The following is a 113,685-nucleotide window of genomic DNA, read 5'->3' as shown; positions in this document are numbered from 1 at the left end:
CCGAGAGCTGGCCGCCGTTGGCATGGCTGGTTTCCATGCCCGCGTAGCGGTGTTTTTCAATCAGGGTGACCTGGTGGCCCTGACGGGCCAGGGCGTAGGCGCTGGTGACGCCGGTGATGCCGCCGCCGATGACGATGAGGTGTGCCATGGGAATCTCGCTTGCAGAGTCGTCAAACAATGGAGGACACAGTCCGCACACCGTGTGCGGACCATGACCCCCTCTGTTTGTGACCTGAGAGATTCACCGGCCCCTGGGGCTGGCTTGCTCCTGCGGTGGGCCGGGGGACGAATCCCGGCCACTCTTCAGAGTGTGTTGCGTGTCGACCGGTCCTTTTGCCTGAGAGTTTCCGGGGCGGTTGCTCCTTCGGCGCCAGCCTGCTTTTCAGGCCAGTCTCTCCCGGTCGACGTGTTTGAGGCGCTTATTGTGCCTGCAGCTGGATCGACTTCGCGATGGCGCGGAACTGCTGGATGCCGTCGGCGTAGGCCTGGTCCACCGCCTTGAGTGACAGCGGCTTGGCCAGCAGCTGGCTGTTCGCTTCCAGCGCCTGGTGCACGCCGGGATCGGCCAGCGTTTCGGTGATGGCCTTGTGCAGCGTGGTCACCACCGGCTCCGGGGTGTCCTTCTTCACGAAGTAGCCGGTCCAGATGTTGAAGGTGAAGTTCTTGAGCTGGGTGCTCTCGGTGATGGCGGGGTAGCTCTTCACGTTCTCGAGCCGCTCGCTGTTGAGCATGGCCAGCACCTTGACGCGGCCGCTCTTGTGCATGTCGTCGTACTTCTTGCCGTAGGGCGCCAGGAAAAAGTCGACCTGGCTGGCCAGCAGGTCCTGCTCGGCCGGCGCTGCGCCCTTGTACGGCACATGCACCATGGGAATGCCGGTGACCTTGGACAGGTGCTCGCCGAGCAGGTGGTAGAACGAGCCGGGGCCGACGCTGGCGTAGGTCAGGGGCCGGCCCTGCTGCGCCGCCTTGCGGGCCTGGTCCAGGAACTCGTCCACGGTGCTGGCGGGGAAGTCCTTGCGGGCGAGAAACGCGATCTGCGCGGTGGCGATCATCTGCACCAGACGGAAGTCCTCGCTCTTGAACTTGATGGACGCAATGGCCAAGGGCGCGAGGATGAGTTCGTTGGGTGAACCCTGGAACACGGTGTAGCCGTCGCTGGCACCGTTGAGCACTTTCTGCGCGGCAATCGACCCGCTGGCTCCACCCAGGTTCTCAATGACGACCGGCTGGCCCAGTTGTTTGCCCAGGGTGTTGTTGACCGAGCGCGCGATCACGTCCGACAGGCCACCAGCCGGGTAGGGCACCATCAGCGTCACCGGCCGGGTGGGGTAGCTCTGCGCCTGTGCTGCGCCGGATACGCTGGCCAGGGCGATGGCCGCCGCGGCCACCAGGGTTTTGAAGGGGCTGTTCATGGGTGTCTCCAGTGGGTTGTTCAGGGTGGGTTGGGGGAAAGCAGCGTGTTGACCAGCGCGATCCAGTACGCGGCGCCGGTGGCGATGTTGTGGTCGTTGAAGTCGTAGGCGGGGTTGTGCACCATGCAGGCGCCGGGCTCCTGGCCGGCGCCGTTGCCGATGAACAAATAGCTGCCCGGCACACGCTCCAACATGAAGGCAAAGTCTTCGCTGCCGGTGAGCATGGGGCCCTGGGCCACCACCTGCTCGGGCGGAAAATGCGCCTGTGCCACCGCGAGGGCCAGCTCGGTCTGCCGAGCGTCGTTGACCAGCACCGCGTAGCCGGGGCGCCAGTCGATCTCGGCGCGCACACCGAAGCTCTCGGCCTGCAGGCGAACCAGGTCGCGGATGCGTTGCTCGACGCTGCGACGCACCTGCGGGTCCAGGGCACGCACGCTCAGCTCCAGCCGGGCCGAGGCGGGAATCACGTTGTTGGCCTGGCCCGCGTGCACGGCGCCCACGGTGACCACGGCCGGCTGCATCGGGTCCACATGGCGCGAGACGATGGTCTGCAGCGCCATGACGATGGACGCCGCCGCGACCACCACGTCGGTCGCCTTGTGGGGCATGGCGCCATGGCCGCCCATGCCGTGCAGCGTGACGGTGGCGTAGTCGGAAGAGGCCATCGTCGCTCCGCTGCGAAACACCAGCTGGCCCTGCGCGAAGCCGGGCATGTTGTGCATGGCAAAGATGGCGTCGCAGGGGAAACGCTCGAACAGGCCGTCCTCCATCATCTTCAGGGCGCCACCACCGCCTTCTTCGGCGGGCTGGAAGATCAGGTTGAGTGTGCCGTCGAACCTGCCTTGTGTGGCCAGGTGCTGCGCGGCGGCCAGCAGCATGGCGGTGTGGCCGTCGTGACCGCAGGCGTGCATCACGCCGTGGTGGCAACTGGACCAGTCGGTGCCGCTGTCCTCGACGATGGGCAGCGCGTCCATGTCCGCGCGCAGTCCGATGACCCGCGTGGAGCTGCCGCGGCGCAGCTGGCCCACCACCCCGGTGCCGCCCAGGCCGGTAATCACCGCGTAACCCCAGGCCTGCAGCTTCTGCGCCACCAGGGCACTGGTGCGGTGCTCGTCGAAGGCCAGTTCGGGATGGCGGTGGATGTCGCGCCGCAGTGCGACGAACTCCTGAACTGCAAGATCGCTGAGACGTTCCAAGGCAGGTGCTCCGGCTGAGGGGTCGTGGGAAGCGGCATTCAAAGCCGCTGGCGACCAGGTTTCATGAACTTTGCTGGATGCTAGAAAGCGATGGGCTTAAAGTCCAATGCATTGCAGATCAATGATCAATAACTTTCACTGAGGGCTTGACATGACGCTGGTGCAGCTCAGGCATTTCGTGGTGCTGGCCGAGGTCGGAACGTTTGTGCAGGCAGCGGCGGCCCTGTTCTTGACCCAGCCTGCGCTCACCCGCAGCATCCATGCGCTGGAGGAAGAGTTGGGCGGCGCCTTGTTCGACCGCCTTGGGCGGCGCATTTCGCTGACCCCTTTCGGTGACGAGGTGCTGGTACGCGCAAGGCGTCTGGTGAGCGACGCCGAGGCGCTCAAACAGGCTGGCCAGGGGCTGCACGCGGGTCTCATCGGGCAGCTTCGTGTGGGCCTGAGCTCGGCGCCAGGCGCGCTGCTGAGCACCCCGCTGATGCTGCACATGGCCGAGCACCACCCCCGGTTGCAGCTTCAGATCTCTCGCGGCAACACCGCCGTGCTGCTCCATGCACTACGCGAACAACAACTGGACGCGGCGATCGTCGACATCCGCGACATGCGTCCTTCGGCCGAACTGAAGGTGTCGCTGGCGTTTGAACTGAGCGCAGGATTTCTGGTGAGGCCGAACCACCCCCTGGCGCAACGAGGCGGTCCGGTGGGCCTCGAGGATGTCATGGCCTACCCGGTGGCATCCACGCCCTTGAGTGACGAGGTTGCCCGCATGCTGATTGCCCGCTACGGCCCGCAAGCCAACCCGGACGACATGGTTACGCTGCGCTGCGACGAGACCATGAGCATCGTCGACGTGGCGCGACGCAGCAACGCCATCGTGCTCACCGTCAACGCAGCGGCGGTCGATCTGATCCGGCTGGAGGTGTCACCCAGTCTCGATGCCACGGCGCGGTTCGGGCTGGTCACTTCAGCGAAGCGTCAGGAGGCGCCTGCCCTTCGCATCCTGCGCTCCCAGCTGCCCTGCTGGACAGCCGCTCTCACATGCGCGCCATGACCTGATTCGAAAAGGGGGCTTCGACGGCAACAAGCGCCGCGTGGAGCTTGTTCAGCGTCGGCTGTCTCCGCCGCGGCATGGAGGTGATGCGAAGGCTCGGCACGCACATCAAAGGGACGTGAGAACGCACGCGACCAGAAGGCGTGCGGCATGCCCTGCTGGCGGTATGCATGTTCAACGTGTATGCGTTCTTTGCCCACGGAGATGGATCCGGGGTCGAACCTGGCCGCCTTGCGGGCAGACTTCCCGACCTGGCAAGCGCGGTCGGTGTGTGCACCCTAGAATCCAGCCATGCGCCGCCTGATCATCCTCGTCCTGTGCCTGCTGCTGCCCCTGCAGGGCTTTGCGGTCTGGCAGGCACCTGCGTCACCATGCCCCATGCAGGACATGATGGCCATGGTGGAGGAGGTCGGTGAGACGGCAGACGCCTTGGCCGAGGCCATGGAAGACTGCTGCAACGACATGGCCACCTTTGAGCTCACGGGCCAGCCCTGCAAGAGCGTACAGAGCTGCGCCGCGCCCGCGGCCGGCCTGCTTTCCATCCCATCCCTCGTGGCCCAGACGCCGGCCACCCTGGACCCTCAAGCGCCCGCCTGGCGCAGCCTTCCTCCGGGCGCGACCACGCGCCTCTGGCGCCCTCCCACTTCCGTCTGAACCCCCGCACAGTGCAGGCCACCGCCCGGTGGTGCTGCTGTCGCACGTTGCCAGGGTCTTTGCGCCCGGGCGTGCCTGCTCCGGAGCTCAGCCATGGAACACCTTTCGATTCTTTTCGCACGCGCCGTGCTGGCCCTCGCGGGCTTTCTCGCCGTGCTCCCGCCCGCCATTGCCGATGAGCCCCTGAGCCTGAGCGCCGCAGTGAGCGCAGCTGTGGCCCGCTCGCGCAGCCTCGATGCCCTGAGCGCCGCCGCGCAGGGCGCTCGCGAGATGGCGGTGGCGGCCGCGCAGCGGCCCGACCCGGTGCTGCGCCTCTCGCTGGACAACCTGCCGGTGGACGGGCCCGAGCGCTTCAGCACCACGCGCGACTTCATGAGCATGCGTTCGATCGCCCTCATGCAGACCCTGCCCGGCGCGGACAAGCGCCGCGCGCGAGGCGAGCGCTTCGAGCGCGAAGCCGATGCCGCCCTGAGCGAACGCGCGCAGCGGGTGGCCAGGCTGCAGACCGAGGTGGCGCAGGCCTGGCTGGAGCGGTACATGCAAGAGCAGCGTTGGTTGTTGCTGCAGGCGCAGATCACCGAGGCGCGTGTGCTGGTGCAGACCACCGAGGCGGCTCTTCGCGGTGGTCGCGGCACCGCTTCGGACGCACTGGGCGCGCGCGAGGCGCTGGCGCAAATGGAGCAGGGCTTGATCGGCGCGCAGGCCGATCGCGCCAACGCCCGCCTCACGCTGGCGCGCTTCACCGGTGGTCCGCCCGACCAGCCGCTGGCCAACCCACCGCCCATGCGGCAGACCGCCGCAGCGGTGGATGAAACGGACCCCCTGCGCAAGCTGCCCGATCTCGTTGCGCTGCAGGCGCGCGAGGCTGTGGCCCGGGCCGAGGCCGAAGTGGCCCGCCAGGAGCTCAAGCCCGACTGGAGCGCCGAGGTCATGTTCAGCCAGCGTGGCTCGCAGTTTTCCAACATGGTGTCGATCGGCGTGTCGGTGCCCTTGCAATGGGACCGGCCCCAGCGCCAGCAACGCGAATTCGCCGCGCGCCTGGCGCGTGTGAACGAACTGGAGGCCGAGCGCGAGGAGCAGACCCGCGAGCGGGTGTTGCAGGTGCAGCGCTGGCGGCAGGACTGGCAGGCGGGACTGGCCCGGCTCGCACACCTGGATGCGCAGCGCGAGCCGCTGGCCAGGCAGCGCACCGAGGTTGCCTTGGCCGCTTACCGGGGCGGGGGCGAAGGTCTGGGCGTCGTGCTGCAGGCGCGCCGCGATGCACTGAGCCTGGCCTTGGAGCGCCTCGCGCTCGAGCGTGAAACCGCTGGCCTGTGGGCGCAGCTCGAATACCTGTTCCCCGACACCTCGACAGGAGTGAAACCATGAACAAGACAAGGTCCCTCATTGCGCTGGCCGCTGTGGCCGTGCTCGTTGCCGTGGGCGGTGGCGCCTGGTGGCTGGGCATGCAGCAGGGCATGGGCCACGCGACACCGGTGCCGCAGGCGGTTGCGGCCACCACCACCAGCGACGATCCGTCGCTGTGGAGCATCCCGCAAGGTGAAGAAGCCACGCGCCGGCACATCCGCGAATCGCTCAAGGCGGGAGACGTGGACCCGGCCACGGGCCGGCGCATCCTGAACTACCACGACCCCATGGTGCCGGGCAAGAACTTCGAGGCGCCGGCCAAGTCGCCCTTCATGGACATGATGCTGGTGCCGCGTTACGCCGGCAGCGATGCGGCGGACGCCAGCAGCGTCACGGTGAGCCCGCGCATCCAGCAGAACCTGGGCCTGCGCACGGCGCCGGTGGTGGAGGGCTCGCTGGTGTCGGAAGTGACGGCGGTGGGCAACGTGGCCTGGAACGAGCGCGAGCGGGTGGAGCTGAGTTCGCGCGCCATGGGCTTCGTGGAGAAGCTGCATGTGAAAGCGGCGCTGGACCGCGTGGCGGCCGGTGCGCCGCTGGCCGAGTTGTACGTGCCCGACTGGGTGGCCGCGCAGGAGGAATACCTGGCGCTGGCGCGCCTGAGTGGCGACGGTACCGACGCGCTGCAGGACGCCGCGCGCCAGCGCATGCGCCAGGCCGGAATGACGCCCGCGCACATCCAGCGCGTGGTGGCTTCAGGCGCAGTGCATCCGCGTTTCACGCTGACCGCGCCCATCGCCGGCATCGTGAGCGAACTCATGGTGCGCGAAGGCGCCACCGCGATGCCGGGCATGACGCTGATGCGCCTGCAGGGCACGCGCACCGTGTGGGCCGAAGGCGCGGTGCCGGAGAGCCAGGCCGCGCTGCTGCAACCGGGTGCGCGCGTACGCACCACCAGCCCCGGCGCGCCGGGTCAGACCTTCGAGGGCCAGGTGCAGGCCCTGCTGCCCGAGGTGGACGCCGTCACGCGCACCATCCGCGCACGGGTCGAGCTGGCCAATCCACAGGGACGGCTGGTACCCGGCATGCTGGTGAGCATGCGGCTGGACCGCCCGAAGGCCGCCGCCACGCTGCTGGTGCCCAGCGACGCGGTGATCCACACCGGGCGGCGCAGCGTGGTGATGGTGGCCGAAGACGGCGGGCGCTTCCGCCCGGTGGAGGTGACGGCGGGCCTGGAAGTGGGGGGCCAGACCGAGATCAGCGCGGGGCTGCAAGTGGGCCAGCGCGTGGTGCTCTCGGGCCAGTTCCTGATCGACTCCGAAGCCAGCCTGCGCGGGCTCGAAGCACGTCTCAACCAGGAGCCGGCGCCTCCTTCCAGTCAACAGCGCTACACCACCGATGCGGTGATCGATGCGCTCAGTGGCGACACGGTCACGCTCACGCACCCGCCCATTGCGGCACTGAAGTGGCCGCAGATGCAGATGGACTTCAAGCTGCCGCCGCGCGCGCAGCAGCCACGCGATCTGGAGGCCGGAGACCGGCTGCAGATCGAGTTTGAAATGCAGGACGGCGATGTGCCGCGCATCACCAGCCTGCAGCGGGTGGCACCGGAGCCCGGCAAATGATCGCCGGCCTGATCCGCTGGAGCATCGCCAACCGCTTTCTGGTGCTGCTGGCGACGGCGTTGCTGAGCGCCTGGGGCGTGGTGGCCCTGCAGCGCACGCCGCTGGACGCGCTGCCCGACCTCTCGGACACGCAAGTGATCATCCGCACCACCTGGCCGGGGCAGGCGCCGCAGATAGTGGAGAACCAGGTCACCTACCCGCTGACCACCACCATGCTGTCGGTGCCGGGTGCGCGCGCGGTGCGCGGCTTCTCGATGTTCGGTGACAGCTTTGTGTACGTGCTGTTTGAAGACGATGTGGACCCGTACTGGGCGCGCTCGCGGGTGCTCGAATACCTCAACCAGGTGCAGGCGCGGCTGCCGCGCGGTGCCACCTCATCCATCGGGCCCGATGCCACCGGCGTGGGCTGGATCTACCAGTACGCCCTGATCGACCGCACCGGCGGGCAGGACGTGGCGCAGCTGCGCGCCCTGCAGGACTGGTTCGTGCGTTTCGAGCTCAAGACCGTGCCCGATGTGGCCGAGGTGGCCAGCGTGGGTGGCATGGTCAGGCAGTACCAGATCGTGCTCGACCCGGACAAGATGGCCGCCTACCGCGTGACGCAGGCCATGGTGGCCGAGGCGGTGGCGCGCGGCAACCAGGAGGCCGGCGGTTCGATGCTGGAGCTGGGCGAGGCCGAGTACGCGGTGCGCGCCAATGGCTACCTGAAGACACTCGACGACTTCCGCGCGATCCCGCTCATCACCAGCGCCAGCGGTGTGTCGGTGCGCCTGGGTGACGTGGCGCGGGTGCAGACCGGGCCCGAGATGCGGCGCGGCATCGGTGAGCTCAACGGCGAGGGTGAGGCCGTGGGCGGTGTGGTGGTGATGCGCTCGGGCAAGAACGCGCTGCAGACCATCGAAGCGGTGAAGGCCCGCCTGACCGAGCTGCAGCGCAGCCTGCCCACAGGCGTGGAGATCGTGCCGGTGTACGACCGCTCGGGCCTGATCGAACGAGCGGTGAAGAACCTGGGTGAGAAGCTGGTGGAGGAGTTCATCGTGGTGGCGCTGGTGTGCCTGGCCTTTCTGTTCCACCTGCGCAGTGCGCTGGTGGCCAGCATCTCGCTGCCGCTGGGTGTGCTGATGGCCTTCATCGTGATGCAGCAACAGGGCATCAACGCCAACGTGATGTCCCTGGGTGGCATTGCGATTGCCATCGGCGCCATGGTGGACGCGGCCATCGTGATGATCGAAAACGCGCACAAGCACCTGGAGCGCTGGGCGCACCAGCACCCGGACGAAACGCTGCAGGGCGAGCCACGCTGGCGGGTGATCGGTGACGCCGCGGCCGAGGTGGGACCGGCGCTGTTCTTCTCGCTGCTCATCATCACGCTGAGCTTCATCCCGGTGTTCACGCTGGAGGCGCAAGAGGGTCGGCTGTTCGCACCGCTGGCCTTCACCAAGACCTACGCCATGGCGGCCTCCGCGGGTCTGGCGGTGACGCTGATCCCGGTGCTCATGGGTTACCTGATCCGCGGGCGCATCCCGGCCGAGACCGCCAACCCGCTGAACCGCGCGCTCATTGCGCTGTACCGCCCGGTGCTGGACGCGGTGCTGAAGGCGCCGAAGCTCACGCTGGTGGTGGCGGCGCTGGTGCTTGTGGCCAGCCTGTGGCCGTTGCGCCAGCTGGGCAGCGAGTTCATGCCGCCGCTGGACGAAGGCGATCTGCTCTACATGCCCACGGCGCTGCCCGGCTTGTCCGCCGCCAAGGCGGCCGAGCTGCTGCAGCAGACCGACCGCCTGATCAAGACCATTCCCGAGGTGCAGAGCGTGTACGGCAAGGCCGGGCGTGCCGAGACCGCCACCGACCCGGCGCCGCTGGAGATGTTCGAGACCACGATCCAGTTCAAGCCGCGTGACGAGTGGCGCGCCGGCCTGACACCCGAAGCGCTGATCGAAGAGCTCGACCGTGCTGTGCGCGTGCCGGGCCTGTCCAACATCTGGGTGCCGCCGATCCGCAACCGCATCGACATGCTGGCCACGGGCATCAAGAGCCCCGTGGGTGTGAAGGTGGCCGGGCCCGACCTGGCCACCATCGACCGCCTGACCGGCGAGATCGAGAAGGCAGTGAAAGACGTGCCCGGTGTGAGCAGCGCGCTGGCCGAGCGCCTCACGGGTGGGCGCTACATCGACGTGGACATCCGCCGCGCGGACGCCTCGCGTTATGGCCTGAACATCGCCGACGTGCAGGACATCGTGGCCGGCGGACTGGGCGGCATGAACATCGGCGAGACGGTGGAGGGCCTGCAGCGTTTCCCGATCAACCTGCGCTACCCGCGCGAGCTGCGCGACTCATTGCCCGAGCTGCGCGCGTTGCCCATCGTGGCGCCGGGTGGCCAGCGCCTGGTGCTGTCCGACGTGGCCGACCTGCGCATCACCGACGGGCCTCCCATGCTGCGCAGCGAAAACGCGCGCCTCGCCGGCTTTGTGTACGTGGACATTCGAGGACGCGACCTGCGCGGCGCGGTGCTGGACATGCAGCGCGCGGTGGCACAGGAGGTGGCACTGCCCGCCGGGTACTCGGTGGCGTGGTCGGGGCAGTTCGAATTCCTGGAGCGCGCCACCGCCAAGCTCAAGCTGGTGGTGCCGGTCACGCTGCTGATCATCTTCGTGCTGCTGTACCTGATCTTCCGCCGCTTCGACGAAGCCTTGCTGATCATGGCCACACTGCCATTCGCCCTGGTGGGCGGCGTGTGGTTCCTCTGGCTGCTCGGGCACAACCTGTCGGTGGCCAGCGTGGTGGGCTTCATCGCGTTGGCCGGGGTGGCGGCCGAGTTCGGCGTGATCATGCTGATCTACCTCAAGCAGGCGTGGCAGGAACGCCTGGACGCCGGGCGCACCGACGAACCGTCGCTGCTGGAAGCCATCCGCGAAGGCGCGGTGCTGCGGGTGAGGCCCAAGGCCATGACGGTGGCGACCATCGTGGCCGGGCTGCTGCCGCTGTTCTGGGGCATGGGCACCGGCAGCGAGGTGATGCAGCGCATCGCGGCACCCATGATCGGCGGGATGATCAGCGCACCGCTGCTGTCTCTGCTGGTGGTGCCGGTGGTTTACCGCTTGATGCGACGGCCGCGCCGCGCCTCCGCGTCCTGGAAGCCAGTCAGCCGCAGCACAGACTCGGGGCAATAGTCCGGGAAACTTGCGTCTGCCCTTGTTGCGGGTGTCAAGGACCATCCCCCATTGCTGTCCGGACCGATGACGCCTGTGAGGATTGCTGTCAGGCCCCTTTGCTGAGAACCCAAAGACGAAGAGCCACATGGATCTCCAGCGAACGCAGGGCATTTCCCCAGTGTCCGATGAGTCCCTCGATGGTGGTGAGCCGCTGCCTCACCGTGTTGACGTGGATGCCCAGTCGTTCGGCGGTCAGCTTGGCGTTCTGGTTGCTGTTGAAGTATTCCAGCAAGGTGCTGATCAGCTCCGATCCCCGCTTCTGGTCGTAGGACGCCAGCGTTCCGATGGTGGCCTCCAGAAAGGCCGACAGGCTGGCTTGGTCGTGTGTTTCGAACAGCGTCGAGTACAGCGCCAGTTCGTTCTGCGCCACCACGTGGCCCTGGATGCCGATTCTGGCAAGCACCGGCAGGGCGCGCCGCAGCGAGGCGTGCAAGGTGGGGAGCTCGGCGGGTTGTGGAATGGGGCGCGAGATCACGCCCCGGTACCCGACCCCGAAGCTTTGACGGGCCAGCTCTTCCAGCGAGCGGCGCACATCGTCGGCCTGGGTCGTCGCGCACAGGATGGTGAGCACCCCGTTGATCTCGTCGAACAAGGTGTTCGGCAACAGCTGGGTGGCGCGCAGGCGGCGCACCACATAGCCCGCGTCGTGCGCGTGCGTCTCCAGCAGCAGCATGGAAGTGGGACGCATCAGGTCCAGACCGAAACGCTCCGCCCTTTCGCACAGCAGGGCCAGGTCGTCTTGCCGGGGTGAGAGCAGGTCGCGCAACAGGCTTGAAAGATCGCGCCGCTGGGTGGCGTCCGCACGCTCGCGCGACAACAGAACGATGCCGACGATGGTCGCGCTTCGTTCGAAGGTGCGTATGGCCATGTCGTCCAGGGGTTCCTGGCGAAACAGCAGCATGGCGCCCAGAACGTCGTTTCCGCCGATCACGGCATTGACCCGGCACGATTCGCCGTGCGCCTCGAAGGCCAGCACCGAGCGGCCGATCCGGCGGCTGTTGCCGATCGCCAGCAGGGTTTCGTCGCTGCGCTGTCCGTGCGGTTCGTAGGTCGCGGCAGCGGTCCCGCCGTACCCATCGGTCGATGCGCGGGCAATCACCTGGCCGGCCTCGTCCAGCACGAGCACGCTGCCCTCCAGAAACTGCGTGACCGACTGGCAGATGGTGGCCAGCGTGGCGCCCTTGGCCAGCAAGCTCGTCATCCGGTCGTGGGCCTCGGCGGCGGCCTGCACGTTGCGCACGTGGTGCTCCAGTGCAGCGTGCGCTGCCTCGGCGCTTCTCAGGGCGGCGTTCGCCTGCTCGAAGGCCATGGCGTTCTTGATGGCAACGGCTGCGTGCGTGGCCAGGGTGCTGAGGATGGAGATGTTCTGGGCCGTGTGGGTCCGGTGGAAGCGGTCGGCCACAAAGAGCAGGCCGATCACCTCGTCTTCCCAGAGCAGCGGCACGCCCACCACCGCGGCGATGCCTTCGTCCCTGAAGGTGGCGTCCAGTTGGGGATCGTGCGGAAACCGGGTGTCGTGCAGGTAGTCCGCGGTCGTGAAGGGCAGCCGGGTCTTGACGACCACGCTCACGATGCCCAGGCCGCGTCCGGCCAGCATGTTGCCAGTGCCATGCGAGAGCGCGCCATCGCTGGTGAGCACATGAAAGCCATCCAGGCTGGCGTCGTAGGCGGACAGCCAGGCGACCTGCGAGCCGAGCAGGCGTTTCGCCCGGGACACCACGAGGCTGAGCGTTTCGGGGAGGTCCAGGCGGCTGGAGAGGTCGCGCGCCGACTCGATCACCGCCAGCATGCCGATCTCGCGCTGCTGTCGCACATCGAGGCGGTCGTGAATCGCCATGGCCTTGTGCACCAGTTCGATCTGCTCGTGCTTGTCGGGGGTCTCGTCGGGCCAGGCCTGCGCCTGCGCCAGGCGCGCTGCGAACTCTGCCGACGAGGCGCTCCGATGCAGCAGATCGACCAGCGCGTGGCCGATCCGTTCGGTCGGCAGGGTATCCATTTCACTCTCCATCAGCGGGCCCTCCAGGCGACTCGAGCGGGCCTGTCAATGGGGGTGCAGGCTAACAGAACGCAGACGATTGGCGCGCCTTCACAGGGTAACTACGGAGTGCGCAAACCACACCTGACACCGGTGTGCGGTGTGGGTTGACCACATAGGTTTGGCCGCTTGAATCCGGGACAGTCACGTCCTGAACACGGCACGCCGTCCTCCAGAACAAAGCAAACCAACATGAGCATCGTCAAATCACTTGCACCAGCGCCCGGTCTTCGGGTGCTGGTGACCGCCGGCGCCAGCGGCATTGGTGCGGCCATTGCCCGCGCCTTCAGCGAGGCGGGGGCCAGCGTCCACGTCTGTGACATCGACCGCGCCGCCATCGACCGCCTGGCCAGCGAGGCGCCGGAGATCACCGCCAGCCTGGCCGATGCCTCGGTCGAACGCGAGGTGGACCTGGTGTTTGAAGACGTGCTGGGCACGCTCGGTGGCCTGGATGTGCTGGTCAACAACGTCGGCATTGCCGGGCCCACGGGTCCGATCGAGGACATGAGCGTTGACCAGTGGAACCGCACGGTCGAGGTCAATCTCGGCGGGCAGTTCCTCTTTGCGCGGCGCGCGGTTCCCATCCTCAAGGATTCGGTGAACCACCCCACCATCATCGCCATGAGCTCGGTGGCCGGGCGGCTCGGCTATGCGTACCGCACGCCCTATGCAACCTCCAAGTGGGGCGTGGTCGGGTTCATGAAATCGCTGGCCATCGAGCTTGGCCCGCAAGGCATCCGCGTGAACGCCATCCTGCCGGGCACCGTGGAAGGCGAACGCATGAGCGGCGTGATCGCGGCCCGCGCCGCGGCCCTGGGTGTCAGCGTCGAGGCCATGCGCGACGAATACATCCGCAAGATTTCGATGCGCCGCATGGTGACGGCCGAGGACGTGGCGGCCACCGCGCTGTTCCTCGGCTCACCCGCCGCGCGGAACATCACCGGCCAGGCCATCAGCGTGGACGGCAACCTCGAGTACCTGTGACGCACCTGGAGCAGGTACGTAGCCCATTTCAACAAAAGGAGACTTCATGAAATCGATTCAATCCGTGTGTTTTGCCACCGTCGTGGCCGCCGGCATGGCCAGCGGTGCCGCCTCCGCCCAGACCGTCAAGATCGGCGTGATCGAGACCCTCTCGGGCCCCCAGGCCGCCTCGGGTCTGGCCTACCGTGCGGCATCGCGATACGCCATCGACCGCATCAACGCCGAAGGCGGCTGGAATGGCCAGCCGGTGCAGCTGCTGGAGTACGACAACCAGGGCGGCCCCACCGGTGCCGCCGACAAGCTCAAGACGGCCATCTCCGATGGGGTTCACCTCATTGTCCAGGGCGCCTCGTCGGCCGTGGGCGGACAACTCACCGAAGACGTGCGCAAACACAACCTGCGCAACCCGGGCAAGGAAATCGTCTACATCAACGTGGGTGCCGAAGCGCTCGAACTCACTGGCGAGAAGTGCCACTTCCACCACTTCCGCTTCAGCGGCAACGCACAGGTGCGCACCAAGGCGCTGGTGCAAGCCATGAAGGATGCGGGCACGCTGGGCAACCGCGTCTACGCCATCAACCAGAACTACTCGTGGGGCCAGGACATGGAGAAGGCCACCGTGGACAACGCTGCGCGCGGAGGCTACGAGGTGGTTGAAAAGACGCTGCACGACGTCAACAAGATCCAGGACTTTGCCCCGTATGTGGCCAAGATCGGTGCCGCCAAGGTGGACACCGTGGTCACGGGCAACTGGTCCAACGATCTGCTCTTGCTGATGAAGGCCACCAAGGCCGCGGGTCTCAAGGCGCGCTTCGGCACCATCTTCCTCGACCAGCCCGGCAACATCGCCAACGCAGGCGACCTGGCGCTCGGCCACTTCATCGCGCACACCTTCAACCCCGAAGCCGGTGGCGCCGAAGGCGACAAGTTCGTCAGCGACTACCGCTCCAGAACCGGCACCAACCCGGTGGCCACCGACCCGCAGACCGTCTTTGGCCTGCTCATGGTGGGCGATGCGCTCAAACGTGTGAAACCCCAGGCCGGCAAGTTCAACGTGAACGCATTTGCGCAGGCACTGGAAACCACCCGCATCACCACGCCCATCGGCGAGATCAGCATGCGTGCAGACGACCACCAGGCCATGCTGCCGATGGTGGTGTCCACCGTCTCCAGGGACGCGAAGTACAAGGCCGACAACACCGACATGGGCTTCAAGCTGGTGAAGCTCTTCCCGGCGCAAGAGGCCGCCACGCCGGTGCAGGCCAGCTGCAAGATGCAACGACCTTCGTGATGGACGGGCGCCCCCGCGGCGCCTTCTGAAGTCCCCATTGAAGTCCCCTTGTCCGAGAGCCCGGCGAGCGAGTTTTTGCTTCGCCGCGGCTCTCCCTTGCCTGCAAAGCCCTCCGTATGGACACCCTCATTGTCTCGTTGCTCAACGGCACCATCTACGGCCTGCTGCTGTTCATGGTCTCCGCCGGTCTCACGCTCATCTTCGGGATGATGGGCGTGCTCAATTTCGCGCATGCCTCGTTCTACATGCTGGGGGCGTACTTCGCGTACTCGCTGGGTGATGTGCTGGGTTTCTGGCTGGCGTTGGTGGCCGCCACCGTGCTGGTGGGCTTCGTCGGCGTGGTCGTCGAGCGCTTCTTCCTGCGCCGCGTGCACCACCACGGCCACGCCCACGAGCTGCTGCTCACCTTCGGCCTGTCCTTCATCATTGCCGAGCTGATCAAGCTGTTCTTCGGCAACTACCCGGTCAACTACCGGGTGCCCGCGAGCCTGGACTTCTCCGCCTTCACCATCGGCGTGGCGAACTACCCCGTCTACCGCGTCTTCATGGGCGCCGTGGCCGTGGCCATGTTCGTGGTCATCTACCTGCTGCTCACCCGCACCCGCGTGGGCATCGTGGTGCGCTCGGCCATCTACAGGCCGCACATGGCCGAGGCCCTGGGGCACAACGTGCCGCTGGTCTTCATGAGCGTGTTCGGCGTGGGCGCGGCGTTGGCCGGCCTGGCCGGTGCGGTGGCCGGTGCCTTCTACACCACCAACCCCAACATGGCGCTGGAGCTGGGCGTGATGGTCTTCGTGGTGGTGGTGGTCGGCGGGCTGGGCTCGCTGGAAGGCGCCATGCTGGCCTCGCTGTTGATCGGCGTGATCACCTCGCTGGCGGTGTCGATCGATGCCAGCCTGGCCGACCTCATGGCGGTGTTCGGTGCGCGCGAGCTGGCCCAGAGCATCGGTGGGCTGCTCACGCTCAAGCTCTCCAGCCTGGCGGCCACCTTGCCGTTTGCGCTGATGCTGCTGGTGCTGCTGGTACGGCCCTCCGGCCTGATGGGTGAGAAGGCCTGATGCCATGAGGACACGCACTTCCATTCTCCTGAGCCTGGGCCTGGGCCTGCTCATCCTGCTGGCCTTGCCCTGGCTGCTCTCCATGGGCTTGCTCAACGCGGCCATCCAGATGCTGATCGCCGCGCTCTTTGCCTCGGCCTACAACGTGGTGTGCGGTCAGGCCGGCATGCTCTCCTTCGGCCACGCCGCCTACTTCGGCGTGGGCGCCTTTGCCACCGTGCACGCCATGAACGCGCTGGGCGGCGCCGGCATCGTGCCGACACCGCTGCTGCCCTTGGCCGGTGCGCTCGGAGGCCTGCTGGTGGGGGCGATCGCCGGCTGGTTCTCCACCCAGCGCACCGGCACCTACTTCGCCATGATCACCCTGGCGATCGCGGAGCTGCTGCACGCCATCGCGCCCCACCTTAAGAGCGTGTTCGGTGGCGAGGCCGGTGTCTCCAGCATGCGCATGCCCTCGATGGGCTTGACCTTCGGCTCGACCACCGAGGTGTACTTCCTCACCCTGGCCTGGGTGCTGGTCTCGTTGCTGCTGCTCTTCCTGTACACGCGCACCCCGCTGGGCCGCCTGGCCCTGGGCTTGCGGGAGAACCGTCACCGCCTGGCCTTCCTCGGTTACGACACGCACAAGCTCGGCGTGCTGGTGTTCTCGGTCTCCGCCATGTTCTCGGGCATCGCCGGTGGCCTGCAGGTCATCAACAACGAAGCCGCCAACTACGTGCTCTTCGAGAGTGGGCTGTCGGCCGCTGCCGTGCTCAACACCTACATCGGCGGCGTGGGCATCTTCCTGGGGCCGGCGCTGGGCGCTGCGCTCATGACCTTCTTCGGCTACGCGGTCTCCGACCTCACGCAGTCGTGGCTGCTGTACCAGGGCCTGCTGTTCGTGCTGGTGATGATGTTCATGCCCCAGGGCATTGCCGGGCTGATCGGCACCACCGCCGCGCTCTGGCGCCGCTGCGGTCTCTGGCGGCTGCTGCCGGTGATGGTGTCGTTTGGCGGCGCGGCCTTCCTGCTGGCCAACGGCACCGCGTTCACGGTGGAGACGCTGCGCGTGCTGTTCTCGCGCGACTACCGCGCCCTGTTGAGCACCGACCCCGCAGTGGCCTGGCCACCGGTGACGCTGTACGGGGTGGACTGGGCGCCCGGCGCGCTGCTGACCTGGGTCACGCCCTTGCTGCTGCTGGTGGTGGGGGGCGTGCTGGTGAAGATCGCACGGCGCCAACTCCAGACCCTCAACGACCAACCGGCCAAGGACACCCCATGAGCGAGACCATCCTGTCCCTGCGCGGGCTGAAGAAATCCTTCGGACCCACCGAGATCATCCGTGGCGTGGACCTGGAGCTGCGCGCCGACGAACGCCACGCGCTCATCGGCCCCAACGGCGCGGGCAAGTCCACCCTGTTCCACCTGATCTCGGGCAACCTCAAACCCACGGCCGGCGAGATCGTGTTCCAGGGGCAGCGCATCGACGGCCTGTCGCCCCAGGCGATCAACCGCCAGGGCCTGGCGCGCTCGTTCCAGATCACCAACATCTTCCCCAAGCTCTGCGTGTTCGAGAACCTGCGCCTGGCGGTGATGCGCTCGCATGGCCTGCAATACAACTTCTGGCGCTTCATCGACAGCAACCGGCGCCTGCTCGAGCAGACCGAGCGCCTGCTCGAACAGGTGCGCCTGCAGGGCAAGGCCCGGCAGCTGGCCGCCGAGCTGGCCTACTCCGAGCAGCGTTCGCTGGAGATTGCCATGACCCTGGCTTGCGACCCGCAGGTGATCCTGCTGGACGAGCCCATGGCGGGCATGTCCAACGAAGAGACGGCCTACACCGCCGAGCTGATCGGCGAGGTCACGCGCGGGCGCGCGCTGTTCATCGTGGAGCACGACATGCAGGTGGTCTTCTCCATCAGCGACCGCATCAGCGTGCTGGTCTACGGCCAGGTGATTGCCACCGGAACGCCGGCCGAGATTCGCGAGAACGCGGCCGTGAAGGAAGCCTATCTGGGCGAAGAGGTGGCGGCATGAGCGAAGCATCGGCATTGCTCGGCGTGGACCGCCTGCACGCCCACTACGGCAAGAGCCACATCCTGCACGGCGTGTCCTTCGAGGTGCGCCAGAACGAGGTGCTCAGCCTGCTGGGGCGCAATGGCTCGGGGCGCTCCACCACCCTGAAGGCCCTCATGGGCCTGGTGCCGCCCACCGGGGGCAGCGTGCGCCTGCAGGGGCGCGAGCTGGCCGGCCAGCGGCCCTTCACCATCTGCCGCGCGGGCCTGGGCTACGTGCCCGAGGAGCGCGAGGTGTTTGCCAACCTCACGGTGGACGAGAACCTGCGCATGGGGGAACAGCCCGCAGCCGGCGGGGCGGTGCAGTGGACGGTGGAGCAGGCCTTCGACTACTTCCCGCGTCTGAAGGAGCGGCGCAACACCAAGGCCGGCAGCCTCTCCGGCGGTGAGCAGCAGATGCTCACCATCTGCCGCTCCTTGCTGGGCAACCCCTTGGTGCTGCTGATCGACGAGCCCACCGAAGGCCTGGCACCCAAGATCGTCACCGCCGTGGGCGAGTGCATCCAGGACATGCACCGCCGTGGCGTGTCGGTGGTGCTGGTGGAGCAGAAGCTGGCCATTGCGCTCAAGGTCTCCACCCGCGTCTGCGTGATGGGGCACGGGCGCATCGTCTTCGAAGGCACGCCGCAGGCCCTCAAGGCCGACGAGAAGCTGCTGGCCGAGTGGCTGGCGGTCTGAGGCCAGCCGCCCAACATCCCCCCAACCGCCACCACCATGAAACCCACGCAAGACAAAGTCATCATCTCGTGCGCCGTCACCGGCTCGGTGCACACGCCCAGCATGTCGCCCCACCTGGCGCTCACGCCCGAGGAGATTGCGCAGCAATCCATTGAGGCAGCCCAGGCGGGTGCGGCCATCCTGCACCTGCACGCGCGCAACCCGGCCGACGGCTCTCCCACGGCCGACCCCCGAGTCTTTGATGAATTCGTGCCGCGCATCCGCGCCGCCACCGACGCCGTGATCAACATCACCACCGGCGGCAGCACCCGCATGACGCTGGCCGAGCGCCTGGCCTATCCGCTGCAGCTCAAGCCCGAGATGTGTTCGCTCAACATGGGCTCGATGAACTTCTCCATCCACCCCGCCGCGCGCAAGATCCAGGAGTGGAAGCACGCCTGGGAGAAGCCCTACATCGAGGGCATGGAAGACCTGATCTTCCGCAACACGTTTGCCGACATCAAACACATCCTGAAGGTGCTGGGCGAGGACTGCGGCACGCGCTTCGAGTTCGAGTGTTACGACGTGGGCCACCTGCACAACCTGGCCCACTTTGTGGACGAGGGCCTGGTCAAGGGTCCGCTCTTCATCCAGTGCATCTTCGGTGTGCTCGGTGGCCTGGGGCCGGACCCGGAGAACCTCTTCGTCATGCGCAGCACGGCCGACCGCCTGTTCGGGCGCAACGGGTACCGCTTCTCGGTGCTGGGCGCCGGGCGCCACCAGATGCCGCTGCTCACCCTGGGCGCGGTCATGGGCAGCCACGTGCGTGTGGGCCTGGAGGACAGCCTCTTTCTGGGCAAGGGCCAGCTCGCCACCTCGTGCGCCGAGCAAGTGCGCAAGATCCGCCGCATCCTCGACGAGCTCTCGCTGGAGATCGCCACACCCGCAGAGGCGCGCACCATGCTCGGGCTCAAGGGTTCGCACGCGGTGGCCTGTTGAGCCGGGGCGCAACGATTTTTTAAAGGAAACACATGAACAAGGTTTTGCAGAACAAGTTGGCCATCGTGACCGGGGCCGGCGGTGGTCTGGGGCGCGCGCATGCGCTGGAGCTGGCCAGGCACGGCGCACGTGTGGTGGTCAACGACATCGGTGGTGACCGCGAAGGGTCTGCGGCGCAGCGCGTGGCCGACGAGATCACGCGCCTGGGCGGCGAAGCCATCGTCGACGGCGGGGACGTGACCGATGCGGCGCGCATGGAGCGCATGGTGGCGAACACCGTGGCGACGTGGGGCCGCATCGACATCCTCGTCAACAACGCCGGCATCCTGCGCGACAAATCGTTTGCCAAGATGCCGCTGGACGACTTCCGTCTGGTGATGGAGGTGCACGTCATGGGGGCGGTGAACTGCACCAAGGCGGTGTGGGAACGGATGCGCACGCAGAAGCATGGCCGCATCGTCATGACGACCTCGTCGTCGGGCCTCTACGGCAGCTTTGGCCAGGCCAACTACGGCGCGGCCAAGATGGCGCTGGTGGGCCTCATGCAGACGCTGGCGCTGGAAGGCATCAAGCACGACATCCGCGTGAACTGCCTGGCGCCGAGTGCGGCCACCGGCATGACGGCGGACGTGTTGCCCGAGAGCGCGCTGGCGGGCCTGGCGCCCGAGAAGGTGAGCCCGGGACTGATCGCGCTGGTGGCGGACGACGCGCCGACCCGCATGATTTTGCTGGCCGGTGCAGGCAGCTTCGAGTGCGCCCACGTGACGATGACACAAGGCATTTTTGTGGGCGATGCGAGCGACCCGGCGGGTGAGGTGCGCTCGCGCATTCACGACATTCAGGCGCGCGGTGCCGAGGTGGTGCCTGCCTCGGGCTGGGAGCAATACCAGCTTGAGTTGTCCAAGGCCGGACTGACCGACGAGGTGGCCGATCCCGTCTGATGGTTGAGGGCGTGCCTCCCGGTTTTGGCACCGATGACGCACACATGAATCTGCTCCCGGGGATGTCCATCGCGCACATAGGTCTTGCGCCAGACAAAGCCCACACTGGTTTGGAGCGACCCGCTGACGGGCCGCTCGACATCAAACCAAAAGGAGACAAGATGAACAACGTGAACAACATCGGCCACCGCGGCCGATGGGGATGCCTGGTGGCTTCTTCCCTGCTGATCGCATGCGGAGGCGGAGGCGGTGGGGACGAGAGCGTGGGTGCCGCGCCCACGCCCACACCCTTGACCTGCGAACAGCTGGCCGGGCGAACCATCCCGGCAGCCGAGATCGGTTTGCCGACCTCGGGCGCGAACGTGTTGACCGCCGTCGTGGTGGCCGCCAGTGGCAGCGGCGCAGCGCTCATTCCCGAGCACTGTCTGGTCACGGGGCGCATCGCACCGGTGGATCCCGCGGCGCCCGACATCCGCTTCAACCTGGTGCTGCCCACGGTCTGGAACAACAAGGTGTTGATGATGGGCGGTGGTGGCTTCAACGGCTCCATTCCCAATGTCAGGGGCAATGTGTCCAACGGACCTGCGGATCAGCCCACCCCCGTGGGGCGCGGCTACGCCACCTTTGCGAGCGACTCGGGCCACCAGTCGAACAGCTTCGGTTCGCAGGATGGCTCGTGGGGCACCAACGACGAAGCGGTGCGCAACTTCGGGGGCGACGCGCTCAAGAAGACACGCGATGCGGCGGTGTCCCTCGTCAACGCACGCTATGCCAGGCGCCCGACCCAGTCGTACTTTGCCGGCGGCTCCACAGGCGGGCGCGAGGCGCTGGCGGCCATCCAGCGCTGGCCTCAGGACTGGGACGGTGCCATTGCCTGGTATCCCGCCTGGAACGACGCCGCAGCACTGCTGGGCGGGCACCGGACGAACATCGCCCTGGCCCAGCCCGGTGCCTATCCGAACACCGCCAAGCGTGTCCTGATCTACGACGCGGCGATGGAAGCCTGCGATGCGCTGGACGGCGTGGTGGACGGCCTCATCAGCGACCAGAAACAGTGCAACGCCATCTTCGATCCCGCCACGGCCAGCCTCAACGGAACACCCCTGCGATGCCCCGGCGGCGTGGAGGCCGGAGATGCCTGCCTGTCGGACGCGCAGATCACCGCGCTGAAGGTCATGGACTCGCCCACGGTGTTCAATTTCCCGCTGGCCAGCGGCGAAACCCATTACCCGGGCTACAACGTGTGGGGCGCCGATCTGGGCATCACCTCGAACCCGTCGCCCCTGCAACCCGTGGTGACCTTTCTGGCCCTGGGCACCAGCCAGCCGGCCACGCCGATGCCGCGCAGCGCGCCCTACATCAGCGTGCTCGTGGACCAGTGGATCAAGTACTCGATCACGCGCGATCCGGCCTTTGATTCGCTGACGCTGGACCCACAAAACCCGGGTCCGTGGGCAGGACGCATCAGCCAGCTCAGCGAGCAACTCGACACCGCCACCGACATCTCGGCCTTCGCCGCGCGGGGCGGCAAGCTGCTGCTCGCGCATGGCCTGGCCGACGTGCTGGTCAGCTCGCGTGCGACGGAGGTCTACTACCAGCGCCTGCAGACGCAGATGGGGGCGGCCAACGTCGACAGGTTCACGCGCTACTACGAGGTGCCGGGTCTGGGACACGCGGTCAGCACCGTCTTCAACGCCACCTGGGATTCCCTCACGGCGCTGGAACAGTGGGCCGAGCGCGACACCGCGCCATCGGGCCAGACGACGGTGGACACGGTCGGTGTGCCCGGACGCTCGCGGCCCTTGTGCGACTACCCCCAGTGGCCGCGCTACTCGGGCGCGGGCGACGTGAACGCCGCTGCATCCTTTGTCTGCGTGAACTAGAGGCCGGCTGCGGGTATGGATGGCGGGTCAGCCTTGTTGCCGGATCGCTTCTTCACCTTCGTTGGCACCCCTGTTGGACCATGCGGCAACCAAGGAGTGGGCCGCGAGCGCCTGCGGCGGGGACAGCGGGGGACGAAGGCGGGCCAGAGCCAGCCAACCTGGTGACACTCCAGGTGCACCAAAAGTCAAAAAGCAACCAACAAGTCAGTTGTTGTTAACCTGGGGTGCCTTTGTTTTGGCCTGCCCGGAGGGACTCGAACCCCCGACCTGCTGCTTAGAAGGCAGCTGCTCTATCCGGTTGAGCTACGGGCAGACAGGTGACCGGCAGCACATAGAAGAAAGGCCCACAGAGTGGGCCTTTTTCTTTTTTTGATGAATGGTCGGAGCGGCGGGATTCGAACTCGCGACCCTCTGCTCCCAAAGCAGATGCGCTACCAGGCTGCGCTACGCTCCGACTAAGCTGCGAATTGTACCTGCTGAAACGGTGGGTTCTGGAGCCGACCCCAACTTTCAGCGTTTTTCGTACTGCGTCTTGCCAAACAGGATGTCGCGCGACTTGTTGTCGGTGAGCGGTTTGCGGGCATCGGCGAGCACGGCCACGCCGCGTTGCACCGCGGGCCGCGCAGCGATTGCGTCGAACCATTGCTTGAGATGCGGGTAGTCCGCCCAATCGATGCCCTGGTTCTGCCAGCTGCGCAGCCAGGGAAAGATGGCGATGTCGGCAATGGTGTACTGGTTGCCGGCGATGTACTTGTGGTTTTCCAGTTGCTTGTTCATCACACCGTAGAGACGCCTGGCCTCGTTGGTGTAGCGGTCGACGGCGTACTCGATTTTCTCGGGCGCGTAGATGCGGAAGTGATGCGCCTGGCCCAGCATGGGGCCCACACCCCCCATCTGGAACATCAGCCACTCCAGCACCTTGAATTTCGCGCGGTCCGAGCTGGGCAGGAACTTGCCGGTCTTGGCGGCGAGGTAGAGCAGGATGGCGCCCGATTCGAACAGGCTGATGGGTTTGCCGTCCGGCCCGTTGGGATCAACCAGGGCGGGGATCTTGTTGTTCGGGCTGATCTTCAGGAACTCGGGCTGGAACTGGTCGCCCTGACCGATGTTGACGGCGTGCACCTGCCAGTCGCGGCCGAGCCGCAGACCACACTCTTCGAGCATGACGTGGACCTTGTGGCCGTTGGGTGTGGGCCAGGAGTGGACTTGGATCATCAATTTCACCTTTGTATCGAGTGGTGCCTTCAGAAGCTGCCGCACTCTAAGGTAAAACACGACACCATGTACAAACGCCTGAAAAATGCCTTGTCACCGAACACGTGGTTGCGCTCCCGGTCGGCGCCCCTGGCCCAGTGGGCAGACGACCATGCGCTGAGCTTCGCGCCGATGGTGGGCGGTGCCTACCTCTTGGCTGGCAAGTGGCAAGGTCGGGCGGTTCGCATCCAGTGCCTGGCGCCATCCCGCCCGTTCATCCAGGGGATGGAGTTGATGGCGCGTGCCGATCTGGGCCTGCGGCCAGAGGGCAACGTGGTGGTGATGAACCGCGCGCTGAAAGAGGTGCTCGAAGCCCAGTCGCGCGCGCTGTATTCACAGTACACCGACGAGCTGCGGACCATGGCGGGGGTGGTGCCCGATGAGGTCCGGTGGTTGTCCATGTATCGGGACGCGGGCTGGGTCGGGCCGGACCACCGCTTCTGGAGCCGCTACGCCGTGTTGACCGACGCGCCCGAACTCGCACGCCGCTGGGTCGGCAGCGAATCTGAACAGCAGCTGATGGCCTGGCCAGAGACGGTGAACATCGCCACACCCATGATGTTCATGCTGCAGCGGGGAAAGACCTACATGCGCCTGCAGATCGACCAGACCCGCGACACCGCCACGGCGGTGCATGCGCTGGACCTGTTCAAGCGGCTCAGCCAGCGCGCCATGGACATGGCGGCCGACTGAATCCGAAGCCTGGCGGCTTCAGGAGCCGCGCGTGATCGGCATCTCCACCTCGGTTTTCACGAGCATGTGTTTGGCCAGTTCCAGCTTGGCGATCGACATGCGGTGCACCTCGTCCGGACCGTCGGCCAGGCGCAGGGTTCGCTGGTTCGCGTAGGCATAGGCGAGCGGGAAATCGTCGCTCACACCGCCACCGCCGTGGGCCTGGATGGCCATGTCGATGATGTCGCAGGCCATGTTGGGTGCCACCACCTTGATCATGGCGATCTCGGCCTTGGCGACCTTGTTGCCCACGGTGTCCATCATGTAGGCCGCTTTGAGCGTGAGCAGGCGCGCCATTTCGATGCGGCAGCGGGCATCGGCCAGGCGCTCGTGCCACACCGACTGGGCCGACACCGGCTTGCCGAACGCAACGCGGCTGTTCAGACGCTTGCACATGAGTTCCATGGCGCGCTCGGCCGCGCCGATGGAGCGCATGCAGTGGTGAATGCGGCCCGGGCCCAAACGGCCTTGTGCAATTTCGAAACCACGGCCTTCGCCCAGCAACAGGTTGCCCACCGGCACGCGCACGTTCTTGAGCAGCACCTCCATGTGGCCGTGCGGTGCGTCGTCGTAGCCGAACACCGAGAGCGGACGCACGATGGTCACGCCCTGGCTGTTGGCCGGCACGATGATCATGGACTGCTGCGAATGGCGCGGTGCGTCGGGGTTGCTCTTGCCCATGACGATGTAGACCGCGCAGCGTGGATCGCCGGCACCCGACGACCACCATTTGCGACCGTTGATCACGTACTCGTCACCGTCGCGCTCGATGCGGCATTCGATGTTGGTCGCGTCCGACGACGCCACTTCGGGCTCCGTCATGAGGAAGGCCGAGCGGATCTCGCCGCGCAGCAGCGGCTCCAGCCACTGGTCTTTCAGTTCTTCGCTCGCATAGCGCTCGAAGGTTTCCATGTTGCCGGTGTCGGGCGCCGAGCAGTTGAACACCTCGGCCGCAAACGGCACGCGGCCCATGATTTCGCACATGGGTGCGTATTCGAGGTTCGACAAACCTTGTGGTGCGCGCGGACTGCGCGGCAGGAAGAGGTTCCACAGGCCGGCGGCCTGGGCCTTGGGCTTGAGTTCTTCAATGATCTCGGTCGGGATCCATGCATTGCCTTTGGCGCGGTTGGCCGCGATTTCGGCGAAGAAGCGCGCTTCGTTCGGATAAATGTGCTCGTCCATGAACGCCAGGAGGCGTTCGCGCATGGCCTTGACCTTGTCGGTGTAGTCGAAATTCATGGTGTCTCCTGTGGGTGATCGGGGATATGAAACGGGTCAGGCGCCGCTGGCGAATCGCCACGCCATCTCGGCCATGGGGCGGGCGCCGGCGGCAGACTTGACCGCCTGTTCGCTCGATGCCGTGCCGGCCTCGACCCGCTTGGCAATGCCTTGCAGGATGGCCGCCAGGCGGAACATGTTGTAGGCGAGGTAAAAGTTCCAGTCGGCCTTGAGCTGCGCGGGCTGTGCGATGCCGGTGCGCTCGCAGTACATCGCGATGTACTCGTCTTCGGTCGGAATGCCGAGGGCTTTCACGTCGAGCCCGCCGATGCCACGGAACATGCCCGGCGGGATGTGCCAGGACATGCAGTGGTAGCTGAAGTCCGCCAGCGGATGGCCGAGGGTGGAGAGCTCCCAGTCGAGCACCGCGAGCACGCGCGCCTCTTCTGCATGGAACATCAGGTTGTCGAGCCGGAAGTCGCCGTGCACCACCGAGAGCATGGACTCGTCGCGCGCCATGGCCGGGATGTTGTTGGGCAGCCATGCCATGAGCCGGTCCATCTCGGGGATGGTCTGGGTGATGGAGGCCACGTACTGTTTGCTCCAGCGACCGATCTGGCGTTCGAAGTAATTGCCCGGCTTTCCGTAGCCGTCCAGGCCGATCTCCAGTGGCTTGACCGTGTGCAACGCCGCGATGACGCGGTTCATCTCGTTGTAGATCGCACCTCGCTCCTCATTGCTGAGGCCGGGCAGCGACTGGTCCCACAGCACACGGCCGTTGACGCACTCCATGATGTAGAAGGCGCGGCCAATCACCGATTCGTCTTCGCACAACACATGCATCTGCGCCACCGGCACGCCGGTGCCGTGCAGCGCGCTCATCACGCGGAACTCGCGCTCAATGGCGTGGGCCGAGGGCAGCAGCTTGGCCACGGGGCCCGGCTTGGCGCGCATCACATAGGCGCGCTGCGGCGTGATGAGCTTGTAGGTGGGGTTGGACTGGCCGCCCTTGAACATCTCCACCGTGAGCGGGCCTTCAAACCCGGGCAGGCGGGCTTGAAGCCAGGAGTCCAGCGCGGTTTCGTCGAACGTGTGTTGGCCCGATACGGCCCGGGTGCCGGTGAAGTTCTGGGTGTCGCTCATGCGTGAAGGCCTGGGTGGGAGTTGAGGGGAGAGGCCATCACGCGCGGCCTCAGGATTCGGCTTCCGCGATGCGCATCAGCATGTCGCGGTTGCGCACCACCAGCCCTCCCTGTTCGATGCGGATCGCATCGTCCCGCTCCATCGACTTGAGTTCCTGGTTGACCCGCTGGCGCGAAGCGCCCAGCAGCTGGGCCAGTTCTTCCTGCGCCAGCTGCAGGCCGATGCGCATCTCGTTGCCGTCGGACAGACAAGGCACGCCGTAGCTGCGCACCAGGTGCAGCAGCTGTTTGGCCAGGCGCGCGCGCAGGGGCAGGGTGTTGAGGTCTTCCACCAGACCGAACAGCGTGCGGATGCGGCGCGCCTGCAGGCGCATCAGCGCTTCGTACAGTTCCACGTGCGAGCTGAGGATCTTCTGAAAATCGGTGCGCGCCACGCACAGGAGCGTGGTGGGGCCGTGGGCATACGCGTCGTGCGTGCGCTGGTCTCCATCGAACATCGCCACGTCGCCAAACCACACACCCGGCTCCACATACGTCAAGGTGATCTGTTTGCCCGAGAGCGAGGTGGAACTCACGCGCACGGCGCCCTTGGCCACCGCCGTCCATTCGGAGGGCGGATCGCCTCGGGCAACGATCAGGTCGCTGTCCTTGAATCGCTTGACGTAAGCGCATCGGAGTATGTCGTGCCGCAGGGAGGGAGAAAGGCTGGAGAACCAGCGACCACTGTTGATCGCCTCGCGTTCTTCCATTGTCAGAATCGGTTCGTCCATGGGCTGTCTTTTGAGTGACTGGAAAGTCAATGATTGTCGCCACTGGGACGTGGCAACAGGGTCAGGGTATGCGCGCAGATGCTCCGCGCGGGCCGCTTTTCAACGGTATTGCGCGGGACGCTTGTTGATGAAGGCGTCGATGCCTTCGCCCGCATTGGCGTGGTGCAGGTTGCGCACGAAGTGATCACGCTCGGCGCCCAGTTGCGCGTGCAGCGGCACAGTGGGTGCGTCGTTGGCCAGCTCCTTGATGCTGGCCAGCGCGTTCGGGGCGCGCGCGTTGAGCCGCTCGCACAGCGCGAGCGCCTCCGTGAGCGCCTCGCCGGTGGCGCTCACGGTGTTGATCACGCCGAGCTGCTGCAGGCGTTCGGCGCCGATGCGGTCGCCGCACATCAGCAACTGCAGGGCCGTGGCGCGGGGCAGGGCGCGCATGAGGCTCCAGCTGGCGCCGCCGTCGGGCGACAGGCCCACGTTGCTGTAGGCCATCACGAACACGCTGCTGTGCGCGGCCACCACCATGTCGCAGGCCAGCGCGAGCGAAAAGCCGGCACCGGCGCACGAGCCCTCCACGGCCGCCACCACCGGTTTGGGAAACGCGCGGATGGTCTCGATCCAGTTGTGCAGGCCTTCAATGCTTTGCGACTGCACCTCGGGCGGCTGCTGGCGGTTGGCCATCAGCCGCTGCAGGTTGCCCCCGGCGCAGAAGTGGTTGCCCTCGCCGGTGATCACCACGCTGCGCACCTCGGGGCTGCTCTCGGCCACGTTGAGCGCTTCCACGCCGGCGGCGTACATGTCGGGGCCGAGTGCGTTGCGGTGCTCGGGGTTGCTGATGGTGAGCACCATGGTCTGGCCATGGCTGTGGCTCTTGAGACTCGCGGTCATGTTCAAGCTTCCTCGTGCGTGAGGCTCAGGCCGAGCGCACCGCGGCGGCGCAGCCAGGGGGAAGGACGGTAACGCGGATCGCCATAGACCGTCTGCAGATTGAACAGGATTTCCAGCATGTTGGTCGGGCCGATGCGGTCGCCCATGGCCAGCGGACCCATGGGGTAACCCAGTCCGAGCGTCACGGCCACGTCCAGATCGGCCGGTGAGCACACGCCTTGCTGGCACATGTCGGCCGCGATGTTGACGATGGTGGCCACCACACGCTGGGTGACGAAGCCACCGCTGTCGCGTATCACGCTCACCGCCTTGCCGTCGCGTGCAAACAGCGCGTGGGCGGCCTGCGCCATGTCGGGCCGCGTAGCGGGGTTGGTGGCGAGCACCCGGCGCTTCACAGAGGCGTCGTCCAGCATCATGTCGATGCCCACCGTGCGCGTGGCGTCCAGGCGCTCCACCGCGGCCAGCGTGGTGACATCCAGGCCCAGCGGAGCCACCAGGATCAGCGCGGTGGAAGAGGGTGCCGCTGCGGTCTCGATCTGGGCGCCCAGGTCTTTGAGCAGCTGGTACAACTCGGCGCGCCGCGCCGCCTTGGGCGACACCCACACCGGCGGCATCTCGGCCACTGCCGGCACGGAGGGCTCGGCCGGCACCTGGGCCAAGCCTTTGTCGTACGCGTAGAAGCCTTCGCCCACCTTCTTGCCCACCACGCCGCCGGCCAGCCTCTGTGCGGTGATCACACTGGGGCGGTAGCGGGGTTCTTCAAAGTACTGGTGGTAAATCGATTCCATCACCGGGTGCGAAACGTCCAGCGCAGTGAGGTCCATCAGCTCGAACGGACCAAGACGAAACCCCATCTGGTCTTTCAGGATGCGGTCGATGGTGGCGAAGTCCGCCACACGCTCGCCCACCACCCGCAATGCTTCGGTGCCATAGCCACGCCCGGCGTGGTTCACGATGAAGCCGGGCGTGTCCTGCGCGGTCACGGGCGTGTGGCCGAACTGGCGGGTGAAGTCGGTCAGCCGCTGGCACACCGAAGCGCTGGTTTTCAGACCGGCAATGACTTCCACCACGCGCATCAACGGTACCGGGTTGAAGAAGTGGAATCCGGCCAGTTGTGCGGGGCGTTTGAGCTGCGCGGCAATCGCCGTGACCGACAGCGATGAGGTGTTGGTGGCCAGAACCGCCTCCGGTCCGACGATGCCTTCGAGTTCGGCGAAGAGACGCTGCTTGACGTCGAGCCGCTCGACGATGGCCTCGATCACCAGATCGCAAGGTGCGAGATCACCCAGGGCATCGGCGAGCTTGAGCCGGTCCAGGCAGGCCTGCATCTGCTCGGCCGTCATCTTGTTCTTGTTCACCAACGTTTGCCAGGTGGCGTGCAGTGCGTCACGCGCGGCCTGGGCCGCGCCGGCCTGAACATCAAACAACCAGACCTGGCTGCCGGCCTGAGCGGCCATTTGTGCAATGCCGCGGCCCATGGCGCCGGTGCCTACAACGCCGGTGTTCTGAAAGATCGGGTGCATAAGTGTGTTGTATTTGGAATGAGAGCTTCTGGAGCTATGACAGAATCAACCAACGAACGAAAGAAGGAAATCTGGCGTGCGCAAGTACTGGACAGGTTGTATTTTGCTATCAACTGCCTTGAGCAGTTCTGCCGTCACCTTGGGTCGGCACAGTGGTGCTGCCATGATCGGCCGCCCGCTGGACGTTCGCGTTCAGGTTTTGCTCGCCCCGGGCGAAGACCTGAGCAATCTGTGCATTCAGACCGATGTGTTTTACGGCGATACCCAGGTTGCGGCCAACCTGGTTCGCACGTCGCCCCAGCGCACCACGCCCGACGTTGAATCTTCGGTGCGGGTGCAGTCCAGTTTGCCGGTCAACGAGCCCTTCGTCACCCTCTACGTCAAAGCCGGTTGCGGCACCCAGTTCACGCGCCGCTTTGTCTTGCTCGCCGATCTGGTCAATGAGCCCCTGACCGCTGCCTCGCAGCCTTCGGCAGCCCCGGCGGTGGCGGCGGCTGCGGCTGCGGATCCCTCGGCGCTGCCTCGTGTGACCGTGGCGCCCGGCGCTTCCGGTGCGGCTTCTTCGTCGGCATCGGGTGGCGGTGCTGCCGCGCCCGTTTCTGCTGCTTCACAGGCTAGACCTTCAACGCCTGCACGTGCAGCCGCCCCGGCAAGCCGGCCGCCTTCGGTGGTTCGCCGCGCGCCGTCCAAGCCACCTGCAGCGCCCCCTGTACCGAGGCTGCAGCTGGATCCGATCGACCTGACCACCGGCATCGAACGCGACCCCACGCTCAAACTCTCCCCCCTGCTGCTGAGCGAACCCAGCACTTCTGAAGAAACGCGCGCAGCCGCCGTGCAACTCTGGAAAAGCATCAACGCCACTCCGGAAGACATCCTGCGCGATGCGCAGAAGCTCGCTGCGCTCGAATCCGAGGTGGCAAAACTTCGCGAGGAACAGACCCGGTCCCAGGCCGCCTTGGGCGACCTCAATGCCCAGCTTGAACAATCGCAGGCTCAACGGTTCCAGAACTGGTTGGTCTACCTGCTGGGCGCATGCCTGCTGTTGGCCCTGTTGGCGGTTTTGATGGTGTGGCGGCGGCGGCAAGAGGTGGTGGTGCAGGGCTCCGAGGCCTCGCGGGCCTGGTGGGCGCCGGAGGATGAAGAGAAGACGGTGCGCGTTCCTCTGGATGGCGACGATCCCGTCGCCGGAAAATCGTCCGACTTGACCCCGTTGACGCCGAGGGGCGATGGCCCGGATGTCGACCTGGATTTCGATCTGGACCAGGACTCTTCCTTTGATGGGCTGGACGACCGCTCGGGCAGGCCTGCAGTGACCCAGCCCATGCCGGCAACGTCGTTGGCGGAGAGCCCCATTGCTGCCCGCGACCGGCGTGAATTTTCAACCAGCGCCATCGGCGTGTCACGCTCCGTGGCCACCGAAGAGCTGTTCGACGTGCAGCAGCAGGCCGATTTCTTCGTGTCGTTGGGGGAGGACGAGCAGGCCATCCAGGTGCTCAAGGACCACCTCACCGAAAGCCACGAACCCAGTGCACTGACCTACCTCGACCTGTTCCACATTTACCACCGTCTCGGGCGCCGCCAGGACTACGAGAGCCTGCGCGACGAGTTCAACCATGTGTTCAACGCCGGCGCGCCGCCGTTCGACAGCTATTCGCAGCGGGGCCTGGGGCTGGAGTCGTACGAAACCGCATTCAGCCGCATCCAGGCCCTCTGGCCGCAGCCGCGGGTGCTTGATCTGATCGAACAGTCGATCTTCCGCGACTCCACCGACAGCAGCACCGAGGTGTTCGATCTGGAGGCTTACCGTGAGCTGCTCATGCTGCACGCGATCGCCAAGGACCTCATCCAGCGCGACGGCAGCGCGCCACGCGCGAACAGTGACTTTCAGCACACGGCCATGCAGCCATTGAAGGCTGCTGGCAAGGTCGCTCCAGTCGTGAGCAGACAGCCGGCCGCGGCACCGGACCACCAGCACACCCAGCCCATGGGTCTGGGCGAGATGCCACCTGCGTCTTCCCGGCTCGGCCTGGACATCAACCTGGACGATCTTTCCGAGATGGCCCGGTTTGAAGCGTCACTGCCCGACGTGAATGTGGCGGTAGAGGCGTCGGCCAAGCTCACACAACCTGCAGACTTCGACATCCAGCCCGGCGAGGACAACTTCATCGACTTCGAGGTGATCGACTTCGATCCGCCGCCGGACCTGGCCGACGACGGAAAACCTGAAGGCCGACGCGGATCCAAAAGCTGAACCCCAAAGAAAAGAACGCCGCTGATGCGGCGTTCTTTTTTCATTGGGAGCTGCTTCTACCGGCGGACTTGAAGTGCGCCAGGGTTCACGATGTTGGTCGGCGTTCCCTTGATGAAATTGACCACGTTGTCGAAGGCCGAGGCGAAATACTGCTCATAGCTGTCCTGCTCCACATACCCGATGTGGGGCGTGCAGATGCAGTTCTCCAGCCGCAACAAGGCATGCCCTTGAAGAATCGGCTCCGATTCAAAAACATCGACTGCGGCCATGCCGGGGCGACCTCGGTTGAGCGCAGCGAGCAAGGCCTCCGGCTCGATCAGCTCCGCACGCGAGGTGTTGACCAGCAGGGACGTGGGTTTCATGCGGCCGAGGTCTTCCAGCGTGACACATCCGGCGCTTGTTTCGCTCAGGCGCAAGTGCAGCGACAGCACATCGGCCGAAGCAAAAAACGCCTCGCGACTTTCCGCGGCTTCAAAGCCATCGGCCACCACCCGGGCGCGCGAGGCTTCGCTGCCCCAGACCACCACCTGCATGCCGAAAGCGCGCCCGTAACCCGCGACCAGTTGGCCGATTCGGCCATAGCCCCACAGGCCCAGTGTCTTGCCGCGCAGCACCATGCCCACACCAAAGTTGATCGGCATGGCCGACGATTTCAGCCCCGCTTGCTGCCAGGCTCCGTGTTTGAGGTTGGAGACGTACTGCGGAATGCGCCGCATCGACGCCATGATCAAGGCCCAGGTGAGCTCGGCCGTTGACACGGGCGAACCCACACCCTCGGCCACCGCAATGCCGCGCTCCGTGCAGGCCGCCACATCGAGGTGACTGCCTGCGCGTCCGGTCTGCGCAATCAGCTTGAGGCGGGGCAGCTTTTCGATGAGCTGGCGCGAGATCTGGGTGCGTTCGCGGATCAGAACCAATACGTCGGCATCTCTGAGCCGCACCGACAACTGACCCACGCCCTTGACCGTGTTCGTGAACACCTTGGCCGGATAAGGCTCCAGTTTCTCCGCGCACTTCAGCTTGCGAACCGCGTCCTGATAGTCGTCAAGAATCACAATATTCATGCGCCTATTGTGCCTTCGCCACTTTTTCCCTCGCGACCTGGGCCCGGGCCGTTCGTGCCCTGCGCTGAACGAAGCCTCGCCGCTGCAGTGCCCGGCCGGGTCGCGTGGATCAGGCAGCGCGTGCCATGGAGGCCTGCTCCAGTGCCGCGAGCCGATCAAGCTCCGCGCACACATCGCCAATGGGGCCGGAGATGACCAGGCGCATGTCCCGGCTCTGGGTTCGGTGGGCTTCGGCCTGGCGCAGTACTCTCACGCGGCATGCGGGAGGTGAACCCGCCTGGGTCGCGACCGGCTGCCTCGCCTGCATGGCAGGCCCGTTCGCCGCCTCTCGGTTGAGCCAACCGGCTCGCGCAAAACGTTGCACGGCTTTGGCCGCCATGAACGAAGCGGCCGGACGGGCCGGACGGTCGGACGGAAGCGGCAGCCAGCAGTCGATCAGCTGCAGAGGGGCGCGCCACGTGTTGGTATTGAAGATTTTTCCCATGCGAAACTCCAGACGAGGGGTTGAACACAGGCAGGATTGCAAGGAAGTCGCCAACGCAGGGATGTGTCCAAAGACGAGCGGTACGCCCGTCGGACCAAACGCCCGCCACCTGCTGAGGCAACGTGACCCGAGGGGTCAGAGTTGGAAACTGTTGCGGATGAGGCCGACCGCGAGGCCTTCGATTTCAAACGGTTCGCCGGGCTCGACCACGATGGTCTTGTAGTCGGGGTTCTCGGCGTGAAGCTCGATGACGTTTTGGCGGCGCATGAACCGCTTGACGGTCACATCGTCACCCAGGCGGGCCACCACGATCTGGCCGTTCTTGGCTTCCTTGGCAGACTTCACGGCCAGCAGGTCGCCGTCGATGATGCCGACGTCGCGCATGGACATGCCGCGCACCTTGAGCAGGTAGTCGGGCTCGCGCTGGAACAGGCTGCGCTCGACGTGGTAGGTCTGGTCCACATGCTCTTGCGCCAGGATGGGTGAGCCGGCGGCCACGCGGCCAATCAGGGGGAGCATGAGCTGGGCCAGGCTGGGGAGCGGGAGTGTAAGCTGGCGCCCGCGCGAATCGTTGATGGAGCGGAGATCTTCGCTGCGCAGGCGAATGCCGCGCGAGGTGCCGCTGACCAGTTCGATGACCCCTTTGCGTGCCAGGGCCTGCAAGTGCTCCTCGGCCGCGTTGGCCGACTTGAAGCCGAGTTCGCTGGCAATTTCAGCCCGCGTGGGCGGCGAACCGGTGCGGGCAATGGCGGTCTGGATGAGCTCCAGAATCTGCTGCTGCCGGGCGGTGAGCTTGGGCGTGGTGGCGGGCATGTCGAGCATGTGGACCTCTTCGGGGTGTATGCCTCACCGGGCGGGGTATCCGAACGGCGGGTCACTGTTTTCTTATCCAGTGGCTGTATTTTTAACCAGTTCAAAGGACTTGGCAAGTGGTGAATGCAAACCAGGCGCGCCGCCTCGTGGTTTTGGGCACGGGCGGCACGATTGCCGGACGCGCCAACCGGGCGAACGACAACGTGGGCTATGTGGCCGGGCAGGTGGCGGTGAGCGAGCTCGTGGCCATGGTGCCCGCCCTGGCGACTTGTCCGCTGGACGTGGAGCAGGTGGCGCAGATCAACAGCAAGGACATGGTGCTGAGCGTGTGGCATGCGCTCGCCGCGCGGGTGGCTGAGCACCTCGATCGGCCCGAGGTGGCCGGTATCGTGATCACCCACGGCACCGACACGATCGAGGAGACCGCCTTTCTGTTGCAGACCGTGCTGAAACCATCCAAGCCGGTGGTGCTCACGTGTGCGATGCGGCCGGCCACGGCGCTGGTGCCCGACGGGCCGCAGAACCTGAGCGATGCGGTGGCGGTGGCGTTGCATCCTGAGGCCCGTGGCGTGGTGGTGGTGTGCGCTGGTCGAATTCACGGTGCGATCGACGTGGCCAAGGTGCATCCCTACAGAACAGACCCGTTCGACTCGGGTGACGCGGGCGAGCTCGGTTGTGTGGAAGAGGCGCAGTTGCGCGTGTTCAGGCCCTGGCCTCAGGCGGTGCCCGAGGGCGCCTTCGACGCCGCAGCGCTGCGACGACTGAAGGGCGCCGCCGCGCTGCCGCGCGTGGAGCTGATCTTCAGTCACGCCAATGCCGATGGGGAGGTGGTGCGCGCTTTGCTGGGCCAAACCGCCGCCGCGGAGCCGCTGCGCGGCATCGTGGTGGCCGGCACCGGCAACGGCACCGTGCACGACGATCTGCTGGCAGCGTTGAAACAGGCACAGGCCAGCGGCGTCGAGGTGGTGGTGGCCAGCCGCTGCGCGCACGGTCGCGTGGTGCCACACCCGGGCCAGCCGTTGCCGGATTCGGCCGGCCTGTCGCCTGTGAAAGCGCGCCTGGCGCTGGCGTTGCAGTTGCTGGAGGCCTGAGGTGCTGGAGGCACTCGGCGCCCACCCTTGGGCGTATCCCATGCTGGAGGTGGTGCACCTGATCGGTGTGGCCTTGATCCTGGGTAACCTGGTGTTGCTGGAGATGCGCGTGTTCGGTTGGGCGTCGACCCTGCCTATCGAACCACTGGCGCGGTTGAGCCTGGGCTTGGTGGGCATCGGGTTTGGCCTGGCCGTCGTGACAGGTTTGTTGATGTTCGGCACGCAACCCGGGGAACTGTTGGCCAACCGCGTGTTCACAGCGAAGATGGCGTTGATCATGCTGGCGGGCTGCAATGCCGGCTGGTTCCATGCGCGCCGTTCGTTGCAGCTCCAGGACACCACCGCCCGTGTGAGCATGCTCTTGTCGATGGTGATCTGGATGCTCGTGGTCACCTGTGGACGCTGGATTGCCTATGTTTGAAGGAGAACCGCATGCAACGACGTGAATTTGTTCAGGTGGCCGCTGCCCTGGGTTGGGGAGGCGTCGCCACGGGTGCGCTGGCGCACCACGGCTGGAGCAGCTTTGACCAGGGGCGGCCGATCTACCTGGAGGGCAAGGCTGTCAATGTGAGGTGGCGCAACCCACACGTGGAACTGTCGCTGGAGCTGCCCGAGAACCTGCGTGTGCCCGCCGATCTGGCCCAGCGCGCCCTGCCAGCCCAGACCGCGGGCGTCGACGGGTCTGCGCTCTTGTCCAGGGCGGTGGTACCTACGCGGCGTGATCGACGCTGGGAAATCGAGCTGGCGCCCTTGTTCCGCCTGGGCCAGTGGCAGATGCCCGAAATCAAGAACGGTGAATCGCTCTCGTTGGTGGGATTCACCTTCAAAGACGAAGCCGGGGAGGCGATCGTGCGCGCCGAGTATGTGTTCCTGGGTGGCAAGGTATACGGGTTGCGTTCCAGTCCGGCTTGATGCGCTTGCGCCAAGACTCCAACAAAAAAACCGGCTCGCAGGCCGGTTTTTTTGTTGGGTGCAGACCGCTTATTTCGACAGCGCTTCAAAGGCTCGTGCCGTGATGTCATCCACCGAACCCATGCCGCTGATGGCGCGGTACTTGGGTGCCGCCGCAGCGTCGTTGCGCGCCCAACTGCTGTAATAGTCCACCAGCGGACGGGTCTGCGCGCTGTAGACCTCCAAACGCTTCTTCACGGTTTCTTCCTTGTCGTCATCGCGCTGGATCAGCGGCTCGCCGGTCACGTCGTCCTTGCCTTCCACCTTGGGTGGATTGAACTTGACGTGATAAGTGCGGCCCGACGCCGGATGCGAGCGGCGACCACTCATGCGCTCGATGATGGCGTCGAACGGAACGTCGATCTCCAGCACATAGTCGAGCTTGACGCCGGCTGATTTCATCGCGTCGGCCTGGGGGATGGTGCGGGGGAAGCCGTCGAACAGAAAGCCGCCGTTGCAATCGGGCTGGGCGATGCGTTCTTTCACCAGGTTGATGATCAGGTCGTCGCTGACCAGCGCACCGGACTCCATCACCGCCTTGGCCTGCAGGCCCAGCGGCGTGCCGGCCTTGACGGCGGCACGCAGCATGTCGCCGGTGGAAATCTGGGGAATGCCGTACTTCTGGCAAATGAACGTCGCCTGCGTTCCTTTGCCGGCTCCCGGCGCGCCCAACAAAATCAGTCTCATCGCTTTCCTTCTTTGATGTTTCAATGGCTTGGCCGCTTGTCTCGAGCGGCGGCCCCTGGGCGTGGGGCCGGGGCGACCATTTGAGGATAGCATGCGCATCCTCGCGCCCGGCTTACAGAGCGCCACCCCAGAAAGCCTGCCCCGCAGGGTATGGATTCAGTCTTGTGCCAGCACCTGGCGGACCCGCTCGAGGTCCTCCGGGGTGTCCACGCCGGCACCCGGTGCAGCCGCGCTCACGTGCACGGCAATGCGTTCGCCATGCCACAGCACCCGCAGCTGTTCCAGCGACTCCGTGGCTTCCAGCGGTGCGGGTTCGAGCTCGGGAAAGCGCCTCAGAAAACCGGCGCGGTAGCCATACACGCCGACGTGGCGCAGAGGGCGGGGTGACGGCAGTGCGGACGCCGCTCCGCCGGCCATGCCGTCCCGCCACCAGGGAATGGGCGCACGGCTGAAATACAGGGCGGTCAGCTGCCGGTCCAGCACCACCTTGACCACATTGGGATTGAGAAAGTCGGCCAGCTCGTCGATGGCATGTGCCGCCGTGCTCATGACGCAATCGGGCCTGGCGTGCAGCTCCTGTGCCACGGCGTTGATGAGACCGGGGTCGATCAGGGGTTCGTCGCCCTGCACATTGACCACCACCTCCGAATCGGCCAGGCCAAGCAGGGTGCAGGCTTCGGCCAGGCGGTCGCTGCCACTGAGGTGGTCGCCTCGGGTCAGGATGGCGCTCACGCCGTGAGCTTCGCAGGCCTGCACGATGCGTGCATCGTCGGCCGCCACCACACAGCGGTGTGCAGCGCTCAGCTGCGCTCGGCGCGCCACCCGCACCACCATGGGCAGGCCGCCGATGTCGGCCAAGGGTTTGTCGGGCAGCCGGGTGGAGGCCAGACGCGCCGGAATCAGGACCGTGAAGCGCCCGGGAACCTCGTGCAGGCTCATGGCTGCGGGGTGGGGGCGTTGGGCCGGGTGGCTTCTTCGTCGGTCAGGGGGCGGGCTTCGTGCTCCAGCAAGATCGGAATGCCGTCGCGCACCGGGTAGGCCAGACGCGCGCTGCGCGACACAAGCTCCTGGCTGTCGCGGTTGAAGATCAGGGGCCCTTTGGTCACGGGGCAGACCAGGAGTTCGAGCAGTTTGGTGTCCATGGGGGAATGATAGTCGCGCGGTTGGCCGGCTTTGCGGTTCAGGCGCGGCTTTTCAGGCGTTCCAGGCGCCCGTCCAGCGCATTGAAGAATGCGGGGTCTGGCGTCAGTTCCAGCGGCACGGCCCAGACCTGAGGGCGCTGATCCGCAGGGCTGTCGATGAGCGTGGGAAACAGCTTGACCGCGTCTTTTTCGGTGCAGAGCAGGGTGATCGAGCTGTCCTGCATCAGGGCTGCGTAGTCGGGCAAGGTCGCGTGGTCGGGCAAGCCCACCTCTGCCGCGGGCTCAATCCCGCGCGCACGCAGCATGTCGAAGAACACGCCGGGCCTGGCGGTACCGGCCACCGCCGTCACGCGTTGCCCGCGCAGCTGGTCCAGCGACATCTGTTCGCCCGTGGGTCCCACCGCGTGGTCGGCCAGCCTGCGCACCGCACCGAACACCGGCACGCCGGGTGCACGAATCAGCGCAGGGTTGGGCGTGTCATCCCGACGCTGGTGCAGCACCAGGTCAGACGCGGAGGTCTTGGTTTCCCGCGGCCAGGGTTCACGCAGCAGCCCCGCCGGCAGCAGCCAGCCGTTGCCCGTGCCCCGCTCGTCGAACACGATGATCTGAACATCTCTGTGCAATGCCAGGTGCTGCAGGCCGTCGTCGCAGACGAGGATGTTGACCTCCGGGTGTGCGGCCAGCAGTGCCCGGGCTGCGGCCACGCGTTGGGCTGCCACGCAGACAGGGACCTGGGTGCGACGGTGGATCAGGGCCGGCTCATCGCCGCTGTCGGCGAGTGCCGTGTCGGCGTGAACGAGCACCACGTGTTGACTCTGCCGGCCATGGCCGCGTGAAACCACCCCGGGCTGCCAACCCTGGGTTTTCAGGTGGTTGACCACGCCGATCACCGTGGGCGTTTTGCCGGCGCCACCGACCACCACGTTGCCGATGACAACCACCGGAACGCCAACGGAGTGGCTTTGTTTGAGACCCATCTGGTAAAGGCCCCGGCGCAGGGCCATGAGTGCGCCGTACACCAGCGACACGGGCCATAGCAAACGGGCCATCCCGCCGCGCCGCAGCGAATTGCGCAGCCAGAGAGCCTGCCAGCGGGCCTCACTCATCGGTTCAGGAGGAGACGCCGCTCAGGGCTTGCCACGGGCAGCAGCAGCGCCGGTCTGTTGCGTGGCGAACGTGATCTGCACGAGACCGGCTCGTCGCGCGGCATCCATCACATTGATCACCGACTGGTGCGTGGCCGCGGCATCGGCGCTGATGATGATCACCGTCTCGGCGTTGCCTTCGGAGGCGCCGGCCAGGGCGCTGGTGAGCAGTTCGACGCTGGTGCCCTCCAGCACCTGTTTGTTGATGGCGTAACGCCCGTCGTTGCCGACCGCCACCACCACTTCGCGCTTGTTGGTCTTGGGCGCCTGCGCGTCGGCCACCGGCAGGTTGACGTTGAGTTCGGTGAACTTGCTGTAGGTGGTGGTGAGCATCAGGAAGATGAGCACCACCAGCAAGATGTCGATGAACGGGATCAGGTTGATCTCGGGCTCGTCGCGCGTGCCGGGACGGAAGTTCATGGCTTCAGTGCTTGCGCAGGTTCAGCAGGTGACGGGCAAAACGTTCGGCGGCCAGTTCCAGGGCCAACAGGTAGCCGTCCACCCGGCCGCGGAAATAGCGCCAGAAGATCAAGGCGGGGATCGCCACGATCAGGCCGAAGGCGGTGTTGTAGAGGGCAATCGAGATGCCCCGCGCCAGTTGTGCCGGGTCCCCCATGCCGGGCACGCCGCCAGCGCCGCTGGCGCCCTGCGAGCCAAAGATCTCGATCATGCCGATGACGGTGCCCAGCAAACCCAGCAGCGGCGCAGCCGATGCGATGGTGGCGAGCGCGCCAAGGTAACGCTGCAATTGCGCCGCCGCCTGACGCCCGGCGCCTTCCAGGCTGGCGCGCAGGTCGTCTTCGCTGGCGCGCGGGTTGCTGTTGAAGGTGCGAAAGCCGCTGGCCAGCACGGCGCCGAGCACCGAGTTCTGCTCGAGTTGGGTCACCACGTCCGGGCCCGGCACCCCGTTGCGCGACACCATGATGGCTTCGTCCAGCAGTTTGGGCGGAATGATCTTGGCGGTTTTGAGGCTGACGAACCGTTCGATGACCAGGGCCAATCCGAGAACGGAACAGATGATCAGGGGCCAGATGGGCCATCCTGCGGCTTGTATGATGGAAAGCAAGTCTGAACTCCAGGCGTGTGCCGTTGGGTTGCTCGGCGCTAGTCGGTCGACCGATTATGTCTCAGGGGTGGCGCGCTCCCGGCGATGGCTTCCCAACCCCCCACCCCATGCTCCGCACGACACATGCACTTCGTGCACAGATTCTGTGGATAACTTTGTGAAGAACCCGACGAGCAAGTGGTGCGGGCCCGCGCCGGGCTTGGGCTTCATCAGATCGATCAGCAAACAGGCACTGCAAAACGCTTTCGAATCAATGCGCTATTCACCCGACCCTGCACACACAGGCTGCGTTCACCCGATCACCAGTATCCATGCGGCCTGTGGACACTTTTGCGCGGGAGACACGCATGGTTGACGCGTTTTCACCGTCGCAGGCCCCGGCGGCGGGGCGTGTGTGGGCGGTTGGGCCGCTGATGCGCGCCGTGGCAGACACCCTGGCCGCCCGGTTCAATCCGGTCGCGGTGCGCGGCGAGATTTCGGGCTTTTCGCGCGCGGCCAGCGGCCATTGTTATTTCGCGCTGAAGGACGAAACGGGTCAGGTGCGCTGCGCGCTGTTTCGCCGCGCGGCCGAACAGCTCACCTTCAACCCGCGCGATGGACAACTCGTGGAAGCCCGCGGCAAGCTCGACGTGTATGGCGCGCGCGGCGAGCTGCAACTCATTGTGGAGTCCCTTCAGCCAGCCGGGCAGGGCGCGCTGTTCGAGCAGTTCTTGCGCCTCAAGGCCCAACTGGAGGCCGAGGGCTTGTTCGAGGCAGCGCGCAAACGGCCTCTGCCCGCCCAGCCTCGCAGCATTGGCGTGGTCACTTCGCTGGGTGCGGCGGCCTTGCGCGACGTGGTCACCGCCCTGCGCCGGCGCGTGCCGCACCTGCCGGTGGTGATCTACCCCGCCTCCGTCCAGGGCGCACAAGCTCCGAGCGAACTGCGCGCCGCCCTGCAGAGCGCCTACAGCCGCCACGCCGAGACGGGTGAAAGCGAGGTTCTGCTGCTGGTCCGGGGCGGGGGCTCGCTGGAAGACTTGTGGTCGTTCAACGATCCCGAGCTGGTTCGCCTGATGGCGCGCGCGCCCATGCCCGTGGTCTGCGGCGTGGGCCATGAAACCGACTTCACCCTGGCCGACTTCGTGGCCGACCTGCGGGCGCCCACGCCCACCGCCGCGGCCGAGCTTTGCGCTCCCGCGCGCGAGCAGCGGGTGGGGGAGCTGGATTACTTGCAGGAGCGGCTGGATGCGGGCGCCTGGTCCAACATCGACCAGCGGGGCCAGCGCCTCGACCGGTTGGCCCAGCGCATGGGTCGCCCCTCGTCGCGACTGCACGACAGCGCGCAGCAACTCGGGCGCCTGCAGCACCGCTTGCAGGGCGGCTGGATGTTGACCACCCAGCAGCGGCGCAACCGATTGGCTGTGTTGCAGACGCAGCTGCCGCTGGCCTTGCGCCGCGCAATGGACGCGCAGCAGCGGCGGCTGCAACGCTGCGAACTGTCACTGGGGCTTCTTGATCCCCAGCTGGTGCTGGAGCGCGGCTACGCGTTTCTCACCGACGCGCAAGGGGTGGCGGTAACGCGGGCAGCGCAGGCGCAAGCTGGTCAGGCGCTCACCGCCACGCTGGCCGACGGCACCTTGGACGTTCGCGTGGAGCCCGACATTCAGAGACCCTGACACCTTCGCTGCACAGTCGCGTGCCTACAATGGCCGCCTGTCCGCTGGTGAGACCACCCAGACGGCAAGACTTTCCACAACAGCACTCACGAGGAACCCCATGGAACACACCCTGCCCGCATTGCCCTACGCACTGGACGCACTGGCTCCCCACTACAGCCGCGAAACGCTGGAGTTTCACCACGGCAAGCACCACAACGCGTACGTGGTCAACCTCAACAACCTGCAAAAAGGCACCGAATTCGAAGCCATGGACCTCGAGTCCATCGTCAAGAAATCCAGCGGTGGCATCTACAACAACTCCGCGCAGATCTGGAACCACACCTTCTTCTGGAACTGCATGAAGCCCAACGGCGGCGGCGAGCCGGCCGGCGCGTTGGCCGCGGCCATCACCGCCAAGTGGGGCAGCTATGCAGCCTTCAAGGAAGCTTTCGTGAAGTCCGCCGTGGGCAACTTCGGTTCTGGCTGGACCTGGCTGGTGAAGAAAGCCGACGGTTCGGTCGACATCGTCAACATGGGCGCCGCCGGCACCCCGCTGACCACCGGCGACAAGGCTCTGCTGACCGTGGACGTGTGGGAGCATGCCTACTACATCGACTACCGCAACGCCCGCCCCAAGTTCGTGGAGACCTTCCTCGACAAGCTGGTGAACTGGTCGTTCGCCGAAGCCAACTTCGCCTGAGCCCCAGCGGCCAGGTGACAGGGCTCGAAGCGCAAGCTTCGGGCCCTTTTTGTTGGTCGCTGCACAGAAAAGAACACACAAATTTCGCACCGCTTTTTGCATTGTGAGATAAGCGTTCAAAAAACGGGGCTTGGCGTGAAGCCCGGAAAGCAAAATCACGGGTGGTCTGATCCAGCGCTTCGGCATAACCTGCACAGAGCGGTCGAACCGGCCACACCCCAACAATTTTGGAGATACGCGATGAGCAGCCAGCAACCCACCATCATTTACACCCTGACGGACGAAGCCCCTTTGCTGGCGACCAGTGCGTTCCTGCCCATCATCCGCACGTTCGCGGCGCCCGCCGGCATCAACGTGGCCACCAGCGACATCTCGGTGGCTGCCCGCGTGCTGGCGGCTTTCCCCGAGTGCCTGACCGAAGAGCAACGCGTGCCCGACTACCTGGCCGAGCTCGGCAAGCTCACGCTCAAGCCCGAAGCCAACATCATCAAACTGCCCAACATCAGCGCGTCGGTGTCGCAGCTGGTCGCCTGCATCAAGGAACTGCAGGCCAAGGGCTACAAGATCCCGGACTACCCGGAAAACCCCAAGACTGAGGAAGAGAAGGCGCTGCGCGCGCGCTATTCCAAGTGCACCGGCAGCGCCGTGAACCCCGTCCTGCGCGAAGGCAACTCGGACCGCCGCGCGCCGCGCGCCGTGAAGGAGTACGCCCGCAAGAACCCGCACAGCATGGGCGAATGGAGTCAGGCATCGCGCTCGCATGTGTCGCACATGCACGCTGGCGACTTCTACCACGGTGAAAAGTCCATGACGCTGGACAAGGCGCGCGACGTGAAGATGGAGCTGATCACCAAGAGTGGCAAGACCATCGTGCTCAAGTCCAAAGTGCCGCTGCTTGACCGCGAAATCATCGACTCCATGTTCATGAGCAAGAAGGCTTTGCTGGAGTTCTACGAAAAGGAGATCGAAGACGCCCACAAGACCGGCGTGATGTTCTCGCTGCATGTGAAGGCCACCATGATGAAGGTCTCGCACCCGATCGTGTTCGGTCACTGCGTGAAGATTTTCTACAAGGACGCCTTTGAAAAACACGGCAAGCTGTTCGACGAATTGGGTGTGAACGTCAACAACGGCATGGTCGATCTGTACAACAAGATCGCCGCGCTGCCGCAGAGCAAGCAGGACGAGATCAAGCGCGATCTGCACGCCTGCCACGAAGGCCGGCCCGAGCTGGCCATGGTCGATTCCGCCAAGGGCATCACCAACTTCCATTCACCCAACGATGTGATCGTGGACGCGTCCATGCCCGCCATGATCCGCAACAGCGGCAAGATGTGGGGCGCTGACGGCCGCCTGAAGGATGTGAAGGCCGTGATGCCCGAGTCCACCTTCGCCCGCATCTACCAGGAGATCATCAACTTCTGCAAATGGCACGGTGCCTTCGACCCCAAGACCATGGGCACGGTGCCCAACGTGGGCCTGATGGCGCAGCAGGCCGAGGAGTACGGCTCACACGACAAGACCTTCGAGATCACCGAAGACGGCGTGGCCAACATCACCGACCTGGCGACGGGCGAAGTGTTGCTGAGCCAGAACGTGGAGCAGGGCGACATCTGGCGCATGTGCCAGGTCAAGGACGCCGCCATCCGGGACTGGGTCAAGCTGGCAGTGACCCGCGCGCGCAACTCGGGCATGCCGGTGGTGTTCTGGCTCGACCAGTACCGCCCGCACGAAGCGCAGATGATCACCAAGGTCAAGATGTACCTGCACGAGCACAACACGGCTGGTCTGGACATCCAGATCATGAGCCAGGTGCGCGCCATGCGCTACACGCTTGAGCGCGTGGCCCGCGGTCTGGACACCATCAGCGCCACCGGCAACATCCTGCGCGACTACCTCACCGACCTGTTCCCCATCATGGAGCTGGGCACGAGCGCCAAGATGCTGTCCATCGTGCCGCTCATGGCCGGTGGCGGCATGTACGAGACGGGCGCCGGCGGCTCGGCACCCAAACACGTGCAGCAACTGGTGGAAGAAAACCACCTGCGTTGGGACTCCCTGGGTGAATTCCTGGCGCTGGCGGTGTCCATGGAAGACCTGGGTCTGAAGACGGGCAACCTGCAGGCCAAGGTGCTGGCCAAAACGCTGGACGTTGCCACCGGCAAGCTGCTGGACAACAACAAAAATCCTTCGCCCAAGACCGGCCAGCTCGACAACCGCGGCAGTCAGTTCTACCTGGCGCTGTACTGGGCGCAGGCGCTGGCTGCACAAAGTGAAGATCCGGCGCTGGCCGCGAAGTTCGCGCCGCTGGCGAAGCAACTCACCGACAGCGAGCAGACCATCGTGGCCGAGCTGGCCGCCGTGCAGGGCCATCCGGTGGACATCGGCGGGTACTACAAGCCCGACTTCGACAAGCTCGAAGCCATCATGCGACCCAGCAAGACCTTCAACGCGGCGCTGGCGTCGGTGCAGGCCTGAAATCTGCGCGTGATTCGATGAGGCGGCCTACCGTGTGAACGGTGGGCCGCTCAGTTTGGAGCCGGCCTTCAGGCCGCGCTTGTCGAACCAGCCCTTGTTCATCTCCAGCACAAAGCGCACCGGTTGGGTGGAGCAGTGCGAGGCCAGGCTCTGCGGCTGCATGTCGGCCAGGTTGACGATGGTGCCGTCATCCGCGACGAAGGCCGCCGTCAGCGGGAGCAGGGTGTTCTTCATCCAGAAGCACTGCTCGGACGCCTGCTCGAAGGCGAACAGCATGCCCTCATTCACCGGCATCTCCCTGCGGAACATGAGACCCACTGCTCGCTGCTGCGGGGTGGCCGCCACTTGGGCGTTGATGAGGTGCATGCCGGCGGACAAGGTGACCCTGGGCAACTGAAGCTGGGGCGATTCCTGGGACCAGGCCGTGCCGGTGAAAAGAACCCACAGGCACAGCAGGCGAACAGACAGATTTTTCATGCGTGTGGTCGGGTGGTTCAAATCGATGGCCCATTCTCCGCCATCCGTCCGCTCGGGGTGGGTCGTGCGAGAATTTCGGCCATGTACCAACACATCCAGGTGCCCGCCGAGGGCCAGAAAATCACCGTCAATGGCGACATGTCGCTCAACGTGCCGGACCAGCCCATCGTGCCGTACATCGAGGGTGACGGCACGGGCCTGGACATCACGCCCGTGATGCTCAAGGTGGTGGACGCGGCTGTGGCCAAAGCCTACGGCGGTCAGAAGAAGATCCACTGGATGGAGGTCTACGCGGGTGAAAAGGCGACCCGGATCTACGGCCCCGATGTCTGGCTGCCCGAAGAAACCCTGGCCGTGCTGCGCGAGTACGTCGTCTCGATCAAGGGCCCGCTCACCACGCCGGTGGGCGGCGGCATCCGCTCGCTCAACGTGGCACTGCGCCAGGAGCTCGATCTCTACGTCTGCCTGCGACCTGTGCAGTACTTCAAAGGTGTGCCGTCGCCGCTGAAAGAGCCCGAAAAGACCAACATGGTGGTCTTCCGCGAGAACTCGGAAGACATCTATGCCGGCATCGAGTACGAGGCCGAGTCCGACAAGGCGAAAAAACTCATCAAATTCCTGGTGGACGAGATGGGTGTGACCAAGATCCGTTTCCCGAACACCTCGGGCATCGGTATCAAGCCGGTGTCGATCGAGGGCACGGAGCGCTTGGTACGCAAGGCCATCCAGTACGCGATCGACAACGACAAGCCCAACGTGACCATCGTGCACAAGGGCAACATCATGAAATACACCGAAGGGGGATTTCGCGACTGGGCCTACGCGCTGGCCCGCAGGGAGTTCGGCGCCGTGCTGATCGATGACGGCCCGTGGTGCAGGTTCAGGAACCCCAAAACGGGCCGGGACATCATCGTGAAGGACAGCATCGCCGACGCCTTCCTGCAGCAGATCCTGCTGCGCCCGGCCGAGTATTCGGTGATCGCCACGCTCAACCTCAATGGCGACTACATCTCCGACGCGCTGGCCGCGCAGGTGGGTGGTATCGGCATCGCTCCGGGGGCCAACCTGTCGGATTCCGTGGCCTGCTTCGAGGCCACCCACGGTACCGCGCCCAAATACGCGGGCAAGGATTACGTGAACCCCGGTTCCGAAATCCTCTCGGCCGAGATGATGCTGCGCCACATGGGCTGGAAGGAGGCCGCGGACCTGATCATCAGCTCGCTCGAAAAATCCATTCTGAGCAAGAAGGTCACGTACGACTTTGCGCGCCAGATGGAGGGGGCCACCCAGGTCAGCTGCTCCGGTTTTGGACAGGTCATGATCGACCACATGTGAGGCATCGGCACCGGTTGCATTCCCGCCGGCTCCATCCGTCGCCCGATATTGCGAACTACACCCCCAAAAACCGCTTGCTCTGCGGTTTTGTTTTCACCTTTCCCCTCACAATGAGGCATGGAAAAAACCATGCCCTGCACGTCGGCTCCGCCCGCGGACCTGGGCCGGGTTGTGCGCTCCGGTCGACACCTAATCCCGCATGGTGATGTGGGCGGATACGCGCCGCTAGAATGGTTTTCATGGCCACCCAGAACCCCAAAAAACCCGAAAACCCGACGGCGCCACCCAGCGTCGGCAACGACGAGTCGGTGGTGCTCGAACGGCGTGCCCAGCGCACCAAGCCTCCCCAGATGTTCCAGGTGGTGCTGCTCAACGATGACTTCACGCCCATGGAGTTTGTGGTGCACGTCATCCAGGAGTTCTTCAGCAAGGACCGCGAAACCGCCACCCAGATCATGCTCAAGATCCATCTGGAAGGAAAAGGCATCTGCGGGGTCTATTCACGCGACGTGGCCAGCACCAAGGTCGATCAGGTCCTCCAGGCGGCGCGTGCCGCCGGCCATCCTTTGCAGTGCATGAGCGAGCCGGTTGAATAACGCCCAAACCGCCTTATCTGAGCCCACGAACCTGTTCTGTTCTTTTTTCAGACATTTGCTTTCCCGATCATCCCAGCCCAAAGGACGTGCCCCATGATTGCCCAGGAACTTGAAGTCAGCTTGCATATGGCCTTTGTCGAGGCCCGGCAGCAGCGGCACGAATTCATCACGGTCGAGCACCTGTTGCTCGCGCTGCTGGACAACCCCAGCGCCGCCGAGGTGTTGCGCGCCTGCTCCGCCAACATCGACGACCTCCGCAAATCCTTGACGAACTTCATCAAGGACAACACCCCCCAGGTGGCCGGTACCGACGAGGTGGACACGCAGCCCACGCTGGGATTCCAGCGTGTGATCCAGCGCGCCATCATGCATGTGCAATCCACCGGCAATGGCAAGAAGGAAGTGACCGGCGCGAACGTGCTGGTCGCCATCTTCGGCGAGAAGGATTCGCATGCCGTGTACTACCTCCACCAGCAGGGCGTGACCCGCCTGGACGTGGTGAATTTCATCGCCCACGGCATCCGCAAGAGCGACCCGCCCGAGGCTGCCAAGCCCGGCGAAAGCGCGGCCGAGAACGAAGAGGCTGGCGAAGCCAAGAGCAACGAGAAGGCCTCGCCGCTGGAGCAGTTCACGCAGAACCTCAACCAGATGGCCAAGGACGGCAAGATCGATCCACTCATCGGGCGCGAGTACGAAGTGGAACGTGTGATCCAGATCCTGTGCCGCCGCCGCAAGAACAACCCGCTGCTGGTGGGCGAAGCCGGCGTGGGCAAGACCGCCATCGCCGAGGGCCTGGCCTGGCGCATCACCCAGGGCGAAGTGCCCGAGATCCTGGCCGATTCGAGCGTGTTTTCGCTCGACATGGGCGCCTTGCTGGCCGGCACCAAGTACCGCGGTGATTTCGAGCAGCGCCTCAAAGGCGTTCTCAAGTCGCTCAAGGACCGTCCCAACGCCATCCTATTCATCGACGAGATCCACACCCTCATCGGCGCGGGTGCAGCTTCGGGCGGCACGCTGGACGCGTCCAATCTGCTCAAGCCGGCGCTGTCCAGCGGCCAGCTCAAGTGCATCGGCGCGACCACTTTCACCGAATACCGCGGCATCTTCGAGAAAGACGCGGCGCTCAGCCGCCGTTTCCAGAAGGTGGACGTGGTCGAGCCGACCGTGCAGGAAACCGTGGACATCCTCAAGGGCCTGAAGTCGCGCTTTGAAGAGCACCACGGCGTGAAGTACGCCGTGGCCGCCCTGCAGGCGGCGGCCGAGCTCAGCGCCAAGTACATCAACGACCGCCACCTGCCCGACAAGGCCATCGACGTGATCGATGAGGCGGGCGCTGCCCAGCGCATCCTGCCGGTGTCCAAACGCAAGAAGACCATCAGCAAGACCGAGGTCGAGGAAATCGTGGCGAAGATCGCGCGCATTCCCCCGGCCAACGTGTCCAACGACGACCGCAGCAAGCTGCAGACGCTGGAACGCGACTTGAAGAGCGTGGTGTTCGGTCAGGACAAGGCGCTGGAAATCCTCGCCTCTTCCGTCAAGATGGCGCGCTCGGGCCTGGGCAAGAGCGACAAGCCGATCGGCGCCTTCCTGTTCAGCGGCCCCACCGGCGTGGGCAAGACCGAAGCCGCCAAACAGCTGGCCTACATCATGGGCATCGACCTGATCCGCTTCGACATGTCGGAGTACATGGAGCGCCATGCGGTGAGCCGCCTGATTGGCGCGCCTCCGGGTTACGTGGGTTTTGACCAGGGTGGCCTGCTGACCGAAGCCGTGACCAAGAAGCCGCATTGCGTGCTGCTGCTCGACGAAATCGAAAAGGCGCACCCGGACATCTTCAACGTTTTGCTGCAGGTGATGGACCACGGCACGCTCACCGACAACAACGGGCGCAAGGCCGACTTCCGCAACGTCATCATCATCATGACGACGAACGCGGGCGCCGAGACCATGAACAAGGCGACCATCGGCTTCACCAACCCGCGCGAAGCGGGCGACGAGATGGCCGACATCAAGCGCCTGTTCACGCCCGAGTTCCGCAACCGCCTGGACGCCACCGTGAGCTTCAAGGCGCTGGATGAAAACGTCATCATGCGGGTGGTGGACAAGTTCCTGCTGCAGCTGGAGACGCAGCTCGGCGAGAAGAAAGTCGAGGTCACGTTCACCGATGCCTTGCGCAAGCACCTGGCCAAGAAGGGCTTTGACCCGCTCATGGGTGCGCGCCCGATGCAGCGCCTGATCCAGGACACGATTCGACGTGCCTTGGCCGACGAGCTGCTGTTCGGACGCTTGACCGAAGGCGGCCGCCTCACGGTGGACATCGTCACCAAGACCGACGACGCCGGCAAGGAGGTGCAGGAAGTCGATCTGGACATCCAGCCGCTGCCGAAGAAGGAAGGCAAGGCCAAGCCCGAGGAAGCCACGGCGGGTTGAGCTTCGGCTCCTTCAGACAAAAGGCCCGGTCATGCCGGGCCTTTTGCTTGGGGTCGTGTCTTGCGGTTCAGGGCTGGGCGAGGTAAGCCGCGCGAATCTTCTCGACCCGCTGGCGGTTCACGCCGAAGTCCTCTCGCCCGAGCCGGCTGGCGCTGCGCAGTTCGATCACACCGCTGGCGGGGTTGGCCCAGAACTCCATGTCGTCCACAAACTTGAGCCAGCGCGTGTGCGCTTGGGCGTACAGGTATTCCGGACGCTGCTCGATCAGGGTCACGCCGGGCATGGTGTCCAGGGTTGCCTCCAGCGCCTTCATCGACGCTGCCGCGCCGCCCGCCTTGAAGGGCAGGGGCTCGATGGACGCGTAGGCGCGCTGCGGGTGGTCGGGCGACAGCGCGGCCTGGCTGCTCACGCTGTTGCGGGTGACAGAAGGCGGCTTGAGACGGCCGTCCTTCACGCCAAGGTCGGCGGGCCGCTGCCCGCTCAACAAGCCGACCTGCGCGGCCACCAGGGCCAGCACGATGGCGGCCAGGACGATGTAGAAAGCGATCTTCATGGTGCTTCGTCCGCTCAGCGTTTGCCGCCGAGCAGGCTGCCCAGCACGCCGCGCACGATCTGCCGCCCCAGGCCGCTGGCCACGCTGCGCGCCGCCGTTTTGGCCATGGTCTGCACCAGGCCGTCGTACTGGCCGCCACGCGGGCCGGTGCGGCCGAACAGGGCTTCGTTCACCATGCCCCCGAAACCGCCACCGCCGGCTTCGGCCTCCTGTTTCGCTGCGCCGGGAATGCGGGGCGTCTTGGGCGCGTCCTTTGCGGTCTCAGGTTCGGCTTGCGCGCCCCGTTTGCCTGCATGGTTGGCAAACATTTCGTAGGCGCTTTCGCGGTCGAGCAGCTTTTCGTAGACCCCGGCCACCAGAGACTCCTGGCGCAGCTGCTGGCGCTGGGCGTCGGTGATGGGCCCGAGCTGGCTGCCCGGCGGTACCACGAACACGCGCTCGGTCTCGCTCGGCCGGCCTTTGGCGTCGAGCAGGCTCACCAGCGCTTCGCCCACGGCCAGCTCGGTGATGGCGGCTTCGATGTCCAGGCCGGCCTTGGGCCGCATGGTCTGCGCGGTGGACTTCACCGCCTTCTGGTCCCGCGGCGTGAATGCCCGCAGTGCGTGCTGCACACGGTTGCCAAGCTGGCCGAGCACGCTGTCCGGGATGTCCAACGGGTTCTGGGTCACGAAGTAGACGCCGACGCCCTTGGAGCGCACCAGTCGCACCACCAGCTCGATGCGCTCGATCAGCACCTTGGGCGCTTCGTTGAACAGCAGGTGCGCCTCATCGAAGAAGAACACCAGCTTGGGCTTCTCGGGGTCGCCGATCTCCGGCAGGGTCTCGAACAGCTCGGATAGCATCCACAGCAGGAAGGTCGCGTACAGGCGCGGCGCGTTCATCAGCTTGTCGGCCGCCAGGATGTTGATCACGCCCTTGCCGTCCACCGTCTGCATGAAGTCGGTGATGTCGAGCATGGGCTCGCCAAAGAATTTGTCGCCGCCCTGTTGTTCGACCTGCATCAGGCCGCGCTGGATGGCGCCAATGCTGGCGGCGCTGATGTTGCCGTATTCCGTGGTGAATTGTTTGGCGTTGTCGCCGATGTGCTGCAGCATGGCCCGCAGGTCTTTCATGTCCAGCAGCAACAGGCCGTTGTCGTCGGCGATCTTGAACACCAGATTCAACACGCCGGCCTGCGTGTCGTTCAGGTTGAGCATGCGCGCGAGCAGCAGCGGGCCCATGTCGCTGACCGTGGCGCGCACCGGGTGGCCCAACTCGCCAAACACGTCCCACAGCGTCGTCGGGCAGGCCTGGGAAGCGGGCAGGGTGATGCCGCGTTCTTGCAGGACCTTGCTGATCTTTTCGCCGAAACTGCCTTTCTGGCTGATACCGGAGAGGTCGCCTTTCACATCGGCCATGAACACGGGCACGCCGATGTTGGAGAACTGCTCGGCCAGGGTTTGCAGCGTCACCGTCTTGCCGGTGCCGGTGGCGCCGGTGATCAGGCCATGGCGGTTGGCCAGACCCGGCAACAGCTGGCAGGTGGTGGTGGCGTTCTGGGCGATCAGCATCGGTTCGGCCATGGCGGAGCTTCCTTGTGTGCGGGTTCGGGGCAGGGCGGGTGAAAACGTAAAATCGCAGGCTTATTAGATCAAAGCCCAAGCAGGCAAAAGGACAATTTCGTGGCCGGACACAGCAAATGGGCAAACATTCAGCACCGCAAGGGTCGCCAGGACGAAAAGCGCGGAAAGATCTGGACGCGCGTCATCCGTGAGATCACCGTGGCCGCGCGCCAGGGCGGCGGCGACCCCGCCATGAACCCGCGCTTGCGCCTGGCCATCGACAAGGCCAAGGCCGCCAACATGCCGGCCGACCGCATCAAGTACAACGTGGAGAAGGCCTCCGGCACGCTCGAAGGTGTGAGCCTGGAAGAAATCCGCTACGAGGGTTACGGCATCGCTGGCGCGGCGGTGATCATCGACACCATGACCGACAACAAGGTCCGCACCGTGGCCGAAGTGCGCCACGCCTTCAGCAAGCACGGGGGCAACCTGGGCACGGACGGCTCGGTGTCGTTCCAGTTCAAGCACTGCGGGCAACTGGTGTTTGCGCCCGGCACGTCGGAAGACAAGGTGATGGAAGTGGCGCTGGAAGCCGGCGCCGACGACGTGATCACCGACGCCGACGGCGCCATCGAGGTGCTGACCTCGCCCACCGAATTCGAAGCCGTCAAGAACGCGCTGGAAGCCGCCGGCCTCACGCCCGAGATTGCCGAGGTCACGATGCGCGCCGAAAACACGGTGGAACTCACCGGTGACGACGCTGTGCGCATGCAGAAGCTGCTGGATGTGCTGGAAGACCTGGACGATGTGCAGGCTGTGTTCCACAACGCTGAAATTCACGCATGAAAGTTCTCGTCATCGGCGGCGGTGGCCGCGAACACGCCCTGGCCTGGAAACTCAAGCACGACGAGGGCGTGAGCCAGGTCTTTGTGGCACCTGGCAACGCCGGCACCGCACGCGATCCGGACCTGATCAACCTCGATATCACCGACAAGGTGGCGTTGCGCGAATGGGCGCAGGCCCAGGCGGTGGCACTCACCGTGGTGGGGCCCGAAGCGCCTCTGGCCGCCGGTGTGGTGGACGAATTCCGCGCGCACGGCCTGCCGATCTTTGGCCCCACCAGGGCCGCTGCGCAGCTGGAAAGCTCGAAGGCGTTTTCCAAGGCCTTCATGCAGCGCCACGGCATCCCCACGGCCAAGTACCAGGCCTTCACCGACCCGGCCCTGGCCCACGCGTACGTGGATGCCGAAGGTGCGCCCATCGTCGTCAAGGCCGACGGTCTGGCCGCCGGCAAAGGCGTGGTGGTCGCCATGACCGTGGCCGAAGCGCACGAAGCCATCGACTTCATGCTGCTCGACAACACCCTGGGCGTGGCGCACAACGAGGGCGGCGCGCGCGTGGTCATTGAAGAGTTCCTCGAAGGCGAAGAAGCCAGCTTCATCGTGCTGTGCGACGGTGAACACGCGCTGGCGCTGGCCACCAGCCAGGACCACAAGCGCCTGCTCGACGCCGACCAGGGCCCCAACACCGGCGGCATGGGTGCTTATTCGCCCGCGCCGGTGGTCACGCCTGCGGTGCACGAGCGCGCCATGAACGAGGTGATCCTGCCCACACTGCGCGGCATGGCCGCCGACGGCATTCCGTACACCGGTTTCCTGTACGCGGGCCTGATGATCACGCCCGATGGCCGTGTGAAGACGCTGGAGTTCAACTGCCGCATGGGAGACCCGGAAACCCAGCCCATCATGATGCGTCTGAAGAGCAACCTCACGCAGGTGCTGCTGGCTGCCACACGCGCCGAACTCGACCGCGTGGCGCTCGACTGGGACCCGCGGGTGGCGCTGGGCGTGGTGCTGGCCGCTGCCGGTTATCCGCTGAGCCCGCGCAAAGGCGACGCCATCACCGGTTTGCCCGCCGATGCCGCCGACCACATGGTGTTCCACGCCGGAACGGTCTCTGCCGGCAACGAGGTGCAGGTGTCGGGTGGCCGTGTGTTGTGCGTGACTGCCCTCGCCGAAACCGTGGCCCTTGCCCGGCAGCGTGCTTATGCGGTGGTGGACGGCATCCGCTTCGACGGCATGCAGTGCCGCCGCGACATCGGTTACCGTGCACTCTGAGCGCAGCCGGTCCCCCGGGCCGAACCGCCAGCACAGCGCCCTTTTTTCCGACGATTCGGCCAGACCATGAAACAGACTTCCCTGTCTTCCGTGCGTGAGTTCCTCATCGACCTGCAGGACCGCATCACCTCCACCGTGGCCATGGTGGATGGTGGCAGCTTCGTGGTGGACCGTTGGACGAAACCCGCGGGCGAAGTCCTGCAGGGCAACGGCATCACGCAGATCCTGGAAGACGGCGCGGTGTTCGAGCGCGCAGGCTGTGGCTTCTCGCACGTGACCGGCCCGCGCCTGCCACCCTCGGCCACCGCACACCGGCCCGAGCTCAACGGCGCGCCGTTTGAGGCCATGGGCGTGTCGCTGGTGTTCCACCCGCGCAACCCGTACGTGCCCACCGTGCATATGAACGTGCGCATGCTCGCGGCCACGCCGGCGGGCGGCGAGCCGGTGTGCTGGTTCGGCGGTGGCATGGACTTGACGCCCTACTACGGCTTCGAGGAGGACGCGGTGCACTTCCACCGCGCGACGAAGAACGCGCTCGACCCGTTCGGCGTGGACAAGTACCCCCGCTTCAAGACCTGGTGCGACGAGTATTTCTATCTGAAGCACCGCGACGAGCAGCGCGGCATTGGCGGTGTCTTCTTCGATGATTTTTCCGAACTCGGCTTCGACGGCAGTTTCGCCATGATGAGTTCGGTGGGCGACGCCTTCCTCGACGCCTACCTGCCCATCGTCGACCGCCGCAAGAACACGCCTTATGGCGAACGCGAGCGCAGCTTCCAGCTCTACCGCCGCGGCCGCTACGTCGAATTCAACCTGGTGTGGGACCGCGGCACGCATTTCGGCCTGCAGTCGGGCGGGCGCAGCGAGTCCATTCTGCTGTCCATGCCACCGCTGGTTAGCTGGGCCTACAACCGCAAGACGAAAAAGGGCACGCCCGAAGAGCGGCTTTACAAGGACTTCCTGGTGCGCAAGGACTGGCTTTGAAGCATGGCAACGCGAGCCTGCAGCGCGTGGGCATGTTCGGTGGGGCGTTTGACCCACCCCATTGGGCCCACCGCGCGCTGGCCGAAACCGCGCTCAAGCAACTCAGGCTGGATGCACTGCACATCCTGCCCACCGGCCACGCGTGGCACAAAACCCGGGTGCTGTCGCCCGCCGCCGATCGTGTGGCCATGTGCCATCTCGCGTTTGACGATCTGGCCCGCGTGAAGATCGACGAGCGGGAAATCCACCGCGAAGGCCCGAGCTACACCGCCGACACGCTGCGCGAACTCGCTCGGGAATACCCGGGCGCGCAGCTCTTTCTCGTGCTGGGCGCCGACCAGTTGCTGGCGTTTCGAACCTGGGTACGCTGGCAGGAAGTGCTGGACCTGGCCACGTTGGCGGTGGCCAACCGCGCCACCAACATCGGCGCCGACGCCCCGCTGGACCAGGCGGTGGAGACCGATCTGTCGCGGGTTGATCTGCCTTTCGAGCGGCTGGACATGCCGCTCAAGAACATCAGCGCGACCGACGTGCGGGCCCGGCTGGGACAGGCGGCGCAAAGCACCGCCGCCCTGGAGGTTCTGGTGCCCGAGGCCGTCGCAGGCTACATTTCAACCCATCACCTTTATCAGAATCCTTCATGACCAGCGAAACCATTGCCAAAAAAGACATCCAGAGACTCCAGCGCGCCATCGTCGACGGGCTGGAGGACGTCAAGGGTCAGGACATCGTGGTTTTCAACACCGAACACCTCTCACCGCTCTTCGAACGTGTGATCGTTGCCAGCGGCACCTCGAACCGCCAGACCAAAGCCCTGGCCGCCAGCGTGCGCGATGCCGTGCGTGAAGCCGGCTTCGACAAACCCCGCATCGAGGGTGAAGACAACGGCGAATGGATCATCGTGGACTGCGGCGCGGCCGTGGCCCATGTGATGCAGCCCGTGATCCGCCAGTACTACCGTCTGGAAGAGATCTGGGGCGCCAAGCCGATCCGCCTGAAGCACGGCGCCGAGAAGCCCGTGGTGGCTGAAGCCAAGCCCGCTGCCAAGAGCCGCAAGAAGCCGGTGGCCACCGCTGCCGCTCAGCCCGCCAAGAGCACGGCGCGCAAGGCTGCACAGTCGGCAGCCCGCACAGCGGCCACAGCGCCGGCCCAACCCGTGGCCAAAACCGCGAGCAAAAAGCCCGCGGTGAAGTCGGCCGCCAAGTCGGCACCGGCCAAATCCACGGCCGCCAAGACCACCCGCAAACCCGCAGCCGCTCCCAAGACCGCGCTGCAGAAACTGGTGGTCAAACCCCGTGTGGCGCCGAGTGCGAAGCCGGCCGTCAAGTCGGCTCCCAAAGCGGCCGCCAAGACCGCACTGAAGGCCGTGGCCAAACCCGCCGCCAAGACGCCGGCGCGCAAAACCACCAAGGCCGCAGCCCCCCGCAAGGCATGAAGCTGCTGATCGTCGCGGTCGGGCAAAGGGTGCCCGACTGGGCCCAGACCGCCTACGACGATTACGCCAAGCGCTTCCCACCCGAGCTTCGGGTGGAACTCAAAGCCGTCAAGACCGAGCCCCGCGGCTCCAAAACCTTGGAGACCCTGCTGTCGGCCGAGCGCGAGCGCATCGAGGCCGCGATCCCGCGTGGCTCGCGCATCGTGGCCCTCGACGAGCGCGGTACCACGCTCACCACCAAGGCATTGGCGCAGCAGTTGAACGAGTGGCAGCTGGAGAGTGACGATGTGGCCCTGGTGATCGGTGGCCCCGACGGCCTGGACCCAGGCTTTCGGGCTGCGGCGCACCAGCGCATCCGCTTGTCCGACCTGACCTTGCCGCACGCCATGGTGCGCGTGCTCCTCATCGAGCAGCTCTACCGCGCGTGGTCCGTCAACGCCAACCACCCCTATCACCGCGAATGAGCGACTTCATCTATCTCGCTTCCCAGAGCCCCCGACGCAAACAGCTTCTTGAGCAGTGGGGCGTTCGTTGTGAACTGCTGCTTCCTGATGTTGAAGAGGATGCCGAGTCGCTCGAAATCGTGTTGCCGAATGAAGCGCCGGCGACTTACGTGCAACGTGTGACGGGCTTGAAGTTGCAGGCTTCGCTGGCGCGCTTGAAGCGCCGCGGCCTGCCGCCCGCGCCCGTGTTGTGCGCCGACACCACCGTGGCGCTGGGCCGGCGCATCCTGGGCAAGCCGGCCGATGCCGCCGAGGCACACCACATGCTCGCCATCCTTGCAGGCCAACGCCACCGCGTGCTCACCGCCGTGGCGGTGGGGGTGCCCGGAAAACGCAGCCCGCGTGTCCACGCGGCCTTGTCCACCTCGTGGGTGACGTTCGAGCCTTTGACGCCTCGACAGATCGCACGTTACGTGGCCAGCGGCGAGCCCATGGGCAAGGCCGGTGCCTATGCGATCCAGGGGCGTGCAAGCCTCTGGGTGAGCCACATCAGCGGCAGCTATTCGGGCATCATGGGCCTGCCCGCGCACGAGACAGCGCAGGTGTTGCACGCCGCCGGCGTGCAACTGATCTGAACCGCAGCACGCCACGGAGAAGGGCCCCATGAGCCAGGACATTCTGATCAATTGGTCACCACAGGAAACGCGGGTGGCGGTGGTGGAGCAGGGGTCGGTGCAGGAGGTGCACCTGGAGCGCACGCTGGAACGGGGCCTGGTCGGCAACATTTACCTGGGCAAGGTCTCGCGTGTGTTGCCGGGCATGCAATCGGCCTTCATCGACATCGGTCTGGACCGCGCCGCCTTTCTGCACGTGGCCGACCTCATGCCGAACATCGCGGCCAAACATGCCGCACCGCGTGGGAACGTGCCCGCAACAGGCGACACCGAGCCCGCGCCAGGCGCCAACGGCAAGCTGCTCACCCCCAACCCGGTGCTGCCGATCGAGCGCCAGATCTTCGAGGGCCAGGCGCTGATGGTGCAGGTGCTCAAGGACCCGATCGGCACCAAGGGCGCTCGGCTCACTGCGCAGATCAGCATTGCGGGGCGTCTGCTGGTGTTCCTGCCGCAGGACAACCACATCGGCGTGTCGCAGAAGATTCCACCAGCGCAACGCGAAGCCCTGCGCCAGCGCCTGCTGCAGCTCACCGCCACCACCGACGGCAGCGCCGCGGGTGGCTTCATCCTGCGCACCAACGCCGAAGACGCGACCGACGAAGAGCTGGCCGAGGACACGGCGTATCTGCGCAAGACCTGGTTGCGGATCAAGGAGGCGGCCACCCGCCAGCCCTCGGCCACCCTGCTGCACGAAGACCTGAACCTGATGCAGCGCGTGTTGCGCGATCTGGTGGGCGCCGACACGCATTCCATCCGCATCGATTCGCGCGAGCAGCATGGCCTGCTCACCGCGTTCGCCGCGGAGTTCATGCCCGACACCGTGACCAAGCTGCAGCACTACAGCGGCGAGCGCCCGATCTTTGACCTGTTCAACGTGGACGAAGACATCGTGCGCGCCCTCAGCCGGCGCGTCGACCTGAAATCGGGAGGCTATCTGGTGATCGACCAGACCGAGGCGCTGACCACGGTGGACGTGAACACCGGCGGTTTTGTGGGCGCGCGCAATTTCGACGACACGGTGTTCCGCACCAACCTCGAAGCGGCGCAAGCAATTGCGCGGCAGCTTCGACTGCGCAACCTGGGCGGCATCGTGATTGTGGATTTCATCGACATGGTGCGCGAAGACCACCGCGACTCCGTGCTCGGCGAATTTCGCAAACAGCTGGCGCGCGACCGCGTGAAAACCATGACCGGCGGCTTTTCGCAGCTCGGTCTGGTGGAGATGACACGCAAGCGCACGCGCGAGTCGCTGGCCCACATGCTCAGCGAACCCTGCGAGGCCTGCAGTGGCAAGGGCGTGGTGAAGACCGCCCGCAGCGTGTGCTACGACATCCTGCGCGAGATCCTGCGCGAAGCCCGCGCATTCAACCCGCGCGAATTTCGCGTGGTGGCCTCGGCCAAGGTGGTGGAGCTGTTCCTCGACGAAGAGCGGGCCCACCTCGCGGGTTTGTCGGACTTCATCGGCAAGCCCATTTCACTTCAAAGCGAGGGTTCGATGACGCAGGAGCAGTACGACATCGTCTTGCTGTAGTCCGGCTGTTCAGGCCTCTGCCTCCGGTCTGAAGCTTTGTGAGTGCAGCCGCGCGTAAATCCCGTCTGCCTGCAGCAGTTCCCGGTGCGTGCCTTGTTCGCTGATGCGGCCGTCGGCCAGCACCACCACGCGGTCGGCATGTTCGATGGTGGAGAGGCGGTGCGCAATCACCAGCGTGGTGCGGCCTTTCATCAGTCGGGCCAGCGCGTCCTGCACCAACCGCTCTGATTCGTTGTCCAGCGCCGAGGTGGCTTCGTCCAGGATCAGGATGGGGGCGTCTTTGTAGATCGCCCGCGCAATCGCCAGCCGCTGGCGCTGGCCGCCCGAGAGTTCGGCCGCGTTGTGGCCCACATTGCTGTGAATGCCCTGGGGCAAGCGTTCGACCAGCTCGCCCAGATTGGCCGAGACAAGCGCAGCGCGCACGCGGTCTTCATCGACCGCATTGCCCAGTGCGCCCAGCGCGACGTTGGCGGCCAGGGTGTCGTTGAGCATCACCACGTCCTGGCTCACCATGGCGTACTGCCGACGCAGGCTGGTGAGGTTCCAGTCGGCCAGCGGCACGCCGTCGAGCAGGATGTCGCCGCGTTCGATCTCCACGAAACGCGGCAACAGGTTGACCAGGGTGGTCTTGCCCGATCCCGACGGCCCCACAAAGGCCACCACCTCACCCGGGTGGATGTCCAGCGAAACGCCACGCAAGGCGACCAGGCTGTCATCGTCGCTTTGCACGACTTGGTCGTCCTTGGCCGGGTAGCGCACCCACACACCGCTCAACGTGATTGAGCCGTTTACCCGCTCGGCCGTGTGCGTCCCGCTGGATTGTTCGGGTGTGTTTTCGATGAGTTCCAATCCGCGCTCCAGCGCGGCCAGCCCGCGCGTGATCGGCGCGGTGATCTCGGCCAGGTGCCTGATGGGTGTGATCAGCATCAGCATGGCGGTGACGAAGGCCACGAAGTTGCCCACCGTGACGCCGCTGCTGCTGCTCTGCCACAGCGCCACGGCGATCACCGCCGACAGGGCTGCCGAGGCGAGCAGTTGCGTGAGCGGCGTCATGGCCGCCATGGCAACGGTGGACTTGAGCGCCAGCCGGCGCAGCGCCAGGCTGAGCACGTCGAAGCGCTCTGTCTGGCGCGCCTGCGCGCCGTGCAGGCGCACCATGCGGTGCGCCAGCGCGTTTTCTTCCACCACGTAGGCGAGCTCGTCGGTGGCGGTCTGGCTGTCGCGGGTGAGCTTGTAGAGGCGACGCGAGAGCACCCGCATGATCAGGATCAGCCCGGGAAACACCAGCATCACGATCAGTGTGAGTTTCCAGTTAAGGTAGAACAAATAGCCCAGCAGCGCCAGCACGGTGAGGCTGTCCTTGGTGAGCGTGAGGAAGGCCGACACCAGCATCTGCGAGCCGGTCTGCACCTCGTAGACCAGCGTGTTCGACAGTTTGCTCGCGCTCTGGCGGGCAAACAGCGTCATCTGCGCGTCATTGAGCTTGACGAACATGGCCCGGCGCAGGTTGAGCAGGCCCAGGCTGGCGGTGTACGAGAGCGTGTACTGCGCCACAAAACCCGCGAGGCCACGGATGCCGAACAGGCCCATGAGCGCCACCGGCACCATCCAGAGTTCGATGTTGCCTTCGGCAAACCCACGGTCCAGCAGTGTCTTGAGCAGGGCCGGGATCAAAGGCTCGGTCAGCGCGCCGATCAGGGTGCTGACTGCTGCCAGGGCAATCCCGGTCTTGGCCGAGCGGAAATAGGGCCACAGGCGCAGCAGGCGCTGGGTCAGTGTGCCGGCCAGTGGCGGGTTGGAGTGGTTGGATGCGGTCAAAAGCGGATCGGTCCCAAAGTGTGCCGGCTTGCGGAACATTCCGCGCTGTGGCGAGTCTGCCTTGCACCACGAGCGGCGGCCTTGCGTGCACACATCTTGTCACGGGAGGGCCGGATGGCTCCGTTATTATCGGTTGGCTGTGCAGGGCGCTTCGTCCCTGCTGCCACCTCAGGACAAGCGACACACTCAGCATGCTGGATTTGAACCGACACAACGCGCTGCCCCTGATTCCGAGACGCCGCGCGCTCGGCCTGGTTTCCACCCTCCCGCTGCTGGGCTGGCCACTTGCCTCCCAGGCCCAGTTCCGGGTCGAGGTGGCGGGCGTCGGCCTCACCCAGTTTCCGTTTTCTGCCGTGGGTTTCCGCGGCAACGACGCGGCCAGTGAAAACATCGCGGCCATTGTGCGCGCTGACCTCGAACGCAGCGGCCAGTTCCGCTTCGTGGACCCCATTGCCGGCGGGCTGGACGAGACCTCCCGCCCCGACCTCGGCCCCTGGCGCGAGCGCCGAACCGACTCCCTGCTCACCGGCAGCGTCACCAAACTGGCCGATGGCCGATTTGACGTGCGCTTCCGCCTCTGGGACGTGGTGCGCGGGCAAGACCTCGGTGGCCTGAGCTATCCGGTGGGCGCACAAGACCTGCGCCTGGCGGCCCACCGCGTGGCCGACTTCATCTACGAGAAGATCACCGGCGAAAAAGGGGTGTTCTCCACGCGCATCGCCTACGTCACCAAAACGGCGCAACGCCACAACCTCTGGGTGGCCGACGCCGATGGTGAAAACGCGCGCGCGGCCCTCACCAGTCCCGAACCCATCATCTCGCCGAGCTGGGCGCCCGGTGGCGCGCAGCTCGCCTATGTGTCTTTCGAAGCGCGCAAGCCCGTGATCTATGCGCACGACGTGGCCTCGGGCCGCCGCCGCTTGCTGGCCAACTTCAAGGGCTCCAACAGCGCGCCGTCGTGGTCGCCCGATGGCCGCTCGGTGGTCGCCACGCTTTCGCTCTCGGGCAACGCGCAGGTGTATGCGATGGACGCCACCGGTGGCGACCCGCGGCGCTTGAGCCAGTCGGCCAGCATCGACACCGAGCCGGTGTTCAGCCCCGACGGCAAGTCCATCTATTTCGTGAGCGACCGCGGTGGTTCGCCACAGGTGTACCGCATGGGTGCACAAGGCGGCAGCGCCCAGCGCCTGACCTTCGCCGGCAACTACAACATCTCGCCCGCACCCAGCCCGGACGGGCGCTGGCTGGCCTTCATCTCCCGCGTCAATGGGGCGTTCCGCCTGCATGTGATGGAGCTGGCCAGTGGTACCGTGACGGCACTCACCGAGTCGAGTGCCGACGAGAGTCCCAGCTTCGCGCCCAACAGCCGCATGATCATTTACGCCACCCGCGACAAGGGCCAGGAAGCGCTCATGACCACCACGGTGGACGGTCGCATCAAGACCCGACTGGCTGGCGCGCAGGGTGACATCCGCGAGCCCGAGTGGGGCCCGTTCCTGCGTTGATCCTTCTCCGGGAGTCCGCGGACTCCCGCCCCAATCCCGCACACTTTTCATCTTTAGGAACTTCTCATGAACACCATCCACATTCCCTCCACCATTCGAAACACGCGCCTTCAGCGTGGTCTGCGCCTGGTGGCCGGCCTTGGCCTGGCGGCCGTGCTGGCCGCCTGCAGCTCGGGTGTGAAGCTTGACGACGTGCCGGTTGAAGACCGCTCGGGCTCGGCGCTGAACTCCGGTGCTGCGGCCGGTGGGCAAGGCGGCGCGGTCGATCCTCGTGGCGTGTCCGGCGTGTCCGTGGGTGGTGCCGATTCGGCGCAACCCGCTGCCGTGGCCCGCATCATCTACTTCGACTACGACAGTTTCGAAGTCAAGGCCGACTCGGCCGCCACGCTGGAAGCCAACGCGCGTTACCTCAATGCCAACCGCACCCGCCGTGTGAACCTCGAAGGGCACACCGACGAGCGCGGTGGCCGCGAATACAACCTGGCGCTGGGTCAGAAGCGCGCCGAAGCCGTGCGCCGTGCGCTGGGTTTGCTGGGCGTGACCGAAGCACAGATGGAAGCCGTGAGCTTTGGTGAAGAGAAGCCCGCCCAGGTCGGTCTTGACGAAGCATCGTTCGCCAAAAACCGCCGTGTTGAACTGACCTACCGTTGAACATGAAGCTCACCGCCGCCGCGCCCTGGGCGCTTTGTCTGGCCACGCTGTGGCCCTTGCAGGCGCACGCCTTGTTCGGCGACGACGAGGCGCGCAAGGCCATCATCGAGTTGCGGCAGAAAGTCGACGCCAACAAGCAGGCCGCCGACGCCGCTGCTGCCGAAGCGCGCGAGGGCGATGCGAGCACGCGCCGCAGCCTGCTGGAGCTGTCCAACCAGATCGAGCAATTGCGGGCCGAGCTGGCGCGTCTCCGGGGCCAGAACGAGCAGCTGGCGCGTGAGGTGTCGGAGTTGCAGCGCCAGCAGAAAGACGTGCAGGTCGGCATCGACGAGCGCCTGCGTCAGGTGGAACCGCTTCGCATCGAGTTTGACGGCCAGACCTTCACCGCCGCGCCAGCCGAGAAGGCCGACTTCGAAGCCGCCATGGCGCAGCTGCGCAAGTCGGAATTCCAGCCCGCGTCGGCTTCGTACGCAACGTTCCTGCAGCGTTACCCGGCCAGCGGCTACACGCCGTCGGTTCTCTACTGGCTGGGCAATGCGCAGTACGCCAACCGCGCCTACAAGGAAGCTGTGGCCACCCACGGCCGGCTGGTGCGCGAGTTCCCGGCCCACATGCGCACGCCCGAGGCCATGCTCGCCATGGCCAACAGCCATGTCGAACTGAAAGACGCGCGCACCGCCAAGAGCACGCTCGAAAACCTGGTCAAAGCACATCCGAACTCCGAAGCCGCTGCCGCGGCGCGCGAGCGCCTGGCCCGCCTGCGTTGATGTGAGCCGCGTGTTCCGGCGCGCGGCCATCGGGGGCAGGGCTCGCCTCCTACAATGGCGGCCATGGAAATCGCCGACCTCGCCAGACTCAACACCCTCGTCCTTTGGGCTGCTTTCGCAGTGGCCCTTGTTTTCGGGTTCATCGCGCAACGCACGCACTTCTGCACCATGGGCGCCATCAGCGACATCGTGAACATGGGCGACTGGACCCGCATGCGCATGTGGGGCATGGCGGTGGGCATCGCGATGATCGGCTTTTACGTCATGGCCTGGCTGGGCTGGATCGATCCCACCCAGAGCATCTACACCGGTCCTCGCGTCGTCTGGCTTTCTGCCGTGTCGGGCGGGGCCTTGTTCGGCTTCGGCATGGTGCTGGCCTCCGGGTGCGGCAGCAAAACGCTGGTGCGCATCGGTGCAGGGAGCCTGAAGTCGCTGGTGGTCTTTGTCGTCATGGGGGTTGCCGCGTTTGCCACGCTGCGTGGCGTGACCGCTGTGCTTCGCGTGAACACGGTGGACACCGTCTCCTTCACAATGGCGTCGGGCTCGGCGCTGCCGGCCTGGCTGGCCACGGTATCGGGCACTGCGCCTGCGCTCACCGGACTGTTGTTTGCACTGGTGGTCGGTGGTGCATTGGTGCTTTGGGCATTGCTGGGGCGTGATTTCCGCACCGGCAACAACCTGCTGGCGGGCATCGGACTCGGGCTGGTGGTGACCGCCATGTGGTGGGTGAGTGGCCGCCTGGGTTTTGTGGCCGAACATCCCGAAACGCTGGAAGCGGTCTTTCTGGGCAGCAACTCCGGGCGCATGGACGCACTGACCTTCACCGCACCCATGGCCTACACCCTGGACTGGCTCATCTTTTTCAGCGACACGTCCAAGGTACTGACCTTCGGAACCGTCACCGTGGCCGGCATGGTGGTCGGCGCGTTTGTGTGCGCTGTGCTGGAAGGCAGCTTCCGCTGGGAGGGATTCCGCACCACCCAGGACACGGCGTTGCACATGGCCGGTGGCGTGTGCATGGGCGTGGGCGGCGTCACGGCGCTGGGCTGCACGGTCGGCCAGGGCATGTCGGGGCTGTCCACCTTGAGCCTCACCAGCATCATCGCGGTGACCGGCATCGTGCTCGGTGCCATCGGTGGTTTCCGGTTCCAGATATGGTTGCTGGACCGCGAGTGACGCAGGAAATCAACGAACGCTTCGAGCGCCGTTTCGGCGGGCTGCGCCGACTCTACGGTGTCGACGGGGCGCAGCGCATCTTCGACGCGCACGTGGTGGTGGTGGGCATCGGCGGGGTGGGTTCGTGGGCGGTGGAGGCCCTGGCGCGCAGCGGCGTGCGGCGCCTCACCTTGATCGATCTTGATCACGTGTCCGAGTCCAACATCAACCGGCAGATCCACGCGCTGGAACCCACCTTGGGTCAGGCCAAAGCCGAAGCCATGCGTGATCGCATCGCGCTCTTTCACGCCGATTGCGTGGTGGATGTGGTCGATGATTTTGTGACGCCGGACAACTGGCCCGCCTTGCTGCACAGTGTGTCGGGTCGTGAGGGCTTGCCCTCGGCGGTCATCGATGCATGCGACCAGGTGCGTGCCAAGACCACCCTGGCCGCCTGGGCTGCAGCGCACGCCATTCCCTTTGTCACGGTGGGTGCTGCGGGCGGCAAGCGGCTCACGCACGCGGTCGATGTTGCAGACCTGAGTGAGGTCACGCACGATCCTCTGTTGGCGCAGCTGCGTTACCGCCTGCGCAAACATCACGGCGGCGCCCGCACAGGGCGCATGGGCGTGGGCTGTGTTTTCAGCCGTGAGACCGTGGCGCCACCCGACGCGTCGTGCAACATCGAAGACGTGGATGGCTCGCTGAACTGCCACGGCTACGGCTCGGTGGTGAGCGTCACTGCAGCGTTCGGCTTTTGTGCTGCCGGGTGGGTGATGAACAACCTGGCGAAAGATGTGCAAGCAATCTTGAAGAGGTCTTCAAAAGGGCCCGAAAAAGAAGCTATAATTTGAGGCTTCGCGGGATACACAATGTGCAAACAGAGTGTCGAATGTGAAGCCCTGATGGGACGTTAGCTCAGTTGGTAGAGCAGCGGACTTTTAATCCGTTTGTCGTGGGTTCGACCCCCGCACGTCCCACCAAAACACGTGAAGCCCTGATCGAAAGATCAGGGCTTTTTTGTTGCCCGCTGCATGCGCAGCAGCGGGCAAGGTGCATCGCAAGAGCTCAGCGTTTCTTGAAGAAGCCGTAGATCACCAGCAGGATGATCGCGCCGATCACCGATGCGATGAAGCCGACCAGGTCGCCCTGTCGGTAGAGGCCCAGCGCTGCGCCCAGATAGCCGGCCAGGAAAGCACCGGCCACGCCCAGCAGGGCAGTCATGATCCAGCCCATGCTGTCGTTGCCGGGTTTGAGCGCGCGTGCGATGAAACCGGCGATGAGGCCGATGAAGAGGGTGCCGAGAATGGACATCATTCGAAAAACTCCTGAGCGTTGAGGTGGATACAAAAGCACTAGAGACCGCACTCTAGCTGTTTTCCACGTTTCGCTCAGTTTGCGAACCCACAGCCGAAGCGAAAACTCAGGCGCTCACAGCCTCGATGGCTTCGGTGAGCTCCAGCCAACGGGCTTCGAGCGCTTCGTTTTCGTCGTTGACGGCCTTGAGCTGTTTGCCGTTCTTTGCGAGGTCGGCCGGGCTGAGTGGCTGTCCCATGGCGGCTTCCAGGCGCGCTTTGTCCTGCGCCAGTTGTGCCATGCGTTTCTCGGTCTGCTCCAGCTCTTTCTTGAGCGGCTTGGTCTTTTCGGCCAGCTGCTGTCGGCGCTGGGCATCGTTGCGCTTTTGCTCGGGCGCTGCCACGGCGAGCACGGCCGGAGCGCGTTGCGCATCGCGCTGTTCCTGGCGCTGTGCCTCGCGTGACTGCTTGGCCATGTCGAGCAGGTAGCGCTGGTAGTCGTCAAGGTCGCCGTCAAACGGCTCGATGCCGCCGCGCGAGACCAGCCAGAACTCGTCGCACACGGCGCGCAGCAGCGCACGGTCGTGGCTGACCAGCATGACGGTGCCTTCGAACTCGTTGAGTGCCACCGACAGGGCCTCGCGCGTGGCGAGGTCCAGGTGGTTGGTGGGCTCGTCGAGCAGCAGCAGGTTGGGGCGCTGCCAGACAATCATGCACAGCACCAGGCGGGCCTTTTCGCCGCCGCTCATGCTGCCCACGCTTTGTTTGACCTGGTCGCCGGTGAAGTTGAAGTTGCCCAGGAAGCTCCGAAGGTCCTGCTCGCGTGTGGGCTGGCCGCTCAGACGGCCTTCGGCTGTGCACTCGCGCACCAAGCGGATCATGTGTTCGAGCGGTGTGTCGGCCGGGCGGAGCACGTCGAGCTCTTGCTGTGCGAAGTATCCGATGTTGAGGCCCTTGCCCTCGGTGATCTCGCCGGCAATCGGCTGCAGATCGCGCGCGATGGTCTTGACCACAGTGGACTTGCCCTGGCCGTTGGCGCCCAGGATGCCGATGCGCTGGCCCGCCAGCACTGAGCGGCTGATGTTGCGCACGATCACGGTGGGCTCGCTGCCTTCGTCGGGCGGCGGGTAACCAAAGCTCGCGTCGCTCATGGCCAGCATCGGGTTCGGCAGGTTCTGCGGCTCGGTGAACTCGAAGGTGAAGTCGGCATCGGCCAGCACCGGGCCGATTTTTTCCATGCGCTCCAGGGCCTTCACGCGGCTTTGCGCCTGCTTGGCCTTGCTGGCCTTGGCCTTGAAGCGGTCGATGAACTTCTGCAGGTGCGCCATCTTGTCCTGCTGGCGCGAATAGGCCGACTGCTGCAGGGCCATCTGCTCGGCGCGCATGTCTTCAAAGCGGCTGTAGTTGCCGCCGTAGCGGGTGAGCTGCGCGGTGTGGATGTGGATGGTGACGTTGGTCACCGCGTCCAGAAACTCGCGGTCGTGGCTGATGACCAGCATGGTGCCTTCGTAGCGTTTGAGCCAGGCTTCCAGCCAGACCAATGCATCGAGGTCCAGGTGGTTGGTGGGTTCGTCGAGCAGCAGAAGTTCGCTGGGGCACATCAGCGCGCGGGCCAGTTGCAGGCGCATGCGCCAGCCACCCGAGAAACTGTTGACCGGGCGCTCGAGTTCGTCGGTGCGAAAACCCAGGCCGAGAATCAGTGCTTGCGCGCGGGCGGGCGCGTCGTGCGCGCCGGCGTCGTGCAGCGCCATGTAGGCGTGCGCCATGCGCTCGCCGTCGCCGCTGTCTTCCGATGCGGTCACTTCCTGCTGGGCTGCGAGCAGGGTCACATCGCCCTCGATCACGAACTGCGTGGCCGATTGTTCGGTCTCGGGCATGTCCTGCGCCACCTGCGCCATGCGCCACTGTGGTGGCACGTAGAAGTCGCCCTTGTCTTCGTGGAGGGTGTGGTTGAGCAAGCCGAACAGGCTGGACTTGCCCGCGCCGTTGCGTCCGACGAGGCCGACTTTTTCACCCGGGTTGATGGTGCAGGACGCGTTGTCGAGCAGGACCTTCACGCCGCGGCGAAGGACAAGGTTTTTCAAGGTGATCATGGAGCGGGCGTCGTTGAGGTGGGCGTCGCCGTGAGGGATTCAAGGGTGAGCAAAAGTACCTGGTCGTCGCCGGCGCTGGTGGCCATCCAGACAACTTCGAGGTGGGGAAACGCGGCTTCAAAGTGCTCGCGTTCATTGCCGATTTCCAGCACCAGCACGCCTTGGGGTTTCAGGCGGCGGGGCAGGTCGCGGATCAGGGCGCGCACGAAGTCCATGCCGTCGACGTTGCCGGCGGTGTTGCCGTCCAGCGCAAGGGCCGGCTCGGCGCGGTATTCGGGTGGCAGCGCGGCCATGCTGCGCGCGTTCACGTAAGGTGGGTTGCACAGCACCAGGTCCCAGGGGCCAGGACAGTTCTGCAGGCCGTCGGACTCCACCAGCCGGATGCGGTGCTGCAGTTCGTGGCGCGCCACGTTGATGCGGGCAACTTCGAGCGCCTCGGCGGAGATGTCGGCGCCGGTCACGCGCACATCGGGGTAGGCCAGGGCCGCGAGCACGGCCAGGCTGCCGTTGCCGGTGCACAGGTCCAGCACGTCGCGGGTTCTTTCGTCCAGCCAGGGGTCGATGGAACCTTCGGCCAGCAGCTCGGCAATGAAGCTGCGCGGCACGATGGCGCGGCGGTCCACGTGGAAAGACACGCCCTGCAGCCAGGCTTCACCAGTGAGGTAGGCGGCGGGTTCGCGGGTGTCGATGCGCCGCTGGATCAAGGCGTTCACCTCGGCCTGCTGCTCGGGCGTCACCGGGTGGCGGGCGAGGGTGTCGAGGTCGCTGTCCAGCGGCAGGCCAAGCTGCCACAGCACGAGCCAGATGGCTTCGTCGCGCGCGTTGGTGGTGCCGTGGCCATAGGCCAGTCTGGCCGCGTCCAGGCGGCGGGTGGCCGCGGCCAGCAGTTCTTTCAGTTTCACAGTGCGCTCAGTCGGGAGAGCCGGCAAGGCGGGACAGGTTGTCCAGCGTGCGGCGGTAAATGTTCTTGAGCGGTTCGATGTCGGCCACGGCCACATGCTCGTCGATCTTGTGGATGGTGGCGTTGGGTGGGCCGAGTTCGATCACCTGCGGGCAGACCTGGGCGATGAATCGCCCGTCGCTGGTGCCGCCGGTGGTGGAGAGCTCGGTCGTGATGCCGGTTTCTTTGTGGATGGCCGCACGCACGGCCTCCACCAGCGTGCCGGGAGGTGTGAGAAAGGGCCGCCCGCCCAGCGTCCAGGCGAGCTCGTAGTCGTTGCCGGGTTGCAGACCGTGGCCTGCGAGGATGTCGGCCACGCGCTGCTGCAAACCCTCGGGCGTGGACTCGGTGGAGAAACGGAAGTTGAAATCAATCACCACGGTGCCTGGGATCACATTGCTCGCGCCCGTGCCGCCGTGGATGTTGCTGATCTGCCAGCTGGTGGGCGGGAAAAACGCGTTGCCCGCGTCCCAGGTGGTCGCGACCAGTTCGGCCAGCGCGGGCGCCGCCTGGTGTATCGGGTTTCTGGCGAGGTGCGGATAAGCGATGTGGCCCTGGATGCCCTTGACAGTGAGCTTGCCGCTCAGCGTGCCGCGGCGGCCGTTCTTGATCATGTCGCCGGTGCGCTCGACCGAGGTGGGTTCACCCACGATGCACCAGTCGAGCCGCTCGCCGCGTTGTTTCAGGCGCTCGCAGACCACCACCGTGCCGTCCAGCGCCGGGCCTTCTTCGTCGCTGGTGAGCAGAAAGGCGATGTCGATGGTCGGCTCGGGATGCGCCGCCACAAACTCTTCGCAAGCCACCACCATGGCCGCCAGCGAGGCTTTCATGTCGCTCGCACCGCGGCCATAGAGCTTGCCGTCGCGGTGCGTGGGGGCGAAGGGGTCGCTGCTCCACGCGGTGGCGGGGCCCGTGGGCACCACGTCGGTGTGGCCGGCAAAGATCAGCGTGGGCTGCTGGCCCGTGCCCAGGCGCGCCCAGAGGTTGGTCACGCGGAAATCGTCGGGGCCGCTTTCGATGGTTTCGCAGCGGAAGCCCAGGGCCTCCAGACGCTGCGCAATGACCGACTGGCAGCCTTCATCGCGCGGCGTGACGGAAGCACGGGCGATGAGCTGTTCGGTCAGGCGCAGGGTGTCGGTCATGGGATCAATGTTTCACGTCGAGCGTGAACTCGGTGAAGGTGGCGTTCTCGGCCGCGTCTTCGTCGTTGGAGTTGGCGGCGTCGTTGGCCTTGATGGCATTGAAGTCGTTTTGCAAGCGCCACAGCAGGTTGTTGGGCGAATCGGCCTGGGCCAGACCTTCGTTGCGTGTGACGAGGCCGTCGTTTATGAGCCGGGCCAGATCCTGCTCGAAGCTCTGCGACCCATCGGCCAGCGACTTCTCCATGGCCTCGCGCACGCCGGAGAAGTCGGCCTTCTGGATCAGGTCGGCGATCAGCGAGGTGTTGAGCAGCACTTCCATGGCGGGCACGCGGCTGCCGGTGTGGGTGCGCAGCAGGCGCTGCGACACGATCGCGCGCAGCGCAGCGGCCAGGTCACCCAGCATGGTGGGACGCACTTCCACCGGGTAGAAGCTCAGGATGCGGTTGAGCGCCTGGTAGCTGTTGTTGGCGTGCAGTGTGGCCAGGCACAGGTGGCCCGACTGCGCATAAGCGATGGCGGCCGACATGGTTTCGCGGTCGCGAATCTCACCGATCAGGATCACGTCGGGCGCCTGGCGCAGCGCGTTCTTCAGCGCGATCTGCAGCGACGCGGTGTCCGGCCCGATCTCGCGCTGGTTCACCACCGATTTCTTGTTCTTGTAGACGTACTCGATCGGGTCCTCGATGGTGAGCACGTGACCGCTGGCCGACTCGTTGCGGTGGTCGATCATGGCCGCCAGCGTGGTGCTCTTGCCGGCGCCGGTGGCACCCACCATGAGCACCAGACCGCGCTTTTCCATCACCAGATCGGCCAGCACCGGCGCCACATTGAGCGAGTCGAGCGCGGGAATGTCGCCCGGGATGAAACGGATCACCACCGCGATGTTGCCGCGCTGGCGGAAAGCGCTCACGCGGAAATTGCCCAGCGCCTCCAGCGGCACCGCCATGTTGAGCTCGCCGGTTTCCTGCAGCTCTTCCATGCGTGTGGACGGCACGATCTCCGAGAGCAGGTTGCGCGGCGCCTCGGGAGGCAGCACCTGGCTGTTGATCGGGATGGTCTGGCCATTGATCTTGATCATGGCCGGCGCATGCGCCGTCAAATACACGTCCGAGGCCTTCTTGTCGGCCATCAGGCGCAGGATGCGCTCCATTGTTCCGCTGCTCATGCTGATCCCTTCAAGTGAATTCGTACAGTGAGGCAGGCCGCCGCGCCGGGCCGCCCCAAGCAAGGCCAGCCCCCTTGGGGGGCAGCGACCCGCGAAGCGGTGGAGCGTGGGGGCACCATGTTCAGTCTCTGAGGAGATCGTTCAAGCTGGTCTTGGAGCGCGTCTGCGCGTCCACCGTCTTGACGATGATGGCCGCGTAGGTGCTGTAGTCCTTGCCCGATGCCGTTTTCTTGGGCAGGCTGCCACTGATCACCACGCTGCCGCTCGGCACGCGGCCAAACACCACCTCGCCGGTGTCGCGGTTGAAGATGGGTGTGCTCTGGCCGAGGTACACGCCCATGCCGAGCACGGAGTTTTCTTCGACGACCACGCCTTCAACGACTTCGGAGCGCGCGCCGATGAAGCAGTTGTCTTCGATGATGGTGGGGCCGGCCTGCAACGGCTCCAGCACGCCGCCAATGCCGACACCGCCCGAGAGGTGCACGTTCTTGCCGATCTGGGCACACGAGCCGACCGTGGCCCAGGTGTCGACCATGGTGTTTTCGTCCACGTACGCGCCGATGTTCACATAGCTGGGCATCAGGATCGCGCCCTTGGCCACAAAGCTGCCGCGACGCGCCACGGCGGGCGGCACCACGCGCACGCCGGTGGCCTTCATTTCGGATTCGCTCAGGTGCGAGAACTTGGTCTTGACCTTGTCGAAGAAGCCCAGGTCACCGGCGCGCATGAGTTCGTTGTCCTTCAGGCGGAACGACAGCAGCACCGCCTTCTTGATCCACTGGTGCACCGTCCACTGGCCCACCGCCTGGCGCGTGGCCACGCGCAGGCGGCCCTTGTTCAGCTCGGCGATCACGTGTTCCACGGCATCCAGCACTTCCTTCGGCGCGGAGGCGGGGGAGAGTTCGGCGCGGTTGTCCCAGGCGTTGTCGATCAGGGTTTGCAGTTGTTGTGTCATGAGGCTGGTCGGAGAAGGGAATTGAGAGGAGAGGGGGTCAGGCGCGCCCGGCCATGAAAGCCCGGATGCGGTGCGCCGCTTCCAGGCATTCGGCGGGCTCGGCCACCAGGGCCATGCGCACACGGCCCGTGCCGGGGTTCGATCCGTTGAAGTCGCGCGCCAGATAACTGCCGGGCAGAACCGTCACATTGTATTGAGCCAGCAGGGCGCGGGCGAAGGCTTCATCAGCGCTCAGTCCCGCGGCGACGTCTGCATACGACGCCGGCACGCCGGCCCAGAGGTAAAACGAAGCGTCGGGCAGGGCCACATCCAGCACCTCGGCCAGCAACGGTGTGACCTGGGCGAACTTTTCGCGGTATTGGCGCCGGTTGTCCACCACGTGCGCTTCGTCTTCCCAGGCGGCCTTGCTGGCGGCCTGCACCACCGGGCTCATGGCGCCACCGTGGTAGGTGCGGTAGAGCAGAAAGGGCTTGACCAGCGCGGCGTCACCCGCCACAAAACCACTGCGCAGGCCGGGCACGTTGCTGCGCTTGGACAGGCTGGTGAAGCTCAGCAGGTTGCGGAAATCGGTGCGACCCAGCGCCTGCGCGGCCTGCAACCCGCCCAGCGGCGGTTCGTCGCGGAAATAGATCTCGCTGTAGCACTCATCGGATGCGATCACGAAGCCGTGCCGGTCGCTGAGTTCAAACAGCTTGCGCCACTCGTCCAGCGGCATCACCGCGCCGGCCGGGTTGCCGGGTGAACACACAAACAGCAGCTGGGTGCGGGCCCAGACCTCGGCCGGCACGCTGTCCCAGTCGGCCGCGAAGTTGCGCGCCGGGTCACTGGCCACATAGAACGGCTCTGCGCCGCCCAGCAGGGCCGCGCCTTCGTAGATTTGGTAGAACGGGTTGGGGAACACCACTGTGGCGCCCGGGCGGGTCGGGTCGATCACGGTCTGCGCGAAGGCAAAGAGCGCTTCGCGCGAGCCATTGACCGGCAGCACCTGCGTGGCCGGGTTCACCGCCACGCCGTAGCGCCGCTGCACCCAGGCTGCGCAGGCCTCGCGCAGGGCGGGCTCGCCCGCGGTGGCCGGGTAGCTGGACAGGCCGGTGTCCAGCGCGGCGGCCAGGGCCTGTTTCAAAAACACGGGTGCGGCGTGTTTGGGCTCACCGATCCCCAGGCTGATGGGCCGCAGGTCGGGGTTGGGGGTGATGTCGGCAAAGAGGCGGCGCAGCCGCTCGAAGGGGTAGGGCTGCAGGCGGGACAAAAGCGGGTTCATGCCGCGATTATCCCGGTGCCCGGCGACACCCCGGGCCTGCGGGGACGTTCGCACTCCCCGCCAAGCGCTGATCAGCGCGCGCGGGCCACTGCCTTGGCGGGTTTGCTGCGCAGGTACTGGAACAGCTGGTCCACCGACAGCACGGCGGTCATCATCAAGGTGATGGCGATCACCAGCGTGGGCAGGCGGAACGAACTGATGTAGCCCGTGCCCTGCGGAATCGCGTTGCGGCTCTCGGTGGTGCACACGAACTCGGCTGCGTACATGCCGGTGTAGTGCATGGCGCAAACCGCCACGCCCATGGCCAGGGCGGCGGCCACGCGGCGGTTGAGCGTGGGGCTGTTGAAGGCCAGCCAGAGCGCTGCCGTGGCCGCCACGACGGCGATCACGATGGAGAGCACCACCACGCCGTAGTCCCAGCGGATGTAGCCGTTGATCTTCAGCCCGAACATGCCCAGGTAGTGCATGACCACCACACTCATGCCCAGGAGCACGCCGGCCGTGACCAGGCGGAGCAGCTTGTCGGGCGATCTGGCGGCAAAGCTCACCGTCCATGACGTGGCCACGATCACGACGAGAAGTGATACGAAGGTATCCATCATGGAATAGCTGCTGCCCACGTCCATGTCGAGCGCGAGCATGCCGATGAAGTGCATGGACCACACGCCGATGCCACCCAGGGCAACTCCCACTGTGACGATGTTGGACAGGCTCTGGCGCCCGCCGCGCTGGTTCACCCGGCCGGCGGCGGTGAGCGCAACAAAGGAGCCGATGACGGCAAAGGCAAACGACAAGGCGACCAGCAGGGGGTCGAAGGCGGCGGTGACGTTGGGGTTCATGGTGAAGAGGCGACGTCCGCGGAATGGCGGGGTTCAAGCTGACGGGCGGAGCATACGGTTTGTTGGCACAAAAGTAAGCATGCCAACCTTCGTGCACTGTGAAAAACGACTCGGTCTTTGGCCTTTTCGGCAGGCTTCGGGTCCAGGCCGCCGATCCGCAGGCCCCGCGAGGCCGCGGGGTATCATTTCGCTCGCGTCGTCGGCCAAGGGCGGGCGTTCCTTCGTAGTCAGTCATCGGGCAGCGCCGTGCGTCTCAATTCCATCAAGCTCTCCGGCTTCAAGTCCTTCGCCGAACCGACCAATTTCATGCTCCCGGGCCAGCTGGTGGGCGTGGTCGGGCCCAATGGTTGCGGCAAGTCCAACATCATGGATGCGGTGCGCTGGGTTCTGGGTGAGTCCAAGGCCTCCGAGCTGCGCGGCGAGTCCATGCAGGACGTCATCTTCAACGGCACCAACACCCGCAAGCCGGCCAGCCGCTCCAGCGTGGAACTGGTGTTCGACAACAGCGACCATCGCGCCGGTGGCCAGTGGGGACAGTTCGGCGAAATCGCGGTCAAGCGCGTGCTCACGCGCGACGGCACCAGCAGCTATTACATCAACAACCAGCCGGTGCGCCGCCGCGACGTGCAGGACGTTTTCCTCGGCACCGGTCTGGGCCCGCGTGCCTACGCCATCATTGGCCAGGGCACCATCAGCCGCATCATCGAAAGCAAGCCCGAAGAGCTGCGCCTGTTCCTCGAAGAAGCCGCGGGTGTCTCCAAATACAAGGAACGCCGGCGCGAGACCGCGCACCGCCTGGCCGACACGCGCGAGAACCTCACCCGGGTCGAAGACATCCTGCGCGAGCTCAACGCCAACCTCGACAAGCTGGAAAAACAGGCCGAGGTGGCCGCGAAATACAACAACCTGCAGGCCGGCGTCACGCTCAAGCAGCACCAGCTCTGGTTCATGAAGCGCAGCGAGGCCGAGGCCGACCAGGTCAAGGTCAAAACCGACGCGGCCCAGGCGGTCAACGACCTGGAGTCGCGCACCGCCGATCTGCGCCGCATCGAGAGCGAGCTGGAAACCATCCGCCAGGCGCACTACGCCGCGGGTGACCAGGTCAACCAGGCGCAGGGCAAGCTGTACGAAGCCAGTGCCGAGGTCGGCAAGCTCGAGGCCGAGATCCGATTTGTGGTCGAAGGCCGCACCCGCGTGGAACAGCGCCTGGTGCAACTCAAGGAACAGATCGCCTCCTGGACCACGCGCAGCGAAGACGCGGCGGTGGAACTGGAGCAGCTGGCCGAATCCATGGTGCAGGCCGAGGACCAGTCGGTGGTGCTGGCCGCGCAGGGCGAAGAACAGTCGGGGGCCTTGCCCGCGCTTGAAGACAGCCTGCGCCAGGCCCAGGCCCGCGCCAACGAGCAGCGCGCCAGCGTCACCCAGGTGCAGCAGCAGATCCAGGTGCTGGCGGCCGAACAGCGCAGCATCGAGGAACAGAGCCGCACGCTCAACCAGCGCCGTGAGCGCCTGACCGCCGACCGCAACGCGCTGGCCGCGCCCGACGAAGCCCGACTGCTGAATGCGCAAGCCCAGCTCGCCAGCGCACAAGAATCGGCCGAAATGAACGACGCCGTGCTGCACGAGTTGCAGGACAGCGTGCCTCAGTTGGACGAAGCCCGCCGCGGTGCGCAGCAGGGCGTCAATCAGGAATCGGCCAAACAGGCCGACCTGTCGGCCCGCCTGGAGGCGCTCAAAGCGCTGCAGGAGAAGGTCAAAACCGACGGCAAACTGAAACCCTGGTTGGCCAAACACGGGCTCGACGGCCTGCAAGGCCTGTGGAGCCGCATCCACATCGAGACCGGCTGGGAAAACGCGCTGGAGGCCGCGCTGCGTGAGCGCCTGGGTGCGCTCGAGGTTTCTCGCCTGGACATGGTGCGTGCCATCGGCAACGACGCGCCACCCGCCAAGCTGTCCTTCTACAACCCACCGTCGGCCGGGGCCAGTCCGGCGAGCACCGGCGGCCTCAAGCCCCTGGCTTCCTGGCTGCGCCTGAACGACGCCGGCCAGCAGGCCCTGCTCGCCGAGTGGCTGCACGGCTGCCTGACCGCGCCCAGCCTCGAAGACGCCATGGCGCAGCGCACGCAGCTGCAGCCCGGCGAGGTGATCTTTGTGGCTAGCGGTCATGCGGTCACAGCGCACAGCGTGAGCTTCTACGCTCCCGACAGCGAACAGGCCGGCCTGCTGGCGCGCGCGCAGGACATCGAGAACATCGACAAGCAGCTCAAGGCGCAGGTGTTGATCAACGAGCAGGCGCGCTCCAGCCTGATTCGCGCCGAGGCCGCGTACACCGACGCGTCGCAGCGGCTGGTGAGTGCGCGGCGCGAGGCCGCCGAGTCGCGCAGCCGCGCGCACGAGTTGCAGGTGGAGGCCCTGCGCCTCACCCAGCTGGCCGAGCAGACCCGCGCGCGCAGCGAACAGATCGCGGCCGACCTGGCCGAGGTGGACGCGCAGCTCGACGAATTGCAAGAGCGCCGCGTGACCGCCGAAGCGCGGTTCGAAGAGCTCGACATGCAGCTGGCCGACAGCCAGGAGCGCCACGCGCAGCTGGACGACACGGTGATCGCGGCCGAGCGCTCGCTGAACCAGGCCCGCGAACAGCAGCGCTCGCTGGAGCGCACCGCACAAGAAGCCACGTTTGCCCTGCGCAGCCTGCAGGCGCGCCAGGCCGAGCTGCAGCGCTCGCTGGAGACCGCAGCCACACAGGAAAAGTCGCTCGCGGACGAACAACAACGCGCCGCCGACGAACTGGGCCGCCTCAACGACGCGGCCGCGCAGGCCGGCCTGCAGGACGCGCTGGCCATGAAGCTGGAGCGCGAACAGGCCCTGGGCGCGCTGCGCAGCCAGTACGACGACCTCACGGCCAAGCTGCGGGCCAGCGACGAACGCCGCCTGCAACTCGAACGCGAACTGGAGCCGCTGCGCAACCGCATCACCGATTTCCAGCTCAAGGAACAGGCCGCGCGCCTGGGCGTGGAGCAGTACAGCCAGATGCTCGACGAAGCGCAGGCCGACCTGGCCGCAGTGGCGCAGAGCATCACGGAGAACAACGTGCGCCTGCCCGGCATGCAGGGCGAGATCGACCGCCTGCACCGCGAAATCCAGGCGCTCGGCGCCGTCAACCTGGCCGCACTGGACGAACTCACCGCCGCACGCGAGCGCAAGACTTTCCTAGATGCGCAGACGGCCGATCTGGTCGAGGCCATGAACACGCTGGAAGACGCGATCAAGAAGATCGACAACGAAACGCGCGACCTGCTGGGCAGCACGTTCGAGACCGTCAACACGCACTTCGGCAAGATGTTCCCCGAGCTGTTTGGTGGCGGCAACGCGCGCCTGGTGATGACCGGTGAAGAAATCCTGGACGCCGGTGTGCAGGTGATGGCGCAGCCGCCCGGCAAGAAGAACCAGACCATCCACCTGCTCTCGGGTGGCGAGAAGGCCCTCACCGCGATCGCGCTGGTGTTCGCCATCTTCCAGCTCAACCCCGCGCCGTTCTGTCTGCTCGACGAGGTGGATGCGCCGCTGGACGATGCCAACACCGAGCGCTACGCCAAGCTGGTCACGGCCATGGCCAAAGAGACGCAGTTCCTGTTCATCAGCCACAACAAGATCGCCATGGAAATGGCCGAGCAGCTGATCGGCGTCACCATGCAGGAGCAGGGCGTCTCCCGCATCGTGGCGGTGGACATGGAATCGGCCGCCGGCATGCTCGAACCCACCTGAACAACAACACCATGAGCACACTGCAAATCAGCCTGGCCATCATCGGAGGGCTCGTGCTCGCGGGTGTGGTGGCCTACAACGCCTGGGTCACCCGCAAAAGTGCGCCGCGCCTGGCGCGCGAACGTTCGGCCCACGGTTCCGACGACGCCGCGAGCGACGAGACCGTGCCGTACTCGCCCGAAGACCTCACCGGCCATGAGATCCAGCGCATCGACCCCGTGCTGGGCGACGTGCCCGGCGCAGCCATGGCGCCCGACCCGGCCGCGATTGCCGTGGCGGCCGCCGCGGTGAGCGTCAATCCCCTGTTGCACCAGCCCGAGCGCAAACCCAGCCTGGACGCGCTGATCGACGTGATCACGCCGCTGGTGCTGGACCACCAGGTCTCGGGCGACGCGCTGCTGGCCGCGCTGCCCGGCACACGCCGCGTGGGCAGCAAGCCGTTCGCGGTCGAAGGCTTGTGTGACGCCACCGGCGAATGGGAAACCCCACGCCTGGGCCAGCGCTACCGCGCCCTGCAAGCCGGTGTACAGCTGGCCAACCGGGCCGGCGCGCTCAACGACATCGAGTTCTCCGAGTTCGTGGTGAAGGCCCAGGCCTTTGCCGACGCGGTGGGTGCGGCGCCCGAATTCCCCGACATGCGCGCCGAAGTGGCCCGCGCCCGCGAGCTCGACGCCTTTGCCAGCGGGCACGACGCACAACTGGGCTTCACCCTGCGCGCCCGCCGCGCCGCCTGGAGCCCGGGCTATGTGGCGCAGCATGCCGCCAAGCTCGGCTTTGTGGCGGGTGCCTTGCCCGGCCGCATGGTGCTGTCGGGCAGCGAGAGCGGGCAGGCGCCCATCCTGAGCCTGGTGTTCGACCCGCAGGCCGCCATGGCCGAAGACCCCGAACAAAGCGCCTTGCGCGAGGTGGCGTTGTCGCTGGAAGTCACACACGTGCCGCGCAGCGAACAGCCCTTTGTGCGCATGCGCCAGGCGGCCAAGGCGCTGGCCGAGGCCATGGACGGTGTGGTGACCGACGACGCGGGCCAGCCGCTGTCCACCGACACCATGGACGGCATCGGCGCCGACCTGGAAAGCCTGTACGACGCGCTGGACAGCCGCGATCTCGCAGCTGGCTCGCCCCAGGCCAGACGACTCTTCTCCTGATCCATGACACCTGACCTGTTCGCCGCCGAGCCCTCGCCGGCCGAGCGTGCCGCGCAACTGCGCGCCCAACTCCACCACCACGCCCACCGCTACTACACCCTCGACGACCCGGAAATCCCCGACGCCGAGTACGACCGGTTGTTCCGCGAACTGCAGGCCATCGAGGCCGCGCACCCCGAGCTGCTGACCAGCGACTCCCCGACCCAGCGCGTGGGAGGCCGGGTGCTGGATGCGTTCACGCCGGTGCGCCACCGCGTGCCCATGCTGTCGATCAACACGGAAACAGACACCGAGCCCAGCGGTGCGCGCAACTTCGACACCCGCGTGCGACGAGCCCTGGGACTCACCGACGCCGATGCGCCGGTGGACTACGTGGCCGAACTCAAGTTCGACGGACTGGCCATGAGCCTGCGCTACGAGGGCGGTGTGCTGGTGCAGGCCGCCACGCGCGGTGACGGTGAGGTGGGCGAAGACGTCACCACCAATGTGCGCACCATCCAGCAGGTGCCGCTTCGTCTGCCGGCCGACGCGCCGGCGGTGCTTGAAGTGCGCGGCGAGGTGTACATGCGGCGCGACGACTTCGATGCGCTCAACGAGAAGCAGCGCGCCAAGATCGCCGCCGGCGCGAAAGGTGAAAAGACGTTTGTGAACCCGCGCAACGCCGCCGCCGGCGCGGTGCGGCAGCTCGACTCCGGCATTGCCGCCCAGCGGCCTTTGAGCTTCTTCGCCTACGGCCTCGGCGAAATCACACCGCCCGACCAGGGCGGGCCCGCGTTCGTGACCCACTTCGAGCTGCTCATGCAGCTCAAGGGCTGGGGTTTCCCGGTGGCCGAGCAGACCGCCCTGTGCAGCGGCGCAGACGCCCTTGTTGCTTTTCACCAGCGCATTGGCGCCAGCCGCGACCAGCTGCCCTACGACATTGACGGCGTGGTCTACAAGGTCAATTCGTTGGCACTGCAGCGGCAACTGGGCTTTGTCACCCGCGAGCCGCGCTGGGCCGTGGCGCACAAATACCCCGCGCAGGAACAGCTCACCACCGTGCTGGCCATCGACGTGCAGGTGGGCCGCACCGGCAAGCTCACGCCGGTGGCCAAACTGGCGCCGGTGTTCGTGGGCGGCGTGACGGTGACCAACGCGACGCTGCACAACGAGGACGAGGCACGCCGCAAGGACGTGCGCGTGGGCGACACGGTGATCGTGCGCCGTGCGGGCGATGTCATTCCCGAGGTGGTGTCTGTGCTGCTTGACAAGCGCGTGGGCGACCCTGAACCCTTCAGCCTGCCCCGCCAATGCCCGGTGTGCGGCAGCGATGCCGTGCGCGAAGAAGGCGAGGTGGACTACCGGTGCTCCGGCGGGCTGTTCTGCGGCGCCCAGCGCAAGCAGGCCCTGCTGCACTTCGCCCAGCGCCGCGCGGTGGAAATCGAGGGCCTGGGCGACAAGCTGGTGGAGCAGCTGGTGGACGCGGGCGTGGTCAAGACCCTGCCCGACCTGTACCGCCTGGGTCTCACGTCGCTGCTGGCGCTGGACCGCATGGCCGAGAAGTCGGCGCAGAACATCCTGGCGGCCTTGGAGAAGTCCAAACGCACAACGCTGCCGCGTTTCCTGTTCGGCCTGGGCATCCGCCACGTGGGCGAAGCCACCGCCAAGGAGCTCGCGCGCCATTTCGGCCAGCTCGATCGGATCATGGACGCCAGCCTCGAAGCCCTTTCCGAGGTGAACGATGTGGGCCCGGTGGTGGCGCAAAGCATCCGCACCTTCTTCGACCAGCCGCACAACCGCGAGGTGGTGGAGCAGTTGCGCGCCTGCGGGGTGACCTGGGAGGAGGGCGAACCCGCCGAGCGCGCACCCCAGCCGCTGGCGGGCAAGACCTTCGTGCTCACCGGCACCTTCCCCACGCTCAAGCGGGAGGACGCCAAGGCCATGCTGGAAGCCGCCGGCGCCAAGGTGGCGGGCTCGGTGAGCAAGAAGACCGACTACGTGGTGGCCGGTGCCGAGGCCGGCAGCAAGCTGGACAAGGCGAACGAGCTGGGTGTTTCGGTGTTGGACGAGGCCGGCATGCTGGCCTTGCTGGGCTCGATCACTTGAACTTGTAGTAATCCCGGTTGAGCACCGCCGCAATGGCGGTGACTTCTTCGGGGAAGAGCTGCAAGTTCAGCTGGGTGCTGCAGTTCTCCACCATGCCGCGCAGCAGGCCGGCGTTGTTGATGCGGCCTTGCGGGCGGTAGATGGTGCTGCCGTCGCCGCCGACCTTGCCGGTGTGGCACTGGGTGCACTTGTTTTCTGCGATGAGCTTGGCGCCCAGGGCCAGGTCGGCGCCTTTGAAGATCTCGGCGCCCTGGGCCTGCGCCAATGCGGGCACGAACAGGGCGAGGGCGAGCAGGGTGGTCTTCATGGGTTCTCCTCGGGTGGTCGCGTGGGGTGTCGTGATCAGCGAAACTAAACCCATCTCCTCCGCTTGTCCAACCCATGACCGTTCACACCATCCTGAAAATGGGCGATCCGCGCCTGCTGCGCCACGCCCAGCCCGTCACCCGTTTCGACACATCCGAGCTGCACCAGCTGGTGGTGGACCTGCAGGACACCATGGTCGCCGCGAATGGTGCCGGCCTGGCCGCGCCGCAGATCGGGGTGGACCTGCAGGTGGTGCTGTTCGGCAGCGGCGCACCCAACCCGCGCTACCCCGATGCGCCGGTGGTGCCGCGCACCGTGCTGGTGAATCCGGTCATCACGCCCTTGGGTGACGAAGAGGAAGAGGGCTGGGAAGGCTGTCTGTCGGTCCCCGGCTTGCGGGGCGTGGTGCCGCGCTGGCGGCGCATCCGTTACCAGGGATTTGACGAGCGAGGGCAGGTCATCGACCGCGAGGCCGAGGGTTTCCACGCGCGGGTGGTGCAGCACGAGTGCGACCACCTCTGGGGCACGCTCTACCCCATGCGCGTGCGCGACTTCACGCGCTTTGGCTTCACCGAGGTGCTGTTTCCCGGGCTGGATGCCGGCGAAGACGATTGAAACAAACCGTCGCGCGATTGAAATGAATTGACATGTTCGGGCGGGCACATCGACTAGAGTCGGCCCCGGGTCAAACCAAACAACTGGGATTCCTTTTCATGAAGCACTTGCTTGCCGTGACGGCGTGCGCGGCACTGCTCGGCGCCTGCAGCGTGACCAAGCCGCCCGCCGAAATGGCTGTGGACTTGCCGTCCACCTGGTACGCGCCACCCCTGGCCCACCAGGGCAGCACGCAGGCACTCACCACCTGGTGGAGCCGGTTCGACGACCCGGTGCTCACCGACTGGATTCACCGCGCACAAGCTCAGAGCCCGACGATCGCGACGGCCAGAGCGCAGGTGTTTGCTGCCCGCGCGACGCGGTTCGGCGTGGAGGCGCAAAACGGGCCCCAGGTGAACGCGGTGGCCAACGCCACCCGTGGCATCACCGACCCGACCATTCCACTGGGTACCTCGCTGAGCGCGGGACTGCAGGCTTCGTGGGCGGTCGGGCTCTGGGGCGAGAGCACCGCCCGCCTGGGCAGCGCACAGGCGCAGCAAGACGCGGCGGGAGCTGGCTGGCACGAGGCCCGGGTGCTGGTGGCGTCCGAACTGGCACAGCTCTATTTTTCGCAGCGCCTGTGCCGTGAACAGCTCGCGGTGGCCCTGCGCGACCGCGACTCGCGCGCCATCACGGCGCAGAACAACAGCACCTCCGAGCGCGCCGGCCTCACCGCACCGGCGGTGGCTGCGCTGGCGCGCGCCAGTGGCGCGGAGAGTGCTGCGCGCTACCGGCAACAGGAAGAGACCTGCGAGCGGCAGGTGAAGTCGCTCACCGCGCTCACCGGCGTGCCCGAGCCCGAGGTGCGCCAGCGTCTGGCCGGCGCGCCGGCCTTGTTGGCGTCGGACCGTCTGGAGAACATGTTGACGGTGAGTGCCGTGCCCGCCGAGGTGATCCGCCAGCGGCCCGATGTCTACCGCGCGCAGCGCGAACTGGTGGCCGCGAGCGAAGACGTGGGTGTGGCCAAGGCTGCGTTGTTGCCCGGCCTGTCGCTCTCCGGCAGCCTGTTGCGCAACCGGCTTTCGGGTGGTGGCACCACGGCCACCTTCAACACCTGGGCCATTGGCCCGATCAGCCTGAGCCTGCCTCTGCTGGGCCGTGATGCCCTGCGCGCCAGCACCGACAGCGCGCAGGCGCGCTACGAATCGGCAGCCATCGCGTACGCGAGCACCCTGCGCCAGGCCGTGGCCGAAGTGGAGCAGGCCCTGGTCACCCTCTCCAGCTTGCGCGAGCGCGAGGCGTCCACGGTGACCGCGGTGGCCGGCTACGAGCAGTCGCTCAAGGGCACCGAAGCGCGCTACCGCGTGGGACTGGCCAACCTCAACGAGCTGGAAGAAGCGCGCCGCCTCAAGCTCAATGCCGACAGCAGCGCGGTGAGCCTGCAGCAAGAACGCATCAACGCCTGGATCCAGCTCTACGTCGCACTGGGCGGCGGCTTTGATCCCGTGAACAACCCCAACGCACTCAAAGACCCCGCATGAACGCCACAACTTCCCCATCGCGCAAACGCTGGCTCTGGCTGGCCATCGCTCTGGCCCTGGTATTGCTGGTGGTCTTCTGGATGTTCATCAAGACGCCCGCGGCGGCCGATGACGGCGCGCCCGCCGCCGACGCAGGCCCCAAACCCTCGCTCACCGTGACGGTGGCCCTGCCCGAGCGCAGCAGCCTGCCGATCCGACTGCAGGCCAACGGCAACATCACCGCCTGGCAAGAGGCCAGCGTGGGCGCCGAACTCAACGGCCTGCGGCTGGCGTCGGTGAACGTGAACGTGGGTGATGTGGTGCGCAAGGGCCAGGTGCTGGCCGAGTTCGCGCGCGAAACCACGCAGGCCGACAGCCTGCAAAGCCGCGCCAGTTTGATGCAGGCCGAGGCCAGTTTCGAAAACGCCAAGGCCGACGCCGACCGCGCGCGTTCCATCCAGGACAGTGGAGCGCTCTCCGCGTCGCAGGTGGCGCAGTACCTCACGCAAGAAAAGGTGGCGCGCGCGCAGCTGGAAGCCGCCAAGGCGGTGCTGAGCGCGACCGAAATTCGCCTGGGCAACACCAAGGTGCTCGCGCCCGACGACGGCGTGATTTCGGCGCGCGGTGCCACCGTGGGCGCGGTGGTGAGTGCGGGGCAGGAGCTGTTCCGCCTGGTGCGCCAGAGCCGCATGGAATGGCGCGGCGAAGTCACGCCCAGCGAGGTGGGGCGCGTGCAAAAGGGACAGGAGGTGAAGGTCACGGCGGCCAGCGGGCTGGAGATCTCGGGCCGTGTGCGTGCGATTGCACCGAGCGCCGACCCACAGACGCGCAACATCCTGGTGTTTGTGGACCTGCCTCGCAACGACCAGCTGAAGGCGGGCACCTTTGCCAAGGGCTTCTTCGAACTGGGGCAGAGCGACGCGCTCACCGTGCCCGGCGAATCCATCGTGGTGCGCGACGGCAGCAACTACGTGTTCGTGATCGACCCGCAGAACAAAGCCAGCCAGCGCAAGGTGCAGACCGGGCGCCGCGTGGGCGAGCGGGTCGAGGTGCTCGAAGGCGTGAAGGCCGACGAGCCGGTGGCGGTGCAGGGCGCGGGCTTCCTGAACGACGCTGATCTCGTCAAAGTGGTGAAGTGAGGACCGGGCCATGAACGTCTCAGCCTGGTCCATCAAGAATCCAATCCCGGCGTCGATGCTGTTCTTCATGCTGACGCTGGCGGGCCTGTTCTCGTTCAGCCAGATGAAGGTGCAGAACTTCCCCGACCTGGACGTGCCCAACATCACGGTGAGCGCCAGCCTGCCCGGCGCCGCGCCCAACCAGCTTGAAAACGACGTGGCGCGCGTCATCGAGAACAGCCTGGCCTCGCTGCAAGGCATCAAGCACATCACCACCAAGGTGCAGGACGGCGCGGTCACCATCACCACCGAATTCCGAATCGAGAAGAACACGCAGGAAGCGCTGGACGATGTGCGCTCGGCCGTGGCCAAGGTGCGCGGTGATTTGCCCGCCGACCTGCGCGAGCCCATCATCAACAAGGTGGAACTCGCCGGCGGTGCGGTGCTGGCCTACACCGTGTCGTCCGACAAGATGGACGCGGAAGCGATCTCGTGGTTTGTCGAGAACGACATTTCCAAGCTGCTGCTCTCGGTGCGCGGCGTGGGCGCCATCAACCGCGTGGGCGGGGTGGACCGCGAGGTGCAGGTGCTGCTGGACCCGTTGAAGCTGCAGGCGCTGGGCGCGAGCGCGGCCGATGTGTCGCGGCAGCTGGCCAAGGTGCAGATCGAGAGCGCCGGCGGCCGCGTGGACCTGGGCGGCAGCCAGCAGCCGCTGCGCACCTTGTCGTCGCTTCAATCGGCTGAGGAGCTGTCCCGGCTGGAGTTGTCGCTGTCGGACGGCCGGCGGGTTCGCCTGGACCAGATCGCCACCATCAAGGACACGGTGGCCGAACCCACGGCCGCGGCGTTTCTGAATGGCAAGCCGGTGGTGGGCTTTGAAGTGGCACGCAGCCGCGGCGCCAGCGAAATCGAGGTGGGCAACGGCGTGCGCGAAAAGCTCAAGGATCTGCAGGCCGCGCGGCCCGACCTGAGCATCACCGAATCGTTCGACTTCGTCACCCCGGTGCAGGAGGAGTTCGACGGTTCGATGATCCTGCTGTACGAAGGCGCCATCCTGGCCGTGCTGGTGGTGTGGCTCTTTTTGCGCGATTTCAGGGCCACCGTGGTCTCGGCCGTGGCGCTGCCGCTCTCGGCCATTCCGGCCTTCATCGGCATGCACTACATGGGCTTCACCATCAACGTGGTGACGCTGCTGGCCATGTCGCTGGTGATCGGCATTCTGGTGGACGATGCGATCGTGGAGGTGGAGAACATCGTGCGCCACATGCGCATGGGCAAGACGCCGTACCAGGCATCGATGGAGGCTGCCGACGAGATTGGCCTGGCGGTGATTGCGACGACTTTTGCGCTGATCGCGGTGTTCCTGCCCACGGCCTTCATGTCGGGCATTCCGGGCAAGTTCTTCAAGCAGTTCGGCTGGACCGCGTCGTTCGCGGTGTTCGCCTCGCTGGTGGTGGCGCGCGCACTCACGCCCATGATGGCGGCCTACCTGCTCAAGCCGGTCGTGATGGCCAAGGACATGCCGCGCTGGGCGCGCAGCAACCGGGTGGCCGGTGCGTTCTGGCGCTGGATGACCAACCAGGACGAACCGGCCTGGCTCAACACCTACCAAGGCTGGGCGGCGTGGTGCATCCGCCACCGCTGGTTCACCATGATCGGCGCCGGGGTGTTCTTCGTGGGCTCGCTGATGCTGATTCCGCTGCTGCCGCAGGGCTTCATTCCGCCCGACGACAACTCGCAGACGCAGGTCTACATCGAGCTGCCACCGGGCGCCACGCTGCAGCAGACCGTGGCGACGGCTGAGCGGGCGCGGCTGCTGGTGATGGATGTGCCGCACGTGAAGTCGGTCTACACCACGATCGGTTCGGGTTCGGCCGGCTCCGATCCGTTTGCGCCGCAGGGCACGGCCGAGTCGCGCAAGGCCGCGCTCACGATCCAGCTCGATGCGCGTGGCACGCGCCCGCGCAAACAGATCATCGAAAACCAGATGCGCGCGGCCATGTCCAACCTGCCGGGCGTGCGCAGCAAGGTGGGCCTCGGCGGCTCGGGTGAAAAATACATCCTGACGCTGACCGGCAACGACGCCGCCGCGCTCACCGCCGCAGCCACCGCGATCGAACGCGACCTGCGCACCATTGGCGGTGTGGGCAGCGTGCAGTCCACCGCGTCGCTGGTGCGAACCGAAATCAGCGTCACGCCCGACCTGGCCCGCGCCGCCGACATGGGCGTGACCAGCAGCGCGATCGCCGAGACGCTGAGGATTGCCACCGTGGGCGACTACGACACGGCCTTGCCCAAGATGAACCTGCCGCAGCGGCAGATCCCCATCGTGGTCAAGCTCGATGCCGCAGCGCGCGGCGACCTGGATCTGCTGGCCCGTCTGGCGGTGCCGGGCAGCAAGGGCCCGGTGATGCTGGGACAGGTGGCCACGCTCAGCTTCGGCGGCGGCCCGGCGGTGATCGACCGCTACGACCGCGCGCGCAACATCAACTTCGAGGTGGAGCTGGCCGGCATTGCGCTGGGCGACATGAAGAACGCGGTGGAGAAGTTGCCGAGCCTGCGCAACCTGCCGCCGGGCGTGTCGGTGCTGGAGATTGGCGACGCCGAGGTGCAGGGCGAGCTGTTCGCCAGCTTCGGCCTGGCAATGCTCACCGGTGTGCTGTGCATCTACATCGTGCTGGTGTTGCTGTTCAAGGCCTTCCTGCACCCGGTCACCATCCTGGCGGCGCTGCCGCTGTCGTTGGGCGGTGCGTTTGTGGCGCTGCTGCTGGCGGACAAGAGCTTCTCCATGCCCTCGTTGATCGGTCTGATCATGTTGATGGGGGTGGCCACGAAGAACTCGATCCTGCTGGTGGAGTACGCCATCGAGGCACGGCGCGAGCACGGCATGAACCGGCTCGACGCGATCCTGGACGCCTGCCACAAGCGCGCGCGCCCGATCGTGATGACGACGATTGCCATGGGGGCGGGCATGTTGCCGATTGCGATTGGTTGGGGTGCCGCCGACAGCAGTTTCCGCTCACCGATGGCGGTGGCGGTCATCGGCGGTCTGATCACATCGACCTTCCTCAGCCTCTTGGTGATCCCGGCGGTGTTCACGCTGGTCGACGATGTGTCGATCTGGTTTGCCGGGCTCTTGGGTCGCAAGCCACCTCGCCCTGACGCCGGGGAGGCTGTTCGCGCCTAGGGGTTGGCGGGCTCGCGAGCTTGCGCGGCTACAGGCGTGACAGGCGCTTGAGCGCTTCCTGCAAGGTGTCGTCTCTTTTTGCGAAGCAGAAACGCACCACGCGCTGATCAAACCCGTTGCCGTAGAAGGCCGAGAGCGGGATCGCGGCCACGCCGATTTCCTTGGTGAGCCACTGGCAAAAGTCGCCCTCGGGCAGGTCGCGTTCGGGCACGGCCAGGCTGGAGATGTCGACGCACTGGAAGTAGGTGCCTTCGCCCGCGAGCATGCGAAAACGCGTGGCGGCGAGGCCCTCGCGGAACAGGTCGCGCTTGCGTTGGTAGAACGCGCCGAGTTCGAGGTAGGGCGCGGGGTTGGCCATGTAGGTGGCCAGGGCGTGCTGAACCGGTGTGTTCACCGTGAACACGTTGAACTGGTGCACCTTGCGGAACTCGGCGGTGAGCGCGGCGGGTGCGACCACGGTGCCCACCTTCCAGCCGGTCACGTGATAGGTCTTGCCGAAGCTGCTGACGATGAAGGCGCGTGCCGCCAGGCCCGGAAAACGCGCGGCACTCTGGTGTTGTTGCCCGTCGAACACCATGTGCTCGTACACCTCGTCGCTGATCAGCAGCACGTCGGTGGGCGCGAGCAGGTCTTGCAGGCGCTGCATGTCGGCCGCGCTCCACACGGTGCCGCTGGGGTTGTGCGGGCTGTTGATGACGATGGCGCGAGTGCGCGGTGTCATGGCGGCTGCGATGCGGTCGAAGTCGGGGCGGAAGCTGCCGGTTGTGAGCGGCACGCGCACCGGCACACCACCGGCCAGTTCGATGTTGGGCACGTAGCTGTCGTAGCAGGGCTCCAGCACGATGACCTCGTCGCCGGGGTGCACCACCGCCAGCAGGGCAGTGAGGATGGCCTGGGTGGCGCCTGCGGTCACGGTGATCTCGGTGGCCGGGTCGCAAGCGAGGCCGTACAGCGCCAGCATCTTGTCCGCCATGGCCTGGCGCAGCGCGGGCACGCCCGGCATGGGCGGGTACTGGTTGTGGCCGGCCTGCATGGCCTGGGTGACCGCGTCAAGCAAGGCCGGGTCGCAACCAAAGTCGGGAAAGCCCTGGCCCAGGTTGACCGCCTTGTGCTCGGTGGCCAGGGCCGACATGACGGTGAAGATGGTGGTGCCCACGTCGGGCAGGCGGGAGGAGAGGGCGGGTGTGCGGGGTGGATTCGGGCTCATGGGTTCACAACTCGTAGTCATCGGGGGTGCCGCTCATGGCGCGCATCACTTGGTCTCTGGTCAGGCGTGCACTCAACAGTTCGGCAAAACGCAGCACAAAGTGGCGCAGGTAGGTCCCGCGCTTGAAGGCCACGCGCGCGAGGTTGTGGCCAAACAAATCAGCGGCAGGGCGGGACACGAGGTCGGGTGTCTGGTTGTCGCCGGCCATGGCCATTTCGGCCACGATGCCCACGCCCATGCCCAGCTTCACGTAGGTCTTGATCACGTCGGAGTCGATGGCCTCCAGCACGATGTTGGGCTGCAGGTGGCGCAGGGCAAATGCCTGGTCGATGCGGGTGCGGCCGGTGTAGCTCGGGTGGTAGGTGATCAGCGGCACCTGGGCCAGGTCTTCGTGCGTGATGCGCTCGCGCTCCAGCAACGGGTGGTCGAACGGAAACACCAGCACGTGTTGCCATTCGTAGCAGGGCAGGGTGACGAGCTCGGGGTAGTTCACCAGCGACTCTGTGGCCATGCCGATCTCGGCCACTTCTTCCATCAGCATCCTGGCGACCTGGTCGGGCGAGCCCTGGTGCAGGCTGATCGCCACCTTGGGGTAGGCCTGGCGAAGCGCGGCCACCGGGCCGGGCAACACATAGCGCGCCTGGGTGTGGGTGGTGGCGATGGAGAGCGTGCCACTGTCCTGCGCCGAATACTGTTCGCCGATGCGCTTGAGGTTGTTGACCTCGCGCAAGATGATCTCGATGCTCTTGAGCACCTGCAAACCCGGCTCGGTCACGCGCTTGATGCGTTTGCCGTGGCGCGCAAAGATCTCGATGCCGAGCTCGTCTTCCAGTTCGATGATGGCCTTGGACACGCCGGGTTGCGAGGTGTGCAGGGCCTTGGCGGCTTCGGTCAGGTTCAGGTTGCGGCGCACGGCCTCCTGCACGAAGCGGAACTGGTGCAGGTTCATGGCCCGGTCTCCAACGCAATCTGCGCGAGCAGCGCGGTCAGGCGCGGGTCTTCACCCGCGGCAGGCAACTGCTCGAATCGCACCTGGGGGTGGCTCTCGGCCAGGTCTTTCATCAGCACCGGCAGGTCTTCGCGTGCGTGTTTGCCCATGCCGAAGAACAGCGGCAGAACCCGCACGCGCGTGGCGCCGGCGTCGACCATCTGGCGCACCGCGGTGGCCATGTCGGGCTCACACAGTTCGAGGTAGGCGCACGACACAGCCGCCGCCGGGGCGCTGCGCGCAATCTGCTGCGCCACCGACTCCACCGGCAGGCGCCACAAGGGGTCGCGCGACCCATGGGCAAACACGATCACACCAAGCATGGACACGCTACCTTCGCAAGACGAGCCAGCCAAACGCGGCCAGCGAAAACACCGAATAGATCAACGCGGGTGATGCCGCCGCCAGCCAGGGCTGCCAGGCATTGAGGTTGCCGATGTAGCCAAACACGTTGTTGAGCAGGAAGAAGCTGATGCCGATCATCACGCCGCCGAACACGTAGGCGGTGATGCTGCCCGAGCGGAAATGCAGGTAGGCAAAGGGCAGGGCGAGCACCACCATCACGAGGCAGCTCAGCGGATAGAACACCTTGCGCCAGAACTCGATCTCGTAGCGCTGCGCCGTCTGCCCGTTGGCTTGCAGGTGGCGGATGTAGCCGAACAGATCCGTCGTGCGCATGGTCTCGGGCTTGAGCAGCGCCACCGACACCATCTCGCTGTTGATGCCGCTGGGCCAGCGGAAGGTCTCCAGCGCACTGCGCACGATGCGTGCCGAGGCCTGGCCGGCGGTGTCGAATTCGCGGCGCTGCACCTGACGCAGGGTCCACGAATCGTCCACTTCGATCTGTCCGGAGGCCGCGGTCAGTGTGGACACCAGCGAACCCTGGTTGTTGAACTCGAAGATGCGCACGTTGCCCAGTTCCCCTTGCGAGGACATGGAACCCACGTTGACCGAGAAGTTGCTGTAAGGCTGGCGCTCCTTGAGCCAGGCCCCCGTCTGGCCGATGCTGATGTTGCCCTGGTAACGTGCCTTGAGCAGTTGCGCAGTGCGGTCCGCCAGCGGGGCCAGGTAGTCGCCCATGGCAAAGGTGAGCGCCACAAACACCACGCCCAGGCCGAGCAAGGTGCGCAGCGCGCGCCATGGCCCGAGCCCGCTGGTGCGCAGGATGGTGTATTCGGAGCCCTGGGCCAGCCGCGCCAGCACAAACACCGCGCCGATCAGCACCGAGATCGGCAGCAGCTCGTAGATGCGGTTGGGCATGAGCAGGCCCACGTACAGCAGGGCGTGGGGCACCTCGTACACCACCTTGGCGTCCAGCGCCGACGGTTTGCCCAGCGCCGGCAGCTCGTCCACAAAGTCGAAGAAGAAAAACAGTGACAGAAAGGCCAGCAGCACGAAGCCCACCGCCACAAAGATCTCGCCGTAGATCAGGCGCCGGATCGTCCTCATGCCGCGACTCCTTGAGCCGCTGCGTTGCGCCGGCTGTTGATCCAGCTGCGCAGGCTCACGTTGTAGTGCCGCTTGGTCAGCCACAGCACGGTCAGCACGAACACCCCGCCGTGCAGCATCAGCATGAAAGCGCCCAGGCTCACCAGTCCGCCCGCGACCCAGCTCTGGCCGAGGTTGAGCAGGTTGTAATAAAACACGAACGAGAACAGGGTGAAGAAGAGGTTGCCGCCGCGGCCTGCGCGCGGGTTGCCCGCGGTCGTGGCCAGGGCGATCAACACAAAGTTGAGCGCGGTGAGTGCCATGCCGATGCGCCAGCCCAGTTCACCCAGGTTGGCCCGGTCGGGCTCGGTGATCAACAGCAAGGTGCTGCGCGACTTGAGTTGTTGTGTGCCCCGTTCCCCGATCGCGCTCGATCCGATCTGCGTGCCGTAGCTCTGGAATTCGCTGACTTTCAAACCGCTGCCATCGGCCGCTGTTTCCAGTCGCTGGCCGTTGTTGAGCATCAGGAACTGCTGGTCTCTCACCCATTCAATGCGGCCCGATCGGGCCGATGTGACGGTCTCGCGGCCGTCGTCTTCGGTACTTGAGATGAAGATGTTGCGGCCTTCGGTGCCACCGGCCGTGTCCTTGTCGATGAAGAAGACGCGCCGGCCACTCGACGATTCCTGAAACTGGCCAGGCGCCACGCGCTCCAGATCGCCGCGGCGCTCGAAACGGCTGCGCAGGTTGTCGGTTTGCTGGTTGGCCCAGGGCCAGACAAAAAACACCATCAGCGTGATGACCGCCAGGATCGGCCACGAGAAGCGCAGCACCGGCCCGAGAAAGCCCCCGAGCGAGCGGCCGCTGGAGAACCAGATGATCATTTCGCTGTCGCGGTACATGCGCGAGAGCGTGAAGACGATGGCCACGAACAGGGCCAGCGTGAGGATGGTGGGCATGCGGCCGATGACGGTGTAGCCCAGCACCAGCGCGATCTCTTGCGGGTTCACGCTGCCCCGAGAAGCCAGGCCGAGTGTGCGGATCAGCAGCATCGTCAGCACGATGGTGAAGAGGACCACCAGGGTGGCCCCGAAGCTGCGCGCCAGCTCTCTGCGGATGGAAGAATGAAATAACATCGATTGCTACAAGGAAAACACGATTATGGACTTCGAACTCAAATCCCTCAGCGCTGCACAAGCGGCCCAACTGCCTGTCGACGCGCTGCTGGTGTTGGTGCCCGACACGACCCCGACCATGAAGTCCGCCGACCAGGCCCTGACCCGACTGGTGGCCCAGGCGGTCGAGCACAAAGACCTGGAAAGCGGCGTGGCCAAGATGCTGGCCTGCTACCGTCCGGAAGGCTTCAAGGCTTCGCGCGTCACGCTGGTGCGCTCCGGGGATGGCTCTGCCGCGTCGGTTCGCAAGGCCGTGTCGGCCGGCATGGGCTCGCTCAAACAACCCGGCATCCAGAAACTCGCCGTGGTGTTCAGCCTGATCGACGCCACCGACGACGCCGTGCGCGCCGCCATGCAGGCCTGTGCGGACGCTACCTACTGCTACACCACCACCAAACCGAGCGCCAAGGCGCGCATCGTCAAGCACGTGGTGCTGGGTGTGACCAAGGCTGCCGACGCGCAGCGCGGCTTCAACATCGGCAAGGCACAAGTGGCGGGTGTGGAGTTCGCCAAGGAATGGGCCAACCGCCCCGCCAACCACGCCACCCCCACCATGCTGGGCGAAGCCGCGCGCAAGCTTGGCAAGCACCCCGGCTTCAAGGTGGACGTGCTCGGCCCCAAGCAGGTGGAAGCGCTGGGCATGGGTTCGTTCCTGTCGGTCGCTCGCGGCTCGGTGGAGCCACTGCGCTTCATCGTCATGCACTACAACGGCGGCGCCAAGGGCAGCGCGCCCGTGGTGCTGGTGGGCAAGGGCATCACGTTCGACACCGGGGGCATCTCCATCAAGCCCGCCGCCGACATGGACGAGATGAAGTTCGACATGGGCGGCGCGGCCAGCGTGCTGGGCACCTTCGCGGCGCTGGCCGAACTCAAGCCCGCCATCAACGTGGTGGGCCTCATTCCCAGCTGCGAGAACATGCCCGACGGCCAGGCCGTGAAGCCCGGTGACGTGGTCACCAGCATGAGCGGGCAGACCATCGAGATTCTCAACACCGACGCCGAAGGCCGGCTCATCCTGTGCGACGCGCTGACCTACGCCGCGCGTTTCAAACCGCGCAGCGTGGTCGACATCGCCACGTTGACTGGCGCCTGCGTGATCGCTCTGGGTGGTGTGCGCTCGGGCTTGTTTTCGGCGCGCGACGATCTGGCGCAGGCCCTGGCCAGCGCGGGTGACAAGTCGCTCGACCTGTGCTGGCGCATGCCGCTGGACGACGAGTACGCCGACGGCCTCAAGTCCAACTTTGCCGACATGGGCAACGTGGCTGGCCGCGCGGGCGGTGCCATCACGGCCGCCAAGTTCCTCCAGAAATTCGCCACCGAACTGCCCTGGGCCCACCTGGACATCGCGGGCACGGCGTGGAAGAGCGGGGCGGCGAAGGGGTCCACCGGACGGCCTGTGCCCCTGTTGCTGCAGTACCTGATTGATCAGGCCGAGGCGCCCGCCAAGGCTGTCTCATCGGCCAAGCCATCGGCCCGCCGCTCCACCAAAGCCTGAGGCCGCGAGTGCCCGACGTCGCTTTTCACTTCAACGCGCCCGACCGGGTGGGCTATGCCTGTCGCTTGCTGCGCAAGGCCTACTTGCGAAACGCGCGTCTGTTCGTGTGGGTGACTGAAGGCGATCTCGCCCGGCTCGACACAGCGCTGTGGACCATGGGCGCGGGCGAGTTCGTGCCCCATTGCCGCAGCGACGACCCCGAGACCGTGACCGCACGGTCGCCCATCCAGATTGGTCACCAACTGCCCGGGCAACGCGGTGACCTGGTTCTGGTGAACCTGCATCACGACATGCCCGACGACCCCGTTGCCTTCAAGCGGGTGATCGAGGTCGTGACGCTGGACGAGGCAGACCGCGCCGCAGCACGCGAGCGATGGCGCCAATACAGGGCGCTTGGCCTGGAGCCGCAGCGCCACGACCTCCAATTGGTGCCTTCGGATTGAAGTTGCACCGCGCTGGCGCATGACCGTCGCTAATGCGGCATTCGCTGCGGTGATGGGGTCTGTGAAAACCCTCGATTGCGCTTTCGCCTTGTCACGTATGTGAAATTCACGGCTTTTTTAGAGTATCTTTATGAGCGTGATGGCAAAAGTTCCCATCGCTTAACTTTTTCAATCCTTTTTGAGGAAAACCATGCAACTGAACCTGAAATTGGCCGTTCTTGCGGCGGCCGTCGCTCTTGCCGCTTGCGGCAAAAAAGAAGAAGCCGCGCCGGTCGCAGCACCCGCGGCGGCTCCTGCACCTGCAGCCCAGGTCATCAAGATTGGTCACGTCGGCCCCACCAGCGGTGCGATTGCCCACCTTGGCAAGGACAATGAAAACGGCGCCAAGATGGCGATCGAGGAACTCAACGCTGCTGGCCTGACCATCGGCGGTGCGCCCGTCACCTTCGAACTGCTGGCTGAAGACGATGCAGCCGATCCCAAGCAGGGCACTGCTGCCGCCACCAAGCTGGTGGATGCCAAGGTTGCCGGTGTGATCGGTCACCTGAACTCCGGTACCACCATCCCCGCCTCGCAGATCTACAACGACGCCGGCATCCCCCAGATTTCCCCATCGGCCACCAACCCCAAGTACACCCGCCAAGGTTACGCCGGCGTGTTCCGCATGGTGGCTGACGACGTGCACCTGGGTGGCACGCTGGGCAAGTACGCCGTGGAAACCCTCAAGGCCAAGACCGTGGCCGTGATCGACGACCGCACGGCTTACGGCCAGGGCGTGGCCGACGAGTTTGAAAAAGGTGTGGCCGCTGCTGGCGGTACCGTGGTGGGCCGTGAGTTCACCAACGACAAAGCCACCGACTTCAACGCCATCCTGACCACCCTGAAGGCCAAGAAGCCCGACGTCGTGTTCTTCGGCGGCATGGACGCCGTGGCCGGCCCGATGCTCAAGCAGATGAAGCAACTGGGCATCAACGCCAAGTTCATGGGCGGCGACGGCATCTGCTCCAGCGAGCTGCCCAAGCTGGCCGCTGACGGCATGGCCGACGACCAGGTGTATTGCGCCGAAGCCGGCGGTGTTGAAGGCGAACAGAAAGAAGGCATGGACAAGTTCCGCGCCGACTTCAAGGCCAAGTTCGGTGCCGACGTCCAGGTGTATGCCCCCTACGTGTACGACGCTGTCAAAGTCATGGCCAACGCCATGGTGACCGCCGGCTCCGCAGACCCCAAGGTCTACCTGCCCGCACTCAAGGCCACCAACTACAAAGGCGTGACCGGCAACATCGCCTTTGACGAAAAGGGCGACATCAAGAACGGCGCCCTGACGCTCATGACCTACAAGGCCGGTGCCCGCACCACCCTGGCTGTGATCCGCTGATCGGCGTTTCCTGGTTCTGTTTGAAAGGCCACCCTCGGGTGGCCTTTTTCATGCGCGAGCCATCCTGCTTGTCGGCGCCGGTTTGCACGGCAAGACCTTCGACATGAACCGGTGCGGTGATGTCCTACACCAGTGGTGGGTGAATGAGGCTATGGTCGGCCCAGGTGATCAAGCGACACCCCAACACTCAAGGACATTGGCATGGACAACATCTACGAAGCTCTGAGGGAAAGCCACGAACTGCAGCGCACGCTCTGCCGGCAGCTGGCGCGCACCAAACCGGAAGATCCGCGCGCCCAGGAAATTTTCAAGGAACTGCGCACCGAACTCGCGGCCCATGCCGCAGCCGAAGAGCGATTTCTCTATGCGCCCATCCTGCTGGACGACCTGGGCCTCAAGCCCTCAAGGCACGCCCTTGCGGAGCATCACGAGATCGATGAATGTGTCGAAGCCCTCGCCAAGGCCCGCAAGAAACCGGAGGTGTGGAGCGAGCTGGCCAAAAAACTGTCGCACGAGGTGCACCACCATTTGAAGGAAGAAGAAACCAAGTTCTTCCAGCTCTCCGGCAAGATCCTGAGCGACCGGCAGAAGAGCAGCCTGGCCGGCAAGTACCGGCGCGACCTGAAGCGCATGCGGGCTGTGGAAGCCTGATGGCGGTGGCGGCCAACATGGCCGCTGCAGAAAAGAAAAACGGGCCGTGAGGCCCGTGTTTGCTTGATCCCTGGCGGAGAGGGCGGGATTCGAACCCGCGGTGGGTATTAGCCCACACACGCTTTCCAGGCGTGCGACTTAAACCGCTCATCCACCTCTCCGCGAAGCCTGCGATTGTAGCAGCCTCGAGGGCCTGCTCAGGCGGTCGAGCTGCCGTCGGCCGTCTTGTGCCAGGCGTGTTGTTGCAACACCTCCAGCGAAACGTGTTGCAAGGTGGTGGCGTTGGTGCTCTCCAGCACCACGGGCGGTGCCACGCCGGCTTGCAAGGCTTCTTTCCAGCGCTCAACGCACAGGCACCAGCGATCACCCGGCTTGAGGCCGGCAAACCGCCACTCGGGCCGGGGGGTGCTCAGGTCGTTGCCGCGTTCGCGTGAAAACTCGAGGAAAGCGGCCGTGACGCGCGCGCACACGACATGGGTGCCATGGTCATCGGGGCCGGTCTCGCAACAGCCGTCCCGGTAGAAGCCGGTGAGCGGGTCGTAGGAGCAGGGCAGCAGTTCGGTGCCCAGGACATTGCGCGCGAGGGTCATGGTGTTCTCGACGAGGGCGAAAGGATCAAACGGTCTTGCTGCTGCCGACCATCTTCATGGCCGACGCAATCAGGGCAGACACCTCGGTCATGTTGCTCGGCACGATGAGTGTGGTGGTGGCGTCTGCGGCGACCTTGCTGTACGCGTCTACGGCGCGCTCGGCCACCTTGAGTTGCACGGCTTCCTGGCCACCTGGCTGGCGAATGGCTTCAGCCACCTTGCGGATGGCCTCGGCGGTGGCTTCGGCCACGGCGAGGATGGCGGACGCTTCACCCTGCGCGTTGTTGATCTCGGCCTGCTTCTCGCCTTCGGAGCGTGCAATGAAGGCTTCACGCTCGCCGGTGGCGATGTTGATCTGTTCCTGGCGGCGGCCTTCCGAGGCGGCAATCAGTGCGCGTTTCTCGCGTTCGGCGGTGATCTGGGCCTGCATGGCCAGCAGGATCTCCTTGGGCGGCGTGAGGTCCTTGATCTCGTAGCGCAGCACCTTCACACCCCAGTTCAGCGCGGCTTCGTCGATGGCGTGCACCACCTGGGCGTTGATGATGTCGCGCTCCTCGAAGGTCTTGTCGAGTTCCAGCTTGCCGATGACCGAACGCAGCGAGGTCTGGGCGAGCTGGGTCACAGCGACGATGTAGTTGGACGAGCCATAGCTGGCGCGCATGGGATCGGTCACCTGGAAATAGAGGATGCCGTCGACCTGCAGTTGGGTGTTGTCGCGCGTGATGCAGACCTGGCTGGGCACATCGAGCGGAATTTCCTTGAGGCTGTGCTTGTAGGCCACCTTGTCGATGAAGGGCACAAGGAAGTTCAAGCCCGGCGCCAGCGACGAATGGTATTTGCCCAGGCGCTCGACCACCCAGGCGTTCTGCTGCGGCACCACCTTGACGGAGCGCGTGATGAAGATGGCGGCGACGATGAGCAGGAGGATGGCGATTTCCATGGCAGGCGGTTCTCGATAAGTTGGAAGGGTGAGGGTAGCGCAGGCGCAGACCAGCGCCGGGTGTCAGACCTTGTCGACCAGCAGGCGGCTGCCCACCAGCTCGGCCACGCGGTAAGTGCCTGCCGTGGGCGTGTTGCCCGGGCGGTGGATCACCGTCCATTGCGCGCCCCGGTACTTGACGCTGGCGGTGCCGTCGGGGTTCCATTCGTCGATCTGCAGGATTTCGCCCACATCGAGGTTCACGCTGCGCAGGGCGCGCACCGACGGCTCGCTGTCGCGCCGCTTCTTGATGAAATACCAGGCCACCACCGCCGCGGAACCGGTGCTCGCCGCAACGATCAACTGCCCCACCATCCCCAGGCCGGCGTGGGCGGCCAATGCGCCCGCGGCCATGCCCACGGCCATCATGAGCAGGTAAAAAGTGCCTGTGAAGAGTTCGAGTGCGACGGTGGAACCCGCCAGCAGCCACCACAAGGTTGAATCCGACATGTTTGCGCCCGTTGATTGAATCGATGGTCTGGCCGTTGTGCCGACCGCTCTGCGGGGGCAGAGGGCGGCGTTTGTCTGACCAATGCCACATTCTGCGGCAAATGAACGGACGCACCGGGAACCTGTCTCACGTTGTCCGTACACTTCGCGCTTTCTTTCGCCTGATGGCCGCACCCCCCCTGCGGCTGGAGAACCTCATGAAATTCCGCTTTCCCATCGTCATCATCGACGAGGACTTCCGCTCCGAAAACACCTCGGGCCTGGGCATCCGTGCGCTGGCGCAGGCCATCGAGGTCGAGGGCTTCGAGGTGGTGGGGGTGACCAGTTACGGCGACATGAGCCAGTTTGCCCAGCAGCAGAGCCGGGCCAGCGCCTTCATCCTGTCGATCGACGACGAGGAGTTCAGCCACGGAGCCGACCTCGACCCGGTGGTGCTGAACCTGCGCAACTTCATCGACGAGGTGCGGCGCAAGAACTCGGACGTGCCGATCTACATCTACGGCGAGACCAAGACCAGCCGGCATCTGCCCAACGACATCCTGCGCGAGCTGCACGGCTTCATCCACATGTTCGAGGACACGCCCGAGTTCGTGGCGCGCCACATCATCCGTGAGGCCAAGAGCTATCTCGAAGGCATCCAGCCGCCGTTTTTCAAGGCCTTGCTCGACTACGCCGAAGACGGCTCGTATTCATGGCACTGCCCGGGTCACTCGGGTGGCGTGGCGTTCCTCAAAAGTCCAGTGGGCCAGATGTTCCACCAGTTCTTCGGCGAGAACATGCTGCGCGCCGACGTGTGCAACGCGGTGGAAGAACTGGGTCAGCTGCTGGACCACAACGGCGCCATTGGCGCCAGTGAGCGCAACGCGGCGCGCATCTTCAACGCCGACCACTGTTTCTTCGTGACCAACGGCACCAGCACCAGCAACAAGATGGTCTGGCACCACACGGTGGCGCCGGGCGACGTGGTGGTGGTGGACCGCAACTGCCACAAGTCCATCCTGCACAGCATCATCATGACGGGCGCTATCCCCGTCTTCCTGAAGCCCACGCGCAACCATTACGGCATCATCGGCCCGATCCCGCAGAGCGAGTTCGAGATCGACGCAATCAAGGCCAAGATCCGCGCCAACCCGCTGCTGGCCGGCGTGGACGCCGACGCGGTCAAGCCCCGCGTGCTCACACTCACCCAGTCCACCTACGACGGCGTGCTCTACAACACCGAAGCCATCAAGCAGATGCTCGACGGTTACGTGGCCAACCTGCACTTTGACGAAGCCTGGTTGCCGCACGCGGCCTTCCACCCGTTCTACGGCAACTTCCACGCCATGGGCAAAAAGCGCGTGCGCCCCATGGAGTCGGTGGTGTACGCCACCCAGTCCATCCACAAGCTGCTCGCCGGGATCAGCCAGGCCAGCCACGTGCTCGTGCAGGACTCGCAGAACGTCAAGCTCGACCGCCACCTCTTCAACGAGGCTTACCTGATGCACACCAGCACCAGCCCCCAGTACGCCATCATCGCCAGCTGCGACGTGGCCGCGGCCATGATGGAGCCGCCCGGCGGCAAGGCGCTGGTGGAGGAGAGCATCTTTGAAGCGCTCGATTTCCGCCGCGCCATGCGCAAGATCGACGCCGAGTTCGGCGACGACGACTGGTGGTTCAAGGTTTGGGGTCCGGACGACCTGGCCGAAGAAGGCATGGGCGAGGCCATCGACTGGGTGCTCAACCCCGATCCGGCGGGCTCACAGGCCACCGCCAAGGAATGGCACGGCTTTGGCGACATGGCGCCGGGCTTCAACATGCTGGACCCGATCAAGGCCACCATCGTCACCCCGGGCCTGAACCTGGACGGCCGTTTCGAGCCCGAAGGCATCCCGGCATCCATCGTCACCAAGTTTCTCGCCGAGCACGGTGTGGTGGTGGAGAAGACCGGCCTGTACAGCTTCTTCATCATGTTCACCATCGGCATCACCAAGGGCCGCTGGAACACGCTGCTGACCGCGCTGCAGCAGTTCAAGGACGACTACGCCAAGAACCAGCCGATGTGGCGCATCCTGCCGGAGTTCTGCCAGAAGCACCCGCGCTACGAGCAGATGGGCCTGCGCGATCTGTGCCAGCACGTGCACGAGCTCTACGCCCGCTACGACATCGCGCGCCTCACGACCGAGATGTACCTGAGCGACCTCACGCCGGCCATGAAACCAACCGACGCGTTCGCGCACATCGCGCAGCGCACCACCGAGCGTGTGCCGATCGACGAGCTCGAAGGCCGCATCACCACCAGCCTGGTCACGCCGTACCCGCCGGGCATCCCGCTGCTGATCCCGGGCGAGGTGTTCAACAAGAAGATCGTCGACTACCTCAAGTTCGCGCGCGAGTTCAACGCCCAGTGCCCGGGCTTCGAGACCGACATCCACGGTCTGGTGGAAATGGTCGGCGATGACGGCAGGAAGCGTTACTTCGCCGACTGCGTCAAGGCCTGATCAGCGTGGTGCGTCAGGCCGCACCCGCACGAAACTGGCGAAGCGCGGCACGCCGCTCCCATTGACGCCGCGAAAGCGGTAGGTGACCCATTCGCCCACCGCGGGTGGATGGTCACGCTGGGCATCGGAGAAGCCGGTGCCCAGGCGGAACCTGGCGCCCTCGGGCGTTTCGACCAGCAGGGCACCCAGGCGGCCGGCGTGGCGGCCCTGGCCCGGCAGGTGCTGCAGCACGCGGGCCTCGGCGTCTTCGTGCGTCTTCACCTTCAGCAGCTCGTCGTTCCACTCGGCGCGGTAGAACGAATCGCCCCGGTGCAGCATCAGACCCTCGCCGCCGGCTTTCACCAGACGGTCCAGTCGGGCCATCAACTCGGCGTTGCTGGCGACGCGCTCTTGAGCGACGGCCTGCACCCAGGGCTGGTTGAGTCTTTTCACAAGCGTCTGGTAGGCCTGGATGCGTTCGGTGAAACGCCCCGGGTGGGCGGGCAAGTCGAACACCATGAAGCGAACCCGCCGCCACGCATCTTCGCCAGGGGTCAGTCGGCGCACCGTGGAGAGCGTCTCTTCAAAACGCCCGCGGCCGATCCAGAGTTCACCGTCCATGGACTCGGCGGACCAGCCGGCCGTGAACCAGTCGGGTGCGGTGATGGCCTCACCGCCCCGGGTCAGCAGCCGCTGGCCATCCCAGCAGGCGCGCAGGCCGTCGTATTTTTCACTCAGCCAGTAGTCGCGCAGCGGCACACCGGGTCGGTAGACCTTGGCGAGCATCAAGGCGGGAGTGTCGCCAGCCCGCGAAGCACCGGACAGGCCAGCCCAAAGGAGGCCCAGCACGCCGAGCAGTTCGCGCCGCTTCACAACGCTCCCCGAAGCGCAAAGGGATCAGCTCAGCGCTTCGCTGTCGCGGCTCACGCCCGTGGTGTGGCTGTAGCCACCGTCCACATAGGTGATCTCGGCGGTCACGCCACCGGCCAGATCGCTCAGCAAAAAGGCGGCCACGTTGCCCACGTCTTCGATGGTCACATTGCGGCGGATCGGCGAGGCGCTGGCGACCATGTTCAGCAGCTTGCCGAAGTCCTTGATGCCGCTGGCGGCCAGGGTCTTGATGGGGCCGGCACTGATGCCGTTGACGCGCATGCCCTTGGGGCCGAGCGACTCGGCCAGGTAACGCACCGAGGCTTCCAGGCTGGCCTTGGCCAGGCCCATGGTGTTGTAGTTGGGCACGGCGCGCAGGGCGCCGAGGTAGGTGAGGGTGAGCAGGGCCGACTTCTCGTTGAGCATGGGCAGCGCGGCCTTGGCCATGGCCGGGAAGCTGTAGGCGCTGATGTCGTGGGCGATGCGGAAGTTCTCGCGCGTCAGACCATCCAGAAAGTCGCCGGCAATGGCTTCGCGCGGGGCGAAGCCGATGCTGTGCACGAAGCCGTCGAACTTGGGCCACACCTGCGCCAGGTCGGCAAACAGTTTCTCGATCTGGGCATCGTCACCCACGTCGCAGTCAAAGATGAGTTTGGAGTCAAAGTCGGCCGCGAACTCGGTGATGCGGTCCTTGAAGCGCTCGCCGACATAGCTGAATGCGAGCTCGGCACCCTGCTGGTGGCAGGCCCTGGCGATGCCGTAAGCGATGGACCGGTTGGACAGCACGCCCGTGATCAGCAATTTCTTGCCAGTGAGAAAACCCATGTTTCTGTCTCCAATGAAAAATCCTTCAGAATTGTCGCATGCACTTCTCCCGCATCCGCCCCGGCCACCGACTCGTCTCGACGTCCCTGGCCGCGTTGCTGATGCTCCTCAGCCCGCTCGCTTGGGCGGCTCACGGTTACGCGCTGTGGGGCCAGCTCAAGTACCCCGAGGGCTTCACGCATTTCGACTACGTCAACCCCACCGCTCCCAAGGGCGGAGAGCTGCGGCTGGTGAGCAACCTGCGGCTGTCCACCTTCGACAAATACAACCCCTTCACGCTGCGTGGCAGCGCCCCGGCGTATTTGTCGGACCTCATGTTCGACTCCTTGCTCACCGGTGCGCTGGACGAAAACGGCGCCGCGTACGGTTTGCTTGCCGAAGATGTGGCCACCGCGCCCGATGGCCTGTCGGTCACGTTCAAGTTGCGTGACACCGCGCGCTTCCACAACGGCGATCCGGTGCTCGCCGCCGACGTGAAGCACAGCTTCGACACGCTCATGGGTCCGCACACCTCACCCGCCTTCAAGACCGTCTTGCAGGACGTGGCCGGGCTGGACGTGCTGGGCGAACGCACGGTGCGTTACCGCTTCAAGAAGCCCAACCGCGAACTGCCGCTGACCGTGGGCGGTCTGCCGGTGTTCAGCCGGGCCTGGGGCAACTCGGTGGATCCCAAGACCGGACAACGCAAGACCTTCGACCAGGTCGTGACCGACATTCCCATCGGAAGCGGGCCCTACAAAATCGGCCCGGTGCAATTCGGCAAGGACATCACCTATGTGCGCGACCCGGCCTACTGGGCGCGGGACTTGCCGGTGCGCCGCGGCACCGCCAACTTCGACCGCATCGTCGTCAAGATCTACAAGGACAACACGGCCAAGCTCGAAGCCCTGAAGGCCGGCGAGTTCGATCTCATGCGCTTTTTCTCGGCCGGCGACTGGGCGCGCCGCGTCAACGGCAAGAAGTTCGACACGGGTGAACTCGTCAAAGGCGAGTTCACGCACCGTCTGCCCACCGGCTTTCAAAGTTATGTGCTCAACACGCGCCGCCCGCCGTTGGACGACATCCGCGTGCGAGAGGCGCTGGGCCTGGCGATGGACTACGAGTGGATGAACCGGCAGATGTTCTACAACGCCTACCAGCGCGTGCAGGGCCTGTTCGGAAACACCGATTGTTCGCCGCAGGGCACGCCATCGCCCGAAGAGCTGGCTTTGCTGGAGCCCTGGCGCAAGCAGTTGCCGCCCGCTGTGTTCGGTCCGGTGTACGCGGCGCCTCGAACCGATGGAGCGAACTCCCTGCGCGGCAACCTCAAGCGTGCGAAGGCCTTGCTGCGCGAGGCCGGCTGGACGGTTCAGGGCGGCCAGTTGCGCAACGCGCAAGGCCAGGCCATGGTGCTCGAGTACCTGGACAGCAACGAGACCGGCGCGCGTGTGGTCACACCGTGGATACGCAACCTGACCAAGCTCGGGGTCGAGCTCAAGTTTCGCCCGGTGGACTTTGCGCTCTACCAGCAGCGCCTGCGCAGTTTCGATTTCGACATCGTCTCGCTGGCCTATGGCGGTACCAACAACCCGGGTGCCGAGTACGCTGACCTGTTCGGCAGCGCGGCGGCCAAAACTGAAGACTCGGGCAACCACACCGGCATCGCCAACCCCGCCGTGGACGCGTTGATCGAACGCATGATCGAAGCACCCACGCAGCCCGAGTTCCTGGCGGCCTGCCGCGCGCTCGACCGCGCCATCACCCACAGCCATGTGCTGATCCCGCAGTGGTCGGCCACGACGCACCGCATGGCTTACAACGCGTGGCGACTGGCTCGTCCAAAGGACATGCCGCCTTACGCATCAGGTGAGGTGTGGGCCATCGACACTTGGTGGGCTCAGAAATGATGCCCCCTCGCTCCACCGCTGCGCGGATCGCTGCCCCCCGAGGGGGCTGGCCTTGCTTGGGGCGGCCCGGCGCGGCGGCCCTCTCACCTCGAAGGGACTGACGCACCATGTGGGTCTACATCCTCAAACGCCTCCTGCTGATGATCCCGACGCTGTTCGGGGTGCTGCTGCTGACCTTCGTGGTGATCCAGTTCGTGCCGGGTGGGCCGGTGGATCAGTATCTCGCCGAAGCCCGTGCGGGTGCCGGCGCAGCGGGGGCCGAAGGTGGTTCGGTGTACCGAGGCGCACAGGGTGTTGACCCCAAACGCATCGAGCAGATCAAGGCCCTCTACGGCTTCGACAAACCCGCGCATGAGCGCTTCTTCCAGATGCTCGGCCAGTTCGCGCGCTTCGACCTGGGCACCAGCTTTTTCCAGAACAAGGCGGTGTCCGAACTCATCATGGAGAAACTGCCGGTCTCCATCACGCTGGGCCTGTGGACCTTCCTCATCAGCTACGGCGTGGCCGTGCCGCTGGGCGTGGCCAAGGCGGTGCGCGCCGGCTCGCGCTTCGATCTGGTCACCACCTTGCTCGTGCTCATTGGCTACGCCATCCCCGGCTTCGTGCTGGGTGTCGCGCTGCTGGTGATCTTTGGCGGGCAGTTGCAGTGGTTCCCGCTGCGCGGCCTCACGTCCTCCAACTGGGAAGAACTCAGCTGGGGCGCCCGCATCGTCGACTACCTGTGGCACATCACCTTGCCGGTCACCGCCATGGTGCTGGGCAGTTTTGCGGTCACGGCCATGCTGACCAAGAACGCGTTCCTGGAAGAGATCCGCAAGCAGTACGTGATGACAGCGCGCGCCAAAGGCCTGAGCGAGCGGCAGGTGCTGTGGAAACACATCTTCCGCAATGCGCTCATTCCCATCGTCACGGGCTTTCCGTCGGCCTTCATCGGCGCTTTCTTCGCGGGGTCGTTGTTGATCGAAACGCTTTTTTCGCTCGACGGTCTGGGTTTGCTGAGCTACGAAAGTGTGATCCGGCGCGACTACCCGGTGGTGCTCGGTACTTTGTTCTTTTTCACGCTCATCGGCCTGGTGACCAAGCTGATTTCCGACCTCTGTTATGTCTGGGTGGACCCGCGTGTCAAATTCGACTGAAGCCGTGACACCGTCGTTGTCCCCGAGCGCGCGCGCCTGGCGGCGCTTCAAGCGCAACCGTCTGGGCTACTGGAGCCTCGTGCTGTTCTGCCTGCTGGTGGTCGGCAGCTTGTTCGCCGAGGTGCTGTCGAACGACCGGCCCTTGGTCGTGCGCTACGAAGGCACCACCTATTTCCCCATGGTCAAGGACTATGCAGAAACCGTGTTCGGCGGCGACTTCGACACCACCACCGACTACCTCGATCCCTTCATCCGCGAGCAGATCACCCAAGGCGACAACTGGGCCATCTACGCACCCAATCCGTATGGCCCGCAGACACTGAACTACTTCGCCAAGCTGCCCAATCCTTCGCCGCCGAGGCTGGACAACCTGTTCGGTACCGACGACCGCGGCCGCGACCTGCTGGCGCAACTGATCTACGGTTTTCGCGTGAGCGTGCTGTTCGCACTGGCGCTCACCGTCATCGGTGTGTTGCTGGGTGTGGTCACCGGCGCCATCCAGGGTTTTTTCGGCGGCAAGACCGATCTCGCCTTCCAGCGCTTCATCGAAATCTGGGGCTCCATGCCGGAGTTGTATTTGCTCATCATCTTTTCGGCCGTGTTCGCGCCCAGCATCAGCCTGTTGTTGATCCTGCTCAGCCTGTTCGGCTGGATGGGTCTGAGTGACTACGTGCGCGCCGAGTTTCTGCGCAACCGCCAGCTCGACTACGTGCGTGCCGCGCGCGCGCTGGGCCTGTCCAACTGGCAGATCATCTGGCGCCACGTGCTTCCCAACAGCCTCACGCCGGTGGTCACCTTCCTGCCGTTCCGCATGAGCGCGGCGATCCTGGCGCTGACCTCGCTCGACTTTCTGGGCCTGGGTGTGCCGCCCGGCACGCCCTCGCTGGGTGAACTGCTGAGCCAGGGCAAAAACAACATCGACGCCTGGTGGATTTCACTCTCCACCTTCGCGGTCCTGGTGATCACGCTGCTGCTGCTGACCTTCATGGGCGATGCGCTGCGCGATGCGCTCGATCCGAGAAAGGCCGACAAATGACGGCCCCCACGCTCCCCGCTTCGCGAGGTTCGCTGCCCCCCGAGGGGGCTGCCCGGCCTTGGGGCGGCCCGGCGGCGGGGCCCGGCCCCACGCTCCTCAACGTCAAAGGCCTGCGCGTCTCGTTCGGCGGCCAGGAAGTCGTTCACGGCATCGACTTTTCCATCAAGGCGGGCGAAAAGCTCGCGCTGGTGGGCGAATCCGGCTCGGGAAAAACGGTCTCGGCGCTCTCGCTGCTGCGCCTGGTGCACAACGCCGACGTGAGTGGCTCGGCGCTGCTCAATGGACGCGATCTGCTGCAGTTGACCGAACACCAGCTGCGCGGTGTGCGCGGTGACGAGGTGGCGATCATTTTTCAGGAACCCATGACGGCGCTGAACCCGCTCTACACCGTGGGCGACCAGATCGGCGAGGTCTTGCAGCTCAAAAAGGGCCTCACGCCGCGTCAGGCGCTCGCGTCCACCATCGAGCTGCTGGCCTCCACCGGCATCCCGGAGCCGGCGCGCCGCGCCGATGCCTTCCCGCACCAGCTCAGCGGCGGCCAGCGCCAGCGCGCCATGATCGCCATGGCCCTGGCCAGTGCGCCCAAGCTGCTGCTGGCCGACGAGCCCACCACCGCGTTGGATGTGAGCCTGCGTGGCCAGATATTGGATCTTCTGGCAGATTTGCAGCGCCAGCACGGCATGGCGGTGTTGCTGATCACGCACGACCTGAACCTGGTGCGCCGATTCGCCGACCGCGTGGCCGTGATGGAGCAGGGTCATCTGGTGGAGCAGGGCGCAGTGAGCGACGTGTTTGCCGCGCCGCAGCACGCCTATACCCAGATGCTGTTGGCGAGCAAACCCGAGCGCGACGTGGCGCCGGCCCAGCCGCCCGCCGCCGATGCCACGCCGGTGCTGCAAGCCCGCGGCCTGCGCGTGGGTTATCCCGTTCCACTGCCCGGCCTGACGGGTTGGTTCAAGAAAGGTGAGTTCGTCGCGGTCCAGGGCGCCGACCTGGACGTGGCGCCGGGTCAGACGCTGGGCGTGATTGGCGAATCGGGCTCGGGCAAGTCCACGCTTGCGCTCGCCGCGCTGGGTTTGCTGCCCTACCAAGGCAACTTGCAGGTCACAGGATCCGACTGGACGCAAGCTTTGAAGAGTGGCGAGAGCAGGGCGCTGCGCCAGCGGGTGCAAGTCGTGTTCCAGGATCCGTTTTCATCGCTGTCCCCGCGCATGACCATCGAACAGATCGTGGGCGAAGGACTGCTGGTGCACCAGCCTGGGCTTTCCGTGGCGCAACGCCGTGAGCGCGTGGTCAAGGCACTGGCCGATGTGGGCCTGGTGGACGACCCGCGGCGCGGTGGCGACTGGTTGCAGCGCTACCCGCACGAATTTTCGGGTGGCCAGCGTCAGCGACTGGCCATCGCCCGCGCGCTCATCATCGATCCACAACTGCTCGTGCTCGATGAGCCCACCAGCGCGCTGGATGTCACCGTTCAGAAGCAGGTGCTGGCCCTGCTGCAGCGCCTGCAGCGCGAACGCGGCCTGAGCTACTTGCTGATCACGCACGACGTGGATGTGATCCAGGCCATGGCGCATCATGTGATCGTGATGAAGGACGGTGAGGTGGTCGAAAGTGGCCCGGTTGAGCAGGTGCTGCGCGCCCCCGAGCACCCTTACACCCGCACCTTGGTGCAGGCCGCCGCCTGATGCGCTCAAAGGCTTGACTTGCGTCAGGCTGCTGACGAGATGGGCGGCGTATAACCGACGCTCATGACCGATTCCTCTCTCGCTTCCACACGCCCTGTCTCGCTTCGGTCGCCTGGGCGCTGGCTGGCTCTGGGCTGGGCCGACCTGCGGCGCAACCCGGTACCGGGCCTGGTACACGGCTTGCTGCTCACCGCCTTTGGCTGGCTGCTGCTCTGGGCTGCACGTGACCAGTTCTGGCTGCTGGCCGGTGCCTTCTCGGGCTTTCTCATCGTCGCGCCCATCCTCGCCACCGGGCTCTACCAGGTCAGCCGCCAGCGCAGCGCCGGCCTGGGCGAGGTGGTTGAGCTCTGGCGCTCGGGCGATGGCCGTTTGGTGAAGTTCGGCCTGCTGCTGGGCTTGGCCGGCACGGGCTGGGTGCTGACCTCGGCCGGACTCATCACGCTGTGGTCGCCCGTGCCCATCCTCAAGCCGGTGGATTTCCTGCGTCACGTCGTGCTGGTGCGCGAAATCGGCCTGTTCGAGGTCTGGCTGTTGCTCGGCGCCTTGCTCGCAGCGCCCGTGTTCGCGTCCACCGTGGTGGCCCTGCCCATGCTGGTGGACACCCGCGTCTCGGTGATGGAGGCAGTGACGGAGAGCTGGCGCGCCGTGGCCAGCCATCCCGGGCCCATGGCGTTGTGGGCGGTGGTGATTGCCCTGCTGGTCGGACTGGGCATGCTCACCGCCTTGCTCGGGCTCATTGTGCTGATCCCGCTGCTGGCCCACGCCAGCTGGCACGCCTACCGCGACCTGACCGCCCATCGGATGGGGCGCTGAGCCATGGGCAACACCCTGTTCGGCTACACCGAAGGCCAGATCGCCCAGTTCGGCCTGACCTTCGGCGTCGGCGCCTTCATCCTGTACATGCTCTTCATCGTGTTCAACCTGGCGCGCGAATCCAAGGCCGGCAAGTTCGGCACCTTCGTGCTGTTTCTGGTCCTGTCATTCGGCATGTTGGGGTTTCTGGCAAAGAACCTCATTCAATGGGTTCTGGGTATTTGAACGGTGTTCAGCATTGAACTGTTGATAGGGTTGCCAATCGCCTGTTGCAGGCGTTACAATGCGAGCTTCACGACCAAATGGGCGGGTAACTACCGGCCCATTTTTTTTGGCCGAACGCTTTTGACCCTGGGGTAATCCACAGGGTTGATTCTTTGGTCCACCCTGGGCAGACACCATCAGCATGGCTTGGCAAGAGATCGTAGAGCAGACCGTTACCGGACTGGGTTTTGACCTGGTGGAGTTGGAGCGCTCGGGCAGTGGCTTGCTGAAGGTCACGATCGATCTGCCGTGGGAGGCGCCCGTTGCGGGCCAGCCCGTGCCGGTGGAGCGTTTTGTCACGGTCGAGGATTGCGAAAAAATCACGCGTCAGTTGCAATACCTGCTGGAAGTCGAGGGCCTGGAATACCGCCGCCTCGAAGTGGGTTCGCCGGGCATTGACCGGCCACTCAAACGTGAAATTGACTATGTGAGGTTTGAAGGTCACGTGATCGACCTCACCTTGAAAGCGCCGATCGGCGCCACCGGAACCGACGTGGCGGCGAACCGCAAGAAATTCAGGGGCACGCTGGAGCGTGCCGACGATGGTGTGCAGTGGCAGGTGGTCTGGAGCGATGCGCCCGAACCCAAGCCCGGCGCGCGGGTGAGCAAGAAGCGCGCGCCCGTGCCCATGCAGGCCATGACCTTTTCGCTGGACGACATCCAGCAGGCGCGCTTGGCGCCGATCGTGAATTTCAAGGGCCGTCAGGCCCCTGGAGCCAACGCTTCAGACAGCGATGAATGAGAGAAATCAAAGTGACCCAGGACATGCAATTCGGAAAGGTGGGCGAGTGAAATGAACCGCGAAATGTTGATGCTGATCGATGCGATCTCGCGCGAGAAGAACGTCGAGCGCGACGTCGTGTTGGGCGCCGTGGAACTGGCGCTGGCCTCGGCCACCAAAAAACTCTACAAGGGCGACGTGGACATCCGCGTGGCCATGGACCCGGACACCGGTGCCTACGAGACCTTCCGCCGCTGGCTGGTGGTGCCCGATGAGGCCGGCCTGCAGAACCCCGACGCCGAAGAACTGCTGACCGACGCCCGCGACGAACTCGCCGACATCGAAGAAGGCGACTTCATCGAGAAGCCGGTCGAAAGCGTGCCGATCGGCCGCATCGGTGCCATGGCTGCCAAGCAGGTGATCCTGCAGAAGATCCGCGACGCCGAGCGCGAGATGCTGCTCAACGATTTCATGTCGCGCGGCGACAAGATCTTTGTGGGCACCGTCAAGCGCATGGACAAGGGCGACCTGATCGTCGAGAGCGGCCGGGTTGAAGGTCGCTTGAAGCGCGGCGAGATGATCCCGAAAGAGAACTTCCGCACCGGCGACCGCGTGCGCGCCATGATCATGGACGTGGATCTGACGCTGCGCGGCGCGCCCATCCTGCTGTCACGCTCGGCCCCGTCGTTCATGATCGAACTCTTCCGCCAGGAAGTGCCCGAAATCGAACAAGGCCTGCTGGAGATCAAGACCTGCGCCCGCGACCCGGGTTCGCGCGCCAAGATCGCCGTGCACACCAACGACCGCCGCATCGACCCCATCGGCACCTGTGTCGGTGTGCGCGGTTCGCGCGTCAACGGCGTGACCAACGAACTCGCAGGCGAGCGTGTGGACATCGTGCTGTGGTCCGAAGACCCGGCGCAGTTCGTCATCGGCGCGCTGGCCCCGGCCAACGTGGTCTCCATCGTGGTGGACGAAGAGCGCCATGCCATGGACGTGGTGGTCGACGAGGAAAACCTCGCCATCGCCATCGGCCGCGGTGGCCAGAACGTGCGCCTGGCGTCCGAGCTGACCGGCTGGCGCATCAACATCATGACGGCCGACGAGTCGGCCCAGAAGCAGGCCGAAGAGGCCGACGGCATCCGCAAGATCTTCATGGCCAAGCTGGACGTGGACCAGGAGATTGCCGACATCCTGATCGAAGAAGGCTTCACCAGCCTCGAAGAAGTGGCCTATGTGCCGCTGCAGGAAATGCTGGAGATCGAGTCTTTTGACGAAGACACGGTCAATGAGCTGCGCACCCGCGCCAAGGATGCCCTGCTGACCATGGAAATCGCTCGCGAAGAGAGCGTCGAAGAGGTGTCGCAAGATTTGCGCGACCTCGAAGGCGTGACCCCGGAGCTGATCGCCAAGCTGGCCGACGCCGGCATCCACACCCGCGACGAGCTGGCCGACCTGGCCACCGACGAGCTCACCGACATCACCGCACAGACGCCTGAAGAGGCCACCGCGCTGATCATGCTGGCACGCGCTCACTGGTTCACCGGTGACGAAGCGCAATCCACGACCTGACCAGCGGAGGCCCATCGGAGAATAGAGACCTATGACAAGTACCACCGTCGCCGAACTGGCTGCCGAGCTGAACAAGCCCACCACCGTCCTGCTGGAGCAACTCTCCGCAGCGGGCGTGCCCAAGTCGTCCGGGACCGATCCGGTCACCGAGTCCGACAAGCAATCGTTGCTGGGCCACCTCAAAGCCAGCCATGGCACGGCCGGCGGTGAGCGCAAGAAGATCACCCTGGTGAAGAAATCGACCTCCGAGATCAAGCAGGCCGACTCCACTGGCCGAGCCCGCACGATCCAGGTGGAAGTGCGCAAGAAGCGCACCTTCATCAAGCGCGACGACGAGGTGGCCGTGCCCGAGGTGGTTGAGGAGCCGGTTGCTGCGGCGCCGGTGATCGACACCGAAGAACTGGCCCGCCGCGAGGAAGACGCGCGCCGCCATGCCGAGCTGCTGCGCCGCCAGGAAGAAGAATTCAACGAGAAGCGCCAGGCCCGCGAGGCCGAGGAAGCCCGCCAGGCGCAAGCCGTGGTCGAGCAGGAGCGTGCTGCTTCGGCCGCTGCGGATGCCGCGGAAGCCGCTGCCCGCGCCGCCGCCGAAGCCGCTTCGCCCGAAGGCATTGCAGAAGCCATTGCGGCACGCACCGCCAAAGACGCCAAGGCCAAGACCGACTCGCTGGAACGCGATTCCGCAGCCCGCGTGATCGCGGACCGCAACGCCGAGAGCAAACGCGCCGACGATCTGCGCGCCCAGGATCTGGTGGAGCGCCGTCGCAAGGCGGAGGCCGAAGCCGCGAACATCCGCGC

At 65.6% G+C, this 113,685-nt stretch carries 101 protein-coding genes, 4 tRNA genes and 1 riboswitch (2 of these 106 cut by a window edge); of the genes, 60 read left to right on the top strand and 45 right to left on the bottom strand.

What is annotated here, in order from left to right; all coding sequences use genetic code 11:
- From BSY239_RS09175 to BSY239_RS09165, 3 genes are all read right to left on the bottom strand, one after another.
- Positions 1-148, bottom strand: partial view of a D-amino acid dehydrogenase gene (locus BSY239_RS09175; protein ID WP_069046580.1) — the beginning only. Its footprint begins 1,103 nt before the window's first position; only the first 148 of its 1,251 coding nucleotides appear in the window; its start codon is at positions 146-148; the stop codon falls past the left edge of the window.
- Positions 149-315: 167 nt separating this feature from the next.
- A riboswitch (glycine riboswitch) is annotated at positions 316-410 on the bottom strand.
- 9 nt (positions 411-419) lie between these two features.
- A complete protein-coding gene (locus tag BSY239_RS09170; protein ID WP_069046579.1) occupies positions 420-1,412 on the bottom strand; it encodes a tripartite tricarboxylate transporter substrate binding protein in 993 nt (330 codons plus the stop codon).
- A 20-nt stretch (positions 1,413-1,432) separates the two neighbouring features.
- Positions 1,433-2,608 (bottom strand): M20 aminoacylase family protein, encoded by a 1,176-nt coding sequence (locus BSY239_RS09165; RefSeq protein WP_069046578.1) that lies wholly within the window; start codon positions 2,606-2,608, stop codon positions 1,433-1,435.
- A gap of 151 nt (positions 2,609-2,759) precedes the next feature.
- On the opposite strand from BSY239_RS09165, the gene BSY239_RS09160 reads away from it, so the two are divergent.
- From BSY239_RS09160 to BSY239_RS09140, 5 genes are all read left to right on the top strand, one after another.
- Positions 2,760-3,659, top strand: a complete 900-nt coding sequence (locus BSY239_RS09160) for a LysR family transcriptional regulator (protein ID WP_069046577.1) — start codon at positions 2,760-2,762, stop codon at positions 3,657-3,659.
- Positions 3,660-3,950: 291 nt separating this feature from the next.
- Complete coding sequence (locus tag BSY239_RS09155; RefSeq protein ID WP_069046576.1) at positions 3,951-4,313, top strand: hypothetical protein; 363 nt, start codon at positions 3,951-3,953, stop codon at positions 4,311-4,313.
- Positions 4,314-4,406: 93 nt separating this feature from the next.
- Positions 4,407-5,681 carry a TolC family protein gene (locus BSY239_RS09150; protein ID WP_069046575.1) on the top strand — a complete coding sequence of 425 codons (1,275 nt, stop codon included), beginning with the start codon at positions 4,407-4,409 and terminating at the stop codon, positions 5,679-5,681.
- Positions 5,678-7,282, top strand: a complete 1,605-nt coding sequence (locus BSY239_RS09145; RefSeq protein WP_069046574.1) for an efflux RND transporter periplasmic adaptor subunit — start codon at positions 5,678-5,680, stop codon at positions 7,280-7,282. The genes BSY239_RS09150 and BSY239_RS09145 overlap by 4 nt, the downstream gene beginning before the upstream one ends.
- On the top strand, positions 7,279-10,449 hold the full coding sequence (locus BSY239_RS09140; protein ID WP_069046573.1) for an efflux RND transporter permease subunit: 3,171 nt from the start codon (positions 7,279-7,281) through the stop codon (positions 10,447-10,449). The genes BSY239_RS09145 and BSY239_RS09140 overlap by 4 nt, the downstream gene beginning before the upstream one ends.
- A gap of 88 nt (positions 10,450-10,537) precedes the next feature.
- On the opposite strand, the gene BSY239_RS09135 is transcribed toward BSY239_RS09140, so the two are convergent.
- A complete protein-coding gene (locus tag BSY239_RS09135; protein ID WP_156775445.1) occupies positions 10,538-12,487 on the bottom strand; it encodes a helix-turn-helix domain-containing protein in 1,950 nt (649 codons plus the stop codon).
- A gap of 231 nt (positions 12,488-12,718) precedes the next feature.
- On the opposite strand from BSY239_RS09135, the gene BSY239_RS09130 reads away from it, so the two are divergent.
- From BSY239_RS09130 to BSY239_RS09090, 9 genes are all read left to right on the top strand, one after another.
- Complete coding sequence (locus tag BSY239_RS09130) at positions 12,719-13,510, top strand: SDR family oxidoreductase (RefSeq protein WP_069046571.1); 792 nt, start codon at positions 12,719-12,721, stop codon at positions 13,508-13,510.
- Positions 13,511-13,556: 46 nt separating this feature from the next.
- Complete coding sequence (locus BSY239_RS09125) at positions 13,557-14,801, top strand: branched-chain amino acid ABC transporter substrate-binding protein (RefSeq protein ID WP_069046570.1); 1,245 nt, start codon at positions 13,557-13,559, stop codon at positions 14,799-14,801.
- A 116-nt stretch (positions 14,802-14,917) separates the two neighbouring features.
- On the top strand, positions 14,918-15,859 hold the full coding sequence (locus BSY239_RS09120) for a branched-chain amino acid ABC transporter permease (RefSeq protein ID WP_069046569.1): 942 nt from the start codon (positions 14,918-14,920) through the stop codon (positions 15,857-15,859).
- Positions 15,860-15,863: 4 nt separating this feature from the next.
- On the top strand, positions 15,864-17,120 hold the full coding sequence (locus tag BSY239_RS09115) for a branched-chain amino acid ABC transporter permease (RefSeq protein WP_069046568.1): 1,257 nt from the start codon (positions 15,864-15,866) through the stop codon (positions 17,118-17,120).
- Positions 17,117-17,872 carry an ABC transporter ATP-binding protein gene (locus tag BSY239_RS09110; RefSeq protein WP_069046567.1) on the top strand — a complete coding sequence of 252 codons (756 nt, stop codon included), beginning with the start codon at positions 17,117-17,119 and terminating at the stop codon, positions 17,870-17,872. Before BSY239_RS09115 ends, BSY239_RS09110 begins: the two co-directional genes overlap by 4 nt.
- Positions 17,869-18,588, top strand: a complete 720-nt coding sequence (locus BSY239_RS09105) for an ABC transporter ATP-binding protein (RefSeq protein ID WP_069046566.1) — start codon at positions 17,869-17,871, stop codon at positions 18,586-18,588. The genes BSY239_RS09110 and BSY239_RS09105 overlap by 4 nt, the downstream gene beginning before the upstream one ends.
- A 36-nt stretch (positions 18,589-18,624) precedes the next feature.
- Complete coding sequence (locus BSY239_RS09100) at positions 18,625-19,566, top strand: 3-keto-5-aminohexanoate cleavage protein (protein ID WP_069046565.1); 942 nt, start codon at positions 18,625-18,627, stop codon at positions 19,564-19,566.
- A gap of 32 nt (positions 19,567-19,598) precedes the next feature.
- Positions 19,599-20,507 carry an SDR family NAD(P)-dependent oxidoreductase gene (locus tag BSY239_RS09095; RefSeq protein WP_069046564.1) on the top strand — a complete coding sequence of 303 codons (909 nt, stop codon included), beginning with the start codon at positions 19,599-19,601 and terminating at the stop codon, positions 20,505-20,507.
- A 161-nt stretch (positions 20,508-20,668) separates the two neighbouring features.
- Positions 20,669-22,390, top strand: a complete 1,722-nt coding sequence (locus BSY239_RS09090; protein WP_083239895.1) for a tannase/feruloyl esterase family alpha/beta hydrolase — start codon at positions 20,669-20,671, stop codon at positions 22,388-22,390.
- Positions 22,391-22,626: 236 nt separating this feature from the next.
- On the opposite strand, the gene BSY239_RS09085 is transcribed toward BSY239_RS09090, so the two are convergent.
- The 3 genes from BSY239_RS09085 to BSY239_RS09075 form a co-directional block, all read right to left on the bottom strand.
- Positions 22,627-22,703: transfer RNA gene (locus BSY239_RS09085), tRNA-Arg, on the bottom strand.
- 64 nt (positions 22,704-22,767) lie between these two features.
- Positions 22,768-22,844 (bottom strand) — tRNA-Pro (locus BSY239_RS09080).
- Between the two features lie 56 nt (positions 22,845-22,900).
- On the bottom strand, positions 22,901-23,605 hold the full coding sequence (locus BSY239_RS09075) for a glutathione binding-like protein (RefSeq protein ID WP_069046563.1): 705 nt from the start codon (positions 23,603-23,605) through the stop codon (positions 22,901-22,903).
- Positions 23,606-23,671: 66 nt separating this feature from the next.
- On the opposite strand from BSY239_RS09075, the gene BSY239_RS09070 reads away from it, so the two are divergent.
- Positions 23,672-24,337 carry a hypothetical protein gene (locus tag BSY239_RS09070; RefSeq protein WP_069046562.1) on the top strand — a complete coding sequence of 222 codons (666 nt, stop codon included), beginning with the start codon at positions 23,672-23,674 and terminating at the stop codon, positions 24,335-24,337.
- Between the two features lie 18 nt (positions 24,338-24,355).
- On the opposite strand, the gene BSY239_RS09065 is transcribed toward BSY239_RS09070, so the two are convergent.
- The 5 genes from BSY239_RS09065 to BSY239_RS09045 all read right to left on the bottom strand — a co-directional run bounded on the left by BSY239_RS09065 (position 24,356) and on the right by BSY239_RS09045 (position 29,908).
- Positions 24,356-25,615: an acyl-CoA dehydrogenase family protein gene (locus tag BSY239_RS09065; protein WP_069046561.1), complete on the bottom strand. Its 1,260-nt coding sequence runs from the start codon at positions 25,613-25,615 to the stop codon at positions 24,356-24,358.
- A gap of 36 nt (positions 25,616-25,651) precedes the next feature.
- A complete protein-coding gene (locus tag BSY239_RS09060; RefSeq protein ID WP_069046560.1) occupies positions 25,652-26,737 on the bottom strand; it encodes a phosphotransferase family protein in 1,086 nt (361 codons plus the stop codon).
- A 49-nt stretch (positions 26,738-26,786) separates the two neighbouring features.
- Positions 26,787-27,506, bottom strand: a complete 720-nt coding sequence (locus BSY239_RS09055) for a Crp/Fnr family transcriptional regulator (protein WP_069046559.1) — start codon at positions 27,504-27,506, stop codon at positions 26,787-26,789.
- Positions 27,507-27,605: 99 nt separating this feature from the next.
- Complete coding sequence (locus BSY239_RS09050; protein WP_069046558.1) at positions 27,606-28,385, bottom strand: oxepin-CoA hydrolase, alternative type; 780 nt, start codon at positions 28,383-28,385, stop codon at positions 27,606-27,608.
- Between the two features lie 2 nt (positions 28,386-28,387).
- Positions 28,388-29,908, bottom strand: coding sequence for a 3-hydroxyacyl-CoA dehydrogenase (locus tag BSY239_RS09045; RefSeq protein WP_069046557.1), 1,521 nt, complete (start codon positions 29,906-29,908; stop codon positions 28,388-28,390).
- A gap of 163 nt (positions 29,909-30,071) precedes the next feature.
- Here BSY239_RS09045 and BSY239_RS09040 point away from each other — a divergent pair, with 163 nt between their 5' ends.
- Positions 30,072-32,159: a type IV pilus assembly protein FimV gene (locus BSY239_RS09040; RefSeq protein WP_156775444.1), complete on the top strand. Its 2,088-nt coding sequence runs from the start codon at positions 30,072-30,074 to the stop codon at positions 32,157-32,159.
- 56 nt (positions 32,160-32,215) lie between these two features.
- Here BSY239_RS09040 and BSY239_RS09035 read toward each other — a convergent pair whose 3' ends face one another.
- From BSY239_RS09035 to lexA, 3 genes are all read right to left on the bottom strand, one after another.
- Entirely contained in the window at positions 32,216-33,223 is a 1,008-nt protein-coding gene (locus BSY239_RS09035; protein ID WP_069046555.1) for a D-2-hydroxyacid dehydrogenase family protein, read from the bottom strand.
- Between the two features lie 109 nt (positions 33,224-33,332).
- Positions 33,333-33,707, bottom strand: coding sequence for a hypothetical protein (locus BSY239_RS09030; protein ID WP_069046554.1), 375 nt, complete (start codon positions 33,705-33,707; stop codon positions 33,333-33,335).
- A gap of 135 nt (positions 33,708-33,842) precedes the next feature.
- Positions 33,843-34,520 carry a transcriptional repressor LexA gene (gene lexA / locus BSY239_RS09025; RefSeq protein WP_156775604.1) on the bottom strand — a complete coding sequence of 226 codons (678 nt, stop codon included), beginning with the start codon at positions 34,518-34,520 and terminating at the stop codon, positions 33,843-33,845.
- Positions 34,521-34,639: 119 nt separating this feature from the next.
- Here lexA and BSY239_RS09020 point away from each other — a divergent pair, with 119 nt between their 5' ends.
- The 3 genes from BSY239_RS09020 to BSY239_RS09010 are packed head-to-tail and all read left to right on the top strand — an operon-like array spanning position 34,640 to position 36,523.
- Positions 34,640-35,611: an asparaginase gene (locus BSY239_RS09020; RefSeq protein WP_335583428.1), complete on the top strand. Its 972-nt coding sequence runs from the start codon at positions 34,640-34,642 to the stop codon at positions 35,609-35,611.
- Between the two features lies 1 nt (position 35,612).
- Positions 35,613-36,032, top strand: coding sequence for a hypothetical protein (locus BSY239_RS09015; RefSeq protein ID WP_069046551.1), 420 nt, complete (start codon positions 35,613-35,615; stop codon positions 36,030-36,032).
- Positions 36,033-36,043: 11 nt separating this feature from the next.
- Complete coding sequence (locus tag BSY239_RS09010; RefSeq protein ID WP_069046550.1) at positions 36,044-36,523, top strand: DUF6152 family protein; 480 nt, start codon at positions 36,044-36,046, stop codon at positions 36,521-36,523.
- A gap of 69 nt (positions 36,524-36,592) precedes the next feature.
- Here the strand turns inward: BSY239_RS09010 and adk are convergent, their stop codons facing one another.
- From adk to BSY239_RS08980, 6 genes are all read right to left on the bottom strand, one after another.
- Positions 36,593-37,249, bottom strand: a complete 657-nt coding sequence (gene adk, locus BSY239_RS09005; RefSeq protein ID WP_069046549.1) for an adenylate kinase — start codon at positions 37,247-37,249, stop codon at positions 36,593-36,595.
- Positions 37,250-37,405: 156 nt separating this feature from the next.
- Positions 37,406-38,188, bottom strand: a complete 783-nt coding sequence (gene kdsB, locus BSY239_RS09000) for a 3-deoxy-manno-octulosonate cytidylyltransferase (protein ID WP_069046548.1) — start codon at positions 38,186-38,188, stop codon at positions 37,406-37,408.
- Positions 38,185-38,391, bottom strand: a complete 207-nt coding sequence (locus BSY239_RS08995; protein ID WP_069046547.1) for a Trm112 family protein — start codon at positions 38,389-38,391, stop codon at positions 38,185-38,187. The genes kdsB and BSY239_RS08995 overlap by 4 nt, the downstream gene beginning before the upstream one ends.
- 38 nt (positions 38,392-38,429) lie before the next feature.
- Entirely contained in the window at positions 38,430-39,497 is a 1,068-nt protein-coding gene (gene lpxK, locus BSY239_RS08990; protein WP_069046546.1) for a tetraacyldisaccharide 4'-kinase, read from the bottom strand.
- Positions 39,498-39,518: 21 nt separating this feature from the next.
- Complete coding sequence (locus BSY239_RS08985) at positions 39,519-39,956, bottom strand: ExbD/TolR family protein (protein WP_069046545.1); 438 nt, start codon at positions 39,954-39,956, stop codon at positions 39,519-39,521.
- Positions 39,957-39,960: 4 nt separating this feature from the next.
- Positions 39,961-40,602 carry a MotA/TolQ/ExbB proton channel family protein gene (locus BSY239_RS08980; RefSeq protein ID WP_069046544.1) on the bottom strand — a complete coding sequence of 214 codons (642 nt, stop codon included), beginning with the start codon at positions 40,600-40,602 and terminating at the stop codon, positions 39,961-39,963.
- Between the two features lie 347 nt (positions 40,603-40,949).
- Between BSY239_RS08980 and xseA the strand changes: the two genes are divergently transcribed.
- The 3 genes from xseA (at position 40,950) to BSY239_RS08965 (ending at position 45,417) form a co-directional block, all read left to right on the top strand.
- Complete coding sequence (gene xseA / locus BSY239_RS08975; RefSeq protein ID WP_069048887.1) at positions 40,950-42,257, top strand: exodeoxyribonuclease VII large subunit; 1,308 nt, start codon at positions 40,950-40,952, stop codon at positions 42,255-42,257.
- 100 nt (positions 42,258-42,357) lie between these two features.
- Positions 42,358-42,939, top strand: coding sequence for a Fe-Mn family superoxide dismutase (locus tag BSY239_RS08970; protein ID WP_069046543.1), 582 nt, complete (start codon positions 42,358-42,360; stop codon positions 42,937-42,939).
- A 240-nt stretch (positions 42,940-43,179) separates the two neighbouring features.
- On the top strand, positions 43,180-45,417 hold the full coding sequence (locus tag BSY239_RS08965) for an NADP-dependent isocitrate dehydrogenase (protein WP_069046542.1): 2,238 nt from the start codon (positions 43,180-43,182) through the stop codon (positions 45,415-45,417).
- 27 nt (positions 45,418-45,444) lie between these two features.
- Here the strand turns inward: BSY239_RS08965 and BSY239_RS08960 are convergent, their stop codons facing one another.
- The gene (locus tag BSY239_RS08960; protein WP_069046541.1) at positions 45,445-45,894 is read right to left on the bottom strand and encodes a DUF192 domain-containing protein; all 450 of its coding nucleotides are present in this window, start codon (positions 45,892-45,894) and stop codon (positions 45,445-45,447) included.
- Between the two features lie 81 nt (positions 45,895-45,975).
- On the opposite strand from BSY239_RS08960, the gene icd reads away from it, so the two are divergent.
- From icd to clpA, 3 genes are all read left to right on the top strand, one after another.
- The gene (gene icd, locus BSY239_RS08955) at positions 45,976-47,229 is read left to right on the top strand and encodes an NADP-dependent isocitrate dehydrogenase (RefSeq protein ID WP_069046540.1); all 1,254 of its coding nucleotides are present in this window, start codon (positions 45,976-45,978) and stop codon (positions 47,227-47,229) included.
- 230 nt (positions 47,230-47,459) lie between these two features.
- Positions 47,460-47,825: an ATP-dependent Clp protease adapter ClpS gene (clpS, locus tag BSY239_RS08950; protein ID WP_069046539.1), complete on the top strand. Its 366-nt coding sequence runs from the start codon at positions 47,460-47,462 to the stop codon at positions 47,823-47,825.
- A gap of 93 nt (positions 47,826-47,918) precedes the next feature.
- Complete coding sequence (clpA, locus tag BSY239_RS08945; protein ID WP_069046538.1) at positions 47,919-50,255, top strand: ATP-dependent Clp protease ATP-binding subunit ClpA; 2,337 nt, start codon at positions 47,919-47,921, stop codon at positions 50,253-50,255.
- Between the two features lie 67 nt (positions 50,256-50,322).
- Here clpA and BSY239_RS08940 read toward each other — a convergent pair whose 3' ends face one another.
- Positions 50,323-50,808, bottom strand: a complete 486-nt coding sequence (locus tag BSY239_RS08940) for a DUF1499 domain-containing protein (protein ID WP_069046537.1) — start codon at positions 50,806-50,808, stop codon at positions 50,323-50,325.
- Positions 50,809-50,822: 14 nt separating this feature from the next.
- Complete coding sequence (locus tag BSY239_RS08935; protein WP_069046536.1) at positions 50,823-52,370, bottom strand: helicase HerA-like C-terminal domain-containing protein; 1,548 nt, start codon at positions 52,368-52,370, stop codon at positions 50,823-50,825.
- A gap of 99 nt (positions 52,371-52,469) precedes the next feature.
- On the opposite strand from BSY239_RS08935, the gene BSY239_RS08930 reads away from it, so the two are divergent.
- From BSY239_RS08930 to BSY239_RS08895, 8 genes are all read left to right on the top strand, one after another.
- Positions 52,470-53,195, top strand: coding sequence for a YebC/PmpR family DNA-binding transcriptional regulator (locus BSY239_RS08930; protein WP_069046535.1), 726 nt, complete (start codon positions 52,470-52,472; stop codon positions 53,193-53,195).
- A complete protein-coding gene (gene purD, locus BSY239_RS08925) occupies positions 53,192-54,466 on the top strand; it encodes a phosphoribosylamine--glycine ligase (RefSeq protein WP_069046534.1) in 1,275 nt (424 codons plus the stop codon). Before BSY239_RS08930 ends, purD begins: the two co-directional genes overlap by 4 nt.
- Positions 54,467-54,532: 66 nt before the next feature.
- Complete coding sequence (gene hemF / locus BSY239_RS08920) at positions 54,533-55,450, top strand: oxygen-dependent coproporphyrinogen oxidase (RefSeq protein WP_069046533.1); 918 nt, start codon at positions 54,533-54,535, stop codon at positions 55,448-55,450.
- Positions 55,447-56,094 carry a nicotinate (nicotinamide) nucleotide adenylyltransferase gene (gene nadD / locus BSY239_RS08915; protein WP_236944165.1) on the top strand — a complete coding sequence of 216 codons (648 nt, stop codon included), beginning with the start codon at positions 55,447-55,449 and terminating at the stop codon, positions 56,092-56,094. Before hemF ends, nadD begins: the two co-directional genes overlap by 4 nt.
- A complete protein-coding gene (gene rsfS, locus BSY239_RS08910; protein ID WP_069046532.1) occupies positions 56,091-56,885 on the top strand; it encodes a ribosome silencing factor in 795 nt (264 codons plus the stop codon). The genes nadD and rsfS overlap by 4 nt, the downstream gene beginning before the upstream one ends.
- Positions 56,882-57,349, top strand: a complete 468-nt coding sequence (gene rlmH, locus BSY239_RS08905; protein WP_069046531.1) for a 23S rRNA (pseudouridine(1915)-N(3))-methyltransferase RlmH — start codon at positions 56,882-56,884, stop codon at positions 57,347-57,349. The genes rsfS and rlmH overlap by 4 nt, the downstream gene beginning before the upstream one ends.
- Positions 57,346-57,963, top strand: coding sequence for a Maf family protein (locus BSY239_RS08900; protein ID WP_069046530.1), 618 nt, complete (start codon positions 57,346-57,348; stop codon positions 57,961-57,963). Before rlmH ends, BSY239_RS08900 begins: the two co-directional genes overlap by 4 nt.
- A gap of 28 nt (positions 57,964-57,991) precedes the next feature.
- Positions 57,992-59,533 (top strand): Rne/Rng family ribonuclease, encoded by a 1,542-nt coding sequence (locus tag BSY239_RS08895; RefSeq protein WP_069046529.1) that lies wholly within the window; start codon positions 57,992-57,994, stop codon positions 59,531-59,533.
- A gap of 9 nt (positions 59,534-59,542) precedes the next feature.
- Here BSY239_RS08895 and msbA read toward each other — a convergent pair whose 3' ends face one another.
- Positions 59,543-61,390, bottom strand: coding sequence for a lipid A export permease/ATP-binding protein MsbA (gene msbA / locus BSY239_RS08890; protein ID WP_083239894.1), 1,848 nt, complete (start codon positions 61,388-61,390; stop codon positions 59,543-59,545).
- Positions 61,391-61,542: 152 nt separating this feature from the next.
- On the opposite strand from msbA, the gene tolB reads away from it, so the two are divergent.
- The 6 genes from tolB (at position 61,543) to BSY239_RS08860 (ending at position 66,412) form a co-directional block, all read left to right on the top strand.
- Positions 61,543-62,856, top strand: a complete 1,314-nt coding sequence (gene tolB, locus BSY239_RS08885) for a Tol-Pal system beta propeller repeat protein TolB (protein WP_069046528.1) — start codon at positions 61,543-61,545, stop codon at positions 62,854-62,856.
- A gap of 66 nt (positions 62,857-62,922) precedes the next feature.
- Positions 62,923-63,507, top strand: a complete 585-nt coding sequence (pal, locus tag BSY239_RS08880) for a peptidoglycan-associated lipoprotein Pal (protein ID WP_069046527.1) — start codon at positions 62,923-62,925, stop codon at positions 63,505-63,507.
- A gap of 2 nt (positions 63,508-63,509) precedes the next feature.
- Positions 63,510-64,274, top strand: coding sequence for a tol-pal system protein YbgF (gene ybgF / locus BSY239_RS08875; protein ID WP_069046526.1), 765 nt, complete (start codon positions 63,510-63,512; stop codon positions 64,272-64,274).
- A 63-nt stretch (positions 64,275-64,337) separates the two neighbouring features.
- A complete protein-coding gene (locus BSY239_RS08870; RefSeq protein ID WP_069048884.1) occupies positions 64,338-65,450 on the top strand; it encodes a YeeE/YedE family protein in 1,113 nt (370 codons plus the stop codon).
- Complete coding sequence (locus BSY239_RS08865; protein WP_069046525.1) at positions 65,429-66,283, top strand: tRNA threonylcarbamoyladenosine dehydratase; 855 nt, start codon at positions 65,429-65,431, stop codon at positions 66,281-66,283. Before BSY239_RS08870 ends, BSY239_RS08865 begins: the two co-directional genes overlap by 22 nt.
- 53 nt (positions 66,284-66,336) lie before the next feature.
- Positions 66,337-66,412: transfer RNA gene (locus BSY239_RS08860), tRNA-Lys, on the top strand.
- Between the two features lie 85 nt (positions 66,413-66,497).
- Here the strand turns inward: BSY239_RS08860 and BSY239_RS08855 are convergent.
- From BSY239_RS08855 to BSY239_RS08820, 8 genes are all read right to left on the bottom strand, one after another.
- Positions 66,498-66,746, bottom strand: a complete 249-nt coding sequence (locus BSY239_RS08855) for a GlsB/YeaQ/YmgE family stress response membrane protein (protein WP_216637511.1) — start codon at positions 66,744-66,746, stop codon at positions 66,498-66,500.
- 106 nt (positions 66,747-66,852) lie between these two features.
- Positions 66,853-68,817, bottom strand: coding sequence for an ABC-F family ATP-binding cassette domain-containing protein (locus BSY239_RS08850; RefSeq protein WP_069046524.1), 1,965 nt, complete (start codon positions 68,815-68,817; stop codon positions 66,853-66,855).
- Positions 68,814-69,719, bottom strand: coding sequence for a 50S ribosomal protein L3 N(5)-glutamine methyltransferase (gene prmB, locus BSY239_RS08845; protein WP_069046523.1), 906 nt, complete (start codon positions 69,717-69,719; stop codon positions 68,814-68,816). Before prmB ends, BSY239_RS08850 begins: the two co-directional genes overlap by 4 nt.
- A 7-nt stretch (positions 69,720-69,726) precedes the next feature.
- Positions 69,727-70,899 carry a succinyl-diaminopimelate desuccinylase gene (dapE, locus tag BSY239_RS08840; protein ID WP_069046522.1) on the bottom strand — a complete coding sequence of 391 codons (1,173 nt, stop codon included), beginning with the start codon at positions 70,897-70,899 and terminating at the stop codon, positions 69,727-69,729.
- A 4-nt stretch (positions 70,900-70,903) separates the two neighbouring features.
- Complete coding sequence (locus BSY239_RS08835) at positions 70,904-72,064, bottom strand: PilT/PilU family type 4a pilus ATPase (protein WP_069046521.1); 1,161 nt, start codon at positions 72,062-72,064, stop codon at positions 70,904-70,906.
- A 121-nt stretch (positions 72,065-72,185) separates the two neighbouring features.
- Positions 72,186-73,019, bottom strand: a complete 834-nt coding sequence (gene dapD, locus BSY239_RS08830; RefSeq protein WP_069046520.1) for a 2,3,4,5-tetrahydropyridine-2,6-dicarboxylate N-succinyltransferase — start codon at positions 73,017-73,019, stop codon at positions 72,186-72,188.
- A gap of 37 nt (positions 73,020-73,056) precedes the next feature.
- Positions 73,057-74,280 (bottom strand): succinyldiaminopimelate transaminase, encoded by a 1,224-nt coding sequence (gene dapC / locus BSY239_RS08825; RefSeq protein ID WP_069046519.1) that lies wholly within the window; start codon positions 74,278-74,280, stop codon positions 73,057-73,059.
- A 71-nt stretch (positions 74,281-74,351) separates the two neighbouring features.
- Positions 74,352-75,119, bottom strand: a complete 768-nt coding sequence (locus tag BSY239_RS08820) for an MHYT domain-containing protein (protein ID WP_069046518.1) — start codon at positions 75,117-75,119, stop codon at positions 74,352-74,354.
- Between the two features lie 246 nt (positions 75,120-75,365).
- Between BSY239_RS08820 and smc the strand changes: the two genes are divergently transcribed.
- The 3 genes from smc to ligA are packed head-to-tail and all read left to right on the top strand — an operon-like array spanning position 75,366 to position 82,114.
- Positions 75,366-78,884, top strand: a complete 3,519-nt coding sequence (gene smc / locus BSY239_RS08815) for a chromosome segregation protein SMC (protein ID WP_069046517.1) — start codon at positions 75,366-75,368, stop codon at positions 78,882-78,884.
- An 11-nt stretch (positions 78,885-78,895) separates the two neighbouring features.
- Positions 78,896-80,029 carry a cell division protein ZipA C-terminal FtsZ-binding domain-containing protein gene (locus BSY239_RS08810; RefSeq protein WP_069046516.1) on the top strand — a complete coding sequence of 378 codons (1,134 nt, stop codon included), beginning with the start codon at positions 78,896-78,898 and terminating at the stop codon, positions 80,027-80,029.
- A 3-nt stretch (positions 80,030-80,032) separates the two neighbouring features.
- The gene (gene ligA / locus BSY239_RS08805) at positions 80,033-82,114 is read left to right on the top strand and encodes an NAD-dependent DNA ligase LigA (RefSeq protein ID WP_069046515.1); all 2,082 of its coding nucleotides are present in this window, start codon (positions 80,033-80,035) and stop codon (positions 82,112-82,114) included.
- Here the strand turns inward: ligA and BSY239_RS08800 are convergent.
- Positions 82,107-82,421 (bottom strand): hypothetical protein, encoded by a 315-nt coding sequence (locus BSY239_RS08800; RefSeq protein ID WP_069046514.1) that lies wholly within the window; start codon positions 82,419-82,421, stop codon positions 82,107-82,109. The two genes, ligA and BSY239_RS08800, sit on opposite strands and share 8 nt — an antisense overlap.
- Before the next feature lie 74 nt (positions 82,422-82,495).
- On the opposite strand from BSY239_RS08800, the gene def reads away from it, so the two are divergent.
- The 4 genes from def to BSY239_RS08780 all read left to right on the top strand — a co-directional run bounded on the left by def (position 82,496) and on the right by BSY239_RS08780 (position 88,839).
- Positions 82,496-83,035 (top strand): peptide deformylase, encoded by a 540-nt coding sequence (gene def, locus BSY239_RS08795; RefSeq protein ID WP_069046513.1) that lies wholly within the window; start codon positions 82,496-82,498, stop codon positions 83,033-83,035.
- A gap of 98 nt (positions 83,036-83,133) precedes the next feature.
- Entirely contained in the window at positions 83,134-84,555 is a 1,422-nt protein-coding gene (locus BSY239_RS08790) for an efflux transporter outer membrane subunit (RefSeq protein ID WP_069046512.1), read from the top strand.
- Positions 84,552-85,673 carry an efflux RND transporter periplasmic adaptor subunit gene (locus tag BSY239_RS08785; protein ID WP_069046511.1) on the top strand — a complete coding sequence of 374 codons (1,122 nt, stop codon included), beginning with the start codon at positions 84,552-84,554 and terminating at the stop codon, positions 85,671-85,673. Before BSY239_RS08790 ends, BSY239_RS08785 begins: the two co-directional genes overlap by 4 nt.
- 10 nt (positions 85,674-85,683) lie before the next feature.
- Positions 85,684-88,839, top strand: a complete 3,156-nt coding sequence (locus tag BSY239_RS08780; protein WP_069046510.1) for an efflux RND transporter permease subunit — start codon at positions 85,684-85,686, stop codon at positions 88,837-88,839.
- A gap of 28 nt (positions 88,840-88,867) precedes the next feature.
- Here BSY239_RS08780 and BSY239_RS08775 read toward each other — a convergent pair whose 3' ends face one another.
- Genes BSY239_RS08775 through lptF form a run of 5 tightly spaced genes read right to left on the bottom strand, consistent with a single transcriptional unit; the run spans position 88,868 to position 93,598 of the window.
- Positions 88,868-90,046 carry a pyridoxal phosphate-dependent aminotransferase gene (locus BSY239_RS08775; protein ID WP_069046509.1) on the bottom strand — a complete coding sequence of 393 codons (1,179 nt, stop codon included), beginning with the start codon at positions 90,044-90,046 and terminating at the stop codon, positions 88,868-88,870.
- A 4-nt stretch (positions 90,047-90,050) separates the two neighbouring features.
- Entirely contained in the window at positions 90,051-90,995 is a 945-nt protein-coding gene (locus BSY239_RS08770) for a CysB family HTH-type transcriptional regulator (RefSeq protein WP_069046508.1), read from the bottom strand.
- Positions 90,992-91,357: a sirohydrochlorin chelatase gene (locus BSY239_RS08765; protein ID WP_069048882.1), complete on the bottom strand. Its 366-nt coding sequence runs from the start codon at positions 91,355-91,357 to the stop codon at positions 90,992-90,994. Before BSY239_RS08765 ends, BSY239_RS08770 begins: the two co-directional genes overlap by 4 nt.
- 7 nt (positions 91,358-91,364) lie before the next feature.
- Complete coding sequence (gene lptG / locus BSY239_RS08760) at positions 91,365-92,483, bottom strand: LPS export ABC transporter permease LptG (protein WP_069046507.1); 1,119 nt, start codon at positions 92,481-92,483, stop codon at positions 91,365-91,367.
- Entirely contained in the window at positions 92,480-93,598 is a 1,119-nt protein-coding gene (gene lptF, locus BSY239_RS08755) for an LPS export ABC transporter permease LptF (RefSeq protein WP_069046506.1), read from the bottom strand. The genes lptG and lptF overlap by 4 nt, the downstream gene beginning before the upstream one ends.
- A gap of 25 nt (positions 93,599-93,623) precedes the next feature.
- Here lptF and BSY239_RS08750 point away from each other — a divergent pair, with 25 nt between their 5' ends.
- The 4 genes from BSY239_RS08750 (at position 93,624) to BSY239_RS08735 (ending at position 97,601) form a co-directional block, all read left to right on the top strand.
- Positions 93,624-95,132 (top strand): leucyl aminopeptidase, encoded by a 1,509-nt coding sequence (locus BSY239_RS08750; RefSeq protein WP_069046505.1) that lies wholly within the window; start codon positions 93,624-93,626, stop codon positions 95,130-95,132.
- Positions 95,133-95,140: 8 nt separating this feature from the next.
- Entirely contained in the window at positions 95,141-95,575 is a 435-nt protein-coding gene (locus BSY239_RS08745) for a DNA polymerase III subunit chi (protein WP_069046504.1), read from the top strand.
- A 190-nt stretch (positions 95,576-95,765) separates the two neighbouring features.
- Positions 95,766-96,950: a branched-chain amino acid ABC transporter substrate-binding protein gene (locus tag BSY239_RS08740; protein ID WP_156775443.1), complete on the top strand. Its 1,185-nt coding sequence runs from the start codon at positions 95,766-95,768 to the stop codon at positions 96,948-96,950.
- Between the two features lie 201 nt (positions 96,951-97,151).
- A complete protein-coding gene (locus BSY239_RS08735; protein WP_069046502.1) occupies positions 97,152-97,601 on the top strand; it encodes a hemerythrin domain-containing protein in 450 nt (149 codons plus the stop codon).
- Positions 97,602-97,672: 71 nt separating this feature from the next.
- Here the strand turns inward: BSY239_RS08735 and BSY239_RS08730 are convergent.
- The 4 genes from BSY239_RS08730 to BSY239_RS08715 form a co-directional block, all read right to left on the bottom strand.
- A tRNA-Ser gene (locus BSY239_RS08730) sits at positions 97,673-97,762 on the bottom strand.
- 36 nt (positions 97,763-97,798) lie between these two features.
- On the bottom strand, positions 97,799-98,191 hold the full coding sequence (locus tag BSY239_RS08725) for a DUF2237 family protein (protein ID WP_069046501.1): 393 nt from the start codon (positions 98,189-98,191) through the stop codon (positions 97,799-97,801).
- A gap of 25 nt (positions 98,192-98,216) precedes the next feature.
- Positions 98,217-99,131: an SPFH domain-containing protein gene (locus BSY239_RS08720; RefSeq protein WP_069046500.1), complete on the bottom strand. Its 915-nt coding sequence runs from the start codon at positions 99,129-99,131 to the stop codon at positions 98,217-98,219.
- A 63-nt stretch (positions 99,132-99,194) separates the two neighbouring features.
- Positions 99,195-99,620, bottom strand: coding sequence for an NfeD family protein (locus tag BSY239_RS08715; RefSeq protein WP_069046499.1), 426 nt, complete (start codon positions 99,618-99,620; stop codon positions 99,195-99,197).
- A 197-nt stretch (positions 99,621-99,817) separates the two neighbouring features.
- Here BSY239_RS08715 and BSY239_RS08710 point away from each other — a divergent pair, with 197 nt between their 5' ends.
- Positions 99,818-102,100 carry an arginine/lysine/ornithine decarboxylase gene (locus tag BSY239_RS08710; RefSeq protein WP_069046498.1) on the top strand — a complete coding sequence of 761 codons (2,283 nt, stop codon included), beginning with the start codon at positions 99,818-99,820 and terminating at the stop codon, positions 102,098-102,100.
- Here the strand turns inward: BSY239_RS08710 and BSY239_RS08705 are convergent, their stop codons facing one another.
- Positions 102,101-102,952 (bottom strand): DNA ligase, encoded by an 852-nt coding sequence (locus BSY239_RS08705; protein ID WP_069046497.1) that lies wholly within the window; start codon positions 102,950-102,952, stop codon positions 102,101-102,103.
- Between the two features lie 24 nt (positions 102,953-102,976).
- Entirely contained in the window at positions 102,977-103,774 is a 798-nt protein-coding gene (gene fabI, locus BSY239_RS08700) for an enoyl-ACP reductase FabI (protein ID WP_069046496.1), read from the bottom strand.
- Positions 103,775-103,875: 101 nt separating this feature from the next.
- Here fabI and BSY239_RS08695 point away from each other — a divergent pair, with 101 nt between their 5' ends.
- The 9 genes from BSY239_RS08695 to infB all read left to right on the top strand — a co-directional run.
- Complete coding sequence (locus tag BSY239_RS08695) at positions 103,876-105,660, top strand: extracellular solute-binding protein (protein ID WP_069048881.1); 1,785 nt, start codon at positions 103,876-103,878, stop codon at positions 105,658-105,660.
- A gap of 107 nt (positions 105,661-105,767) precedes the next feature.
- Positions 105,768-106,796 (top strand): microcin C ABC transporter permease YejB, encoded by a 1,029-nt coding sequence (locus tag BSY239_RS08690; RefSeq protein ID WP_069046495.1) that lies wholly within the window; start codon positions 105,768-105,770, stop codon positions 106,794-106,796.
- The gene (locus tag BSY239_RS08685; protein WP_172823091.1) at positions 106,762-107,832 is read left to right on the top strand and encodes an ABC transporter permease; all 1,071 of its coding nucleotides are present in this window, start codon (positions 106,762-106,764) and stop codon (positions 107,830-107,832) included. The genes BSY239_RS08690 and BSY239_RS08685 overlap by 35 nt, the downstream gene beginning before the upstream one ends.
- Positions 107,829-109,520 (top strand): ABC transporter ATP-binding protein, encoded by a 1,692-nt coding sequence (locus BSY239_RS08680; protein ID WP_083239891.1) that lies wholly within the window; start codon positions 107,829-107,831, stop codon positions 109,518-109,520. Before BSY239_RS08685 ends, BSY239_RS08680 begins: the two co-directional genes overlap by 4 nt.
- A 63-nt stretch (positions 109,521-109,583) precedes the next feature.
- The gene (locus BSY239_RS08675) at positions 109,584-110,333 is read left to right on the top strand and encodes a DUF2189 domain-containing protein (RefSeq protein ID WP_069046493.1); all 750 of its coding nucleotides are present in this window, start codon (positions 109,584-109,586) and stop codon (positions 110,331-110,333) included.
- Between the two features lie 3 nt (positions 110,334-110,336).
- Positions 110,337-110,558, top strand: a complete 222-nt coding sequence (locus BSY239_RS08670) for a DUF2788 domain-containing protein (protein WP_056274579.1) — start codon at positions 110,337-110,339, stop codon at positions 110,556-110,558.
- A gap of 181 nt (positions 110,559-110,739) precedes the next feature.
- Complete coding sequence (gene rimP, locus BSY239_RS08665) at positions 110,740-111,339, top strand: ribosome maturation factor RimP (protein WP_069046492.1); 600 nt, start codon at positions 110,740-110,742, stop codon at positions 111,337-111,339.
- A 51-nt stretch (positions 111,340-111,390) separates the two neighbouring features.
- Positions 111,391-112,890: a transcription termination factor NusA gene (gene nusA / locus BSY239_RS08660; RefSeq protein ID WP_069046491.1), complete on the top strand. Its 1,500-nt coding sequence runs from the start codon at positions 111,391-111,393 to the stop codon at positions 112,888-112,890.
- A gap of 31 nt (positions 112,891-112,921) precedes the next feature.
- Positions 112,922-113,685 carry the 5' end (the start) of a translation initiation factor IF-2 gene (gene infB / locus BSY239_RS08655; RefSeq protein WP_069046490.1) on the top strand. 2,110 nt of this gene lie beyond the right edge of the window, so 764 of the gene's 2,874 nt are visible here — the first part of the coding sequence; its start codon is at positions 112,922-112,924; its stop codon lies off the right edge, out of view.

Origin of the sequence: Hydrogenophaga sp. RAC07 (genome assembly GCF_001713375.1) — a bacterium.
Taxonomy (GTDB): domain Bacteria; phylum Pseudomonadota; class Gammaproteobacteria; order Burkholderiales; family Burkholderiaceae_C; genus Hydrogenophaga.
This window is presented reverse-complemented; position numbering and strand designations above follow the sequence as displayed.

Bases quoted from the DNA above. Each gene is read 5' to 3' on its own strand.
- BSY239_RS09170 (WP_069046579.1), bottom strand. From the start codon at position 1,412: ATGAACAGCCCCTTCAAAACCCTGGTGGCCGCGGCGGCCATCGCCCTG.
- BSY239_RS09160 (WP_069046577.1), top strand. From the start codon at position 2,760: ATGACGCTGGTGCAGCTCAGGCATTTCGTGGTGCTGGCCGAGGTCGGA.
- BSY239_RS09155 (WP_069046576.1), top strand. From the start codon at position 3,951: ATGCGCCGCCTGATCATCCTCGTCCTGTGCCTGCTGCTGCCCCTGCAG.
- BSY239_RS09150 (WP_069046575.1), top strand. From the start codon at position 4,407: ATGGAACACCTTTCGATTCTTTTCGCACGCGCCGTGCTGGCCCTCGCG.
- BSY239_RS09145 (WP_069046574.1), top strand. From the start codon at position 5,678: ATGAACAAGACAAGGTCCCTCATTGCGCTGGCCGCTGTGGCCGTGCTC.
- BSY239_RS09140 (WP_069046573.1), top strand. From the start codon at position 7,279: ATGATCGCCGGCCTGATCCGCTGGAGCATCGCCAACCGCTTTCTGGTG.
- BSY239_RS09135 (WP_156775445.1), bottom strand. From the start codon at position 12,487: ATGGATACCCTGCCGACCGAACGGATCGGCCACGCGCTGGTCGATCTG.
- BSY239_RS09130 (WP_069046571.1), top strand. From the start codon at position 12,719: ATGAGCATCGTCAAATCACTTGCACCAGCGCCCGGTCTTCGGGTGCTG.
- BSY239_RS09125 (WP_069046570.1), top strand. From the start codon at position 13,557: ATGAAATCGATTCAATCCGTGTGTTTTGCCACCGTCGTGGCCGCCGGC.
- BSY239_RS09120 (WP_069046569.1), top strand. From the start codon at position 14,918: ATGGACACCCTCATTGTCTCGTTGCTCAACGGCACCATCTACGGCCTG.
- BSY239_RS09115 (WP_069046568.1), top strand. From the start codon at position 15,864: ATGAGGACACGCACTTCCATTCTCCTGAGCCTGGGCCTGGGCCTGCTC.
- BSY239_RS09110 (WP_069046567.1), top strand. From the start codon at position 17,117: ATGAGCGAGACCATCCTGTCCCTGCGCGGGCTGAAGAAATCCTTCGGA.
- BSY239_RS09105 (WP_069046566.1), top strand. From the start codon at position 17,869: ATGAGCGAAGCATCGGCATTGCTCGGCGTGGACCGCCTGCACGCCCAC.
- BSY239_RS09100 (WP_069046565.1), top strand. From the start codon at position 18,625: ATGAAACCCACGCAAGACAAAGTCATCATCTCGTGCGCCGTCACCGGC.
- BSY239_RS09095 (WP_069046564.1), top strand. From the start codon at position 19,599: ATGAACAAGGTTTTGCAGAACAAGTTGGCCATCGTGACCGGGGCCGGC.
- BSY239_RS09090 (WP_083239895.1), top strand. From the start codon at position 20,669: ATGAACAACGTGAACAACATCGGCCACCGCGGCCGATGGGGATGCCTG.
- BSY239_RS09075 (WP_069046563.1), bottom strand. From the start codon at position 23,605: ATGATCCAAGTCCACTCCTGGCCCACACCCAACGGCCACAAGGTCCAC.
- BSY239_RS09070 (WP_069046562.1), top strand. From the start codon at position 23,672: ATGTACAAACGCCTGAAAAATGCCTTGTCACCGAACACGTGGTTGCGC.
- BSY239_RS09065 (WP_069046561.1), bottom strand. From the start codon at position 25,615: ATGAATTTCGACTACACCGACAAGGTCAAGGCCATGCGCGAACGCCTC.
- BSY239_RS09060 (WP_069046560.1), bottom strand. From the start codon at position 26,737: ATGAGCGACACCCAGAACTTCACCGGCACCCGGGCCGTATCGGGCCAA.
- BSY239_RS09055 (WP_069046559.1), bottom strand. From the start codon at position 27,506: ATGGACGAACCGATTCTGACAATGGAAGAACGCGAGGCGATCAACAGT.
- BSY239_RS09050 (WP_069046558.1), bottom strand. From the start codon at position 28,385: ATGACCGCGAGTCTCAAGAGCCACAGCCATGGCCAGACCATGGTGCTC.
- BSY239_RS09045 (WP_069046557.1), bottom strand. From the start codon at position 29,908: ATGCACCCGATCTTTCAGAACACCGGCGTTGTAGGCACCGGCGCCATG.
- BSY239_RS09040 (WP_156775444.1), top strand. From the start codon at position 30,072: ATGATCGGCCGCCCGCTGGACGTTCGCGTTCAGGTTTTGCTCGCCCCG.
- BSY239_RS09035 (WP_069046555.1), bottom strand. From the start codon at position 33,223: ATGAATATTGTGATTCTTGACGACTATCAGGACGCGGTTCGCAAGCTG.
- BSY239_RS09030 (WP_069046554.1), bottom strand. From the start codon at position 33,707: ATGGGAAAAATCTTCAATACCAACACGTGGCGCGCCCCTCTGCAGCTG.
- lexA (WP_156775604.1), bottom strand. From the start codon at position 34,520: ATGCCCGCCACCACGCCCAAGCTCACCGCCCGGCAGCAGCAGATTCTG.
- BSY239_RS09010 (WP_069046550.1), top strand. From the start codon at position 36,044: ATGCAACGACGTGAATTTGTTCAGGTGGCCGCTGCCCTGGGTTGGGGA.
- adk (WP_069046549.1), bottom strand. From the start codon at position 37,249: ATGAGACTGATTTTGTTGGGCGCGCCGGGAGCCGGCAAAGGAACGCAG.
- kdsB (WP_069046548.1), bottom strand. From the start codon at position 38,188: ATGAGCCTGCACGAGGTTCCCGGGCGCTTCACGGTCCTGATTCCGGCG.
- BSY239_RS08995 (WP_069046547.1), bottom strand. From the start codon at position 38,391: ATGGACACCAAACTGCTCGAACTCCTGGTCTGCCCCGTGACCAAAGGG.
- lpxK (WP_069046546.1), bottom strand. From the start codon at position 39,497: ATGAGTGAGGCCCGCTGGCAGGCTCTCTGGCTGCGCAATTCGCTGCGG.
- BSY239_RS08985 (WP_069046545.1), bottom strand. From the start codon at position 39,956: ATGAACTTCCGTCCCGGCACGCGCGACGAGCCCGAGATCAACCTGATC.
- xseA (WP_069048887.1), top strand. From the start codon at position 40,950: ATGGTTGACGCGTTTTCACCGTCGCAGGCCCCGGCGGCGGGGCGTGTG.
- BSY239_RS08970 (WP_069046543.1), top strand. From the start codon at position 42,358: ATGGAACACACCCTGCCCGCATTGCCCTACGCACTGGACGCACTGGCT.
- BSY239_RS08965 (WP_069046542.1), top strand. From the start codon at position 43,180: ATGAGCAGCCAGCAACCCACCATCATTTACACCCTGACGGACGAAGCC.
- BSY239_RS08960 (WP_069046541.1), bottom strand. From the start codon at position 45,894: ATGAAAAATCTGTCTGTTCGCCTGCTGTGCCTGTGGGTTCTTTTCACC.
- icd (WP_069046540.1), top strand. From the start codon at position 45,976: ATGTACCAACACATCCAGGTGCCCGCCGAGGGCCAGAAAATCACCGTC.
- clpS (WP_069046539.1), top strand. From the start codon at position 47,460: ATGGTTTTCATGGCCACCCAGAACCCCAAAAAACCCGAAAACCCGACG.
- clpA (WP_069046538.1), top strand. From the start codon at position 47,919: ATGATTGCCCAGGAACTTGAAGTCAGCTTGCATATGGCCTTTGTCGAG.
- BSY239_RS08940 (WP_069046537.1), bottom strand. From the start codon at position 50,808: ATGAAGATCGCTTTCTACATCGTCCTGGCCGCCATCGTGCTGGCCCTG.
- BSY239_RS08935 (WP_069046536.1), bottom strand. From the start codon at position 52,370: ATGGCCGAACCGATGCTGATCGCCCAGAACGCCACCACCACCTGCCAG.
- purD (WP_069046534.1), top strand. From the start codon at position 53,192: ATGAAAGTTCTCGTCATCGGCGGCGGTGGCCGCGAACACGCCCTGGCC.
- hemF (WP_069046533.1), top strand. From the start codon at position 54,533: ATGAAACAGACTTCCCTGTCTTCCGTGCGTGAGTTCCTCATCGACCTG.
- rsfS (WP_069046532.1), top strand. From the start codon at position 56,091: ATGACCAGCGAAACCATTGCCAAAAAAGACATCCAGAGACTCCAGCGC.
- rlmH (WP_069046531.1), top strand. From the start codon at position 56,882: ATGAAGCTGCTGATCGTCGCGGTCGGGCAAAGGGTGCCCGACTGGGCC.
- BSY239_RS08900 (WP_069046530.1), top strand. From the start codon at position 57,346: ATGAGCGACTTCATCTATCTCGCTTCCCAGAGCCCCCGACGCAAACAG.
- BSY239_RS08895 (WP_069046529.1), top strand. From the start codon at position 57,992: ATGAGCCAGGACATTCTGATCAATTGGTCACCACAGGAAACGCGGGTG.
- msbA (WP_083239894.1), bottom strand. From the start codon at position 61,390: ATGTTCCGCAAGCCGGCACACTTTGGGACCGATCCGCTTTTGACCGCA.
- tolB (WP_069046528.1), top strand. From the start codon at position 61,543: ATGCTGGATTTGAACCGACACAACGCGCTGCCCCTGATTCCGAGACGC.
- pal (WP_069046527.1), top strand. From the start codon at position 62,923: ATGAACACCATCCACATTCCCTCCACCATTCGAAACACGCGCCTTCAG.
- ybgF (WP_069046526.1), top strand. From the start codon at position 63,510: ATGAAGCTCACCGCCGCCGCGCCCTGGGCGCTTTGTCTGGCCACGCTG.
- BSY239_RS08870 (WP_069048884.1), top strand. From the start codon at position 64,338: ATGGAAATCGCCGACCTCGCCAGACTCAACACCCTCGTCCTTTGGGCT.
- BSY239_RS08865 (WP_069046525.1), top strand. From the start codon at position 65,429: ATGGTTGCTGGACCGCGAGTGACGCAGGAAATCAACGAACGCTTCGAG.
- BSY239_RS08855 (WP_216637511.1), bottom strand. From the start codon at position 66,746: ATGATGTCCATTCTCGGCACCCTCTTCATCGGCCTCATCGCCGGTTTC.
- BSY239_RS08850 (WP_069046524.1), bottom strand. From the start codon at position 68,817: ATGATCACCTTGAAAAACCTTGTCCTTCGCCGCGGCGTGAAGGTCCTG.
- dapE (WP_069046522.1), bottom strand. From the start codon at position 70,899: ATGACCGACACCCTGCGCCTGACCGAACAGCTCATCGCCCGTGCTTCC.
- BSY239_RS08835 (WP_069046521.1), bottom strand. From the start codon at position 72,064: ATGAGCAGCGGAACAATGGAGCGCATCCTGCGCCTGATGGCCGACAAG.
- dapD (WP_069046520.1), bottom strand. From the start codon at position 73,019: ATGACACAACAACTGCAAACCCTGATCGACAACGCCTGGGACAACCGC.
- dapC (WP_069046519.1), bottom strand. From the start codon at position 74,280: ATGAACCCGCTTTTGTCCCGCCTGCAGCCCTACCCCTTCGAGCGGCTG.
- BSY239_RS08820 (WP_069046518.1), bottom strand. From the start codon at position 75,119: ATGAACCCCAACGTCACCGCCGCCTTCGACCCCCTGCTGGTCGCCTTG.
- BSY239_RS08810 (WP_069046516.1), top strand. From the start codon at position 78,896: ATGAGCACACTGCAAATCAGCCTGGCCATCATCGGAGGGCTCGTGCTC.
- ligA (WP_069046515.1), top strand. From the start codon at position 80,033: ATGACACCTGACCTGTTCGCCGCCGAGCCCTCGCCGGCCGAGCGTGCC.
- BSY239_RS08800 (WP_069046514.1), bottom strand. From the start codon at position 82,421: ATGAAGACCACCCTGCTCGCCCTCGCCCTGTTCGTGCCCGCATTGGCG.
- def (WP_069046513.1), top strand. From the start codon at position 82,496: ATGACCGTTCACACCATCCTGAAAATGGGCGATCCGCGCCTGCTGCGC.
- BSY239_RS08790 (WP_069046512.1), top strand. From the start codon at position 83,134: ATGAAGCACTTGCTTGCCGTGACGGCGTGCGCGGCACTGCTCGGCGCC.
- BSY239_RS08785 (WP_069046511.1), top strand. From the start codon at position 84,552: ATGAACGCCACAACTTCCCCATCGCGCAAACGCTGGCTCTGGCTGGCC.
- BSY239_RS08780 (WP_069046510.1), top strand. From the start codon at position 85,684: ATGAACGTCTCAGCCTGGTCCATCAAGAATCCAATCCCGGCGTCGATG.
- BSY239_RS08775 (WP_069046509.1), bottom strand. From the start codon at position 90,046: ATGAGCCCGAATCCACCCCGCACACCCGCCCTCTCCTCCCGCCTGCCC.
- BSY239_RS08770 (WP_069046508.1), bottom strand. From the start codon at position 90,995: ATGAACCTGCACCAGTTCCGCTTCGTGCAGGAGGCCGTGCGCCGCAAC.
- BSY239_RS08765 (WP_069048882.1), bottom strand. From the start codon at position 91,357: ATGCTTGGTGTGATCGTGTTTGCCCATGGGTCGCGCGACCCCTTGTGG.
- lptG (WP_069046507.1), bottom strand. From the start codon at position 92,483: ATGAGGACGATCCGGCGCCTGATCTACGGCGAGATCTTTGTGGCGGTG.
- lptF (WP_069046506.1), bottom strand. From the start codon at position 93,598: ATGTTATTTCATTCTTCCATCCGCAGAGAGCTGGCGCGCAGCTTCGGG.
- BSY239_RS08750 (WP_069046505.1), top strand. From the start codon at position 93,624: ATGGACTTCGAACTCAAATCCCTCAGCGCTGCACAAGCGGCCCAACTG.
- BSY239_RS08740 (WP_156775443.1), top strand. From the start codon at position 95,766: ATGCAACTGAACCTGAAATTGGCCGTTCTTGCGGCGGCCGTCGCTCTT.
- BSY239_RS08735 (WP_069046502.1), top strand. From the start codon at position 97,152: ATGGACAACATCTACGAAGCTCTGAGGGAAAGCCACGAACTGCAGCGC.
- BSY239_RS08725 (WP_069046501.1), bottom strand. From the start codon at position 98,191: ATGACCCTCGCGCGCAATGTCCTGGGCACCGAACTGCTGCCCTGCTCC.
- BSY239_RS08720 (WP_069046500.1), bottom strand. From the start codon at position 99,131: ATGGAAATCGCCATCCTCCTGCTCATCGTCGCCGCCATCTTCATCACG.
- BSY239_RS08715 (WP_069046499.1), bottom strand. From the start codon at position 99,620: ATGTCGGATTCAACCTTGTGGTGGCTGCTGGCGGGTTCCACCGTCGCA.
- BSY239_RS08710 (WP_069046498.1), top strand. From the start codon at position 99,818: ATGAAATTCCGCTTTCCCATCGTCATCATCGACGAGGACTTCCGCTCC.
- fabI (WP_069046496.1), bottom strand. From the start codon at position 103,774: ATGGGTTTTCTCACTGGCAAGAAATTGCTGATCACGGGCGTGCTGTCC.
- BSY239_RS08695 (WP_069048881.1), top strand. From the start codon at position 103,876: ATGCTCCTCAGCCCGCTCGCTTGGGCGGCTCACGGTTACGCGCTGTGG.
- BSY239_RS08690 (WP_069046495.1), top strand. From the start codon at position 105,768: ATGTGGGTCTACATCCTCAAACGCCTCCTGCTGATGATCCCGACGCTG.
- BSY239_RS08685 (WP_172823091.1), top strand. From the start codon at position 106,762: ATGTCTGGGTGGACCCGCGTGTCAAATTCGACTGAAGCCGTGACACCG.
- BSY239_RS08680 (WP_083239891.1), top strand. From the start codon at position 107,829: ATGACGGCCCCCACGCTCCCCGCTTCGCGAGGTTCGCTGCCCCCCGAG.
- BSY239_RS08675 (WP_069046493.1), top strand. From the start codon at position 109,584: ATGACCGATTCCTCTCTCGCTTCCACACGCCCTGTCTCGCTTCGGTCG.
- BSY239_RS08670 (WP_056274579.1), top strand. From the start codon at position 110,337: ATGGGCAACACCCTGTTCGGCTACACCGAAGGCCAGATCGCCCAGTTC.
- rimP (WP_069046492.1), top strand. From the start codon at position 110,740: ATGGCTTGGCAAGAGATCGTAGAGCAGACCGTTACCGGACTGGGTTTT.
- nusA (WP_069046491.1), top strand. From the start codon at position 111,391: ATGAACCGCGAAATGTTGATGCTGATCGATGCGATCTCGCGCGAGAAG.